This window comes from Microbacterium sp. Marseille-Q6648 (assembly GCF_943181415.1).
Taxonomy (GTDB): Bacteria; Actinomycetota; Actinomycetes; order Actinomycetales; family Microbacteriaceae; genus Microbacterium.
In genome coordinates this window covers 684,677-798,190 of the sequence record NZ_CALPBZ010000001.1, presented here as the reverse complement: position 1 = coordinate 798,190, position 113,514 = coordinate 684,677, and the positions used below count along the sequence as shown (strand labels likewise).

General features: G+C 70.1%; 109 protein-coding genes and 3 tRNA genes (2 of these 112 only partly in view). 75 read left to right on the top strand and 37 right to left on the bottom strand.

Going from position 1 to position 113,514, the window contains the following annotated elements:
• Together NFR93_RS03840 and NFR93_RS03835 are read right to left on the bottom strand one after the other, a co-directional pair.
• Positions 1-339, bottom strand: partial view of an ABC1 kinase family protein gene (locus NFR93_RS03840; RefSeq protein WP_251450144.1) — the start only. Its footprint begins 1,359 nt before the window's first position; the window shows 339 of its 1,698 coding nt (coding positions 1-339); the start codon lies at positions 337-339; its stop codon lies off the left edge, out of view.
• A gap of 46 nt (positions 340-385) precedes the next feature.
• Positions 386-553: a hypothetical protein gene (locus NFR93_RS03835; RefSeq protein WP_251450143.1), complete on the bottom strand. Its 168-nt coding sequence runs from the start codon at positions 551-553 to the stop codon at positions 386-388.
• 209 nt (positions 554-762) lie between these two features.
• Here NFR93_RS03835 and NFR93_RS03830 point away from each other — a divergent pair, with 209 nt between their 5' ends.
• Positions 763-1,215: an SRPBCC family protein gene (locus tag NFR93_RS03830; RefSeq protein WP_251450142.1), complete on the top strand. Its 453-nt coding sequence runs from the start codon at positions 763-765 to the stop codon at positions 1,213-1,215.
• Here NFR93_RS03830 and NFR93_RS03825 read toward each other — a convergent pair whose 3' ends face one another.
• From NFR93_RS03825 to NFR93_RS03815, 3 genes are all read right to left on the bottom strand, one after another.
• Entirely contained in the window at positions 1,216-2,295 is a 1,080-nt protein-coding gene (locus NFR93_RS03825) for a YihY/virulence factor BrkB family protein (protein ID WP_251450140.1), read from the bottom strand.
• Positions 2,296-2,434: 139 nt separating this feature from the next.
• Complete coding sequence (locus tag NFR93_RS03820) at positions 2,435-3,016, bottom strand: hypothetical protein (protein WP_251450138.1); 582 nt, start codon at positions 3,014-3,016, stop codon at positions 2,435-2,437.
• 19 nt (positions 3,017-3,035) lie between these two features.
• Positions 3,036-3,866: an inositol monophosphatase family protein gene (locus tag NFR93_RS03815; RefSeq protein ID WP_251450137.1), complete on the bottom strand. Its 831-nt coding sequence runs from the start codon at positions 3,864-3,866 to the stop codon at positions 3,036-3,038.
• Positions 3,867-3,960: 94 nt separating this feature from the next.
• On the opposite strand from NFR93_RS03815, the gene NFR93_RS03810 reads away from it, so the two are divergent.
• A tRNA-Lys gene (locus tag NFR93_RS03810) sits at positions 3,961-4,036 on the top strand.
• Here NFR93_RS03810 and NFR93_RS03805 read toward each other — a convergent pair.
• Positions 4,037-4,276 (bottom strand): hypothetical protein, encoded by a 240-nt coding sequence (locus NFR93_RS03805; protein ID WP_251450135.1) that lies wholly within the window; start codon positions 4,274-4,276, stop codon positions 4,037-4,039.
• Positions 4,277-4,381: 105 nt separating this feature from the next.
• Between NFR93_RS03805 and NFR93_RS03800 the strand changes: the two genes are divergently transcribed.
• Together NFR93_RS03800 and NFR93_RS03795 are read left to right on the top strand one after the other, a co-directional pair.
• Entirely contained in the window at positions 4,382-5,140 is a 759-nt protein-coding gene (locus NFR93_RS03800; RefSeq protein ID WP_251450133.1) for a 3-hydroxybutyrate dehydrogenase, read from the top strand.
• Complete coding sequence (locus tag NFR93_RS03795) at positions 5,137-6,057, top strand: alpha/beta fold hydrolase (protein WP_251450131.1); 921 nt, start codon at positions 5,137-5,139, stop codon at positions 6,055-6,057. The genes NFR93_RS03800 and NFR93_RS03795 overlap by 4 nt, the downstream gene beginning before the upstream one ends.
• A gap of 16 nt (positions 6,058-6,073) precedes the next feature.
• Here NFR93_RS03795 and NFR93_RS03790 read toward each other — a convergent pair whose 3' ends face one another.
• Complete coding sequence (locus NFR93_RS03790) at positions 6,074-6,862, bottom strand: IclR family transcriptional regulator (protein WP_251450129.1); 789 nt, start codon at positions 6,860-6,862, stop codon at positions 6,074-6,076.
• A gap of 148 nt (positions 6,863-7,010) precedes the next feature.
• Here NFR93_RS03790 and NFR93_RS03785 point away from each other — a divergent pair, with 148 nt between their 5' ends.
• The 4 genes from NFR93_RS03785 to NFR93_RS03770 are packed head-to-tail and all read left to right on the top strand — an operon-like array spanning position 7,011 to position 10,788.
• Positions 7,011-7,793, top strand: coding sequence for a CoA transferase subunit A (locus tag NFR93_RS03785; protein ID WP_251450128.1), 783 nt, complete (start codon positions 7,011-7,013; stop codon positions 7,791-7,793).
• 1 nt (position 7,794) lies between these two features.
• Positions 7,795-8,448, top strand: coding sequence for a 3-oxoacid CoA-transferase subunit B (locus tag NFR93_RS03780; protein WP_251450127.1), 654 nt, complete (start codon positions 7,795-7,797; stop codon positions 8,446-8,448).
• Positions 8,445-9,629, top strand: coding sequence for an acetyl-CoA C-acetyltransferase (locus NFR93_RS03775; protein WP_251450126.1), 1,185 nt, complete (start codon positions 8,445-8,447; stop codon positions 9,627-9,629). The genes NFR93_RS03780 and NFR93_RS03775 overlap by 4 nt, the downstream gene beginning before the upstream one ends.
• 46 nt (positions 9,630-9,675) lie before the next feature.
• Complete coding sequence (locus NFR93_RS03770) at positions 9,676-10,788, top strand: PQQ-dependent sugar dehydrogenase (protein WP_251450125.1); 1,113 nt, start codon at positions 9,676-9,678, stop codon at positions 10,786-10,788.
• Between the two features lie 20 nt (positions 10,789-10,808).
• Here the strand turns inward: NFR93_RS03770 and NFR93_RS03765 are convergent, their stop codons facing one another.
• A complete protein-coding gene (locus NFR93_RS03765; RefSeq protein WP_251450124.1) occupies positions 10,809-11,066 on the bottom strand; it encodes a hypothetical protein in 258 nt (85 codons plus the stop codon).
• 92 nt (positions 11,067-11,158) lie between these two features.
• On the opposite strand from NFR93_RS03765, the gene otsA reads away from it, so the two are divergent.
• From otsA to NFR93_RS03730, 7 genes are all read left to right on the top strand, one after another.
• Positions 11,159-12,589: an alpha,alpha-trehalose-phosphate synthase (UDP-forming) gene (otsA, locus tag NFR93_RS03760; RefSeq protein ID WP_251450123.1), complete on the top strand. Its 1,431-nt coding sequence runs from the start codon at positions 11,159-11,161 to the stop codon at positions 12,587-12,589.
• A complete protein-coding gene (gene otsB / locus NFR93_RS03755; RefSeq protein WP_251450121.1) occupies positions 12,586-13,368 on the top strand; it encodes a trehalose-phosphatase in 783 nt (260 codons plus the stop codon). Before otsA ends, otsB begins: the two co-directional genes overlap by 4 nt.
• Positions 13,369-13,377: 9 nt before the next feature.
• Positions 13,378-15,084, top strand: a complete 1,707-nt coding sequence (ilvD, locus tag NFR93_RS03750; protein WP_251450120.1) for a dihydroxy-acid dehydratase — start codon at positions 13,378-13,380, stop codon at positions 15,082-15,084.
• A 45-nt stretch (positions 15,085-15,129) separates the two neighbouring features.
• Positions 15,130-16,938: an acetolactate synthase large subunit gene (locus tag NFR93_RS03745; RefSeq protein WP_251450119.1), complete on the top strand. Its 1,809-nt coding sequence runs from the start codon at positions 15,130-15,132 to the stop codon at positions 16,936-16,938.
• 4 nt (positions 16,939-16,942) lie between these two features.
• Positions 16,943-17,452, top strand: a complete 510-nt coding sequence (gene ilvN, locus NFR93_RS03740) for an acetolactate synthase small subunit (RefSeq protein WP_251450118.1) — start codon at positions 16,943-16,945, stop codon at positions 17,450-17,452.
• A gap of 15 nt (positions 17,453-17,467) precedes the next feature.
• Positions 17,468-18,547, top strand: coding sequence for a ketol-acid reductoisomerase (ilvC, locus tag NFR93_RS03735; protein ID WP_285814554.1), 1,080 nt, complete (start codon positions 17,468-17,470; stop codon positions 18,545-18,547).
• Positions 18,548-18,732: 185 nt separating this feature from the next.
• Positions 18,733-19,080, top strand: a complete 348-nt coding sequence (locus NFR93_RS03730; RefSeq protein WP_251450116.1) for a hypothetical protein — start codon at positions 18,733-18,735, stop codon at positions 19,078-19,080.
• A gap of 38 nt (positions 19,081-19,118) precedes the next feature.
• Here the strand turns inward: NFR93_RS03730 and NFR93_RS03725 are convergent, their stop codons facing one another.
• Both NFR93_RS03725 and NFR93_RS03720 read right to left on the bottom strand, forming a co-directional pair.
• On the bottom strand, positions 19,119-20,591 hold the full coding sequence (locus NFR93_RS03725) for a WD40 repeat domain-containing protein (protein ID WP_251450115.1): 1,473 nt from the start codon (positions 20,589-20,591) through the stop codon (positions 19,119-19,121).
• Complete coding sequence (locus tag NFR93_RS03720) at positions 20,513-23,065, bottom strand: AfsR/SARP family transcriptional regulator (protein ID WP_251450114.1); 2,553 nt, start codon at positions 23,063-23,065, stop codon at positions 20,513-20,515. Before NFR93_RS03720 ends, NFR93_RS03725 begins: the two co-directional genes overlap by 79 nt.
• A 153-nt stretch (positions 23,066-23,218) precedes the next feature.
• On the opposite strand from NFR93_RS03720, the gene NFR93_RS03715 reads away from it, so the two are divergent.
• The 4 genes from NFR93_RS03715 to serA all read left to right on the top strand — a co-directional run bounded on the left by NFR93_RS03715 (position 23,219) and on the right by serA (position 26,261).
• On the top strand, positions 23,219-23,593 hold the full coding sequence (locus NFR93_RS03715) for a hypothetical protein (protein ID WP_251450112.1): 375 nt from the start codon (positions 23,219-23,221) through the stop codon (positions 23,591-23,593).
• Between the two features lie 36 nt (positions 23,594-23,629).
• The gene (locus tag NFR93_RS03710) at positions 23,630-24,160 is read left to right on the top strand and encodes a DNA polymerase III subunit gamma/tau (protein ID WP_251450109.1); all 531 of its coding nucleotides are present in this window, start codon (positions 23,630-23,632) and stop codon (positions 24,158-24,160) included.
• A complete protein-coding gene (locus NFR93_RS03705; protein WP_251450108.1) occupies positions 24,157-24,528 on the top strand; it encodes a bacitracin resistance protein in 372 nt (123 codons plus the stop codon). The genes NFR93_RS03710 and NFR93_RS03705 overlap by 4 nt, the downstream gene beginning before the upstream one ends.
• A gap of 128 nt (positions 24,529-24,656) precedes the next feature.
• Positions 24,657-26,261 carry a phosphoglycerate dehydrogenase gene (serA, locus tag NFR93_RS03700; RefSeq protein WP_251450106.1) on the top strand — a complete coding sequence of 535 codons (1,605 nt, stop codon included), beginning with the start codon at positions 24,657-24,659 and terminating at the stop codon, positions 26,259-26,261.
• Between the two features lie 21 nt (positions 26,262-26,282).
• Here the strand turns inward: serA and NFR93_RS03695 are convergent, their stop codons facing one another.
• Positions 26,283-26,828: a TetR/AcrR family transcriptional regulator gene (locus NFR93_RS03695; protein ID WP_251450104.1), complete on the bottom strand. Its 546-nt coding sequence runs from the start codon at positions 26,826-26,828 to the stop codon at positions 26,283-26,285.
• A 78-nt stretch (positions 26,829-26,906) separates the two neighbouring features.
• On the opposite strand from NFR93_RS03695, the gene NFR93_RS03690 reads away from it, so the two are divergent.
• The 8 genes from NFR93_RS03690 (at position 26,907) to NFR93_RS03655 (ending at position 35,318) form a co-directional block, all read left to right on the top strand.
• A complete protein-coding gene (locus tag NFR93_RS03690) occupies positions 26,907-28,460 on the top strand; it encodes an MFS transporter (protein WP_251450102.1) in 1,554 nt (517 codons plus the stop codon).
• A gap of 38 nt (positions 28,461-28,498) precedes the next feature.
• A complete protein-coding gene (locus NFR93_RS03685; RefSeq protein ID WP_251450100.1) occupies positions 28,499-29,551 on the top strand; it encodes a 3-isopropylmalate dehydrogenase in 1,053 nt (350 codons plus the stop codon).
• A gap of 47 nt (positions 29,552-29,598) precedes the next feature.
• Positions 29,599-30,705 (top strand): branched-chain amino acid aminotransferase, encoded by a 1,107-nt coding sequence (locus NFR93_RS03680; protein ID WP_251450098.1) that lies wholly within the window; start codon positions 29,599-29,601, stop codon positions 30,703-30,705.
• Between the two features lie 41 nt (positions 30,706-30,746).
• Positions 30,747-31,514, top strand: a complete 768-nt coding sequence (locus NFR93_RS03675) for a fumarylacetoacetate hydrolase family protein (RefSeq protein WP_251450096.1) — start codon at positions 30,747-30,749, stop codon at positions 31,512-31,514.
• Between the two features lie 70 nt (positions 31,515-31,584).
• Positions 31,585-32,823, top strand: coding sequence for an MFS transporter (locus NFR93_RS03670; protein ID WP_502846271.1), 1,239 nt, complete (start codon positions 31,585-31,587; stop codon positions 32,821-32,823).
• Complete coding sequence (locus NFR93_RS03665) at positions 32,816-33,610, top strand: class I SAM-dependent methyltransferase (RefSeq protein WP_251450092.1); 795 nt, start codon at positions 32,816-32,818, stop codon at positions 33,608-33,610. Before NFR93_RS03670 ends, NFR93_RS03665 begins: the two co-directional genes overlap by 8 nt.
• A gap of 43 nt (positions 33,611-33,653) precedes the next feature.
• The gene (gene gltX / locus NFR93_RS03660) at positions 33,654-35,165 is read left to right on the top strand and encodes a glutamate--tRNA ligase (protein ID WP_251450090.1); all 1,512 of its coding nucleotides are present in this window, start codon (positions 33,654-33,656) and stop codon (positions 35,163-35,165) included.
• 81 nt (positions 35,166-35,246) lie between these two features.
• Positions 35,247-35,318: transfer RNA gene (locus NFR93_RS03655), tRNA-Gln, on the top strand.
• 20 nt (positions 35,319-35,338) lie between these two features.
• On the opposite strand, the gene NFR93_RS03650 is transcribed toward NFR93_RS03655, so the two are convergent.
• Positions 35,339-36,265: an aminoglycoside phosphotransferase family protein gene (locus tag NFR93_RS03650; RefSeq protein WP_251450088.1), complete on the bottom strand. Its 927-nt coding sequence runs from the start codon at positions 36,263-36,265 to the stop codon at positions 35,339-35,341.
• Between the two features lie 112 nt (positions 36,266-36,377).
• Between NFR93_RS03650 and NFR93_RS03645 the strand changes: the two genes are divergently transcribed.
• The 4 genes from NFR93_RS03645 to NFR93_RS03630 are packed head-to-tail and all read left to right on the top strand — an operon-like array spanning position 36,378 to position 40,500.
• Positions 36,378-37,157 (top strand): DeoR/GlpR family DNA-binding transcription regulator, encoded by a 780-nt coding sequence (locus NFR93_RS03645; RefSeq protein WP_251450086.1) that lies wholly within the window; start codon positions 36,378-36,380, stop codon positions 37,155-37,157.
• Positions 37,154-38,101: a 1-phosphofructokinase family hexose kinase gene (locus NFR93_RS03640; protein WP_251450084.1), complete on the top strand. Its 948-nt coding sequence runs from the start codon at positions 37,154-37,156 to the stop codon at positions 38,099-38,101. The genes NFR93_RS03645 and NFR93_RS03640 overlap by 4 nt, the downstream gene beginning before the upstream one ends.
• A 27-nt stretch (positions 38,102-38,128) precedes the next feature.
• Positions 38,129-40,204 carry a PTS fructose transporter subunit IIABC gene (locus NFR93_RS03635; protein WP_251450082.1) on the top strand — a complete coding sequence of 692 codons (2,076 nt, stop codon included), beginning with the start codon at positions 38,129-38,131 and terminating at the stop codon, positions 40,202-40,204.
• A 26-nt stretch (positions 40,205-40,230) separates the two neighbouring features.
• Complete coding sequence (locus NFR93_RS03630) at positions 40,231-40,500, top strand: HPr family phosphocarrier protein (protein ID WP_251450080.1); 270 nt, start codon at positions 40,231-40,233, stop codon at positions 40,498-40,500.
• Positions 40,501-40,601: 101 nt separating this feature from the next.
• Here the strand turns inward: NFR93_RS03630 and NFR93_RS03625 are convergent, their stop codons facing one another.
• Complete coding sequence (locus NFR93_RS03625; protein WP_251450078.1) at positions 40,602-41,240, bottom strand: MBL fold metallo-hydrolase; 639 nt, start codon at positions 41,238-41,240, stop codon at positions 40,602-40,604.
• Positions 41,241-41,347: 107 nt separating this feature from the next.
• Here NFR93_RS03625 and NFR93_RS03620 point away from each other — a divergent pair.
• A tRNA-Glu gene (locus NFR93_RS03620) sits at positions 41,348-41,423 on the top strand.
• Between the two features lie 256 nt (positions 41,424-41,679).
• Here NFR93_RS03620 and NFR93_RS03615 read toward each other — a convergent pair.
• The 3 genes from NFR93_RS03615 to cmtR form a co-directional block, all read right to left on the bottom strand.
• Positions 41,680-42,807, bottom strand: coding sequence for a site-specific integrase (locus tag NFR93_RS03615; RefSeq protein WP_028495383.1), 1,128 nt, complete (start codon positions 42,805-42,807; stop codon positions 41,680-41,682).
• A 97-nt stretch (positions 42,808-42,904) separates the two neighbouring features.
• The gene (locus NFR93_RS03610; protein WP_373695451.1) at positions 42,905-43,609 is read right to left on the bottom strand and encodes a cation diffusion facilitator family transporter; all 705 of its coding nucleotides are present in this window, start codon (positions 43,607-43,609) and stop codon (positions 42,905-42,907) included.
• Positions 43,558-43,911 carry a Cd(II)/Pb(II)-sensing metalloregulatory transcriptional regulator CmtR gene (cmtR, locus tag NFR93_RS03605; protein WP_183498603.1) on the bottom strand — a complete coding sequence of 118 codons (354 nt, stop codon included), beginning with the start codon at positions 43,909-43,911 and terminating at the stop codon, positions 43,558-43,560. Before cmtR ends, NFR93_RS03610 begins: the two co-directional genes overlap by 52 nt.
• 228 nt (positions 43,912-44,139) lie before the next feature.
• On the opposite strand from cmtR, the gene NFR93_RS03600 reads away from it, so the two are divergent.
• From NFR93_RS03600 to NFR93_RS03550, 11 genes are all read left to right on the top strand, one after another.
• Complete coding sequence (locus tag NFR93_RS03600) at positions 44,140-44,544, top strand: four-helix bundle copper-binding protein (RefSeq protein ID WP_251450077.1); 405 nt, start codon at positions 44,140-44,142, stop codon at positions 44,542-44,544.
• A 33-nt stretch (positions 44,545-44,577) separates the two neighbouring features.
• Entirely contained in the window at positions 44,578-45,195 is a 618-nt protein-coding gene (locus NFR93_RS03595) for a DUF305 domain-containing protein (RefSeq protein ID WP_206686734.1), read from the top strand.
• A 127-nt stretch (positions 45,196-45,322) separates the two neighbouring features.
• Positions 45,323-45,604, top strand: a complete 282-nt coding sequence (locus tag NFR93_RS03590; protein ID WP_028495388.1) for a metal-sensitive transcriptional regulator — start codon at positions 45,323-45,325, stop codon at positions 45,602-45,604.
• 31 nt (positions 45,605-45,635) lie between these two features.
• On the top strand, positions 45,636-45,962 hold the full coding sequence (locus NFR93_RS03585) for a heavy-metal-associated domain-containing protein (protein WP_183498605.1): 327 nt from the start codon (positions 45,636-45,638) through the stop codon (positions 45,960-45,962).
• Entirely contained in the window at positions 45,959-48,232 is a 2,274-nt protein-coding gene (locus NFR93_RS03580; RefSeq protein ID WP_183498606.1) for a heavy metal translocating P-type ATPase, read from the top strand. Before NFR93_RS03585 ends, NFR93_RS03580 begins: the two co-directional genes overlap by 4 nt.
• Positions 48,233-48,303: 71 nt before the next feature.
• On the top strand, positions 48,304-48,720 hold the full coding sequence (locus NFR93_RS03575) for a DUF6153 family protein (protein WP_206686735.1): 417 nt from the start codon (positions 48,304-48,306) through the stop codon (positions 48,718-48,720).
• Between the two features lie 89 nt (positions 48,721-48,809).
• Positions 48,810-49,394 carry a DUF305 domain-containing protein gene (locus NFR93_RS03570; protein WP_183498607.1) on the top strand — a complete coding sequence of 195 codons (585 nt, stop codon included), beginning with the start codon at positions 48,810-48,812 and terminating at the stop codon, positions 49,392-49,394.
• 56 nt (positions 49,395-49,450) lie between these two features.
• The gene (locus NFR93_RS03565; RefSeq protein WP_183498608.1) at positions 49,451-50,332 is read left to right on the top strand and encodes a WD40/YVTN/BNR-like repeat-containing protein; all 882 of its coding nucleotides are present in this window, start codon (positions 49,451-49,453) and stop codon (positions 50,330-50,332) included.
• Between the two features lie 34 nt (positions 50,333-50,366).
• Positions 50,367-52,877: a heavy metal translocating P-type ATPase gene (locus NFR93_RS03560; RefSeq protein ID WP_251450075.1), complete on the top strand. Its 2,511-nt coding sequence runs from the start codon at positions 50,367-50,369 to the stop codon at positions 52,875-52,877.
• Positions 52,878-52,913: 36 nt separating this feature from the next.
• Positions 52,914-53,099: a YHS domain-containing protein gene (locus tag NFR93_RS03555; RefSeq protein ID WP_251450073.1), complete on the top strand. Its 186-nt coding sequence runs from the start codon at positions 52,914-52,916 to the stop codon at positions 53,097-53,099.
• A 316-nt stretch (positions 53,100-53,415) separates the two neighbouring features.
• The gene (locus tag NFR93_RS03550) at positions 53,416-53,661 is read left to right on the top strand and encodes an SHOCT domain-containing protein (protein ID WP_251450071.1); all 246 of its coding nucleotides are present in this window, start codon (positions 53,416-53,418) and stop codon (positions 53,659-53,661) included.
• Between the two features lie 165 nt (positions 53,662-53,826).
• On the opposite strand, the gene NFR93_RS03545 is transcribed toward NFR93_RS03550, so the two are convergent.
• Entirely contained in the window at positions 53,827-54,396 is a 570-nt protein-coding gene (locus NFR93_RS03545) for a hypothetical protein (protein ID WP_251451580.1), read from the bottom strand.
• On the opposite strand from NFR93_RS03545, the gene NFR93_RS03540 reads away from it, so the two are divergent.
• Entirely contained in the window at positions 54,298-56,778 is a 2,481-nt protein-coding gene (locus tag NFR93_RS03540; protein ID WP_251451467.1) for an AAA family ATPase, read from the top strand. The genes NFR93_RS03545 and NFR93_RS03540 overlap by 99 nt on opposite strands.
• Here NFR93_RS03540 and NFR93_RS03535 read toward each other — a convergent pair.
• Both NFR93_RS03535 and NFR93_RS03530 read right to left on the bottom strand, forming a co-directional pair.
• The gene (locus NFR93_RS03535; RefSeq protein WP_251450069.1) at positions 56,775-58,019 is read right to left on the bottom strand and encodes an IS256 family transposase; all 1,245 of its coding nucleotides are present in this window, start codon (positions 58,017-58,019) and stop codon (positions 56,775-56,777) included. The two genes, NFR93_RS03540 and NFR93_RS03535, sit on opposite strands and share 4 nt — an antisense overlap.
• Positions 58,020-58,298: 279 nt before the next feature.
• The gene (locus NFR93_RS03530) at positions 58,299-58,478 is read right to left on the bottom strand and encodes a helix-turn-helix domain-containing protein (protein ID WP_241748168.1); all 180 of its coding nucleotides are present in this window, start codon (positions 58,476-58,478) and stop codon (positions 58,299-58,301) included.
• A gap of 120 nt (positions 58,479-58,598) precedes the next feature.
• On the opposite strand from NFR93_RS03530, the gene NFR93_RS03525 reads away from it, so the two are divergent.
• Positions 58,599-59,231 (top strand): hypothetical protein, encoded by a 633-nt coding sequence (locus tag NFR93_RS03525; protein WP_206686736.1) that lies wholly within the window; start codon positions 58,599-58,601, stop codon positions 59,229-59,231.
• 276 nt (positions 59,232-59,507) lie between these two features.
• Here the strand turns inward: NFR93_RS03525 and NFR93_RS03520 are convergent, their stop codons facing one another.
• The 3 genes from NFR93_RS03520 to NFR93_RS03510 all read right to left on the bottom strand — a co-directional run bounded on the left by NFR93_RS03520 (position 59,508) and on the right by NFR93_RS03510 (position 61,946).
• Positions 59,508-60,182: a cupredoxin domain-containing protein gene (locus NFR93_RS03520; protein WP_251450067.1), complete on the bottom strand. Its 675-nt coding sequence runs from the start codon at positions 60,180-60,182 to the stop codon at positions 59,508-59,510.
• Between the two features lie 103 nt (positions 60,183-60,285).
• Entirely contained in the window at positions 60,286-61,395 is a 1,110-nt protein-coding gene (locus tag NFR93_RS03515) for a DUF4349 domain-containing protein (protein WP_251450066.1), read from the bottom strand.
• Complete coding sequence (locus tag NFR93_RS03510) at positions 61,392-61,946, bottom strand: RNA polymerase sigma factor (RefSeq protein WP_251450064.1); 555 nt, start codon at positions 61,944-61,946, stop codon at positions 61,392-61,394. Before NFR93_RS03510 ends, NFR93_RS03515 begins: the two co-directional genes overlap by 4 nt.
• A gap of 154 nt (positions 61,947-62,100) precedes the next feature.
• On the opposite strand from NFR93_RS03510, the gene NFR93_RS03505 reads away from it, so the two are divergent.
• The 7 genes from NFR93_RS03505 to NFR93_RS03475 all read left to right on the top strand — a co-directional run bounded on the left by NFR93_RS03505 (position 62,101) and on the right by NFR93_RS03475 (position 69,817).
• Positions 62,101-63,234, top strand: coding sequence for a TerC family protein (locus NFR93_RS03505; RefSeq protein ID WP_251450062.1), 1,134 nt, complete (start codon positions 62,101-62,103; stop codon positions 63,232-63,234).
• 173 nt (positions 63,235-63,407) lie between these two features.
• Entirely contained in the window at positions 63,408-64,868 is a 1,461-nt protein-coding gene (gene leuC / locus NFR93_RS03500) for a 3-isopropylmalate dehydratase large subunit (protein WP_251450060.1), read from the top strand.
• Between the two features lies 1 nt (position 64,869).
• Entirely contained in the window at positions 64,870-65,466 is a 597-nt protein-coding gene (leuD, locus tag NFR93_RS03495; protein WP_251450058.1) for a 3-isopropylmalate dehydratase small subunit, read from the top strand.
• Positions 65,467-65,540: 74 nt separating this feature from the next.
• A complete protein-coding gene (gene murA / locus NFR93_RS03490; RefSeq protein ID WP_251450056.1) occupies positions 65,541-66,911 on the top strand; it encodes a UDP-N-acetylglucosamine 1-carboxyvinyltransferase in 1,371 nt (456 codons plus the stop codon).
• Between the two features lie 21 nt (positions 66,912-66,932).
• Positions 66,933-67,685, top strand: a complete 753-nt coding sequence (locus tag NFR93_RS03485) for a lysophospholipid acyltransferase family protein (RefSeq protein ID WP_251451466.1) — start codon at positions 66,933-66,935, stop codon at positions 67,683-67,685.
• Positions 67,686-67,728: 43 nt separating this feature from the next.
• Positions 67,729-68,826 carry an NAD(P)H-dependent glycerol-3-phosphate dehydrogenase gene (locus NFR93_RS03480; RefSeq protein WP_251450054.1) on the top strand — a complete coding sequence of 366 codons (1,098 nt, stop codon included), beginning with the start codon at positions 67,729-67,731 and terminating at the stop codon, positions 68,824-68,826.
• Positions 68,726-69,817, top strand: coding sequence for a D-alanine--D-alanine ligase family protein (locus NFR93_RS03475; RefSeq protein ID WP_251450052.1), 1,092 nt, complete (start codon positions 68,726-68,728; stop codon positions 69,815-69,817). Before NFR93_RS03480 ends, NFR93_RS03475 begins: the two co-directional genes overlap by 101 nt.
• Here the strand turns inward: NFR93_RS03475 and NFR93_RS03470 are convergent.
• On the bottom strand, positions 69,814-70,293 hold the full coding sequence (locus tag NFR93_RS03470; protein ID WP_251450050.1) for a DUF3515 family protein: 480 nt from the start codon (positions 70,291-70,293) through the stop codon (positions 69,814-69,816). The genes NFR93_RS03475 and NFR93_RS03470 overlap by 4 nt on opposite strands.
• 53 nt (positions 70,294-70,346) lie before the next feature.
• Here NFR93_RS03470 and thiL point away from each other — a divergent pair, with 53 nt between their 5' ends.
• Positions 70,347-71,333: a thiamine-phosphate kinase gene (thiL, locus tag NFR93_RS03465; protein ID WP_251450048.1), complete on the top strand. Its 987-nt coding sequence runs from the start codon at positions 70,347-70,349 to the stop codon at positions 71,331-71,333.
• 3 nt (positions 71,334-71,336) lie between these two features.
• Here the strand turns inward: thiL and rsmD are convergent, their stop codons facing one another.
• On the bottom strand, positions 71,337-71,897 hold the full coding sequence (gene rsmD / locus NFR93_RS03460) for a 16S rRNA (guanine(966)-N(2))-methyltransferase RsmD (RefSeq protein ID WP_251450046.1): 561 nt from the start codon (positions 71,895-71,897) through the stop codon (positions 71,337-71,339).
• Between the two features lie 4 nt (positions 71,898-71,901).
• Positions 71,902-72,501, bottom strand: coding sequence for a 1-acyl-sn-glycerol-3-phosphate acyltransferase (locus NFR93_RS03455; protein WP_251450044.1), 600 nt, complete (start codon positions 72,499-72,501; stop codon positions 71,902-71,904).
• A 74-nt stretch (positions 72,502-72,575) separates the two neighbouring features.
• On the opposite strand from NFR93_RS03455, the gene NFR93_RS03450 reads away from it, so the two are divergent.
• The 6 genes from NFR93_RS03450 (at position 72,576) to mutM (ending at position 77,752) form a co-directional block, all read left to right on the top strand.
• On the top strand, positions 72,576-74,732 hold the full coding sequence (locus tag NFR93_RS03450) for an ATP-dependent DNA helicase RecG (protein ID WP_251450043.1): 2,157 nt from the start codon (positions 72,576-72,578) through the stop codon (positions 74,730-74,732).
• A 40-nt stretch (positions 74,733-74,772) separates the two neighbouring features.
• On the top strand, positions 74,773-75,270 hold the full coding sequence (gene coaD, locus NFR93_RS03445; protein WP_251450042.1) for a pantetheine-phosphate adenylyltransferase: 498 nt from the start codon (positions 74,773-74,775) through the stop codon (positions 75,268-75,270).
• Between the two features lie 105 nt (positions 75,271-75,375).
• The gene (locus NFR93_RS03440; protein WP_251450040.1) at positions 75,376-75,876 is read left to right on the top strand and encodes a YceD family protein; all 501 of its coding nucleotides are present in this window, start codon (positions 75,376-75,378) and stop codon (positions 75,874-75,876) included.
• 2 nt (positions 75,877-75,878) lie between these two features.
• On the top strand, positions 75,879-76,088 hold the full coding sequence (gene rpmF, locus NFR93_RS03435; RefSeq protein ID WP_013586329.1) for a 50S ribosomal protein L32: 210 nt from the start codon (positions 75,879-75,881) through the stop codon (positions 76,086-76,088).
• A 19-nt stretch (positions 76,089-76,107) separates the two neighbouring features.
• A complete protein-coding gene (gene rnc, locus NFR93_RS03430; RefSeq protein WP_396653935.1) occupies positions 76,108-76,827 on the top strand; it encodes a ribonuclease III in 720 nt (239 codons plus the stop codon).
• The gene (mutM, locus tag NFR93_RS03425; protein ID WP_251450038.1) at positions 76,820-77,752 is read left to right on the top strand and encodes a bifunctional DNA-formamidopyrimidine glycosylase/DNA-(apurinic or apyrimidinic site) lyase; all 933 of its coding nucleotides are present in this window, start codon (positions 76,820-76,822) and stop codon (positions 77,750-77,752) included. Before rnc ends, mutM begins: the two co-directional genes overlap by 8 nt.
• Here the strand turns inward: mutM and NFR93_RS03420 are convergent.
• From NFR93_RS03420 to NFR93_RS03410, 3 genes are all read right to left on the bottom strand, one after another.
• Complete coding sequence (locus tag NFR93_RS03420; RefSeq protein WP_251450036.1) at positions 77,749-78,831, bottom strand: GNAT family N-acetyltransferase; 1,083 nt, start codon at positions 78,829-78,831, stop codon at positions 77,749-77,751. The genes mutM and NFR93_RS03420 overlap by 4 nt on opposite strands.
• Complete coding sequence (locus NFR93_RS03415) at positions 78,828-79,907, bottom strand: GNAT family N-acetyltransferase (protein ID WP_251450035.1); 1,080 nt, start codon at positions 79,905-79,907, stop codon at positions 78,828-78,830. Before NFR93_RS03415 ends, NFR93_RS03420 begins: the two co-directional genes overlap by 4 nt.
• Before the next feature lie 83 nt (positions 79,908-79,990).
• Positions 79,991-80,245, bottom strand: coding sequence for a hypothetical protein (locus NFR93_RS03410; protein WP_251450034.1), 255 nt, complete (start codon positions 80,243-80,245; stop codon positions 79,991-79,993).
• 481 nt (positions 80,246-80,726) lie between these two features.
• On the opposite strand from NFR93_RS03410, the gene smc reads away from it, so the two are divergent.
• The 3 genes from smc to NFR93_RS03395 all read left to right on the top strand — a co-directional run bounded on the left by smc (position 80,727) and on the right by NFR93_RS03395 (position 85,731).
• Positions 80,727-84,272: a chromosome segregation protein SMC gene (gene smc, locus NFR93_RS03405; protein ID WP_251450033.1), complete on the top strand. Its 3,546-nt coding sequence runs from the start codon at positions 80,727-80,729 to the stop codon at positions 84,270-84,272.
• A 16-nt stretch (positions 84,273-84,288) separates the two neighbouring features.
• Positions 84,289-85,161, top strand: a complete 873-nt coding sequence (gene ftsY / locus NFR93_RS03400) for a signal recognition particle-docking protein FtsY (protein WP_251450032.1) — start codon at positions 84,289-84,291, stop codon at positions 85,159-85,161.
• A 69-nt stretch (positions 85,162-85,230) separates the two neighbouring features.
• A complete protein-coding gene (locus NFR93_RS03395; RefSeq protein ID WP_251450031.1) occupies positions 85,231-85,731 on the top strand; it encodes a DUF2004 domain-containing protein in 501 nt (166 codons plus the stop codon).
• 23 nt (positions 85,732-85,754) lie between these two features.
• Here the strand turns inward: NFR93_RS03395 and lipA are convergent, their stop codons facing one another.
• Positions 85,755-86,774 (bottom strand): lipoyl synthase, encoded by a 1,020-nt coding sequence (lipA, locus tag NFR93_RS03390; RefSeq protein ID WP_251450030.1) that lies wholly within the window; start codon positions 86,772-86,774, stop codon positions 85,755-85,757.
• Positions 86,771-87,409, bottom strand: coding sequence for a lipoyl(octanoyl) transferase LipB (gene lipB / locus NFR93_RS03385; protein ID WP_251450028.1), 639 nt, complete (start codon positions 87,407-87,409; stop codon positions 86,771-86,773). The genes lipA and lipB overlap by 4 nt, the downstream gene beginning before the upstream one ends.
• Before the next feature lie 104 nt (positions 87,410-87,513).
• Here lipB and NFR93_RS03380 point away from each other — a divergent pair, with 104 nt between their 5' ends.
• Together NFR93_RS03380 and ffh are read left to right on the top strand one after the other, a co-directional pair.
• Positions 87,514-88,500 carry a TetR family transcriptional regulator gene (locus NFR93_RS03380; protein ID WP_251450026.1) on the top strand — a complete coding sequence of 329 codons (987 nt, stop codon included), beginning with the start codon at positions 87,514-87,516 and terminating at the stop codon, positions 88,498-88,500.
• Positions 88,501-88,546: 46 nt separating this feature from the next.
• Positions 88,547-90,109 (top strand): signal recognition particle protein, encoded by a 1,563-nt coding sequence (ffh, locus tag NFR93_RS03375; protein ID WP_251450024.1) that lies wholly within the window; start codon positions 88,547-88,549, stop codon positions 90,107-90,109.
• Positions 90,110-90,121: 12 nt separating this feature from the next.
• Here the strand turns inward: ffh and NFR93_RS03370 are convergent, their stop codons facing one another.
• Positions 90,122-91,285, bottom strand: coding sequence for a glutamate--cysteine ligase (locus tag NFR93_RS03370; protein WP_251450022.1), 1,164 nt, complete (start codon positions 91,283-91,285; stop codon positions 90,122-90,124).
• A 205-nt stretch (positions 91,286-91,490) separates the two neighbouring features.
• On the opposite strand from NFR93_RS03370, the gene rpsP reads away from it, so the two are divergent.
• From rpsP to NFR93_RS03350, 4 genes are all read left to right on the top strand, one after another.
• Positions 91,491-91,901, top strand: a complete 411-nt coding sequence (rpsP, locus tag NFR93_RS03365) for a 30S ribosomal protein S16 (protein WP_251450020.1) — start codon at positions 91,491-91,493, stop codon at positions 91,899-91,901.
• Positions 91,901-92,131, top strand: coding sequence for an RNA-binding protein (locus NFR93_RS03360; protein ID WP_251450018.1), 231 nt, complete (start codon positions 91,901-91,903; stop codon positions 92,129-92,131). Before rpsP ends, NFR93_RS03360 begins: the two co-directional genes overlap by 1 nt.
• Positions 92,124-92,765: a ribosome maturation factor RimM gene (gene rimM, locus NFR93_RS03355; RefSeq protein WP_251450016.1), complete on the top strand. Its 642-nt coding sequence runs from the start codon at positions 92,124-92,126 to the stop codon at positions 92,763-92,765. Before NFR93_RS03360 ends, rimM begins: the two co-directional genes overlap by 8 nt.
• A 104-nt stretch (positions 92,766-92,869) precedes the next feature.
• Entirely contained in the window at positions 92,870-96,979 is a 4,110-nt protein-coding gene (locus NFR93_RS03350; RefSeq protein WP_251450014.1) for a bifunctional nitrate reductase/sulfite reductase flavoprotein subunit alpha, read from the top strand.
• 71 nt (positions 96,980-97,050) lie between these two features.
• Here NFR93_RS03350 and NFR93_RS03345 read toward each other — a convergent pair whose 3' ends face one another.
• A complete protein-coding gene (locus tag NFR93_RS03345) occupies positions 97,051-98,469 on the bottom strand; it encodes an MFS transporter (protein ID WP_251450012.1) in 1,419 nt (472 codons plus the stop codon).
• 166 nt (positions 98,470-98,635) lie between these two features.
• Between NFR93_RS03345 and trmD the strand changes: the two genes are divergently transcribed.
• Positions 98,636-99,313 (top strand): tRNA (guanosine(37)-N1)-methyltransferase TrmD, encoded by a 678-nt coding sequence (gene trmD / locus NFR93_RS03340; RefSeq protein WP_251450010.1) that lies wholly within the window; start codon positions 98,636-98,638, stop codon positions 99,311-99,313.
• 22 nt (positions 99,314-99,335) lie between these two features.
• Here trmD and NFR93_RS03335 read toward each other — a convergent pair whose 3' ends face one another.
• From NFR93_RS03335 to nirB, 4 genes are read right to left on the bottom strand one after another with little or no spacing between them, the layout of a single operon-like run.
• Positions 99,336-100,484, bottom strand: coding sequence for a uroporphyrinogen-III synthase (locus tag NFR93_RS03335; RefSeq protein ID WP_251450008.1), 1,149 nt, complete (start codon positions 100,482-100,484; stop codon positions 99,336-99,338).
• On the bottom strand, positions 100,481-101,707 hold the full coding sequence (gene cobA / locus NFR93_RS03330) for a uroporphyrinogen-III C-methyltransferase (protein WP_251451463.1): 1,227 nt from the start codon (positions 101,705-101,707) through the stop codon (positions 100,481-100,483). The genes NFR93_RS03335 and cobA overlap by 4 nt, the downstream gene beginning before the upstream one ends.
• 5 nt (positions 101,708-101,712) lie before the next feature.
• Entirely contained in the window at positions 101,713-102,099 is a 387-nt protein-coding gene (gene nirD, locus NFR93_RS03325) for a nitrite reductase small subunit NirD (RefSeq protein ID WP_251450006.1), read from the bottom strand.
• Positions 102,096-104,678 carry a nitrite reductase large subunit NirB gene (gene nirB, locus NFR93_RS03320; protein WP_251450004.1) on the bottom strand — a complete coding sequence of 861 codons (2,583 nt, stop codon included), beginning with the start codon at positions 104,676-104,678 and terminating at the stop codon, positions 102,096-102,098. The genes nirD and nirB overlap by 4 nt, the downstream gene beginning before the upstream one ends.
• 288 nt (positions 104,679-104,966) lie before the next feature.
• Here nirB and glgX point away from each other — a divergent pair, with 288 nt between their 5' ends.
• Genes glgX through treZ form a run of 3 tightly spaced genes read left to right on the top strand, consistent with a single transcriptional unit; the run spans position 104,967 to position 111,265 of the window.
• Positions 104,967-107,171 carry a glycogen debranching protein GlgX gene (glgX, locus tag NFR93_RS03315; RefSeq protein ID WP_251450002.1) on the top strand — a complete coding sequence of 735 codons (2,205 nt, stop codon included), beginning with the start codon at positions 104,967-104,969 and terminating at the stop codon, positions 107,169-107,171.
• 8 nt (positions 107,172-107,179) lie between these two features.
• The gene (gene treY, locus NFR93_RS03310) at positions 107,180-109,519 is read left to right on the top strand and encodes a malto-oligosyltrehalose synthase (RefSeq protein ID WP_251450000.1); all 2,340 of its coding nucleotides are present in this window, start codon (positions 107,180-107,182) and stop codon (positions 109,517-109,519) included.
• A 9-nt stretch (positions 109,520-109,528) separates the two neighbouring features.
• The gene (gene treZ / locus NFR93_RS03305) at positions 109,529-111,265 is read left to right on the top strand and encodes a malto-oligosyltrehalose trehalohydrolase (protein ID WP_251449999.1); all 1,737 of its coding nucleotides are present in this window, start codon (positions 109,529-109,531) and stop codon (positions 111,263-111,265) included.
• Positions 111,266-111,276: 11 nt separating this feature from the next.
• Here treZ and map read toward each other — a convergent pair whose 3' ends face one another.
• Positions 111,277-112,059, bottom strand: a complete 783-nt coding sequence (map, locus tag NFR93_RS03300; RefSeq protein WP_251449997.1) for a type I methionyl aminopeptidase — start codon at positions 112,057-112,059, stop codon at positions 111,277-111,279.
• Between the two features lie 117 nt (positions 112,060-112,176).
• Here map and NFR93_RS03295 point away from each other — a divergent pair, with 117 nt between their 5' ends.
• The 3 genes from NFR93_RS03295 to lepB all read left to right on the top strand — a co-directional run.
• Complete coding sequence (locus NFR93_RS03295) at positions 112,177-112,671, top strand: MFS transporter permease (protein ID WP_251449995.1); 495 nt, start codon at positions 112,177-112,179, stop codon at positions 112,669-112,671.
• Positions 112,672-112,842: 171 nt separating this feature from the next.
• Positions 112,843-113,190: a 50S ribosomal protein L19 gene (gene rplS / locus NFR93_RS03290; RefSeq protein ID WP_251449993.1), complete on the top strand. Its 348-nt coding sequence runs from the start codon at positions 112,843-112,845 to the stop codon at positions 113,188-113,190.
• 124 nt (positions 113,191-113,314) lie between these two features.
• Positions 113,315-113,514, top strand: partial view of a signal peptidase I gene (gene lepB, locus NFR93_RS03285; protein ID WP_251449991.1) — the 5' end (the start) only. It continues 577 nt past the right edge of the window; the window shows 200 of its 777 coding nt (coding positions 1-200); its start codon is at positions 113,315-113,317; its stop codon lies off the right edge, out of view.

The window sequence follows — 113,514 nt, the reverse complement described above, 5'->3', positions numbered from 1 at the left end:
CGGTGCGACGCTCTTCTGCAGATGTGAGAGCTCGGCGACCCACTCGGGCGGCAGGAGGTCGTCTCTCGTGGAGAGGAGCTGACCCGCCTTGATGAATCCGCCGCCTGCGGTCTCGAGTGCCGAGCGCAGGCCCTTCGCCTGTCGGCGGCGCATCGCGCTCGTCGCCGGGTCGCGGCTGAAGTCCAGTCGGCCGAACGGCAACAGGCCGTGCCGGCGCGCGATGCCGAAGATCTCACGGAATCGAGCACGACGCTGCCGGCTGTTCAGCGGACGATCCCCGGCCCCCGCCGCCGCGAACTCTGCGAAGCGCGGCGGGCGGGTCAGTCGCGGAAGGCTCACCCTCTGATTCTGACGGCGTATTCACCGTCGAGGGCGATGCGGGCGGTTACGCCCGGTCGGACTTCTCGTCGGGGATCTCGTCGCTCCTGGGTCCGACGACATCGCCGGTGATGGTGTGCTCCCGCTCGACGTCCTTGATGACGTCGGTCTTCAGGTCGCTCGCGGGGTTGCCTTCTTCGTCAGGGTTGAGCGACGGGACGGGTGAGCTGTTCATGAGTGCTCCTCTGAGATCGGGGACGGGGTACGAGGCTACGGTGCCCGCGGCCGTGGTCGAACCGGGTTGCGTGCGCCGGCGTCGCGGTGTACCGCCGGTGCCTCGCCTGTCCCGGAACATACGAGCGCCGTCCACGCAAGGTCCTCGGCGAGGGCCGGCGGGTTGGCCTATCGTCGCGCCATCGATCCGGTGACGACAGGAGGACGCGGATGTCACGCAACGCGCGCGTGCTGCGCTGCACCCCCGAGAGGGTGTTCGAGGTCTTGGCCGACGGCTGGCTGTACCCGAGCTGGGTCGTCGGGGCATCCCGGATGCGCCGGGTGGACGCCGCCTGGCCCGCGGAGCGGTCCGAACTGCACCACTCGTTCGGCGTGTGGCCGATGCTCATCGACGACAGGACCATCGCCGAGGAGCTCGACCCACCCCGGCGGATGGTGATGCGTGCGCGGGGATGGCCGATGGGCGAGGCCCGGGTGACGCTCGCCGTCACCGCTCGGGGAGGTGATTGCGTCGTCCGCCTGGAGGAGGTCCCCGTGCGCGGCCCGGGGCGGTGGGTGCCTCGTCCGCTGATGGATCTCATGCTGCATTGGCGCAACGAAGAGACCCTCCGTCGTCTGGCCTATCTCGCCGAGGGAGGTGCCGCTCGTCCCCGGGGCGGCTGATCACTTGTTGTCGGGCGCCGAGGGGGTTTCGTGCTGCTGGCGGATGCGCCTTCCCTCGATGATGTCGGCGCGCTCCTTCTCCGCGGCCTTGTCGCTGCGACGCGTGTCACGGGGAGGGAGCTGGATGTCCCGCTCCGCGGCGATGCCCGCCTGAAGCTGTCGGCCGCGCTCGAGCTCGGCGTCGAACTCCGCGCCGAAGAGGAGGGCGATGTTCGCGATCCACAGCCAGAGCAGGAAGACGATGACGCCGGCGAGCGACCCGTAGGTGCGGTCGTAGTTCGAGAAGTTGATGATGTAGACGGCGAAGAGTGCGGTGGCGATGGCCAGCACGAGGATCGCCAGCAGCGCGCCCAGCGTGATCCAGCGGAACTTCGGCTGGCGGGCGTTCGGCGTCGCGTAGTAGAGGATCGCGAGTGCGACGACGACGATCACCGCCAGCACCGGCCACTTGACGATGCTCCACACCGCAGTCACCGCCGAGCCGAGGCCGAGCGCTGCGCCGACCGCGTCTGCGACCGGTCCGGTCACCACGAGGATCACCATCGCCAGGGTGACCAGGACCACGGTGATGACGGTGACGCCCAGCTGCAGCGGCTTGAGCTTCCAGAACGGCCGGCCTTCGTCGATCTCGTAGATCCTGTTCATCGCGCGACTGAAGGCGCCGACATAGCCCGACGCAGACCAGATCGCGAGCACGATTCCGGTGATGAGTGCAAAACCGGCGGCGGGGGAGCCCGCGACCTGCTCGATGGGCCCGCGGAGAGCCTCTGCCGTGTCTCCCGGCGCCACCGACTGCACGATGCCCAGGAGCGTGTCCGCCGCGTCGTCGCCCTGTCCGAGAACACCGAGGAGCGAGAACACGGCGATGAGGCCGGGGAAGAACGACAGCACGCCGTAGTAGGTCAGGGCCGCGGCGATGTCGGTGCACTGATCATCCGAGAACTCACGCACGGTCTTGCGGACCACGTACTTCCAGGAGCGACCTTCGATCTGGCCGGGGGAGTCCGGCTTGTCGGGGTGCTCCGCGGCGGGGGCATGGTCGGCATCGCCCTTCGGGCGGTTGCGCGTGTCTCGGCTCATCGTGACCTCCGGTGGCGGGTGCGCGGTGCACCCGCGTCAGCGAGATCTCAGTGAACCCGGCCTATGCCGACCACGCGTGGGGGTTGCGCGGAGCGCGCACGATGTGGCAAGGCGTGCGAGGGCAGGTTCAGGTGCAGGGTCAGGTGCGAGGCCACTCGATGAGGACGAGACCCTGCTTCGTGTCGGCGTGGGTGACCGTGCCGTCCGTGAACAGGTAGGTCAGTCCGTAGCCCTCGTCATCGGTGGCGATCGTGGTGTCGGGGTTCTCGGTGACGTAGACGCCGTCCTCGGCCTCTTCGCGGATCCAGCCCTGTGCCTCGAGCTGCTCTTGGGCCGCCGCCGCGTCCTCGTCGGAGATCTCGGACCATCCGAAGATCTGCAGGTGGTCTCCGGCGGGTCCGTCGAAGTCGGCCCACACGCACATGAGACCTTCGGTGAGCTGGACCTCGCCCACCCAGAACGGCTGGGCCTGGGCGGTCCACCCGATCTCCTCGAACTCCGCGACCATGTCGGCGGGGATGAGCGTCTCGCACGTGGGATCGGCGCCCGGCTCGACGTCGGGATCGCCCGAGGGCGTGGCAGCGGGGGTGTCCACGGGCACCGGCGTCGCCGTCTCTTCGCCGGCGGTGGCCGGGTCCTGCGGCGAAGCGCAGGCGGCGAAGAGCAGAGCCGCGGCGGTGAGCGCGAGGGCGGCACCGAGACGGCGGTGGGGATGAGTCATCGAGAGGCTCCGAGCGGGGTCAGTCGGTGGCATGGAGGAGGTCGTGGAATCGGTCGTGCAGCAGCCCGTTGGTGGCGAGGGAGGAGCGAGCCGACAGGGTGTCGTCGCCGTCGAACGACGTGAACCGGCCGCCGGCCTCGCGCACGATGGGGACGTGCGCGGCGATGTCGTACTCCTTCACGTCGAACTCGGCGACGAGCTCGAGCCGTCCCTCCGCGAGCAGCATGTAGGGCCACGCGTCGCCGTACCCGCGGTCGCGCCACACCGCGCGCGAAAGACGCAGCAGCGCGTCGGTGCGGCCGGCCTCATCCCATTGCGCGATGCTCTGGAAGCTGACGCTCGCCCGAGCGACGTCGTCCACGGCCGACACGGCGAGTCGTCGCGCAGCGGCATCCGACGTGTTCGTCCATGCGCCGAGCCCGGTGGCTGCCCACCAGCGTCGTCCGATGGCCGGCTGGCTGACGACCCCCACCCGGGGGATGCCGTCGATCGAGAGGGCGATGAGCGTCGCCCACATCGGGATGCCCTTGAGGTAGTTCGACGTTCCGTCGATCGGGTCGATGATCCATTGCCGTGCGGTATCGCCCGAGGCGCCGAACTCCTCGCCGAAGACCCCGTCGTCCGGTCGCTCGTCGGTGATCAGCGACCGGATCGCGCGCTCCGTGGCGAGATCGGCCTCGGTCACGAAGGTGTCGTCCGCCTTCGTCTGCACGTCGAGGTCGGCTGCGTCGAAGCGAGCCATGGATGCCGCGTCGGCGGCGTCGGCGAGCCGGAGAGCCAGGGCGAGATCTGCCTGGAGATCCCCGTCGAACGGCGCGTCGAAAGCCGTGGCGGGGGAGGGAGGGGTCACGGCATCAAGGATAACCGGCGCGGCATGGCCTCGATTTCCGGTGTCGCAATCGTGATGGTAATGTTGACCCTCGGTTCGCCCCGTTGCGAATCTCGCACCTCTAGCTCAATCGGCAGAGCAACTGACTCTTAATCAGTGGGTTCTGGGTTCAAGTCCCAGGGGGTGCACCATCACTCGAATTCGACCTCGCCGGCCGCGATGGCGTCGGCGTAGGTCCGCAGATCCGGCCCCGGCTCCCAGTCGATGAACTGGTCCTTGAGACGTGCGTTGAGTTCCTTGTAGGCGTCGTCCGAGCTGATGTCCGGCGACGTGCGGGCGATATCGACCACGGCTTCGCGCAGCACGCGGTCGGCGTCATCGAGGATCTTGGCGCGAGCCTGCTCGTTCCAGGCGATGTCTGTGCTCTTCATACCGGGGACGCTAACCGACGCCGCGCGGTAGCGCGGGGGGTTGCCGTCTGGGCGGTCATGTGGTGGGCGCTTGACGGGACGGCCGCCGGTTCATAGATTGCGGCGATGACAGACGTTCCTCCCGACCTCGCCGGACGCCGCGCGCTCGTCAGCGGCGGCGCCGGCGGGATCGGCCTCGCGTGTGCCCGGGAGCTCGCCCGACGCGGTGCGCACGTCATCATCGCCGACATGCAGGAGGATGCCGCGCGCTCCGCCGCCGACGAGGTGGGGGGCGAGGCATGGGTGACGGACCTGTCCGACACCCGAGCGCTGGATGACCTCGTGCTCGACATCGACATCCTCGTCAACAACGCCGGGATCCAGCGGGTCAGTCCGATCGAGGAGTTCGACCCCGACACGTTCCGGCTGCTGCTGCGGCTCATGCTCGAGTCCCCGTTTCTGCTCGTGCGCGCGGCACTGCCGAAGATGTACGAGCGCGGGTGGGGGAGGATCATCAACATCTCGAGCGCGCACGGACTGCGCGCCTCGCCGTTCAAGTCGGCGTACGTGTCGGCCAAGCACGGGCTCGAGGGGCTGTCGAAGGTGACGGCGCTCGAGGGGGGTGCGCACGGCGTGACGAGTAACTGCATCAACCCGGCGTACGTGCGCACGCCGCTCGTCGAGAAGCAGATCGCCGATCAGGCGCGCATCCACGGGATCCCCGAGGGGGAGGTGGTCGAGAAGATCATGCTCGCGGAGACGGCCGTGAAGCGCCTCGTCGAACCCGAGGAGGTCGCCTCTCTCGCCGGGTGGCTCGTCTCGGAGGCTGCGGGCATGGTCACGGGCGCCTCGTACACGATGGACGGCGGGTGGACGGCGCGATGACGACCGTCACCGCCGCCCACCGCTACCGCACGATCGACGTGGCCGTCCCGGGAGGAACGATGTGCGCCGGGGTGTGGGAGCCCGTCGACCCCGCACCGGGCGCGCCGACCGTGCTGCTCGTGCACGGGGTGACGGCGTCGCACCTGGCGTGGCCGTTCGTCGTCGACCGCCTCCCCGGCGTCAGAGTCGTCGCGCCGGATCTTCGCGGACGCGGGCGCAGCAACGAACTGGCGGGCCTCGCGGGCATGGCCGCTCACGCCGACGACCTCGCCGCCGTCCTCGATACCGCGGGCATCTCGCGCACGCTCGTGATCGGTCACTCCATGGGCGCGTTCGTATCGGTCGTCGTGGCGGACCGGCATCCCGAGCGCGTCGCGCGGCTGGTGCTCGTCGACGGCGGCCTGCCGCTGGACGTGCCGGTCGGGCTCGACGCCGACGCCCTCGTCGCGGGCATCCTCGGGCCCACCGCCGAACGACTCTCGATGCGTTTCGCCGACGTGGCCCAGTACTTCGCCTTCTGGCGCGCGCACCCCGCGTTCACCGAGGCCTGGTCGGATGAGCTGGAGCGCTACCTCGCGTACGACCTCGTCGACGCCGGCGACGGCGCCCTGCGTCCGGCGACGAGCTACCGCACGACCGCCGAAGACACCCTCGACATGAACACCGGAGGGGCGCTTCCCCACGCGCTGGCGGGTATGCGGCATCCGACCCGCCTGATCACGGTGCCACGAGGGCTCCGCGACGAGCCACCCGGTCTGTACGCGCCGCAGCATCTCTCTCGCATGCTGGCCGTCTATCCGGGTGTCCGGCACGAGCGCGTGGATGGGTTCAACCACTACACGATCGTGATGTCGCCTGCCGGGGCCGACGTGGTGGCACGGGTCGTGCTCGAGGAGCTCGCCGCGCCGGTGGTCTGACCCGTCGGCGCGGTGCTCAACGCCCGCCGGCGATGCGCGTCGTGAGCTGGTGCGCGTGGGCCAGCAGGGTGCGGCCGAGCTCGGTCACCCGCTCGGGACCGAAGCGGAACTCCACCCCGGTGAGACTCAGCGCCCACTGCGGGTGCCCCTCGCGGGTGAAGACGGCGGCGGCCATGCCCCAGCTGCCCTCGACGATGAGTCCGGGATTGACGGCGTAGCCGCGCGCGTGGGTCTCGCGCAGTCGCGCACGGAGCCGCTGCTCGCCGTGCGCGCGACCCCACCTCTCCTCCAGCTCGGGGTGCCGAGCGAAGTAGCTGTCCACATCGTGAGGCGGGAGGAAGGCGAGGATCGCCAGGCCCGCCGACGCCACTCCGAGCGGGAACCGCACCCCCTCCGAGAGCACGAAGGATCGGATGGGGAAGCTTCCCTCTTCGCGCAGCAGGCACACCGTCTCGTCGCCGCGGCGCACCGAGAGGAACGCGCTCTCCTCGGTGCGGACGGCGAGCGAGCGGACGATGTCGCGCGCGACGTCGGTCACGTCGTAGCGGGATGCCGCGACGGTGCCCATCAGGTAGAGCTCCGGCCCCGGCATCCACCGCCCGGTCGCGTCGTCCTGGTCGACCAGCCCCTCGGCCCGCAGCGCGGCGAGGAGGCGATGGGTGGTGGGGCGGGTGAGCTCCGCACGTGTGGCCAGATCGGCGACGCCGACGCCCTCGCCGCCCGCGGCGGTCACCAGCCGCAGCAACCGGGCCGCGCGCGCGACCGACTGGGTTCCGGGTACCGGTGAGGCGGGTCGACTGTCCACGATGTGGACACTAGTCCGGCGTTTCGCCACATGGCAAGCGATCGCGTGCGGTCCGGGTCACCCGCGGTGAGAATGGCGTGAGCGCCGGGACACACCGGAGCGCGGCCCGCCGAGCGGGTCCTCGGCGGGCGCCAGCGAAGGAGCACACGTGATCGACAAGACCTGGGCCTCGGCGGCTGAAGCCGTCGCAGACATCCCCGACGGCGCGAGCCTGGCCGTGGGCGGCTTCGGCCTCTCGGGCAACCCCATCGCGCTCATCGAAGCTCTGCTGGCTCAGGGCACGAGCGGCCTGAGCGTCGTCAGCAACAACTGCGGTGTCGACGACTGGGGCCTGGGCGTGCTGCTGCGCGCCCAGCGCATCCGCAAGATGACGTCGTCGTACGTGGGCGAGAACAAGGAGTTCGAACGGCAGTTCCTCTCGGGCGAGCTCGAACTGGAACTCACACCGCAGGGCACGCTCGCCGAAGCTGCGGGCGGGCGGGTCGGGATCGCCGCATTCTTCACGCAGACCGGCGTGGGCACCCAGGTCGCCGAGGGCGGCCTGCCGCGCAGGTACGCCCCGGACGGCTCGATCGCGGTCGCCTCGCCGCCGAAGGACGTGCGCACCTTCGACCTCGGCGAGGGGGAGCGCGAGTACGTGCTCGAAGAGGCCATCGTCACCGACTTCGCCCTGGTCCATGCCCTCCGCGGCGATCGGCACGGCAACCTGGTCTTCAACAAGGCCGCCCGCAACTTCAACCCCCTCGCGGCGATGGCCGGGCGGGTCTGCATCGCCCAGGTCGAGGAGCTGGTCGAACCCGGCGAACTCGACCCTGACAGCATCCACCTTCCGGGCATCTACGTGCACCGCATCGTCGAGGTGGGAACCGACATCGAGAAGCGCGTCGAACGGCGTACGGTCTCGACCCCGACCACCCCGGAAGGAGCCTGACATGGCCCTCACCCGCACGCAGATGGCGGCGCGCGCCGCCCGCGAGCTCGCCGACGGCGCCTACGTCAATCTCGGGATCGGTCTGCCGACCCTCGTGCCCAATCACGTCCCCGACGGGGTGACCGTGGTCCTGCAGTCGGAGAACGGCATCCTGGGGGTGGGCCCCTATCCCACCGAGGACGCCGTCGACCCCGACCTCATCAACGCCGGCAAAGAGACCGTCACGACCCTTCGCGGGGCATCGTTCTTCGACTCGGCGACCAGCTTCGGCATGATCCGCGGCGGCAAGATCGACGCGGCGATCCTCGGCGCCATGCAGGTCTCGGCAGGCGGCGACCTGGCCAACTGGATGATCCCCGGGAAGATGGTGAAGGGACCGGGCGGGGCGATGGACCTCGTCCACGGCGCCGCGAAGGTGATCGTCCTGATGGAGCACGTCGCCAAGGACGGCTCGCCCAAGATCGTGAACGCGTGCTCGCTGCCGCTCACCGGCCGCGGTGTCGTCGACCGCATCATCACCGATCTCGCGGTGATCGACGTCACCGCGTCGGGACTCGTGCTCGTCGAGGTCGCCGAGGGGGTCACGGTGGACGAGGTGATCGACGCGACCGAGCCGGAGCTGCGCGTCGCCGACGAGCTTAGGGTGGTGTCATGAACCACGACGATGTCGTCATCGTCGCCGCCGCGCGCACGCCGCAGGGGCGACTGAAGGGCCAGCTCGCCGCACTCACCGCCGTGCAGCTCGGAAGCGCCGCGATCGCCGGCGCGCTCGAGCGCGGGGGCATCCCGGCCGACGCCGTCGACGCCGTACTGGTGGGCCAGGTGCTCGCCGCCGGTGCAGGTCAGAACCCGGCGCGGCAGGCCGCCATCGGAGCGGGGATCGGCTGGAACGTCCACGCGTCCTCGGTGAACAAGGTGTGCCTCTCGGGGCTCACCGCGATCATCGACGGGGCACGGATGCTTCGCCTCGGCGACGCGACGGTGGTGGTGGCGGCGGGCATGGAGTCCATGACACGCGCCCCGCATCTGCTCATGGGCTCTCGTGACGGCTGGACCTACGGGTCGGTCGAGGTGCTCGACCACATGGCCTACGACGGACTCACGGACGCCTACGACGCCGAGAGCATGGGCGCATCGACCGAGCGCCACAACGGCCGCCTGCAGATCACCCGCGAGATGCAGGATGCCGTCGCCGCCCGTTCGCACCAGCGCGCCGCCGCGGCGCAGGAAGCAGGGCTCTTCGACGCCGAGATCGTCGCGGTGACGATTCCGCAGCGCAAGGGCGATCCGTCCATCGTCTCGAAGGACGAGGGCGTCCGCCCCGACACCACCGTCGAATCCCTGGCCGGTCTCCGGCCCGCGTTCGCGAAGGACGGCTCCATCACGGCCGGCAACTCGTCGCAGATCTCGGACGGCGCCTCGGCGGTGGTCCTCACCACGCGCTCCCACGCGGACGAGAAGGGCTGGCAGGTGCTGGCCGTGGTGGGCGCCGCCGGTCAGGTGGCGGGTCCTGACAACTCGCTCCACGCGCAACCCGCACGGGCGATCGAGAAGGCCTGCGCGCGGCAGGGGATCACTCCTGCCGCCCTGGACCTCGTCGAGATCAACGAGGCCTTCGGCGCCGTGGTGGCGCGATCCCAGATGGAGCTGGAGCTGTCGGACGACGTGGTCAATCCCCACGGCGGTGGCATCGCGATCGGGCATCCGATCGGCGCTTCGGGCAACCGGCTGGTGGTGCACGCGGTCCACGAGCTGGTGCGTCGCGGGGGCGGCACGGCGGCCGTGGCCCTGTGTGGCGGCGGGGGCCAGGGAGATGCGCTCATCCTGACGCGCTGACGGATCCCGAAGCATGCGGAACAGGAGGCGCCGACCGCGGCGGTCGATGATCGCAGCGGTCCTCCTGACGGCGTGCGCGGGTGCGGTCTCGACCGGCTGCACGCCGGGCGGCCCCGTCGACTCGACGCCTTCCGCGGTGGCGCCGCCGGCAGCCGAGGAGGGGAGCGCCTCCCCGACGCGCCCGCCGCCGCCGGCGACCCCGACGGATGTCGTAACCGGTCTTGCGGCCCCGTGGTCGATCGCCTTCGCCGGCGGATCCGCGCTCGTGTCGGAGCGGGACTCCGCGCGCATCCTCGAGATCACTGCCGACGGCGAGGTCCGCGAGCTGGGCGCCGTCGCCGGGGTCCGCCACGGGGGAGAGGGTGGGCTGCTGGGGATCGCGACGGCACCCGGCGACAGCGCGCTCTTCGTCTACTCGACTGCCGACGAGGGCAACCGCGTCCAGCGGTTCGCGCTCCTCGACGAGGCGGGCGAGCTCTCCCTCGGCGATCCGGACACCGTGATCGACGGCATCCCGCGATCATCCACCCACAACGGCGGCCGCATCGCCTTCGGCCCCGACGGCATGCTCTTCGTCACGACCGGTGACGCCGGCGACCCCACCGCAGCACAGGATCCCAGCTCGCTGGCCGGCAAGATCCTGCGGGTGACCGCCGACGGGGGTGTTCCGGAGGACAACCCGTTCGACGGTTCGCCGGTCTACAGCCTCGGCCATCGGAATGTGCAGGGGATCGCCTGGACGGACGAGGGCGAGATGTTCGCCAGCGAGTTCGGGCAGAACCGGCTCGACGAGCTGAACGTGATCGTCGCGGGCGGCAACTACGGATGGCCCGAGGTGGAGGGCTCCGGGGGAGGGGACCGCTTCGTCGACCCGGTGCAGGAGTGGCCGACCGACCGCGCCAGCCCGTCGGGGATCGCGATCATCGGCGACACCCTCTACCTCGCCAACCTGCGCGGCCGCGTCCTGCGCGCCGTCCCCACGGCACAGCCGGATGAGGCGACCGACTACTTCGAGGGCGAGTTCGGGCGGCTCCGGGCTGTCACCCGCGCGCCCGACGGCGCGCTGTGGATCCTCACCGGAAACACCGACGGCCGCGGCGACCCAGGGGACGGCGATGATCGCATCCTCGCCGTCGACCCCGCGGCCGTGCGCGGCTGAGGTCGCGTCGCCGGCGGGCCTCAGTGCTTGCGCTTGATGCGCTTCTTGGCCAGCTCGGCCTCGCGGCCGTGAGCGGCCGAGTCGCCGGGCATCGCCTCACCGCGGGCGGCGCGGCGGGCGTCGATGATCGCGCCGATCGCGAGGGCGAGGGTGATGCCCCAGCTCAGCCACGCCAGAGCCGTGCGCCAGGTGAACTCGCCGGTTTTCAGGCCCCGGACGAGTGTGGCCCCGCTCGTGATCGCGCTGAACAGACCGGTGCGGAAGAGGTAGGTGCGCATGCCGACAACGCTACCCGCACGCGGTTGTCAACCGCCGAGGCCTTGACAGCGCCGCTGTTAGCCTGACAAAGACCACGGAACCGGGAGGCCTCGTGACCCAGGCAGATTTCGTCGTCGTCGCCAATCGACTGCCCGTCGACCACGTGACGCACGCATCAGGAGAGGACGGCTGGCGACGATCGCCGGGCGGACTCGTGACCGCGCTCGAGCCGGTGATGCGCGACACCGAGGGCGCGTGGGTCGGCTGGGCGGGGCGCGCCGACCTCGACGTCGAGCCCTTCGAGTTCGAGGGCACGCACCTCGTCCCCATCCGGCTCAGCGCGGAGGAGGTCGAGAACTACTACGAGGGCTTCTCCAACGACACCATCTGGCCCCTGTACCACGACGTGATCGCCGCCCCCCGCTACCGCCGCGTGTGGTGGGAGAGCTATGTGCGGGTCAACCGGCGCTTCGCCGAAGCCGCAGCCGACGCCGCCGCCGACGGCGGAACGGTGTGGGTGCAGGACTACCAGCTGCAGCTGGTGCCGCAGATGCTGCGCGACCTGCGCCCCGACCTCACCATCGGGTACTTCCACCACATTCCCTTCCCTGCATACGGTCTGTACTCGCAGCTTCCGTGGCGTCGTCAGGTGCTCGACGGGCTGCTCGGTGCCGACGTCATCGGATTCCAGCGTGTCGCGGATGCCGGCAACTTCGCCCGCGCGGTGCGACGGGTCCACCACTACAACACCAAGGCCACCGGCATCACGGTGCCGCAGGCCGACGGCACGAGCCGGTCGGCCCTGGCGAAGGCCTTCCCCATCTCGATCGATGCCGAGAGCTATGTGGAGCTCGCGCGGCGCCCCGACATCCAGGCGCGCGCCGCCGAGATCCGCGAGAGCCTGGGCAACCCGAAGAAGATCCTGCTCGGGGTGGACCGCCTGGACTACACCAAGGGCATCCGTCACCGGATCAAGGCGTTCGGCGAACTGCTCGAGGACGGCCGCATCAACGTCGGCGACGTGACCCTCGTCCAGGTGGCCAGCCCCAGTCGTGAGCGCGTCGAGTCGTACGTGACGCTCCGGGACGAGATCGAGCTGTCGGTGGGCCGCATCAACGGCGAGTTCGACACGATGGACCACACCGCCATCCGCTACCTTCACCAGTCCTACCCACGTGAAGAGATGGTGGCGCTCTACCTCGCCGCGGACGTCATGCTCGTCACGGCCCTCCGCGACGGCATGAACCTCGTCGCCAAGGAGTACGTGGCGGCGCGCAGCGACAACCGCGGGGTGCTCGTGCTCAGCGAGTTCGCCGGCGCGGCCGACGAGCTCGCGAGTGCGGTGCGCATCAACCCCCACGACATCGGGGGCATGAAGGACGCCATCGTCCGGGCGATCGAGATGCCCACCGCCGAGCAGGGACGCCGCATGCGGGCGCTGCGCCGCAAGGTGCTCGAGAACGACGTGGCCAAGTGGTCGCAGTCCTTCCTCGACGCGCTCGAGGTCGCCCGGCGTTCCAAGCGTGCGCAGGTGTCGGCGTGAGCCCCGAGACGGCGGCCGCGCTCGGCGCGGTCGCGCGCGCGCCGCGTCTGCTCGTCGCCCTCGATTTCGACGGCACCCTGTCGCCCCTCGAGGACGAGCCGATGCAGGCGCGGATGCTGCCCGCCGCACGCGCCGCGGTCGAGGCGCTCACCAAGGCCCCCGGCACCGTGGTCGCGCTCGTGTCGGGCCGGAGCCTGCACGACCTGCGCGAGATCGCCGAGCACCACGACGACTCCGCCGTCTATCTCGCCGGATCCCACGGCGCCGAGGTGTGGGTGCCCGGCAGCGGTCCCGTCGAGGTGGCCGACGACGCCGAGCACCTGGCCCTGCGCGACCGCCTGCGCACACGCGCGGAGGAGGCGACGACCGGCATGGCGGGGGTGTGGATCGAGCCGAAGACGTTCGGCTTCGGCGTGCACACTCGCACCGCGGATGCCGCGACCGCGGCCGCCGCCAACGCGGCGGCCGATCGCATCGTCACCGCCGAGGCTCCCCACTGGCGCCGCCGCACCGGCCACAACATCGTGGAGTACGCCTTCCGGCACGAAGGCAAGGACACCGCCGTCGCCGAGCTGCGAGAGCTCACCGCGGCCGACGCCGTCCTCTTCGCCGGCGACGACGTGACGGACGAGGACGCGCTGCGCAGCCTCGGACCCGGAGATCTCGGAGTGCACGTCGGCGATCGCGAAACGGCTGCCGCGGTGCGCGTCGCCGACATCCCCGCCTTCGCCGATCTGTTGATGACGCTCGCGGATGAGCGGGGCCACCGACGGGAATAGACTTCGAGAATGCCCCAGCCGGATAACTCCATCGACATCAAACCGCGCAGTCGCGTCATCACCGACGGCATCGAGGCCACCACGTCGCGAGGCATGCTCCGCGGCGTAGGGATGGGCGACGACGACTGGGACAAGCCGCAGATCGGCATCGCGTCCAGCTGGAACGAGATCACGCCCTGCAACCTGAGCCTCGACCGACTGGCGCAGGGTGCGAAGGAAGGCGTCCACTCCGGCGGCGGGTATCCGCTGCAATTCGGCACGATCTCGGTCTCGGACGGGATCTCGATGGGGCACGAGGGGATGCACTTCTCCCTCGTGTCGCGGGAGGTCATCGCCGACTCGGTCGAGACGGTCGTCATGGCAGAACGGCTCGACGGCACGGTCCTCCTCGCGGGCTGCGACAAGTCCATCCCCGGGATGCTGATGGCATCGGCCCGCCTCGACCTGTCGAGCGTCTTCCTCTACGCCGGATCCATCGCCCCCGGCTGGGTGAAGCTCAGCGACGGCACGTCGAAGGAGATCACGATCGTCGACTCGTTCGAGGGCGTCGGCGCGTGCCTCGCCGGTCGCATGAGCGAGGAGGATCTCAAGCGCATCGAGTGCGCGTTCGCCCCGGGTGAGGGCGCCTGCGGCGGCATGTACACCGCGAACACCATGGCCTCGGTCGCCGAGGCGCTGGGCCTGAGTCTTCCCGGGTCGGCTGCGCCGCCGTCGGCGGACCGCCGACGCGACTACTTCGCCCACCGATCCGGCGAGGCGGTCATCAACCTGCTCCGCCAGGGCATCACCACGCGCGACATCCTCACGCCCGAGGCGTTCGAGAACGCCATCGCCCTGGCGATGGCGCTCGGCGGCTCCACCAACGTGGTGCTCCACCTGCTGGCGATCGCGCGCGAGGCCGAGATCGAGCTGAACCTGCACGACTTCAACCGCATCGGCGACAAGGTTCCCCACGTGGCGGACATGAAGCCGTTCGGCAAGTACGTGATGAACGACGTCGACAAGCACGGCGGCATCCCGGTGATCATGAAGGCCATGCTCGACGAAGGTCTGCTGCACGGCGACGCGCTCACCGTCACCGGCAAGACCCTCGCCGAGAATCTTCGCGACCTGAACCCCGACCCGGTCGACGGCGACGTCATCCACCGCTTCGACGACCCGATCCACGCCACCGGCGGCATCACGATCCTCCACGGGTCGATCGCCCCCGAGGGCGCCGTGGTGAAGACCGCCGGATTCGACGCCGCGGTGTTCGAAGGACCCGCGCGCGTGTTCGAGCGCGAGCGCGCCGCGATGGACGCGCTCGAGGCCGGTCGGATCCAGGCCGGCGACGTCGTCGTCATCCGGTACGAGGGCCCCAAGGGTGGTCCCGGGATGAGGGAGATGCTCGCCATCACCGCCGCCATCAAGGGCGCGGGCCTCGGAAAAGATGTACTACTGTTGACGGACGGTCGATTCTCAGGCGGCACAACCGGACTGTGCATCGGCCACATAGCACCCGAAGCGGTGGACGCAGGTCCCATCGCCTTCGTGCGCGATGGTGATCTGATACGGGTCGATATCGCGGCTCGCTCTCTCGACCTACTCGTCGACGAGGCAGAGCTGAGTTCCCGCCGCGACGGCTGGGAGCCCCTTCCCCCGCGCTATACCCGTGGCGTCCTTGCCAAGTACTCCCGTCTCGTGCGCTCTGCAGCCCAGGGCGCCGTCACGGGCTGAACCGGCTGCCGACACAGCCCCTCCGAGTCACAGAGGATCGATCCCATGCCCGCCGAATCCGCCACGGCCGTTCCCCGGCCGCCCGCTCCCCGCACCGCTGCCGCGCCCGTGCTCACGGGCGCCCAGGCGGTCGTCCGCTCCCTCGAACTGCTCGGGGTGACCGACGTCTTCGGTCTTCCCGGCGGCGCGATCCTGCCGGTCTACGACCCGCTCATGGACACGTCCGAGATCCGTCACATCCTCGTCCGCCACGAGCAGGGCGCCGGGCACGCCGCCGAGGGCTACGCCGCGGCATCCGGCAAGACGGGCGTCGCGATCGCGACCTCGGGACCGGGCGCGACGAACCTGGTGACGGCGATCGCCGACGCGTACATGGACTCCGTGCCCATCGTCTGCATCACCGGACAGGTGTTCTCGAACCTCATGGGGACCGACGCCTTCCAGGAGGCCGACATCGTCGGCATCACGATGCCGATCACGAAGCACTCGTTCCTGGTGAAGACGCCCGAAGACATCCCGGGCGCCATCAAGGCGGCGTTCGAGGTGGCCTCGACCGGCCGGCCGGGCCCCGTGCTCGTGGACATCACCAAGGACGCACAGCAGGCCGAGGCCCCGTTCATCTGGCCGCCGAAGGTCGACCTGCCCGGCTATCGTCCGGTGACCAAGGCGCACGGCAAGCAGATCCTCGCCGCGGCGCAGCTGCTCGCCGAGGCCAAGAAGCCGGTGCTGTACGTGGGCGGCGGAGTGATCCGCGCACACGCGTCGGCCGAGCTGCTGACCCTCGCCGAGACGACCGGTGCGCCGGTGGTGACGACGCTCATGGCGCGCGGCGCGTTCCCCGACTCCCACACGCAGCACCTGGGCATGCCGGGCATGCACGGCACCGTCCCGGCCGTCCTCGCGCTGCAGGAGTCCGACCTCATCGTCGCGCTCGGGGCCCGCTTCGACGACCGCGTCACCGGCAAGGCGGCGCTGTTCGCCCCGAACGCGCAGGTCGTGCACGTCGACATCGACCCGGCCGAGATCTCCAAGATCCGCACCGCCGACGTGCCGATCGTGGGCGATGTCCGCGACGTGCTCGTGGACCTCGATGTGGCGTACCGCGGCGCGCTCGACGGCGCCAAGGCCGACATCGAGGAGTGGTGGTCGTACCTCGACGGGCTGCGGGACGAGTTCCCCCTCGGCTACGCGCCCACCAGCGACGGCCTGCTCTCACCGCAGTACGTCATCAGCCGCATCGGCGAGCTGACCGGCCCCGAGGGCGTCTACGCCTCGGGAGTGGGGCAGCACCAGATGTGGGCGGCGCAGTTCATCAAGTACGAGCGGCCCAACGCGTGGCTGAACTCCGGCGGGGCCGGCACGATGGGCTACTCGGTGCCCGCCGCGATGGGCGCCAAGGTCGCCGAGCCCGACCGCCACGTGTGGGCGATCGACGGCGACGGATGCTTCCAGATGACCAATCAGGAGCTCGCCACGTGCGCCATCAACAAGATCCCGATCAAGGTCGCGATCATCAACAACTCCTCCCTGGGGATGGTCCGCCAGTGGCAGACGCTGTTCTATGACGGGCGGTACTCGCACACCGACCTCAACACCGGGCACGACACCATCCGCATCCCCGACTTCGTCAAGCTCGCCGAGGCCTACGGGTGCCTCGCGATCCGCGTCGAGAAGGAGGAGGACGTGGATGCCGCCATCCGGACGGCGCTCGAGACGAACGACCGCCCCGTGGTGATCGACTTCGTCGTGTCGGCCGATGCGATGGTGTGGCCCATGGTGCCGCAGGGCGTCAGCAACAGCTACGTGCAGTACGCGCGGGATCACGCGCCGGCGTTCGACGAGCAGGAGGACTGAGACCGTGTCGAGTCATGTGCTGAGCCTCCTCGTCGAGGACAAGCCGGGTCTGCTCACCCGCGTGGCGGGCCTGTTCGCCCGGCGCGGCTTCAACATCGAATCCCTCGCCGTGGGCGTGACCGAGGTGCCGGGTCTGTCCCGCATCACGGTCGTCGTCGACGTCGACCAGCTGCCGCTCGAGCAGGTGACGAAGCAGCTGAACAAGCTCGTGAACGTCATCAAGATCGTGGAGCTGGACGCCTCGGCGTCCGTGCAGCGCGAGCACATGCTCGTGAAGGTGCGCGCCGACAATGCCAGTCGTTCGAACGTGCTCGAGGTGGTGAACCTGTTCCGCGCCTCGGTCGTCGACTACGCCCCCGACGCCCTCGTCGTCGAGGTGACCGGCGACAAGGGCAAGGTCGAGGCCTTCCTGCGCGCCATCGAGCCCTTCGGCATCAAGGAGCTCGCGCAGTCGGGGCTGCTGGCGATCGGCCGCGGCGGCAAGAGCATCACCGAGCGCGTCCTGCGCGGCTGACCCATCCCGCGGGCGATCCGCCTCGTTTCGCCCGCCCACAGACCGAACCAATCAAGGAGAAACACGAAGATGGCTGAGATCTTCTACGACGACGACGCCGACCTTTCGCTCATTCAGGGCAAGAAGGTCGCGATCGTCGGCTACGGCTCGCAGGGCCACGCCCACGCCCAGAACCTGCGCGACTCGGGCGTGCAGGTCGTCATCGCGCTGAAGGACGGCTCGAACTCGACCGCGAAGGCCGAGGAGGAGGGCTTCGAGGTCAAGAGCGTCGCCGACGCCGCCGAGTGGGCCGACGTCATCATGATCCTCGCGCCGGACCAGCACCAGCGCGGAATCTACAACGACTCCATCAAGGACAAGCTGACCTCGGGCAAGACCCTCGCCTTCGCGCACGGCTTCAACATCCGCTTCGGCTACATCCAGGCGCCCGAGGGCGTGGACGTCATCCTCGTCGCGCCGAAGGCCCCCGGCCACACGGTGCGGCGCGAGTACGTCGCCGGTCGCGGCATCCCCGACATCATCGCCGTCGAGCAGGACGCGTCGGGTTCGGCGTGGGACCTGGCGAAGTCGTACGCCAAGGCCATCGGCGGCACCCGTGCCGGCGTCATCAAGACGACGTTCACGGAAGAGACCGAGACCGACCTGTTCGGCGAGCAGGCCGTCCTCTGCGGCGGCGTGTCGCAGCTGATCCAGTACGGCTTCGAGACCCTCACCGAGGCCGGCTACCAGCCGCAGATCGCCTACTTCGAGGTCCTCCACGAGCTCAAGCTCATCGTCGACCTCATGTGGGAGGGCGGCATCGCCAAGCAGCGCTGGTCGGTGTCGGACACCGCCGAGTACGGCGACTACGTCTCGGGTCCTCGCGTCATCGACGCGCACGTCAAGGAGAACATGCAGGCGGTGCTCGCCGACATCCAGTCCGGCGCCTTCGCCAAGCGCTTCATCGACGACCAGGACAACGGCGGCGCCGAGTTCCAGGAGCTGCGCGCCAAGGCGGCCCGGCACCCGATCGAGGAGGTCGGCCGTGACCTGCGCGCGCTGTTCGCGTGGAAGCAGCAGGACGCCGACTACACCGAGGGCAGCGCCGCGCGCTAGCCCGAAGGCCAGCCAGCACACCAGCTCGGCTTCACCGGCCCCCGTCCCCCGCACCCAGGGGACGGGGGCTTTCCCGTGCCCGCGCCTGCCGCCCGGCTTCGTTCCGCGCGTATCACCGCGGGCCGTTCGCGCTCTTTGTTCGTGTAGCCGGAATGGGGTCCGGCACTACCCGAAGGAGCAAGACGATGAGCACTACCGCACGCGGAAATCGGGGCCGCCTGGTCTCGATCGTCACCGCGACCATCCTGGCCGGGGCCGCATTCGGCCTCGCCGGATGCCAGACGCCTCGAGCCGAGGTCGTCAGCGATGTCGAGCAGGGAACCGTCCCGGCTGCCGTGCAGATCGAACGGGCCATCCGCGCCGCGGAGGCGCGGTACGAAGGCATGGCCGAGCGCTACGCCGACCGCTCGACCGACGCCGGACAGCCGGTGAGCCCGCACACGGCCGACCGGATGGACCGCTCGGGCGTCGAGGAGGACGCGCCGCCGGCACCGCCTCTGGTCGCCGACCGACTGGCGCCGAAGCCGCAGTGAGACCGAACACGACGCACGCGGACGACGGCGACCCGCCCTCAGGGGCAGGTCGCCGTCGTCCGCGTGTCGTCGAAGTGCGTCCGCCACTCCACCTCGGTCAGTTCGCGCCCGGCGATCTCGCACGCGGCGGCGGCGTGAACGGCCGGATCGAGATCCCACACGATGACGCCCTCGGCCGCGCCGGCGACGAGCAGACGCCCGTCGTGCGAGAGGTGGGCACCCTGGGCGAGTTCGTCGCTGGGCGCGTCGATCGTGTCCGCGAGCTTCACCCGCCCGCGCATGCCGTACAGCGCGGCGCGATTGTCCCACCCCACGATCAGCATCGTCCGTTCGTCGTCGCTGATCTCCACGGTGTTCCCGCTGCTGAAGGGCTTCGGCAGAGAGGCGATGGGGTCGAGGGTGTCGAGTCCATAGCGCGTCACCGCGGTGTCGGTCACGGCGATGAGGTCGCCGGAGTGGGTGATGACGTTGCCCTCGGTCCCGGCGAGCCCTCGAGCGACGAGCGCGCCGGTGCGCCCGTCGAACACGGCGGTGTGGGTGGTGCGCGGACCGGAGTCGAAGTACGTCAGCGCGACGCGTGACGCGTCGGGGGACTGGCTGACGCGATTGTGCACCATCTCGCCCTCGATGTCGGGCACCTCGATGAACGGCCCGGCACGGTGTCCCGTCGTCGGGTCGAAGGCGACGAAGAGATCGCTCTGGGGAGCGAACACGAACGCGTGCGGGCCGGGTCGGGCGGGAACCGGGAAGATGTCCTCACCCATCCGCTCGACGATCTCCTGGTCGAGCCGGATCGAAGACCCGTCGGTGGTCAGGAACGTGGACCCGCTCGGCTCCGACCAGTTCTCGACCACCGTGGGCGAGACCCACGACAGCCACTCCGCCTCTCGGCCGGTCGCGGCATCCTTCTCGATGTCCCACAGCGAGAACGGCCCACCGGTCAGCGGCTTCGTGATGACGGTGACCCCGTCGCCGCTGATGCCGCCCACCAGCTGCCTGCCGCGTGCCACCAGCGTTCGCGCCGCGCCAGAACCGTCCAGCGCCCACACGAACGTCGCGCCCGCAGAGGGGGCATGCAGGAGCAGACCGTCGCCGCCGGCCCGGGGGATCACGTCGCAGGCCTCGTCGACGAGGGTGGCGAACTCGCGCCCCGTGGGCTCGCCCGTCTGCAGGTCCCATTCGGCGACGGTGCCCAGCCGCGAGCAGTAGGCGGTGTCGCGATCGGGGAGCACCGCGACCTTCCAGCACGGGCGGCCGGGGACGGATGCCGCGCGCCACAGCGTCCGCCCGGTTTCGACGTCGATGCGCGCCGCCCCGTCCTGACCGGACGCGAGGACCGTGCCGTCGCCGATCGCGGCGATCGAGGCCGAGGAGAGGTCGCCGTCGGTGGTGATCCGCGCCCGCTCGCGCAGATCGGACTCCTCGTACGCGATCAGCGCGCCGGGACCCGCACACTCGCCAGCTGGCGGCCGGACACCAGGTCGATGAACGTGAAGTGGTTGTGGCAGCACAGGCCGGGCTCGTCCTCGGACGCCCACGACGGCGTCTGCACCGCCGCGGATCGGCCGTCCGGGCTGACGGCGAGGAAGCGGGCATGGGGTGAGGGGCCGGGGACGGCGACATCGAACGTGCGGCGGACGGCGTCGTCGCGAAGGTCGATCGACCGCATCGTGACACCGGCTTCGCCCTCGGTCACCACGAGCGCGCCGTCCGAGGCGGGCTCGGCCGCCACCACCGCCGGATGCGGGTGCTCGATCCGCCTGATCAGGCCGTCGGCGGCCATCATGATCCCCAGCAGGGCCGAGCGAACCCGATCGTCGTCGGGCCACCGGCGGTAGGCCTCGACGGCGAGCAGCGCGGCGAGATCGCGGTCGGACGAGCGCAGCGCCAGCGAGGACGCCGTCAGGGCCTCGATGCGGGCCGACTCGCCCGCGGCCCGAGCCTCCTCGCCGCGGATCACTGCAACGCCGCCCGCGATGAGCACCGCGACCAGCAGCGTGGCGACGCCGCCCAGCGCGAGGCGCAGCGTGCGGTTGCGGGCCCGCTCACGGTGCGCGCGGTGGCGGAGATCGTCGAGCTCGGCCCGCTGCCGCGCGTCCGAGGCGTCGAGGAACGCGAGTTCACGCGGGGTCAGATCCCGAGGCGACGCCTGTCTCAGCTCGAGCGCGGCAGTGAGGTGCGCCCCGCGGAGCAGGTCGTCGTCGTCTCCGTCCTCCGCCTCCCAGGCCGCGGCCGCGCTCTCGACACCGCGGAGGACGCGCATCCGGTCGCGATCCTCGTCGAGCCAGTGGTCCAGGCGAGGCCATGCGCGGGCGACCGCTTCGTGGGTGACCATGACCGCGGTGCCGTCGACGGTCAGCAGCCGCGCGCGTGCGAGCCTTTCGATCACCCGACGACGATCGGTGTCCGCCAGAAACGGCGCCGCGGTCACGCGACGGCGGGTCGACGAACCGTCCTCGCCGCGGTCGATCAGGCGGGTCATGACCGATCTGCAGACCGTCTGCTCGTCCTCGGGGAGAGATCGGTACACCTCCTCCGCGGACTGCGCGATCGCTCCGGCGATGCCCCCCGAGTCTTCGTATCCGGCAACCGTGAGGGTGTCGCCCTCTCTGCGGATCCAGGTCTCGCGCATCGCGTGGGAGAAATGGGGGAGTGTCGAGGCGCGATCGCCCAGATCGCGAAGGGCGAGTTCGGTCAGGCCGGGCTCGAGCCGCAGTCCCGCTCGGCGTGCCGGCTGCTCGACGGCCTCGCGGGCGCCCGCCGGGGTCAGCGGCCCCAGCAGATGGATGTGCTCGCCGATCGCATCGCCGATGCCGGGCAGGGTGCGAAGCGCGTCGAGCGCGTCGGAGCGCGCCGTGATCAGCAGCATCCCGCCGTCGCCGACGAACGCCCTCGCCGCTTCACCGAACCGGGCGCGTTCGCCGTCGTCCATTCCGAGCAGCTCCTCGGCCTGATCGACGATGAGCGCGCCCGCCTTCGCCGCCGCCGCGCGCAGCGTCGCCGCCACGTCGCGACCCGGCGACACCACCTCGCACGCGATCCCGCTCTCGGACAGCCTCGGGATCACGCCGGCGAAGGCGAGGGAGCTCTTGCCCGTCCCGGATGGTCCCGCCAGAGCGAGGATCCTTCCTCGCCTCAGCCGCTCGACGACCGCGTCCGCGTCGCGCTCCCGGCCGAAGAAGAGCTCCGCCTCGTCGGTGCCGTAGGCCCGCAGCCCCGGATACGGACATTCCGAGCTTGCCGGCCGCTCCACGTGCGGTGCCTCGAGCGACGGATCCTGGCGGAGCATCGCCGTCTCGAGGGACTGCAGCCGGGCGCCCGGCTCGATCCCGAGCTCGTCGGCGAGACGCTCGCGCGCAGCGCGGACCGTCGCGAGCGCTTCAGCCTGGCGATCGGCGCGATAGGTTGCCAGCGCCAGGATCGCCCATCGGTCCTCGCGGAGGGGCGCCTCCCTCACGAGCCGCTCGGCTTCGGGGATGAGCGTGCGATGCTCTCCGAGCCGGAGCCGGGCCTCGAGGAGCTCCTCTTCGGCGCTCGCGCGGATCTCGGTCAAACGGCGGGCCTCGCCGATGCCGGCATCCCACTCGGCGATCTCGGGAAGCGGCGTCCCGCGCCACAGCCCCAGCGCGCGCGTGTACGCGTCGACCGCGCGTCCGTCATCGCCGCGCAGGCCGTGTGTGCGCGCCGCCTCGACGAGCCGTTCGAACTGCACCGCGTCTATCACCGCGGGGTCCAGCCCGAGCCGGTACTCCGTGCCGACCGTCTCGATCGACTCGGGGCCCAGCACCCGACGGATGCGCGCCACACTGTTGCGGACCTGCTGCTGCCAGGTCGCCGGCGGGTCTTCGCCCCAGCACGCCTCGGCGAGCTGCGCAGGTGCGAGCGACGCGCCCCGCCGTGCGACGAGCGCGGCGAGCAGGGTCCGCTCGCGAGGTCCGAGAGTGCCCTGCCCGATGTCCAGCGCCCCCAGAACGCGGATGGTCATGAGGTGAAGTGTGGGCACGCGCCGGTCAGGCGTCAATACCCCTCGCCGCGCGCGGATATCCGCCGGATATCGCGGGAGCCGGTGGCGGGTATCGGCCCGGTGGAACGTGAAGTCACCAGGCCCCGGCCCCGGGGCCGCCGAGAAGGAGTCATCATGTCCACCACCACCCTTTCGATCCGCCTCGCCGCGATCCTGTCGGGCGCGATCCTCGCGCTGACGCTCGCCGGTTGCCAAACCGCACAGAGCGCCGCGGGCGACGAACCCGCGACGCGGTCCGGGGACGGTCGCATCTCGATCCCCGTCCCGGCCCCGCCCGGCGTGGACACGCGCCGGCCGGCCGACCGGCTCGAGGCCATGGACCTGCGCCAGGGCTACATCACCCGCGACGACATCTCGCGTCCGGCCGATCGCCTCGCCGGCGAACGGGGCACAGGCGTGTCGGCCGCGATTCCCGGATGCCGGCAGCACATCGTCCTCCAAGGTCCCCAGGGGCGGGATCGGGTCCTGTGCCTGACCGCGGGGCGCTGATCACCTCGCCCCGCCGGTCGGCGCTACGCTGGCGGGGTGAGTCGTGATCGCGAAGAGGACGCCTTCCGCTGGGAGGGCGACGGCGACCCGACCCTCGATGCGCCGACGTCCGAGCCCGCGGCCCGCGCCGACTCGCCGCGAGTCGCGGATCTTCCGGCGGGGTTCACCGCCGTCGGTCGCGGCAGCGAGGACGCGGCGGGCACCGCCGCCATCGACCGCGAACCAGCGGTCGAGGGCGACGTCGCCGCCCGTGACGAGACCCCGGCGGCGCCTCTCGGCAACGCCATGCTCATCGCCCTCGGAGTGCTCGGGGGCGTGTACGCGCTGTGGGTGATCGGCTGGATCATCGGCGGCCTCCGGCTCCAGGGCGCCGCGCAGTACCTGGTGGCCGATGTCATGTTCCAGGGCAGCTTCTGGCTGGCGGTGCTGGCTGCGCCGATCTGGTTCGCCACGACGTTCCTCCTCACGCGAGGCTCCCGCGCGTGGGTACGTCTGGTGTGGCTGATCGCGGGCGTGGTGCTCCTGGTCCCGTGGCCCTTTGTGATGATGGGGACGGTGGGACAGTGACCGAGCCGACCGTCGACCCCGCACCCCGCGGTACCCGGCACCGCACGCCGACGTGGCTCATCGCCGCGATCACCGGCATCCTGGGCCTGTTCTACGCGTACGCGGTCTGGAACGCGATCGGCAATCTCACCGAGACGCTCAGCGTCGCCGGCGACCTGGGGCTCACCCTCAACGCGCTCGGCTGGTTCCTCTGGATCTTCGCCGCGGTCTTCCCGATCATCGTGTGGTCCGCGGCCTTCGCCCTCGGCTACCGTCGCCCGCCGCATCACCTGCTCCTGGTGATGGTCGCGGGGCTCGCGCTCGTGGCGGTGTTCTGGCTCGACGTGGTGTCGTACGCGACGCTCAACACCACGGCGCTCCTCGGCTGACTCCGCGCGTCACACGGTCCGGCGCCCCGTGCGCGCCGCGATAGGCTGACGGAGGCCTCGCCCCATGACGCGCGGCGGGTCGTCCCCTCTGCAGCGCGCGGTCGCGCACCGTCCCGAAGGAATCACCCGTGACGAAGCCTGTCGTTCTCATCGCCGAAGAGCTCTCCCCAGCCACGATCGACGCCCTCGGCCCCGACTTCGACGTCCGTCACGTCGACGGAACGGATCGGCCCGCGCTGCTGTCGTCCCTGGCCGAGGCTCACGCGGTGCTCATCCGCTCGGCGACCAAGATCGACGCCGAGGCGATCGCCGCGGCGCCGGTGCTCAAGGTCGTCGCCCGCGCCGGTGTGGGCCTGGACAACGTCGACATCAAGACCGCCACCACCGCCGGCGTCATGGTCGTGAACGCGCCGACGTCGAACATCATCTCGGCGGCGGAACTCACCGTCGGCCACATCCTGAGCCTGGCCCGCCGCATCCCCGCAGCCCATGCGTCGCTGGCCGACGGCCAGTGGAAGCGCAGCGCCTACACCGGCACCGAGCTGTTCGAGAAGACGGTCGGCATCATCGGTCTGGGTCGCATCGGCGCGCTCATCGCGGCGCGCCTCCAGGCTTTCGACATGCGCGTGGTCGCCTATGACCCGTATGTCACCAGTGCACGGGCCCAGCAGCTGGGCGTGCAGCTGCTCGGACTGGACGAGCTGCTCGAACAGAGCGACTTCGTCACCATCCACATGCCGAAGACGCCCGAGACCACGGGGATGATCGGGGCGGAGCAGTTCCGCATCATGAAGCCGAGCGCTTTCGTGGTGAACGTGGCACGCGGCGGCCTCATCGATGAAGAGGCGCTGCGCGACGCGCTCGTCGCCGGAGAGATCGCCGGGGCGGGCCTCGACGTGTTCACCAGCGAGCCCCCGGCCGAGGGCGGCACCGCTCAGGCGCTGCTGGACCTCCCCAACGTCGTCGTCACCCCGCACCTGGGCGCCTCGACGGAAGAGGCGCAGGAGAAGGCGGGCGTGTCGGTCGCCAACTCCGTGCGCCTGGCACTGGGCGGCGACCTCGTGCCCGACGCGGTCAACGTCGCCGGCGGCGTCATCGACCCCTACGTGCGTCCCGGCATCCCGCTGGTCGAGAAGCTGGGCCAGATCTTCGCCGCGCTGGCGCATTCGCCCCTGACGAGCCTCGACGTCGAGGTGCACGGCGAGCTCAACACCTACGACGTCTCGGTGCTGAAGCTCGCGGCCCTCAAGGGCGTGTTCACCAACATCGTGAGCGAGACGGTCTCGTACGTGAACGCTCCGCTGCTGGCCGAGCAGCGCGGCGTCGACGTCCGCCTCATCGTGGACGACGTCAGCGACGAGTACCGCAACGTGATCACCCTCCGCGGCGCGCTGTCGGACGGATCGCAGCTGTCGGTGTCGGGTACGCTCACCGGCACCAAGCAGGTGGAGAAGCTCGTCGGCATCAACGAGTACGCCATCGAGCTGCCGATCGAGAAGCACCACGTCGTGATGCTCTACACCGATCGTCCGGGAATCGTCGCCGTCTACGGGCAGAAGTTCGGCGAGGCCGGGATCAACATCGCGGGCATGCAGATCGCGCGCCAGAACGCCGGGGGACAGGCGCTGTCCGTGCTCACGGTCGACTCGCCCGTGCCGGACGAGCTGCTCGAACAGGTCAGCTCCGCGATCCACGCCGACCTATTCCGCCAGATCGAGATCACCGAAGGCTGACCTCCGGGTCGACTGCGCGGTTCAGCCGCGTGCGGCCCGCTCCACGAGCGCGATGAGGGTGTCCATCGCCGCGCCCGTGGGCACCACCGCCGGAACGCCGCTTCCGGCGAGCGTGCTGTTGTAGTAGAGCCCGTCGCTGACGAGCATCACGAGGTCGTGTGCGGCATCCCCGTCGACGTGCGGGCGGATGGCGGTGCTCCAGCGCTCCCTGACGTCCCGCAAGGCGGTGACGGCGTGAGCCTGCCCCGCCTGCGCCAGCCGTGACACGGCCACGAGCGCGCGATCGAGCGGATCGTTCGCCATCGCCGACGAGCGCAGGAAGTACGACACCGGGCCCTCGGGAGCCGACGTGATGGCGGCGATGTCGTCATCGACGAGTGCGCTCAGCCGCTCGATCAGGGCGAGTTCGAGGGCGTCCTTCGTGCCGAAGTGATACAGGAGTCCGCCCTTGCTCACCGCAGCGGCGCGCGCGGTGGCATCCATCGTCGCCGCGCGTTCACCGTCGTCGATGAGGATCGCCTCGAACGCGTCGAGCACCCTGTCGCGGGCGAGGGGAGGGCGGCTCATGTCGTCGATCGTAGCGAGCGGGAGGCTTCGGACTTTGATACTATACCGGCTGGACGGTACAGAAACTGAGGATCGGTCATGACCATCGACACGCCCACGCAAGCGCGCATCACCCCGACGCCCCCGCGCGTCGGATGGCGCGGCTGGGCAGCGCTGGCCGTCCTGATGCTGCCGGTTCTGCTGGTCTCGGTCGACAACACGGTCCTGAGCTTCGCGCTGCCCGCCATCGCCCTGGACCTCGCCCCCACGAGCGCGCAGCAGCTGTGGATCATCGACGCATACCCCCTGGTGCTCGCCGGGCTGCTCGTGACCATGGGCTCTCTCGGCGATCGCTTCGGCCGGCGGCGGATGCTGCTCACCGGAGCCGTGGGATTCGCCGCGGTCTCGGTGCTGGCCGCCTTCGCGCCCACCGCCGGGTGGCTCATCGTCGCGCGCGCGGCGATGGGCGTCTTCGGCGCCATGCTCATGCCCTCGACGCTCTCGCTCCTGCGCAGCATCTTCCCGGACCGGGATCAGCGGCGCCTGGCGATCGCCGTCTGGGCGGCGGGATTCTCGGCCGGCGCGGCCCTCGGCCCGGTCGTCGGCGGCGTCCTGCTGGAGCACTTCGCGTGGGGGAGTGTCTTCCTGCTCTCGGTTCCCGTGCTGGTACCGCTGCTGGTCTTCGCGCCGTTCCTGGTCCCCGAGAGCCGCGACCCCGCCCCCGGACGCATCGACCTCGCCAGCATCGCGCTCTCGATGGCCGCGATGGTTCCGATCGTCTTCGCCATCAAGGAGGCGGCCGTCCACGGATTCGGACCGACGGTCGTGCTGCTCGCGGTGGCGGGTCTCGGGTTCGGCGTCCTCTTCGTGCGCCGGCAGAACCGCTTGGCCGTGCCGATGCTCGATATGAGCCTCTTCGCCCGCGGCGCCTTCACCGGCGCGCTGCTGGTGAACCTGCTGAGCGTCATCGCACTCGTCGGCTTCCTGTTCTTCGTCGCTCAGCACCTGCAGCTGGTGGCGGGCCTGTCTCCGCTGCAGGCAGGCCTCGCCCTGGTGCCGGGACTCGCGGCGATGATCGCGGCGGGGCTGGCGGTCGTCCCCCTGGGGCGTCGCGTGGCCCCGCGTGCCCTCGTGCCCGCCGGACTGGCGGTGTCGGCCCTGGCCTACCTGGTGGTCGCCTCGACCGCGCACGGAGCACCCATGTGGGTGCTGGTCGTCGCGTTCGTCGCCCTGGGGCTGGGCATCGGGGCCGCCGAAACCGTCTCGAACGAACTCGTCCTCTCGAGCGCGCCGCCCGAGAAGGCGGGCGCGGCCAGCGCGGTCTCCGAAACCGCGTACGAGCTCGGCGCCGTTCTCGGCACGGCGGTGCTCGGCGGCATCCTCACCGCCCTCTATCGGGCGAACCTGGTGCTGCCGGCGGACGTCCCCGCCACCGCGGCCGCCGCCGCCCGCGAGACCCTGGCCGGCGCGATGCATGCGGCGGACGGCCTCGACGCGGCCACGGGTGCGGCCCTCGCCACGGCGGCGGCCGAGGCGTTCGACTCCGGAGTCGGGGTCACCGCGCTCATCGGCGCGGGGCTCGTCGTGATCGCGGGCGTCGTCGCGGCCACTACCCTGGGAGGGTTCCGAACCGCGTCCGCGCGCGAGCACTGACCGCCGCGGCCGGACCAGCTTCCAGCACGAGGAGAGCGATGTCGCGCGTCGTCAAACTCGCCGTCATCCCCGGTGACGGCATCGGTCCCGAGGTCGTCGCCGAGGCGGAGAAGATCCTCCGGGCGGCCACCGCAGACTCCGAAGTCCGCTTCGACACCACGCACTTCTCGCTCGGGGCCGGACGCTATCTCGAGACCGGGGACACGCTCACCGACGCCGATCTCGCAGCGATCGCCGCCCACGACGCCATCCTCCTCGGCGCGGTCGGCGGAACACCCGGGGACGAACGGCTGAAGGACGCCAACATCGAGCGCGGCCTGCTGTTGAAGCTGCGATTCTCGCTCGACCACTACGTCAACCTGCGCCCGTCGAAGCTGTACGCCGGCGCGCCCGGACCCCTCGCAGACCCTGCCGAGATCGACTTCGTCGTCGTCCGCGAGGGTACGGAAGGGCCCTACGTCGGCAACGGCGGATCGATCCGCACCGGCACGCCGCACGAGGTCGCGAACGAGACCTCGGTCAACACCGCGTACGGGATCGAACGGGTCGTCCGCTACGCGTTCACGCTCGCCGAGAGGCGGGGCCGCCGGCTGACCCTGGTGCACAAGACCAACGTGCTCGTGCACGCCGGGGGCATGTGGAAGCGGATCGTCGACGCCGTCGCGGGGGAGCACCCCGATGTGGCCGTAGACTACCTGCACGTCGACGCGGCAACCATCTTCCTGGTCACGAACCCGGGCCGTTTCGACGTGATCGTCACCGACAACCTCTTCGGCGACATCCTGACCGACTTGGCCGGCGCCGTCACCGGAGGCATCGGCCTCGCCGCATCGGGCAACATCAACCCCGACGGCGCGTTCCCCTCGATGTTCGAGCCCGTTCACGGTTCGGCGCCCGACATCGCAGGTCAGCAGAAGGCCGATCCCACGGCAGCGATCCTCTCGGTCGCCCTCATGCTCGATCACCTCGGGCTGGGAGACGAGTCCGCACGCATCACCCGCGCGGTCGAGCAGGACATCGCGGCACGCGAGGGATCGAGCCGCACCACCGCGCAGATCGGCGACGCCATCCGCGATCGGCTCCAGGCGTAATCTGGTCCCGCACCGCGCCGTCGCCCCCATAGCCAGGACGTGAACACATGACGATGATCGACTCCGACCCCGACACCGGCCTCGCCCCGCTCGCCTTCCAGGTGACCCGCAATCTGAACGCGGCTTCGCCGGCACGTCGTGACGAGGTGCTGGCCAATCCCGGCTTCGGGACGAACTTCACCGACCACATGGTCGACATCTGCTGGTCGGTCGGCGGCGGGTGGCATCGTCCGCGCGTGCAGCCCTACGGCCCGCTCTCGCTCGACCCTGCAGCTGCGGTGCTGCACTACGGCCAGGAGATCTTCGAGGGCATCAAGGCCTATCGTCACGCCGACGGATCGATCCACACCTTCCGACCCGATCAGAACGGCCGCCGCCTGCAGCGCTCCGCGCGCCGTCTGGCGCTGCCGGAGCTGCCGGTGTCGTACTTCATCCAGTCGCTGCGCGAGCTCATCGCCGTCGACGGCGACTGGGTGCCCACGGGCGAGGACCAGAGCCTCTACCTCCGCCCCTTCATGTTCGCGAAGGAAGCGTTCCTCGGCGTCCGTCCCGCCAACAAGGTGGGCTACTACGTCATCGCCTCCCCGGCCGGCGCGTACTTCAAGGGCGGCGTCAAGCCCGTGTCGATCTGGCTCAGCGAGGACTACTCGCGCGCGGGCAAGGGCGGCACCGGAGCGGCCAAGACCGGTGGGAACTACGCCGCCAGCCTGCTTCCCCAGTCGGAGGCGTACGAGAACGAATGCGACCAGGTCGTCTTCCTCGATCAGGACCGCAACGTCGAAGAGCTCGGCGGCATGAACGTGATCTTCGTGTACAAGGACGGCAGGATCGTCACACCGCAGTCCGATTCGATCCTCGAGGGCATCACGCGCGACTCGATCCTCCAGCTCGCCAAGGACCGTGGTCACACCGTCGAAGGGCGTGCGGTCTCGCTCGAGGAGTGGCGCAGCGGGGTCGCCTCCGGCGACATCGTCGAGGTCTTCGCCTGCGGCACGGCGGCGGTGGTCACCCCCATCGGCCTGCTCAAGGGCACGGACTTCCTCGACGAGCAGCCGACGGGCGAACTCGCCCTCTCGCTCCGGGAGGAGCTCACCGACATCCAGTACGGGCGCCGCGAGGACAAGCACGGCTGGCTTCTGCGCCTGGACGCGTGAGGCGGCGCTCCCACTCCGGCGCGTGTCGTTAGGGTGAACGGGTGAGAATCGCGCGTTTCAGCCACAACGGAGCCATCACCTACGGGATCGTCGACGACACCGACCTCGTCGTCCTGGCCGGTGACCCCATGTTCGCCGGGTTCGACACCACGGGGGAGCGGGTGCCGATCGCCGACGTCGCGCTGCTGGCGCCGGTGATCCCCCGATCGAAGGTGGTGTGCGTCGGCCGCAACTACCGCGACCATGCCGCGGAGCTCGGCAACGACGTGCCCGCCGCGCCCATGCTGTTCTTCAAGCCCAACACGTCCGTCATCGGGCCCGGCGACGCGATCGTGCTGCCACCGCAGTCGGAGCGCGTCGACTTCGAGGGTGAGCTCGCGGCCGTCATCGGCAGGATCGCCAAGAACGTGCCCGCCGAGCGCGCCCTCGACTACGTCTTCGGGTACACGATCGGCAACGACGTGACGGCGCGCGATCTGCAGCGCAGCGACGGGCAGTGGGCGCGGGCCAAGGGCTTCGACACCTTCTGCCCCCTCGGACCCGCGATCGAGACCGATTTCGACCCCACCGGCGATGCGGTCGTCACCACGCGGGTCAACGGCGACGTTCGTCAGCAGGGGCCGATCAGCGACATGATCTTCTCTCTGGCCGACGTCATCGCGTACGCCTCGGCGGCCTTCACCCTCCTTCCCGGGGACGTCATCCTCACGGGCACGCCCGCGGGCGTCGGGCCCTTCACCGCCGGCGACACCGTCGAAGTCGAGATCTCGGGCCTCGGGATCCTGCGCAATCCCGCGCGGAACGCGTAGGCCGGCGGTGGTCACGTCGCAGCCTCCGGATCCCACGGCGATCCCCGCCGAGGACGCGGATGCTGCGAGCCTGAGTCCCGGCGAGATCGCCCGCGTGCAACGCCGGACGGTCCGGGTGCTCTCGGCGGGCCAGGTCCTCGGTGGGCTGGCGTTCGGGGCGACGGTCTCGCTCGGGGCCGTGCTGGCCGCGGAGATCTCGGGGGACGAGGCGTTCTCGGGGCTCGCCGCGGCGGCGGTCACGCTCGGCACCGCCGTCTTCGCGGTTCCCCTGGCGTCGTTCGCTCGACGACGTGGGCGGCGCGTATCGCTGGCCACCGGCATGGCGCTCGCCCTCGTCGGGGTGATCCTCGTCGTCGGCGCCGCGGCTGCGGCATCCTTCCCGCTTCTGCTCCTCGCCTTCGGTCTCGTCGGTGCGGGCCAGGCGGTCAACCTGCAGACGCGATTCGCCGCGGCCGATCTCGCGAGCGACACCACGCGCGGCCGCGACCTGTCGATCGTGGTGTGGGCGACGACCATCGGCGCCGTGCTGGGCCCCAACCTCACCGGCCCCGGTGAGGCGCTCGGCCAGTTCGTCGGCATGCCACCGCTCACCGGCCCCTACCTCATCACCGCGGGCGCTCAGCTGGCGGGGATCCTCGTGTACCTCGTTGCGCTGCGCCCCGACCCGCTGCTGCTGGCTCAGCGCGTCGTCGCCTTCGCGGCGCGTTCGTCGGCGGCCCGTGCGATCGTCAAACCCGACGCGCCGACCGCAGCTCGCTTCGCGGTGTTCGCGATCGCCGCCGCGCACGGGGTGATGGTCTCGGTGATGGCCATGACGCCGGTGCACCTGCTGCACCAGGGCGCGACGCTCACCGTCATCGGGCTCACGATCAGCCTGCACATCGCCGGCATGTACGCCCTGTCACCCGTCTTCGGCGTCCTCGCCGACCGGATCGGACGCATCCCGGTCATCCTGCTGGGCCAGGTGCTGCTGGCCGCATCGCTGGTCACCGCGTCGCTCGGGCAGGACGCCACTGCGGCGGTGACCGTCGGACTCATCCTCCTCGGCCTCGGGTGGAGCGCCACCACCGTGGCGGGCTCGGCCCTGCTGACCGAGGCGTCGTCCGAACAGCAGCGCACACGTCGTCAGGGCTTCAGCGATCTGGTGATGAGCCTGGTCGGGGCCGCGGGAGCGATCCTGGCCGGGTTCGTGCTCGCCTGGATCGGGTACGGCGGGCTGGCGCTGGTGGTCGGGGTCGCGGTGGTCGCCACCGTCGTCCTCGCCCCGTTCGGCCGCATCCCCACGAAGACGGTGCCGGCCGATGGCTGAGTGGTCGGGTACGGGGCGCGCCTACGCCGAGTCTTTCGCTCGGCTGTGCGCAGGGGCGGTTCCGCCGCTGCTGGATGCCGTCGAGTCCGTGCGGGGAGCGCCGGCCGGGGGCCGCCTGCTCGACGTGGGCACGGGGCCGGGCACCGTCGCGGGTGCAGCCTCGGCGCGGGGGTACGCGGTGGTCGGGGTCGATCCGGAGGGGTCGATGCTCGCGGTCGCCCGGCGACGGCATCCCGACGTGCATTTCTCGGCCGCCGCTCTGCCGGACCTGCCGTTCGAGGACGGCTGGTTCGACGTGGTGACGGCGAGCTTCGTCCTCGGGCACGTCGCCGACCTGCAGGCGGCGGTCGCCGCGCTCGCCCGCGTGTGCACCGGGGACGGTGTGGTGGCGCTGACGTCGTGGCCCTCGGGCCGCAGCCCGCTCCGCCCCCTCTGGGAGGAAGTCCTCGCGCGCGGTGGCGCGGTCGGCTACCCGCCTGACAGCGGTCCTCGCGGGGGCGGTGCCGAGCGCTCGGCCGAGGGACTGGCCGACCTGCTGGCCGACGCCGGTCTCGGGCGCATACGCACCGGCACGCTCACCTGGACCTTCGAGATCGATCCCGACGACCTGTGGCGCGGCGTCGCCGGGGGAGTGGCGACCATCGGGGGCATCCACCGGTCGCTCGACGACGAAGGCCGCCGGGCACTCCGAGCCGTCTACGACGAGGTCGCCGGGACGAGGGCGGACAGCGACGGGATGCTGCGGGTGCCGCACTCCGCGATCCTCGCGGTGGGCACCCGGCGGTGACCGCGCCGGGATCGACCCGGCGGCGGATCTAGACTGGTCGGCGATGTCCTCCACACCCGATCCCCGCACCACCACCGCCACCGGCTCCGACGTGCGCGTGCGGTTCTGCCCGTCGCCCACCGGCCTGCCGCACGTCGGCCTCATCCGCACCGTGCTGTTCAACTGGGCCTACGCGCGCCACCACGGCGGCACCCTCGTGTTCCGCATCGAAGACACCGACGCGGCCCGCGACAGCGAGGAGAGCTACCAGCAGCTGCTCGAGGCGCTGCGGTGGCTCGAGATCGACTGGGACGAGGGCGTCGAGACCGGAGGCCCCCATGCGCCGTACCGGCAGTCGCAGCGTCACCACATCTACCGCGAGGTCCTCGACAAGCTCGTCGCCGCCGGCGCCGTCTACGAGAGCTACTCCACCGCCGAGGAGATCGACGCCCGCAACGAGGCCAACGGCCGCGCGAAGCAGCTCGGCTACGACAACTACGACCGGGATCTCACCGACGAGCAGAAGGCCGCGTTCCGGGCCGAGGGCCGTCAGCCGGCCTGGCGCCTGCGGGTGCCCGACGAGGACCTCACCTACGTCGACCTCATCCGCGGCGAGGTCACCTTCCCCGCCGGCTCCTTCCCCGACTTCGTGCTCGTGCGAGCCGGGGGAGTGCCGCTCTACCCGTTCGTGAACCCCGTCGACGACGCGCTGATGGGCATCACCCACGTCATCCGCGGCGAAGACCTCATGCCGTCGACCGCGCGCCAGCTCGCGCTGTACCGCGCCCTCGTCGACGCGGGCGTGACGACGTTCATCCCGCGCTTCGCCCACATGCCCCTCGTCCTCGGTGAGGTCGGCAACAAGAAGCTCTCCAAGCGCGACCCCAAGGCCGACCTCTTCCTGCAGCGGGAGAAGGGCTTCATCCACGAGGGACTCCTCAACTACCTCGCACTGCTGGGGTGGGCGATCGGTCCCGACCGTGACGTGTTCGGTCTCGACGAGCTCATCGCCGAGTTCGACATCGCCGATGTGAACCCCAACCCGGCGCGGTTCGACCAGAAGAAGGCCGAGTCGATCAACGGCGACCACATCCGGATGCTGGCCCCCGACGACTTCGCCGCCCGCATCGTCCCCTACCTGCAGACCGCCGGAGTGATCGGCCCGGAGCCGACGGCCGAGCAGGCGGCGCTCGTCGCGGCATCCGCCCCCCTCGTGCAGGAGCGCGTGCAGCTGCTCGGCGAGGTTCCGGGCATGCTGGGCTTTCTCTTCACGGATGAGATCGTCTACGCGGACGACGCGTTGTCGTCGCTTCCCGACAACGCGTCCGAGGTGCTGGTGGCCTCGGTGAGCGCGCTCGAGCTCGTTCCCGAGCCCGAGTTCACCGCATCGGCGGTGCAGGAGGCGCTGGCAGGCGCGCTCATCGAGGGCCTCGGACTGAAGCCTCGCGTGGCTTATGGACCTCTGCGCGTCGCGCTGAGCGGACGCCGCGTGTCGCCGCCGCTGTTCGAATCGATGGAGCTGCTCGGCAAGACCGAGTCGCTCCGGCGCCTCGGCGCACTGGTGGCCGCGCGCTGACGCGCCCGGCCACCGGTCGGTTTGGTCGAGGGGCCGAGGTCGACTAGACTCGATCCTCGGCACGACTTCGGTCGAAAGCCTTGGGGTATGGTGTAATTGGCAACACGGCTGATTCTGGTTCAGTTGTTCTTGGTTCGAGTCCAGGTACCCCAGCAAGACGATAAAACCCCCGCTCAGACGGGGGTTTCGTCATATGCGCCGACCTCGGCGACGATCTCGCGGCCGAGGTTCGCGTGCGCTGCGTCGCCGTCGCCGTGCTCGAGGAGCAGTGCGCCCACCGCGGCGGCCCACCCCTTCGCGCGTGTCCACGTCGCCCCATCGGCCCGGTACGCATCCATGAACGCCGCGCGTCCGCGCGCGTCGAAGACGACCCACGCGGCGGCGAGGTCGTAGGCGGGATCGCCGGCGGTGACGTCGCCGAAGTCGATGACGGCACGGAGGCGCTCGTCGCGCACGATGAGGTTGCCCGGATGGAGGTCGCCGTGGATCCAGACCGGTCGAAGGGTCCACGGCGGAGCGTCCACACCGCGCGACCACACGGTCACGAGCCGGGACGCGTCGCCGGGGGAGAGAAGGCCGCGATCCTGCAGGCCGCGGATCCGCGCGCGGGTGACGTCGCCGCGCTGGGCGAGCGGCACTCCGCGGTAGGGGTTGGCCGGCCACGGGTCGTCGGCGACGACGTGCAGGGCCGACAGTACAGCCGCCAGCTGCGCGGCCCACGGCGTCCGCGCGCTCCGGTCCGACGCCAGCCCCGTCGTCCCCGGGACCCACGGAACGACGGACCACGGCCAGGGGAACGCGGCGGTCGGCCCGCCCGCGGCGACGGGCGCCGGAACCCGGATGCCCGTCGGTGCGATGCGCGCACGGATGGCCGGAAGGGCCGATTGCTCGTGCCCGATGAGCGCAGCGGCGGACGCCCGCCGCGGAAGCCGCGCGCACAGGTCGTCCCCGATGCGCCACATCTCGCAGTCCCACCCGGAAGCCGCGCGCACGATCGACCGCTCAGCCAGAGCGCGGACTCCGGAACGGGCGTGGGCGGCGAGCAGTGAACGCACGAGAGCCTCGGTGATCGCGATGTCGGCGGGCGGTCGTTGCGGCACTCCCGCACCCTATCCGCGCGCAACGCCCGCCGCGTGTCAGCGGCGACGAATGTCTTGTTCTATGTGGGAATGTGTTGTACTGTGTGGGAAATCCCAGCGAAGGGCACGGACCATGTACGCAGCGGAGCGTCAGCAGCTCATCGAGCGCCGACTCCGTGCCGACGGGCGCGTGAGCGTCGTCGACCTCGCCCAGCGCTTCGACGTCACGACGGAGACCGTCCGCCGCGACCTCGACCTGCTCGAGACCGCCGGCCTGCTGCGACGGGTCCACGGCGGAGCGGTCCCGATCGACAGCGGCTCCACCGCTGAGGCGACCCTCGTCGAGCGCCGGAGCGTCCACAGCGCCGCGAAGGCCGCCATCGGTGCCCGCGCGGCGCGCGCGATCGGCGAGGGCTTCCAGGGCTCGGTCTACTTCGACGCCGGAACCACCACGGCCGCGGTCGCCCAGAGTCTCGCGCCGCGGCTGCGCGCCGGCGGCATCGAGATCGTCACCCACGCGCTGAGCCTGGCCGCAGAGCTGGCCGGGCAGTCCGGTGCGGACCTCACCGTCATCGGCGGCCGCGTCCGAGGCGTCACCGCTGCCGCCGTGGGCTCGGACACCGTCCGGACCATCGAGAACCTGCGGCCCGATGTGGCCTTCGTCGGCACGAACGGCGTCTCCGCCGGCTTCGGCCTGAGCACGCCCGACCCCGACGAGGCCGCCGTCAAGCGCGCGATCGTGAGTGCCGCGCGGCGTGTCGTCGTCGTCGCCGACCGTGACAAGCTCGGGCGCGAGCTGCTCGTCGGCTTCGGCGCACTGGCCGACGTGGACGTGCTCGTCAGCGACGCTCGGCCCGACGCCGAGCTCGCGCTCGCGCTGGCGGACGCCGATGTGGAGGTCTGGAACGCATGATCGTCACCCTCACCGCCCATCCGTCGCTCGATCGCACGGTGACGCTCGCCGCGCCGCTGCAGCCGGGCGAAGTGCAGACGGCGACGGCGTCGCGCGAGGATGCCGGAGGAAAGGGGATCAACGTCGCCCGGGTGATCGCGGCCGCCGGCGGAGCCACGCGCGCCGTCCTGCCCTTGGCGGTCGACGACCCCTTCGACGCGGCGCTGCGCGGGGCCGGTGTGGATGCCGTGCGCGTACCCGTGCGCGGTCACGTCCGAGCGAACATCACCATCACCGACCCCGCCGGGGTGACCACCAAGCTCAACCTGCCGGGCGCGATCCTCGACGCCGCCGAGCTGGACGCCCTCATCGCCGCGACCGTCGACGTCGCGCGAGGCGCCGACTGGCTCGTGCTGGCCGGATCCCTCCCACCCGGTGCGGGCGACGCGTTCTACGTCCAGGTCATCGCGGCGGTGCGCTCCGCCCTCGGTCCCGACGCCCCGCGCATCGCCGTGGACACATCCGGGCCGGCTCTGCGCGACGTCGTCGCTCATGGTGCCCCGGACCTCATCAAACCGAACGAGGACGAGCTCAGCGAGCTGACCGGCATCGCCCTCGATCCGGCGACGCCGCTCGTCGAGGATGTCGTGCGCATCGCGCGGCATCTCGTCCCCTCACGCACCGGCGCGGCCCTGATCACCCTCGGCGCGCACGGCGCGGTGTACCTGAGGGCCGACGCGGCCTGGGCGGCGACGCCGCCCCGGATCCAGGTCCGCAGCACCGTGGGCGCCGGCGACAGCTCGCTCGCCGGATTCCTGATCTCGGATGCCGCGGGCGGCACGCCCGAGGAATCCCTCGCCACCGGCATCCGCTACGGCGCTGCCGCTGCTTCGCTCCCGGGCACGCAGGCGCCCACGCCGAGCGATCTCCCTGACGGAACCGTCCCCGTCACCCGTCTGTTCTGAACCCCGCACCACCACCACGGAGGAACCATGTCCGACACCATCACCCCGGAGCTCGTCAGCCTCGACGAGACGCTCGGAGACGACAAAGCCGCCGTCATCCGTGCTCTCGCCGAGCGCGTGGCGGCCACCGGCCGCGCCACCGACGGCGCGGCACTGTTCACCGACGCCTGGGCCCGCGAGCAGAAGGACGAGACCGGCCTGCCCGGCGGCATCGCGATCCCGCACGCCAAGAGCGCCGCCGTCACGCAGCCCTCGCTCGCCTTCGCCCGCCTCGCCCCCGGGGTCGACTTCGGCGCGCCGGACGGCCCGGCCGATCTGGTGTTCCTGATCGCGGCGCCGGAAGGCGCCGCCGAAGCTCACTTGGCCGTGCTGTCCAAGCTCGCGCGCAGCCTGATGCAGGACGACTTCACCGCGGGTCTGCGAGCGGCCACCACCGCGGAGGAGGTCGTCGGCATCGTCCGCCGTGCCATCGGCGAGGAGGACTCCGCAGCCGCCCCGGCCGCGGCCCCCGCCGCGACAGCTGCCGCACCGACAGCTGCCGCACCGACCGCCGCGGCATCCGGGCTCGAGGTCGACGGCCGGCCCGCGCGCATCGTGGCGGTCACCGCGTGCGCCACCGGCATCGCCCACACGTTCATGGCCGCGGACGCGCTGACGGCCGCCGGCAAGAAGAACGGCGTCGACCTCGTCGTCGAGCCGCAGGGCTCCAGCGGCTATCAGGCGCTGCCCCGCGACGTGATCGACAACGCCGACGCCGTGATCTTCGCCACCGACGTCGACGTCCGCGAGCCCCAGCGCTTCGCGGGCAAGCCGGTCGTCCGCGCCGGAGTCAAGCGCGGCATCGAGCAGCCCGACCAGCTAATCGCCGACGCGGTCGCCGCCGCGAAGGACCCGAACGCGACGCGCGTGGGCGGCACGGCCACGGCCTCCGATTCCGCGCCCGCGGAGACCCTGTCGTGGGGTGCACGTATCCAGCGCATCCTGCTGACCGGCGTGAGCTACATGATCCCGTTCGTCGCCGGCGGCGGACTCCTCATCGCGCTCGGCTTCCTGCTCGGCGGCTACGACGTCACCGACAACGCGGGCACGATCATCACCCAGAACGCGCTGTGGAACCTCCCCGAGGGCGGCGAGAACCTGCTGCTCGGCAACGTCGGGCTCTACCTCGGTTCGGTCTTCTTCATGATCGGCGCCACATCGATGGGATTCCTGGTGTCGGCTCTGGCGGGCTACATCGCGTTCGCGATCGCCGACCGTCCCGGCATCGCGCCCGGCTTCGTCGCCGGTGCGGTGGCCGTCCTCATGAACGCCGGGTTCATCGGCGGCATCGTCGGAGGTCTGCTCGCCGGCTTCGTCGCGTGGTGGCTGGGCAGCCTCAGCGCCCCGCGCTGGCTGCGCGGTCTCATGCCGGTCGTGATCATCCCCCTCGTGGCGTCCATCGTGGCGTCGGGCCTGATGATCCTCTTCCTCGGCCGCCCGATCGCCGCTCTCATGGAGGGCCTCACCGTCTGGCTCAACGGCCTCGCCGGCACCTCGGGCATCGTTCTCGTCGGTGTGATCCTCGGTCTCATGATGTGCTTCGACCTCGGCGGCCCGGTCAACAAGGTGGCCTACGCCTTCGCGACCGCGGGCCTGGCCGCGGCCACGGCCGAAAACGCCACGCCGTACCTGATCATGGGCGCGGTCATGGCCGCGGGCATGGTCCCGCCGCTGGCCATGGCCCTCGCGTCGACCGTCCTCGCCCGCAACGTGTTCACCCCGGTGGAGCGCGAGAACGGCAAGGCCGCGTGGCTGCTCGGTGCGGCCTTCATCAGCGAGGGTGCGATCCCGTTCGCCGCGGCCGACCCGCTGCGCGTGATCCCCGCCTCGATGATCGGCGGTGCGGTGACCGGTGCGCTCACGATGGTCTTCGGCGTCCAGTCGCTGGCACCCCATGGCGGGATCTTCGTGTTCTTCGCCATCAACCCCATCTGGGGCTTCCTCATCGCCCTCGCGGCCGGTACCGTCGTGACGGCCCTGGTCGTCGTGGCCCTCAAGCGGTTCGTGGGCCGCAAGGAGCTCGAGCAGGCCGAGGCCCCCCTGAAGACCGCCGTCCCGGCGTGACCGACGAAATCGATCGAGGAGACGACATGGCAGAACGCACCGCCACCATCGCCAGCAGCTCAGGCCTGCACGCCCGCCCCGCGAAGCTCTTCGTGCAGGCGGTGCAGGAGAAGCCGGTCCCGGTGACGATCGCCGTCGACGGCGGGCCCGACCTCAACGCCGGCAGCATCCTGTCGCTCATGGGCCTCGGCGCCTCGCAGGGCACGGTCGTGACGCTGAAGGCCGAAGGCGAGGGTGCCGATCAGGCCCTCGACGAACTCGTCGCGCTGCTCGAGACCGACCTCGACGCCGAGTGAGAGGCCACTCCGGCACACGCCTCTGACGAGGCGACGGACCAGAAAGCGGATGCCGCGGCTCGAAGCCGGCGCGGCATCCGCTTTCTCCGTCTCGGAGCGACTCAGATGTCGGCGGCCTCGCCGACCTCGAGCTCGAGGAACTCCCCGCCGTCCTGCTCCACGGCCCACGCCAGCCGTGCTCTGCCCATCTGGCGACCGGCGACGGACAGCGTCATGTCGTGGGTGCCGAAGGCCTGCCGCGGGGCGACCTTCAGCACGAAGTCCATGGCGTCGCCGATCTTGAGCCAGGGCGCCCCGACCGGTGCCGCGAGGAGCTTCACCTCGGCCCCTCCGGGCACGGTGTACGAGTCGCCCGGGTAGTAGAAGGCGTCGTTGACGAGGACGCCGACGTTGTCGACCACGGGGATCGACTCGTGGATGAGCGCGTGCCTGCCCCCGAAGAACGTCAGACGGAACGGCCCGACCTCCCGGGTGTCGCCGGGGGCGACCCCCACGATGTCGAAGTCGGATGCCGCGGCCACGACACCCGCCGGCCCGTAGACCACGGCGTCGGGGAAGGTCCGCAGGATGCGGGTGAGGTGCTCGGGGGTCCAGTGGTCGGGGTGCTCATGGGTGATGACCACTCCCACCACCTGCTCGAGCTCGCCGAGGGGAGCGGTGAACGAGCCGGGATCGATCACCAGCGTCTTCCCGGCATCGTGGACGGTGAGCGTGGCGTGTTCGTATTTCGTGACTCGCATGGGTCGAGTCAACCGCCGCCACCGACCCTCGGCAAGGGCCGGAACCGGGACCCGTGTCGATTTGGCGGGCATCCGAACACATGCCATAATCGAACGGTTGCGAAAGCGGCCCCATCGTATAGCGGCCTAGTACGCCGCCCTCTCACGGCGGTAACGCGGGTTCGAATCCCGCTGGGGTCACCAACGAAAACCCCCGGTTATCCGGGGGTTTTCGTCATTCTCGGAGGACGTCCATGTGGGCGATGTTCGGATCTGCCCACATTTTGCCCACGGATCCCAGAGTCGTTGCCTGCAGATGGTCGGCTGGAAACGCGGATTTCGGGGCGTCTTTGCCAGGCTTTTGACCATCACTCCGTCTCGCCTTGAGGTCCCGAGGCGCAGCGATCGCACTCTGTCAGGCCGTGCTCGCCGGGGCGATGAGGCTCAAAGCGGGGTTTGTCTACTCGGTCTCAGCCACAGCGTAGAAGTCGCCGACAGTCGTCTGGAGAGCAGCCGCGTTGAGCGAGACCGCGACGGCATCGAGATCCTCCTCGAACAGGTCGGCGTACACGTCGAGGGTAACGCTGGCCTTGGCATGGCCGAGCATTCGCTGCACCGCTTTGACGTTCGCTCCGGCTGAGATCGCCAGAGACGCCGCCGTGTGGCGCAACTCGTGCGGAGTCAGGCCTGTCAACCCGATACTGGCAGCCGCGTCGTTGAACCAGCCGAGGCGAAAGACCGCGTTGCGCAACCACGTACCCGTGCGCTGACCGTAGAAGACCGGTGAGTGGGGGGACCGGCCGGCGATCTGGCGGGCGAGGTGCGGGCGGAGGAAAGCAGGAATGGGAATCGACCGGTGCTCGTAGTCCTTCGGCGCCTCCTCCCTCTGGTGGCCCTTCACCATGACGACCGTGGCCTCTACGTTGAGTCGGCTGCGTTCCAGGTCGACGTCCTTCACACGCAATCCCGACGCTTCGCCCCAACGGAGTCCGCAGTATGCCAGTACAAGCACGAGGATGTCGTAGCCCAGCTCGGCGCCGTTCGGTTGTCGGCCCACAGCTTGCGCGAGTGCTCCGACCTCGGCATGGCTGAGGTACCGCTTACGCTTCTGCACCGTCCTCGCCAGCCGCAGGGTCGCGGCGGGGTTATGAGACAGACGGCCATCCTCAACGGCGAGTTGAAGTGCGCCCGATAGCACGAGGACGATCTTGCGGACCGTGGCAGGTTCGCCAGGCAGCGTGGACGCCCATTGCTGCACCCCCAGTCGGGTCACGTCGCTGAGTGGCAGATGTCCAAGCTTCGGATTGACGTGCTTAGCGATGATCCCCTCGATGCGATCTCGGGTGGTCGCCCGCACGTCGGTGCGCGACGAGAGCCAGATTGCCATCCACTGCTCGACCGTGACGCGCGCCCTACCCGGATCGATGTAGCCGCCGCGAGCCTTGTCTAATTCGACTGACGCCAGAAAGAGTTCGGCCTCGCGCTTTGTTCGGAAGCCGCGCTTGTCCGTCTGGGTCTGGTCGGGCTTGCGGTATCGCACGCGGTACCGGCGGCCCTGCGCCGAATCGTATGGGGATATGCTGCCCATGCTCGAGAGTGTAGACAGGCCACCCGACATCGCCTCCGTCCGGAGTCAGGCCATCGTGGTGAGCGCGAGTCGCTGCGCGCGGGCGAGAATCGCGGGATTACGCGGATCCTCGGCCATCCTCTTTCATCTCACTGAGGACCTCGAAGGGAGACTCGATGTCTCCGCGCCACGCTTCGATGCCTTCACGGACGGCGAGGGCTGCGACGACGAGCGCGGCGACAGAGTCGGCCCACCACCATCCGAGAAGGCTGTTCAGAATCAGACCGATGAATACGGCGCCGGAGAGGTAGACACAGAGCAGTAGCTGCTTCGCGTCGGCGAGCACGCTCTTGGATCCGAGTTCTCGACCTGTGCGCGTTTCGTACCAGGCGAGCGCTGGCATCACCAGCAGGCTCAACGCGGTGATCCCGAGGCCGAGCGGACTGTGCTCGGGGGCGTCTCTCGAGACGAGGCTCAGGATCGCGTCGATGGTGACGTAGCCCGCGAGGGCGAAGAACGCGAGCCCGATCGCGCGAACCGTGGCCTTCTCCCACCGCTCCGGATCCTTCCGGGTGAACTGCCACGCCACCGCGACGGCCGAGAGCACTTCGACGACAGAGTCCAAACCGAACCCGATGAGAGCGGCAGAAGAGGCGAGCACACCCGCCCAGATCGCGATGACCGCCTCGAGCACGTTGTAGGTGATCGTGAAAGCGACGATGAACCGCACACGGCGATGCAGCCGCTCCCGTCGCTCAGGCGTGAGCGTCGTCACGGTGCGACCTCGCAGCAGCCGGGAACCGTGCAGGATGCGTCCACGCACGGCGCGCTCTCATCGACCGCCAGGGTGACATCCACGAGAGCGGTGAGCGCGACGGCCAGATGGCCATCAGCAATCTCGTAGCGAGTTTGACGCCCCTCGGGCTCGGCGATCACGATGCCGCAGTCGCGAAGGCAGGTGAGGTGGTTGGAGACATTAGACCGGGATAGTTCCAGTTCGCGAGCGAGTACAGCCGGATAGCTCGGGCCGCCGAGCAGGGTCATCAGAATCCGCGATCGTGTCGGGTCGGCCATTGCCCGTCCCAGTCGATTCATGACATCCAGGCGATTCGCGATAGTCAGCACTCGATGACTATACAGTGCTTACTGTACCGACGGCGGATCTTCGCCAGGGGCCCAAACGAGCACACGCATGGCGCCCATCTCAGCCGCGAGGTTGCGCCGGTGACACAACCCCGCGGCCGTCGCTTATTGCGGGTTACCGTACCCCGGTGGAGTATGCAAGGCCCTTACTGTGCGCGTTGCGAGCGGCTTACGTTACCGGCGTTCAAACCCCTTCGAAAGGAGACGGCCATGACGGTCACCGAGGTCATGCTGCGCACCTACCCGAAGAGTCTCGGGAATGTTGATGAGAGGGCGCTGGCGCGTTGTATCGACGCGTGTGTGGAGTGCGCGCAGGCCTGCACTGCGTGCGCGGACGCTTGCTTGAGCGAGGAGATGGTCGCGGAGCTGACGAAGTGCATTCGCACCAATCTGGACTGCGCCGACCTGTGCGCGGTCACGGCGCGTGTGCTGTCACGGCACACCGGGTACGACGCGAACATCACCCGAGCGGCCGTGGAAGCGTGCCGATCGGCATGTAGAGCATGCGCAGACGAGTGCGAGCGTCACGCAGACATGCACGAGCACTGCCGTGTGTGCGCGGAGTCATGCCGACGCTGCGAGCAGGCCTGTGAGGAACTGCTGCGCAGCCTGTAGAGAGTCAGATCGAGCAAAGAAAGGACGCCTCTGATGTCGAAAACCGATAACGATCAGCACACCTCAGATCACCAACACTCGGAAGACGACAAGCCCCGCACGTCGGCTGCGATGTACCTGCGATTCGCGGCGATGATCCTCACTGCCATGGTCGTCATGTACTGGGTCATGTTCGTCGGCTCATGGGAGTGGAGCCACATCCGGTTCAGTCAGAGCCGGGTGTTCATGACCGTCACCATGGGCGGCGCCATGGTGCTCGTGATGATCGCCTGGATGCTGAACATGTACAAGAACACCAAGGCGAACATCGCCATCGTCGGCGTCGGAATCCTCCTGATCGCCGGAGGCGTGTTTCTGGATCGCAGCCAGATCACCGTCGGCGACACCGCGTTCATGAATGGGATGATCCCGCACCACTCCCTCGCCATCACGCGGTCCGAGCGCGCACAGATACAAGACGTGCGCGTCTGCGAGCTGGCCGTCGAGATCATCGAGGCGCAGAAACGGGAGATCCTCCTGATGGACTGGCTTATCGACGACATTCAAACCAACGGGCCGGCAACCACTCCGGAAGAGGCGGCCTCGCGAGCCGCGCCAACCTTCTCGGGAGAAGCAGACCGAAGCTGCGCGAACGAGACCACCACCGAGTAGTTCTGGACTGTCCGCCGCCGGACGCGCGGAGCCTTCCCGCTGGCAGGCGAGCGTGAGACTTTCCTCGCCCCCCGCGCGCTGAGCGCGACAACGCCATATATACCCTAGGGGGGTATAGTATGGAGTCATGAACGGTTATGCGGGAAACAAAGATGATCTGCTGAAGCGGCTGAGCCGGGCTGAGGGGCAGGTGCGCGGCATCGCGCGAATGGTCGACAACGACAAGTACTGCATCGACATCCTCACCCAGGTGTCGGCGGCGACGAGCGCGCTGGAGACGGTCGCGTTGTCGCTGCTGGCGGATCATCTGTCCCACTGCGTCGCTGAGGCTGCAGCTGAAGGCGGCCCGGTAGCCGAAGAGAAGATCCGAGAAGCGAACGAGGCGATCGCTCGCCTTGTCCGCTCCTGACCCCTACCCCTGAACCGAAAGGACACACATCATGACCACGAACGAGCGCACCGACCTGGGCCTGACCGACTCCGCCGCCGGATGCAGCTGCTGCGCCACGGCATCCGTCCCCGACACGCAGCCCGCCGCATCCACGATCACCGAAGAGGTGCTGGTTGAGGGGATGACCTGCTCGCACTGCGTGATGAGCGTCACCGAGGAGATCTCCGCGATCGACGGTGTCGACAACGTCTCGGTCGACCTGAACGCCGGCGGCACCTCACGGGTCACGATCCACAGCGCCGCGCCGATCGATGCCGCACGCGTGCGAGCCGCGGTGGAGGAGGCGGGGTACGCCCTCGCCGGCACACCCGCATGAGCACCGTCGATGTGGACCTCGAGATCTCGGGGATGACCTGCGCATCCTGCGCGACCCGGATCGAGCGCAAGCTCAACAAGATCCCGGGTGTGGAGGCGACGGTCAATTACGCGACCGAGAAGGCGCGCGTGCACGCCGACGGGGTGGAGACGGCGCAGCTGATCGCGGCGGTCGAATCCGCCGGCTACTCCGCGACGCTTCCCGCCCCCGTCATCGATGAGTTCACAACGGCCGCAACACCCCCCGACGACGTCGAGCTGGTGTCCCTGCGACGCCGGCTGCTGATCAGCACGGCCCTGGCCGTGCCGGTCGCGCTCATGTCGATGATCCCGGTGCTGCAGTTCACCTACTGGCAGTGGCTCGCGCTGACCCTGACCGCGCCGGTCGCGGTGTGGGGCGCCTGGCCGTTCCACCGCGCAGCGTTCGTGAACGCCCGCCACGGCGCCGCCACGATGGACACCCTGATCAGCGTTGGCGTGATCGCCGCTTTCGGCTGGTCGTTGTACGCGCTGTTCTTCGGGATGGCGGGGATGCCGGGCATGCACATGACCTTCACCCTCTTCGGCAGCCCGGAAGCGGGAAGCGGGGAGATCTACCTGGAAGTCGCCGCCCTCGTCACGGTGTTCATCCTGGCCGGCCGGTACGCCGAAGCCCGGGCGAAGAAGTCCTCCTCCGAGGCGTTGCGCGCCCTGCTCGAACTCGGCGCCAAGGACGCCACGCGCCTCGTCGGCGGGGTGGAGCAGCGTGTTCCGGTCGCACAGCTTGCCGTCGGGGACCGGGTGCTGGTGCGCCCCGGCGAGAAGATCCCCTCGGACGGGCTCGTCGTCGACGGCGCCTCGGCGATCGACGCCAGCATGCTGACCGGCGAATCCGTGCCGGTCGAGGTCACCGTCGGATCCCGCGTCGTGGGCGCCACCGTGAACGTTGGCGGACGCCTGATCGTCGAGATCACGAGGGTCGGGGCGGACACGGAGCTGGCGCGGATGCAGCGGCTGATGGATGACGCTCAGACCGGCAAGGCGCGCGTGCAGCGTCTCGCCGACCGGGTCTCGGCCGTGTTCGTTCCGATCGTGATCCTCCTGGCCATCGTCGCTTTCGTCGGGTGGATGCTGGTCGGTGGGTCCGTCGAGGTCGCGTTCACTGCTGCGGTGGCGACGCTGATCATCGCCTGCCCGTGCGCGCTGGGCTTGGCCACTCCGACCGCGCTGCTGGTCGGCACCGGACGCGGGTCACAGCTGGGCATCCTCATTCGTGGGCCGCAGGTGCTTGAGCAGACCCGTCAGGTCGACACGATCGTGCTGGACAAGACCGGAACCATCACCCAGGGCGCGATGACCGTCACCACCGTCTCGGCGGCGCCCGGCGTTACCGATGACGAGTTGCTGCGGATCGCCGCCGGCGCGGAGTGGGGATCCGAACACCCCGTGGCGCGGGCCATCGCGAGCGCTCATGGTGGCGCGGCACCGGTGGCGGAGTCGTTCGCGTCGCACGCCGGGTTCGGCGTCCAGGCCGTTCTGGAAGGCTCGCTCGTCGTGGCTGGACGCCCGGAGTGGGTGCAGGACCAGTGGTCCGTTCATCTGCCGATCCGTTTCCGCGGTGAGGCTGAGGTGTTGGAGGCTGCTGGGGGCACGGTGATCGCGGTCGCCCGCGACGGGGACTTCCTCGGCATCGTCGCGGTCTCCGACACCGTCAAGCCCACCAGCGCGGACGCGATCGCCCGATTCCGCGCCCTGGGCCTGCGTCCCGTGCTGCTCACGGGCGACAACGCCGGCGCCGCCGAGCACATCGCGGGTCTGGTCGGCATCGATGAGGTTCGGGCTGGGGTCACCCCCGCAGGAAAGCTCGACGCCATCCGGCAGCTGCAATCCTCGGGGCGTGTGGTGGCCATGGTCGGCGACGGTGTGAACGATGCCGCCGCCCTCGCCGCGGCCGACCTCGGCATCGCGATGGGCGGCGGGACGGACGCCGCCATCGCCGCCAGCGACGTAACCATCGCCTCCGGCGATCTCCTGGTTGTCGCGGATGCGATCCGACTGTCGCGCCGGACGCTGGGCACCATCAAGGGCAACCTGTTCTGGGCGTTCGCGTACAACATCGCCGCGATCCCGATCGCGATGCTCGGCCTGCTCAACCCCCTGGTTGCCGCCGCAGCGATGGCCCTGTCGTCGGTGTTTGTGGTGACCAACAGCCTCCGCCTGCGACGGTTCCGCCCAGCGCCGGCGCCGACGGTACCGACCGCACCCGTGGCGCGGGAACCGCAGCACGTTTGAGACCTGGCGGCTGGCGGTTCCATGCCGGCCGCCAGGGACGATTACCCTGAAGGGGAGGAGGTGAGTTCTCGATGATCACTCTCGCGCAGCATCTGCGTCGCGGCCCTTCCGGGCTGGGTCACTCTGTGCTGTTGCTCATCGCCCTCACCGCCGCGCTCATCATCGGGCTGCTCGCCATGCACGCGCTGGCCGCCCCGACAGGCCACGCCGAGCCTGCCGCCGCCGTGTCCGTGCAGGAAGCCGGCGCCGCCCACGGCCACGATGCGCCACCGGCTGACGACGGTTGCCCCGACTGCGGTGGGCATGAAGCCATGCTCGCGATGGCGTGCGTCCTTGCCCTCCTGGTCGTATCGCTGCTTTTCCTCCTGCCCCGCGCTGGCGTCAGCTGGGGTGTCGTGTTCGGCCGCGCCGGACCCCTCATGGTCGCCGGCCGGGCAGCGCTGTCCCGACCACCCTCTCTTCTCGTTCTCTGCATCAGTCGTACGTGATGGCAGCTCGCTGACCCGTCAGGGCAGCCGAGCTTTCGCGCGCGATCACACCGATCGTGCGCGCCACACAGACGACTGAGGAGAACCACATGAAGAACCGTGCCGCGGCGACCGCCGCGATCACCCTGACCGCCCTGCTCGCCCTCGCCGGCTGCGCCGGCACCACCGGCAGCGGCGGGATGCCCAACATGCCCGGAATGGGCTCGTCGGCGTCTCCCGCTGCCGACGTGAACAACGCCGACATGCAGTTCACGATGATGATGATTCCCCATCACGAACAAGCCGTTGAGATGGCCGACATGATCCTCGGCAAGGACGGCATCGACGAGCGCGTCAGCACCCTGGCGGAGCAGATCAAGGCCGCCCAAGGCCCGGAGATCGAGCTGATGGAGTCCTGGCTCGATGACTGGGGCACCCCGATGGGGGACATGGGCGGCATGGACCACGGGATGATGTCCGACACCGACATGCAAGCCCTCGAGGACGCCAGTGGTGTGGAGGCGTCCCGCCTCTTCCTGGAGCAGATGATCGTCCACCATCAGGGCGCGATCGACATGGCGCAGACCGAGGTCGAGAACGGCCAGAACGCCGACGTGATCGCCCTCGCAGAGGCCATCATCGCCTCACAGACCACCGAGATCACCACGATGGAGGACATTCTCGCGACACTCTGACCGTCAGGGGCCGGCCGTACCCGACGGCCGGCCCCTGACCCAGGGAGACCGCCACCATGAAGACACATACACGCACTCTCGCCGCTTTTGGCCTCGCCACCACGGTTGTCCTGACCGCCGCCGCATGCGCGGCTGTACCCGAGAATGAGACCTCGCTCGATCTCATCCCGCACGTCCACGACGTCGCTTTCGACCCGGACGGGGCGGTGCTGGTCGGCGCACACACCGGTGTCTACCGGGTCGACCCGACGACGGACGACACCTCCCTGGTCGGGAAGACCACCTTCGATGCGATGGGACTGACCGTCCACGCGGACACCATCCTCGCGTCCGGCCACCCTGACCCGGCCAACCAGGACCACACCTTCACTGCCCCCAACGTGGGCCTGGTCCGCTACAGCGACGCCGGCTGGGAACAGGTGTCGCTGGCAGGCGTCACCGACTTCCACCTTCTCGCCGCCACCCCCGCCGCCCCCGACTTCCTCCTCGGGCTTCCGTCCGACCGGGCGGTCCTCGCGGCGAGCAGTGATGCCGGGCAGACCTGGGAGGACCTTGGCCCGCTGACGGCACGTGACATCAGCATCGACCCGATGAAAGCCGATGTGGTCACTGCCACCACTCCGGAGGGTCTGGTGGTCAGCCGCGACGGCGGCATCACCTTCACCGCGGTCGCCAACGCCCCGGCGCTTCTGGTGATCACGGCCGACCCGACAGCGGAGGAGGGCATCATCGGGGTCGATGCGGACGGCACGATCTGGACCGGAAGCACGACCGAGGGGGCCGTCTGGAAGACCGCCGGGCACGCCACCGGCGCCGCTTCGGCAATCGCGGCCAGCTTCGACGGAGCTGTCGCCATCGCTGACGAGGGCGGAGTGCGCATAACCACCGACGCCGGAAACACCTGGCGGACTGTCATCAGGACGGACGCTTCACAATGAACCCACGTCCGCCGATCACCGAGAAGAGAAGACCATGAGCAACGCGACGCGAACCGTGGTGTTGGAAGTCGAGGGGTTGTCCTGGGCGTCCTCCAAGGCCACGGTCGAGGCCACCCTGCTGCGGCAGGCGGGTGTCACTGATGTCGAGGCGAACCCGGTCTCCCAGACCGCGAACGTGACCTACAACCCGGAGCTGACCTCACAGGATCAGCTGCGGCAGTGGATCATCGAGTGCGGCTACCACTGCGCCGGGCAGTCCGTCCCCGAGCACATCTGCGATCCCGCCGACGACCCCACCCGGCCGGCGCACACCGACCACCGCCCGCCCCTGACCGAACCACACGTGCCGGCGCCCGGCGATGCACGGCCCCTGGGCCCGGCGAGCCCGGCTCACGATCACGCCGCGATGACCAGCCCCGCACCTGTAGGCGGCGAGACCCCCGCGAGCCAGGGCCCACACCAAGCTCCGGATCACGGCGGCCACGAGATGGCCGACCGCAGCATGCAGGATGTGATGGGGCACGGCGGAAGCCACGCGGGAATGTCCATGGCGTCGATGATCCGCGATATGCGCAACCGTTTCATCGTGGCCGCCGTGCTGTCCGTGCCGATCATCTTGTGGTCCCCGATCGGCCGGGAGGTGCTGGGGTTCACCGTTCCCGCACCGTTCGGGCTGCGCGATGACGTTTTCTCGCTGATCCTCTCGCTGCCGGTGATCTTCTACTCCGCCTGGATCTTCTTCGATGGTGCTTTCCGCGCGCTCCGAGCCCGGACCCTGGACATGATGGTGCTGGTCGCGGTCGGTGTCGGCACCGGCTGGCTGTACAGCGTGGCGGTCACCCTCACCGGCGGCGGTGAAGTGTTCTATGAGGCAGCCACCGTGCTTGCCGCCTTCGTTCTGCTCGGCCACTGGGTGGAGATGCGCGCCCGCGGCGGGGCGAACGACGCGATTCGCACCCTGCTCGAGCTCGCCCCTCCCCGCGCCGTCGTGCTCCGCGACGGCGAAGAGGTCGAGGTGCCCACCGCCGACGTCGTCCCCGGCGATCTCATGCTGGTGCGACCCGGCGCGAAGATCCCGACCGACGGCACCGTCGAAGAAGGCGACTCGGAGATCGACGAATCGATGGTGACCGGAGAGAGCCTGCCGGTCCTCAAGACGCCCGGCTCCGAGGTGATCGGGGCCACCGTCAACACCACCGGGACCCTCCGGGTGCGGGCCACCAAGGTCGGCGCCGACACCGCCCTCGCGCAGATCGTCGCCCTCGTTCAGGAAGCGCAGAACTCCAAGGCCCCCGGGCAACGCCTCGCCGACCGTGCCGCGTTCTGGCTGGTCCTGGTCGCCCTGATCGGCGGCACGGTCACCTTCCTGGCCTGGTGGCTCACCGGCGCGCCGGTGCCCACGGCGATCCTGTTCGCCATCACCGTCGTGGTGATCACCTGCCCCGACGCGCTCGGCCTGGCCACACCGACTGCGATCATGGTCGGCACCGGACTCGGCGCCAAACGCGGCGTGCTGTTCAAGAACGCCAGCGCCCTGGAATCCGCTGCCCATATCGATATGGTCGTCCTCGACAAGACCGGCACTCTGACCAAGGGCGAACCCGAAGTCACGGACTACCTGCCGATCGACATGAACGACATCGAACTGCTCTCCCTCGCGGCCGCAGCGGAACGCGAATCTGAGCATCCGCTCGCCAGGGCGGTCGTCGCCTACGCCGACGCCCGCAACATCCCCCGACGCACCGCCAGCGCATTCCGGAACGTGACCGGGCTCGGCGCGGTCGCCACCGTCGACGGCCACCGCGTGGTGATGGGCAACACCCGTTTGATGGCCGACGAGGGCATCGACATCAGCCCCATCGAGGCAGCCCTCCACGGACTGGCCTCCACCGGCCGCACCGCCATCGCATTCGCGGTGGACGGCGAGGCAGCGGGGGTGATCGCGCTGGCGGACGCGCCGCGAGAAACCGCCGCCGCAGCGGTCACGGCCCTGCACGAGGCTGGCATCGAGGTCGTCATGCTCACCGGCGACAACGAACCCACGGCAAAGCGGATCGCTTCCCTGTTGGGCATCGACACCGTGATCGCCGAAGTCCTCCCCGAGGACAAGTCCGCACGGATCGCCGAGCTGCAACGCGCGGGCAAGAAGGTTGCCATGGTCGGCGACGGCGTGAACGACGCCCCCGCCCTCGCTCAAGCAGACCTGGGCATCGCCATCGGCGCAGGAACCGATGTGGCCATCGAGACTGCTGATGTCGTTCTGATGCGCTCCGACCCGCTCGACGTCGCGATCGCGCTGCGGATCGGAAAAGGCACCGTTCGCAAGATGCGACAGAACCTCGGCTGGGCCATCGGCTACAACGCCGTTGCCCTCCCGATCGCCGCCGGCGTGTTCGTCTCCTCGCTGGGGATCATGCTCAGCCCGGAGATCGCCGCCATCTCCATGTCCGGCTCCAGCGTCATCGTCGCCGTCAACGCGCTCCTGCTCAAGAGGCTGCGCCTGCCCTCACCTCCCGCTCCCGCTCCCGCTCCCGCAGCATCCTGACGGTCCCCTGCCTGACCCCAACCCGAGGAGAATCCCATGACACACCACACCGACGACACGACCGACAACACAGTATTAGTCACTGACCCGATCTGCGGAATGCCGATCGACCCCGCCACAGCCGCCACAACCCGAGAGCACGGCGGCACCACGTTCTACTTCTGCTCAATCGGATGCGCCAAGGCTTTCGACGCCGATCCCCACCGATACGGACACCCGTGAGCTATCGCCGAGACCGAGGAACCGTCCACCGTCAGGCTGGCTGGGAGCTCGTGTCCGGATGGTGCCTGAATCGCTGTTTTCGTTAGCATCCATCGCGAAGAGGCCGCACACGCGCCTCGCATGTCTTTACGTCGATCACCCACGACACGCGGTTTCGGAGCCGTCGACTTGGCAATCATCAATGTCCCCGGGAAGGTTCATGAGAAGTATGCCGTGCTTTGCACCGCGGGTCGTTCGACCTATAGGGACGCTCAAGCTTCAGCGCAAGCTGGAGTCACGGATCGGCCAGGCAGGCGGATAGAAGGGCGGTCAGCTCATGATGTACGGAAACGGCTTCGGGTGGGGCTGGATGTGGTTCGGCGGCGTGATGTTGCTGCTCAGCTTGGCGGCAGTCATCATCTTGATCGTCCGCACCGCAGCTTCAGGTTCGTCTCCGCGTGGGGGACAGGTTCCGTCGGCGCCGAACACAGCGCGTCAGATCGCCGAGGAACGCCTTGCGCGCGGCGAGATCACCCCAGACGAATTTCGACAGGTCGTGCGGGCGCTCGAAGAACGCACCTGAGCACGGTCCCGTCCGACGGGTCAGCCGGGGTGCAGTTGGAGCGTTCGACGCAATAGGACCCTCGTTCTGTCTGCGGGTCGTGGCGAGCAAGCCCATAGTCGTTCAGCGCCATTCGAGACCGCGGGGAGACTCGAGCGTCGGCGACACGCGAATCGAAACTTCGCCTCAAGAGATCGCCCTGGTCGCCATGCGGCCTCGATCGAGCAGCGCAACACAACGCACAACCCGGCGGCTGCCACCGACAGCGTCGGAGCCGAAACGGTCCAAGTCCGGAACACCGATGAACAGCAATGCACGCAGGCACCCATCGCGGTGGGGCGCCTGATCGGTACCATTTAGGCGCATCCCGCCACAGGTTCCTTCAAGGCGTAAAAAGTCCTGGCCAAACGTAAAAACCAGCCCTACTCTGACTGCATGCGAGGTGGCCTTGAGCGGTGGAAGCGTGGGGTTGAGTCCCGAGGGGTACGACACGCGATTGCGTACGCGCTCGAGGGGACCTGTGACGCTCATCTCCAGCACGCGTCCGGTGGTGATGCGCTCGAAGCGTATGGTCTGGCATCGGACTCGACTGTTGCGCGTTTCGTCGTCGACCACGGCCGCATCTCCGCCGACGAACTCACTGCCGGCGGGCTTCGTGTGTGGATCACGGGCCACGACCCTGTCAGTGGTGAGGAGCGCGGCCGGCAACGGCTGAGCGCTGACGCCGACCTCTTGCTGGACGGCACGCTCAATCACCCGAAGTCGTACAGCATCGCTGCGTTGCTGCATCCGGAACTCGCGACCGAGTTTGAGGCGCTGCAGGACCGGCTGCGGGATCAAATCCTGCTGACCTGGCAGCGCGAGCTGAACGCGCGCCGTGGTCACGGTGGGCTGATCCGAGAGGACATCACCCGCATCGAGGTCGTCGAGCTGCAGCATCGTCGCTCACGGGCGCTGGACCCGCACGCTCACCGTCATATGTGGTTGAACATCAAGGTCCTCGGTGAGGACGGCAAGTGGTCGAACGTCGACTCACGCGTCGCGATGAAGCTGCACACGGTGATCAATGCCGAAGGCGATCTCGCTGCCCGCACTGACCCGCAGTGGATGGCCGCCCTCGCGCGCCACGGATTCACTCTCGATGACGACGGAGAGGTGGCGCAGCTCGCCGGAGCGGTACGGCCCTTCTCGCGTCGGTCAGCGCAAATCGAGCGGAACCGAGCGAGGCTGGTTGCGGTATGGACCGCCGAGCACGACGGTGCGCGCCCCAGCATCCGGGTTCTGACGCAGATTGACCGTCGAGCGTGGGCGATGTCGCGCCCGAACAAGCCGGCCCACCTGGACGAGCAGTCCTGGGAGGCAACGGTCCGCGACGAGCTGGAGGTTATCGAGCCAGCACTCACCCGCGATCGGTCTCCGATCGCGCACACCGCGACGCCGACGGACGCGCTGGACCTAGATCTGCTGTCGGATGCTGCGGTCGTAGACGCCGACGCGCGGTCGACCCGTTCTGGCGGCCGGTTCAGCTCGTTCGATCTTCGTGCCGGCGCCATTCGCGCCCTCTCGCGCAGCGGCGTGATCGCGCCGCGCGACACGTTGACCGCGACGATCGACGAGATCTCCGAACGAGCGCATCGCAAGTCCGTGCGCCTCGCTGGGGGCGCGGACATTCCCGGTCACGTGAAGGCGTACATGGCGACCGAGACGATGCGCCTGAAGATCCGTCTCTCAGGGCGCCTCGATGCTCTCGCCTCACCCGGCCGCTCACTCCTGCCGACCGAGCTAGGTCGTGCCGCAGCATCCATCGAGGACATCGACACCCTGGATGCCTCGCAGCTCGCAGCAGCGGGCGCGATCGCGGGGAGGGGTGGGCTGGTGGCGGTCACCGGGCCGGCTGGCGCGGGCAAGACCACGATGTTGCGCGTCGCATACGCGGGACTGGCAGGACAGCGGCGACGGATGCTGGTGGTCGCGCCGACCCGGAAGGCGGCATCGGTCGCATCGCGCGAAGTCGGTGCCGCGGCCTCGAGCCTGCACGCGCTGCTCGCCGACCACGGCTACCGCTGGCACACTGACTCCGCCGGAGCCCAAGTCTGGGCGCGTCTGTCCCGCGGCGAGGCGGACCCGACGACGGGGGTTGTCTACGACGGGCCAGCCAGATTCGTCCTCCGGAGGGGCGATCGGATCGTGGTGGACGAGGCCGGCATGGTCGACCTGCAGACTGCGGCCGCGCTTGTCGATCTCGCCCTCGAGCACGGTGTCGGCGTGGCGATGGTGGGAGACCCGAACCAGGCACTCCCGGTCGGGCATGCAGGAGCGATGGCATCCGCGGTGCGCTACGCGACAGCATCCGTCGAACTCGACACCGTGCACCGGTTCAGCGATCCCGAGTACGCCGCGCTCACGCTGCGCGTCCGCAACCCCCGCGACCGCGACGACGCACTCCAAGTCGCGGGGGAGTTGCTCGAACACGGGCACGTGCAGCGGGTGGCCAGCGCGGAGGAAGCACGCGACGCAATGGTCGCGGCCTACTTCGATTGGCACGCCCGCAGCAAGCGCGTTGCGCTGGTCGCCGGTACCAATGATGAGGCGGACGCGATCAACGACGCCATCCAGCAACGACGGGTCAATGACGGTGAGCTGGATCCCACGACGCTGGCGCTGGGGATGGGGGAGCAGCACATCCTGGTTGGCGACATCGTGCAGACCCGCCGCAATGATCCGCGCACCGGGGTTGAGAATCGTGCGCAATGGGTGGTGCGCAACATTTGGGATGCAAGCATTGACCTCGCCTCGGTCGGTGACAGTGGTGAGATTCGCCGGGTGAGCCGCGAATACGCGCTCGATCACCTGCAACTTGCGTACGCGTCGACGGTGCATGGCATTCAAGGCGAGACGACGGATGCCGCAGTGGTGGGGCCGGATGTCGACGCGGCCGGCCTCTACGTCGGCCTGACGCGCGGGCGGCACCAGAACGTGGCCGTCACGATCGCCCGGACCGACCAGGATGCGATCGGCAACATCGGCGCGACGATGATGCGCGGCACGACCGAGCTGACGATCCAGGACGCGATGCGCGCGGGGTCAAGCCCCGGGAAGTGGTGTAGCTCTGGTTCCTTCGAGCTGTTGATGCGTTAGGCGCTGAGCTCGAGGACGATGTCGGTGCCCACCTCGCTTCCGGTGTCGGGGATCAGGGTGAGCCGGGACTTGGCGAGGATGTCGAGGCCGAGGTACCGGCGGCCTTCGGCCCATTCGTCGGTCTGCTCGGCGAGCACGGCGCCGACGAGGCGGATGATCGCGTCCCGGTTCGGGAAGATGCCGACCGAGTCGGTGCGGCGGCGGATCTCCCGGTTGAGGCGCTCGTTCGGATTGTTGGACCAGATCTGCTGCCAGAGCCCTTCGGGGAACCCGGTGAACGCGAGGATGTCGGCCCGGGCGGCATCGAGGTGCTCGAACGCGTCGGGCAGCTTCTGGTCGACGTAGTCCAGCAGCCGGTCGAACTGCGCGTGCACGGCGGCGTCGGGCTGGTCGTAGACGGAGTGCAGCATCGCTTTCACCGCCGGCCACATCGTCTTCGGAGTCACGGACATCAGGTTCGCGGCGTAATGGGTTCTGCACCTTTGCCAGACCGCGCCGGGCAGGTTCGCCGCGATCGCTTCCACCAGGCCTGGGTGCGCGTCGGAGGTGACCAGGCGCACCCCGCCCAGGCCGCGGGCGACGAGGTCGGCGAAGAAGCTGTTCCATGCCGCCCCGGTCTCGCTGGTCGCGACCCGCAGGCCGAGGACCTCACGGCGGCCGTCGGCGTTGACGCCGGTCGCGATCAGCACCACTGCGTTGATGACGCGGCCGCCCTCACGGACCTTCATCGTCAGCGCGTCGGCGGCGACGAACGTGAACGGCCCTGCGTCGCCGAGCGGCCGGTGCCGGAACTGGTCGACGTGCTCGTCGAGCTCCGCCGCCATCCGGGACACCTGCGACTTCGACAGCGAGTGGATCCCGAGGGTCTTCACCAGCTTGTCCATCCGGCGGGTCGAGACCCCGGCGAGATAGCAGTCCGCGACCACGGTGATCAGCGCGGTCTCGGCGCGTTTGCGGCGCTCCAGCAGCCACTCCGGGAAGTACGTGCCCTGCCGCAGCTTCGGGATCTGAACGTCGATCGTGCCGACCCGGGTATCCAGATCCCGATGCCGGTAGCCGTTACGTTGCGCGGTCCGGTCGGCGGAGCGCTGGCCCCATTCCGCGCCGACCACGGCATCCGCGTCGGCGGACAGCAGCGCGTTGATCATGGTCTGCAGCAGGCTGCGCATCAGATCCGGCGACGCGTCCACGAGGGCTTCGCCAAGCAGGCCGGCAGGGTCGACAATATGAGGTGCGGTCATCGTGAAGATGCCTTTCGAGTGGGTTGTAGGAGATTCCTCGAAGGGACTACACGGTGACCGCGCCCACGTCTACGACGAGACCGGCCACCGCGAACTACACCACGTTAAGGGGCACTACCGCGCGCGGCAGACGCCGAGCTGCGGCGAGCGGCACGCGCGCGATCACTCGAGGCGTCGACACCATGGGTTACGCCGAACTCTTCTGCCTCGCGCGGCGGGCTGTCGCTCTGAGGGCCCTCTCCTGGTCCGTGATCCAGAAACGTCAGGAGCAACTCGTGATCAGGCGTCGACGCCGAACACGCGCAGGAGTGCGGCGCGCGGGATCATTCGCCGCAGCCCCAGTTGGACCGACGGAATAGTCCCGTTCTCCATGCCCAACTTGATCGTGCGGTAGTCGACGCCTACGAGCTTCGCGGCATCCTTCATCGTCAGAGCCAGACAATCCGATGAGCGATTCATGGCCTTCCTCACGTTTGAGCCAACAGCGTCAGTCTCCCTTCGACGCAAAGTACCACAGATGTGAGCCAAGATCGACAGTCATCTTCGCGAATTCTCCGGCGGAGTGGAATAGTGGGTTCCATGGCGGAGCTGCAGACGTACGACATCGGTGACGAGCGGATCGATCTCGGGAGCGGAGTGAGCGTGCCGCGATCGTGGCACGCACGCGTATCGGGCGAAAAGGATGTCCCTGGCACGATCACGGTACGCGTGGAGTGGGATGCAGCACTCGGTCGCTCCGCTGTCGCATTCGCCGCCCTCGAGCGCGAGGGGGGAGGCGTCGACATCACGAGCCAGGTGCTGCGTGAAGTCCGCACGCACTGGATCATGACGAATTCAGCACTCGATGTGGTCACAGTGGATGTCGGCGAGAGCCAGCCCATCGGTGCCCGAGTGTTCCTCGCTCGCCAACTCGCTCGGGAAGGACGCGAGCAAAGAGACTCCATCCTCGACGCGATCGCGATCTACCGCGTCGCGACCGCTCTCAGCTACCCTCCGCTCAAGCTCGTCTCCGACACTCTGAAGATCAGTCAGAGCACTGCGACGCGCTTCATGAGTCGCGCGCGCGATATCGGCCTTGCGCCGGAGGTCCGAATCCAGGAGCCCCGGCGAGCACCAACCGTCGACCGGTACTTCCCCGGTGCCGGACCGTACGACCCCAGCCGGCCACACAGTGGACCCTCCAGTCCCGGCGGACCATCAATCGGCCTATGACGCAAGAGTCGTCCCTTGGGCCGTCGTGTGACATCCCAGATGTTATCGAGATGGGGCGGTAACTTGGCGTTTGCCCACATTTTGCCCACATTTGAAACCGACATGTGTCGATACACAGGTGCAAGAATCCGCATAAAAACAACAGTTCTCGTCCGCGCAAACATGCGGATGTGGCCCGAAAACGCTCTCTCACGGCGGTAACGCGGGTTCGAATCCCGCTGGGGTCACCAACCAGAAGAGCCGGTCCACAGGACCGGCTCTTCTGTCTTCCTCGGGTCAGTTCGCGATGCCGCCGCACAGGACCGGCACGGTCGCCTCGAGCGGGATCCCGGCGCCGAGCGAGGACGACCGGCTGGCGAACGGGTCGTCGGCGTTGAAGGCGTACATGCCGTTGCCGTCGAAGTCGATGCCGTGGACGATCACCTGCACCGTGTCGGCGTTGGCGTACCCTTCGGGGCTCGAGAGCGTGCGCTGGTAGTACAGGTACCCGTCGGCGTCCGCCGTCGCGTACCGGTCGAGGGCGAGCGCGGACGCCGGGGTGACGTCGCCCGTGCTGGTGAGCGAGGTGAGGATGCCGCCGTAGAAGGGCACGCCGTCCAGAACGGTCACAACGCCGTCCTCTCCGGCCTGGGCGGGCCCGGGGCAGCCCTGATCGAGGCTGGGGCCGTCGACGCCGTGGAGGTGCATGGCGTGGGGCAGGTTGGGGGATAGGCCCCACGCCTCGACCGTCACCTGCAGCTTGCCGTTCGGAAGCGCCTTCACCCGCGTCGTTCCGGAGGCATCGCCCCCGGGCACCGCGGCGGGCTGGATCGAGGCGAGTCCGTAGGTGTAGCTGCCGACCTTCGGCGACGGGTTGTCGTCATGCGCTGCGGACGCGCCCCCGGCGGCCCCGAGGACCATCGCTGCCACCAGCGCCGTGCCGGCGGCCATTCCCCATGTCTTCTTCAACATCGCGTACTCCTTCGTACAGAGCGACCTCGGCCGACGGCGGTCGTCGTCTGGGTGACCGGGTGCCACGCTCTCTTCGGAGCCGTGCGACTTTCGGATGGGGCATTCACTCCGCGGCGGCGTCGTCCCCCGTGCGCCGACGACCGCGCACCGCCCGCAGGACCGCCCACACGATGAGCGCCCCCGCACCGACCACGGCGATCCAGGGAATCAGGAAGCCGAGCGCGACGACGATCCCGTTGAGGGTCGCGATAAGACCGTTCCATCCTGCGGCCAGTCCGTCGCCGAAGCCGGCGGGATCGGCCTCGACGATCTCGACGTCCGGGGTGAGCGAGACCGTCAGCGAGGACATCGCCACCTGCCGCTCGACCCACTCCAGCTCCTGCTGGTACGACTCGAGCATGGCCTGGCGCTCCGACAGCGCAGCTTCGGCCGCGATCAGGTCCGAGAGGTCGCCCGCCTCGGACATCAGGTCCATGAGGCGGTCCACCGAGGCCTGCGCCGCGTCGATCCGTGCGCGCAGGTCGATGGCCTGATCGGTGACGTCCTGCCGCGAGATCGTGGACGTCGTGACCTCCCCGAGGCGATCGAGTTCGTCGATCAGTCCGGTGAGGGCTTCCGCGGGCACGCGAACGGTGATCCAGGCTCCTCCCGGCGGGTACGGGTAGGGGTACGACACGCCCTGGTCGTCGGTCATCCCGGGCTCGGCGCCCTCGGGAACCTCCGAGGCGGCCGCATCCACGTTCAAGGACTCGACGTAGCCGTCACGGCTCTCGGCGGCTTCGCCGATCGCGCGGGCGGCATCCCCGACGTCCGCCACGACCAGCGTGGCGGAGGCCGTCGTGATCATCTCCCGTTCGCCGGCGGCGTCGTCGCCGGAGTCCTCCGTGGCCGCTCCGCCGCCGTCGGCGGCATCCACGGCGCCGCCGGAGTCGCCGTCACCGGCGAATCCCGGCGCGATCTCGGGAGCGACCGCGTCGCCTCCCGACGACCCGCCCACGCCGACGACTCCCGACAGGTTCGGGGCGATGACCGCCGCGATGAGGATCACGGCGGCGGCGGCGCCGCCCGCGACCCACCAGCGTCCGCGCCGGCGGCGCCGGACGGACTCGCCCTGCCGCTCGCGTGCGATGTCCGCGAACAGTGCCTCCTCGATCGCGGCCACGCGCTCTTCGGACAGTGCGGGAAGTGCGGTCTGCGGCTCTCGCGTGTTCATGTGCTCTCCTTCACGCTCGTCCGCAGACGTGTGCGGATCCGGGAGAGACGATTGCGCACGACGCCGTGCGCGACGCCGAGGCGGTCGGCGGCGGCCTGGTAGCCGTAGCCCTCCGCCGCGCAGAGGCGGAAGATCTCGCGATCAAGCGGACTCAGCGCGGCCACCTCGTGCAGGATGCGGGCGACGAGGTCGTCGTCGATGACCTGCTGCTCCACATCGACGGTCGCGGGGAGCGACTCGTCGGCCGCGGCGGAGGTATGCTCCCGGTCGCGCTTCTGGCGCCGGGCCCTGTTGGCCGCCTGGAACCGGCAGATCGTCGCCAGCCACGGCAGGAGCGATTCGCCGGCCAGCTCCAGATCGGGCAGCTTCCGCCACGCCACCAGGAAGGTCTCCTGCGTGACGTCCTCGGCGTCCGCCGGCGTGCCGACGAGCCGGTGGGCGATCCAGTAGACCGGCCGCACGTAGGCGCGGTAGAGCTGACGGAAGGCGTGCTCGCTCCCTCCGGCGGCCAGGGCAACCAGCTCGCCGTCATCCCTCGTGTCGTCGGTCATCCCGTCCCCGGCTCGTCACCGCGCACACGGCGGTGTCGTGTGCTCATTGTCTCTCACCTCAAGAGTGTGCGCCCAGCGGCATCCGTCTCACGTCGGTCCGCGGCGGTGCACGCGGTATCCTCGGATCTCTCCCCTCCCCGTTCGAAAGGCTCCCATGGGCTTCGAGATCCCCCTGTGGTTCCAGATCGGCGCGCTCGTCGTGCTGAGCGTCATCCTCATCGCCGATCTGCTGCTGATCCTGAAGCGGCCGCACATCCCCTCGATGAAGGAGGCGACCCTCTGGGTGGTCTTCTACGTCACCTTGGCGCTGGCGTTCTCGGTGGTGATGCTGTGGGTGACGCGCAGTCCCGACGCGATGGGGGAGTTCATCGCGGGATGGCTCACCGAGTACAGCCTCTCGGTCGACAACCTCTTCGTGTTCGTGCTCCTGATGAGCCAGTTCGCCGTGCCGCGTCGCTACCAGCAGGAAGTGCTCATGGTGGGCATCATCATCGCCCTCGTCCTGCGCGGCATCTTCATCCTGCTCGGCGCGACGCTGATCGAGAACTTCAGCTGGATCTTCTACCTCTTCGGCCTGTTCCTCATCTACACCGCGTGGCGCCAGGCCTTCCCCGGCAAACACGAGGACGATGCGCACGCTGAAACGGGCATCGTGCGCTTCCTCCGCCGGTTCATCGACATCAGCGACGAGTACGACGGCTCCAAGCTGCGGACGGTCGTCGCGGGCAAGCGGATGTGGACGCCGATGATCCTCGTCTTCATCGCCATCGGCTTCACCGATCTCGTCTTCGCGATCGACTCCATCCCGGCCATCTTCGGGATCACCCAGAGCCCGTTCATCGTCTTCACGGCGAACCTGTTCGCCCTCATGGGCCTGCGTCAGCTCTACTTCCTGCTCGGCGGCCTGCTCGATCGCCTGAAGTACCTGCACTACGGCATCGCGTTCATCCTCGCCTTCATCGGTGTGAAGCTCTTCTTCCACGCCCTGCACGTCAACGAGCTGCCGTTCATCAACGGCGGGGAGCACGTGGAGTGGGCGCCGGAGATCTCCACGTGGGTCTCGCTCGGGGTCATCATCGCCGCCATGGTCGTCGCCACCGGCGCGAGCCTGCTGTCCTCCCGTCGCGAGGCCACGGCCGTCTCCTCGGGCGGTGCCGCCGCTCCGCGGCCGCAGGATCTGCCCGACGGCTCGGGCCACACCCGCGCCGAGGAGGCCGCGGCCGCGGTCGCCGACGAGAAGGGCACCCCCGCCACCGTCGAACAGCCGCCCGCGCCCGATCAGCGCTGAGCGGACCGCGCGGTCGACGGTGGTAACCTAGCCCGCGTGCGGAACGCTCTCCTCCTTAGCGGCCGCGACGAGTCCTAGTTCCCAGGCCTCACTCGTCGCGGAGTTCGTCGCGGGCCCACCACTTCTGGGCACCCTCCCGTCGAGAGGGTCTCCATCCGAGGAGAACGACTGACATGAGCATCACACCCGACGCGCGAGCGATCCCCGATCACCCTCGCACCCTGGCCGAGAAGGTCTGGGACGACCACCTCGTCGTCAAGGGCGAGGGCGGGCAGCCCGACCTGATCTACATCGATCTGCACCTCGTGCACGAGGTCACCAGCCCCCAGGCCTTCGACGGCCTCCGCGCCGAGGGCCGCCCGGTCCGCCGCCTCGACCTCACCATCGCCACCGAGGACCACAACACCCCGACCCTCGACATCGACAAGCCGATCGCCGATCTGACCAGTCGTACGCAGATCGACACGCTGCGGCGCAACGCCGCGGAGTTCGGTGTGCGGCTGCACTCCCTCGGCGACAAGGAGCAGGGGATCGTCCACGTCGTGGGTCCGCAGCTCGGACTCACGATGCCGGGCATCACCGTCGTCTGCGGCGACTCCCACACCTCGACGCACGGTGCTTTCGGCGCGATGGCGTTCGGAATCGGCACCAGCGAGGTCGAGCATGTGCTGGCCACGCAGACGCTGCCGCTCAAGCCCTTCAAGACGATGGCCATCACCGTCGAGGGCGCGCTCCGTCCCGGCGTCACCGCGAAGGACATCATCCTCGCCGTGATCGCCAAGATCGGCACGAACGGCGGCCAGGGCTACGTCCTGGAGTTCCGCGGCAGCGCCATCCGCGGGCTGTCGATGGAGGGTCGCATGACGATCTGCAACATGTCGATCGAGGCCGGCGCGCGAGCGGGCATGGTGGCTCCGGACGAGACCACCTTCGCCTACCTGAAGGGCCGGCCGCACGCGCCCGAGGGGCAGGACTGGGAGGACGCGGTCGCGTACTGGCGGACCCTCCCGTCCGACGAGGGCGCCGTGTACGACGCCGAGGTGTACCTCGACGCCGACGAGCTCGAGCCCTTCGTGACGTGGGGCACCAACCCCGGGCAGGGCGTGTCGCTCAGCGACTCCGTTCCCGACCCGGCTGCGATCACCGACCCGAATGAGCGGGCAGCGGCCGAACGCGCGCTCGAGTACATGGATCTGCGGGCGGGAACGCCCATGAAGGACATTCCGGTCGACGCGGTCTTCATGGGCTCGTGCACCAACTCCCGCATCGAGGATCTCCGCGCCTTCGCGTCGGTGATCAAGGGACGCAAGAAGGCCGACGGCGTGCGGGTGATGGTCGTTCCCGGATCGGCGCGGGTCCGTCTGGAAGCCGAGGCCGAGGGGCTCGACAAGGTCTTCACGGACTTCGGTGCCGAGTGGCGCTTCGCCGGCTGCTCGATGTGTTTGGGCATGAACCCCGACCAGCTCGCGCCGGGGGAGCGCTGCGCATCGACGTCGAACCGCAACTTCGAGGGGCGGCAGGGCAAAGGCGGACGCACCCACCTGGTGTCTCCGCTGGTGGCGGCCGCCACCGCGGTCCGCGGCACGCTGTCGAGTCCCGCGGATCTGCCGGCGCCGACCGGAGTGGAGGTCTGACATGGAGAAGTTCACCACGCACACCGGTGTCGTCGCACCGCTGAAGCGCTCGGCGGTCGACACCGACCAGATCATCCCCGCCGTCTACCTGAAGCGCGTGACCAAGACGGGCTTCGAAGACGCCCTCTTCGCCAACTGGCGCCAGGACCCCGAGTTCGTCCTGAACCAGCCCGCGTTCGCCGGCGCCAGCATCCTCGTGGCCGGCGCGGACTTCGGCACCGGCTCCAGCCGCGAGCACGCGGTGTGGGCGCTGCGCGACTTCGGCTTCTCCGTCGTGCTCAGCCCGAAGTTCGCCGACATCTTCCGCGGCAACGCCGGTAAGCAGGGACTTGTCACCGGCGTCATCTCCGAGGAGGATCTGGAGCGCATCTGGTCCGCGATCGACGCTGATCCCGGCATCCGGATGACGGTCGACCTGGAAGCCCGAACCGCCCGTGCGGGCGACGTCCAGGTCGGCTTCGAGATCGACGATTACACTAGGTGGCGGCTTCTCGAAGGGCTCGACGACATCGGGCTCACGCTGCGCAACGAAGACGAGATCGCGCAGTTCGAGGCTCGCCGCGAGGCATGGCGGCCCAGGACGCTCCCCGTCCGCTAAGCCAGGTGCCAGACCGCACCACGGTCACCCCGCACCCCCAAGCCACCCTCGATGACACAAGTGAGGTCCACCGGATGAAGTCGCTTCTCAGCGTTGACGACGCCGCCACGGCGGAGGAGAGGGAAGTGTCCGGCGAGACGCTTCGGATCCGAGGAGGGCGACCCCTCACCGGCCGCGTCGAGGTCAAGGGTGCGAAGAATCTCGCGACCAAGGCCATGGTCGCCGCGCTCCTCGGCGAAACCTCCAGCACGCTGCGGGACGTTCCCGACATCAGCGATGTGCAGGTCGTGCGCTCCCTTCTCGAGGTTCACGGCGTCGTCGTCACCGACGGCGACGAGCCCGGCAGCATGGTGTTCGACCCGAGCGGCGCCGTCTCGGCGCACTTCGAGGAGATCGACGCGCACGCCGGTGCATCGCGCATCCCGATCCTCTTCTGCGGGCCGCTGCTGCATCTCCTCGGCGAAGCACTCATCCCCGACCTCGGCGGATGCCGCATCGGCGACCGCCCGATCAACTTCCACATGGACGCGCTCCGCGCGTTCGGTGCGATCGTGGACAAGAGCTACGAGGGCATCCGCATCACGGCTCCGGACGGCCTCACCGGCGCGAAGATCGAGCTGCCGTACCCGAGCGTGGGCGCCACCGAGCAGGTGCTGCTGACCGCCGTGAAGGCGCGCGGGGTGACCGAGCTGCGCAACGCCGCCATCGAGCCCGAGATCATGGACCTGATCGCGGTGCTGCAGAAGATGGGCGCGATCATCTCCTACGAGCCGAACCGCGTCATCCTCATCGAGGGGGTCGACACCCTCCGTGGCTACGACCACCGCTGCATCTTCGACCGGAACGAGGCGGCCTCGTGGGCCTGCGCCGCCCTCGCCACCGACGGCGACATCTTCGTCGGCGGCGCCCGCCAGCAGGAGATGCTCACGTTCCTCAACGTCTTCCGCAAGGCGGGCGGCTGGTTCGACGTTCGCGAGGACGGCATCCAGTTCCGCAGGGACGGCGCGCTCAAGCCCGTGGTCGTCGAGACGGACGTGCACCCCGGCTTCATGACCGACTGGCAGCAGCCGCTCATCGTCGCCCTCACCCAGGCCGAGGGGCGCTCGATCGTCCACGAGACGGTGTACGAGAACCGCCTGGGCTTCACCGAGGCGCTCGTGCAGATGGGTGCCGACATCGTCGTGCACCCCGACGGCATCGCCAGCACCGACCGCAGGGTCCCCCGACGGGCACTGGAGCAGGCGGCCGTGATCAACGGACCCACCCCGCTCCACGGCGCGGACGTCGAGGTGCCCGACCTCCGCGGCGGGTACAGCTACGTCATCGCCGCGCTGGCGGCCGAGGGGGAGTCGATCGTGCGCAACGTCGGCATCATCCGGCGCGGGTACGAGAAGTTCTTCACCAAGCTCGCCGCGCTCGGCGCCGACTTCGACGTCATCGGCTGACGCGTGGGCACCGCGTCCCGCATGCCGCGGGCGTCCCGTGAGAAGAGCCGTCCGAGCTTCTTCTGGCCGGTCGCCGCCGTCGTCGCCCCGCTCATCTCGCTGCTGTTCAAGCTCGAGATCGAAGGGGCGGACAAGCTCCCTCGCGAAGGCGCCTACGTCCTCGCCCCGAACCACTACTCCGAAGCCGACCCCCTCGTGGTGGCGCTGGCCGTATGGAAGGCGGGCCGCGCGCCCCGGTTCATGGCGAAGGAGAGCCTGTTCCGCGTACCGGTCCTCGGGTGGATCCTCCGCGGCACCGGGATGGTGCCGGTGGCACGGTCGTCGTCGGCGTCCTCGGCACGGCAGACTCTCGAGCTCTCACGCGCCCTCGTGGCCGACGGCCGCGGTGTGATCGTCTATCCGGAGGGGTCCCTCACGCGCGAGCCCGACCTGTGGCCCATGCGGGGGAAGACCGGCGCCGTTCGCCTGGCGCTGGCCGGAGGCATCCCGGTGATCCCGATGGCTCACTGGGGTGCGCAGCAGATCCTTCCCCGGTACGGCAAGCTGCGGCTGTGGCCGCTGCGGCGCCCGGTCAAGGTGGTCTTCGGGGATCCCGTGGACCTCGGCCGATTCACAAGCGAGCCGACCCAGAGCGCGCAGCTGGTGGCCGCGACGGATGTCGTCATGGCCGACATCGCCGGGCTGCTGTCGCATCTGCGCGGTACGCCCGCGCCCCCCGCACGGTGGAATCCGTCCGACCACGGACAGAGGGAGACCGGTCGCCTTGAGTCGTAGATCCGAAGCGCAGCGGTCGGAGGCGGCCCGTCCTCGCGTCGCCGTGATCGGAGCGGGCAGCTGGGGGACGACCTTCGGCAAGATCCTCGCCGACGGCGGGGCGAACGTCACGATGTGGGCGCGCCGGCCCGAGCTCGCGCACGAGATCAACGAGGCCAAGCGCAACAGCGGATATCTGCCCGGCATCAATCTGCCGCGCGAGATGTCGGCGAGCCATCACCTCGCGGAGGCGCTCGCGGGTGCCGAGCAGGTCTACCTGTCGGTGCCCAGCCAGGCGCTGCGCGAGAACCTCAAGGCCGTCCGCGCCCTGGTCGCCGACTCCGACGCGCCCATCGTCTCGCTCATGAAAGGCGTCGAGCGCCGCACGGGGCTGCGCATGAGCCAGGTGATAGAGCAGGAGCTGCACTGCGACCCATCACGCATCGCCGTCGCCTCGGGCCCCAATCTCGCCCTAGAGATCGCCCGGGAGCAGCCGACCGCGGCGGTGATCTCCTCGACGAGCCAGGAGACCGCTGACGCCGTCGCACGACGGGCGCGCAACCGCTACTTCCGCTCGTTCGTCAACACCGACGTCATCGGCACCGAGTTCGGCGGCGTGCTGAAGAACCTCATCGCCGTGGCCATCGGCATCGTGGACGGGGTGGGGTACGGCGAGAACACGAAGGCCTCCATCATCACGCGCGGGCTGGTCGAGATGACCGACTTCGCGGTGGCGCAGGGCGCTCACCCCGAGACGCTGCAGGGCCTGGCCGGACTCGGCGATCTGATCGCCACGTGCCAGTCGCCGCTCAGCCGCAACAACACCGCGGGGCGTCTGCTGGGTCAGGGCTACGACTTCCATGACGTCGTGAAGCAGATGCAGCAGACGGCGGAAGGACTCGCGTCGGTCGCGCCCGTCCTGCAGCTGGCCCGCGAGGTCGGTGTGGAGATGCCGATCGTGGAGCAGGTGAAGATGGTGCTGGACGGCACGATGGACCCTCGGGACATCGCACCGCACCTCACGACAGACGACGACACCCCCCAGGGGGAGAGGACGCAGAATGGACAGGCCGGCGGTGGCGGTGCTCTTTGGCGGTCGCTCCAGCGAGCACTCGATCAGTTCCGCAACGGCGGGAGGGGTCCTTCGGGCGATCGACCGTGAGCGCTTCCGGGTGATCCCGATCGGCATCACCCGCGACGGCGCGTACGTCCTCGAAGACGACGATCCCGACAAGTTCGCGCTCGACCCCGAACGTCTTCCCGAGGTCGTCGACAACGGCACTCGCGTGCGCTGGCCGGATTCCGCACGCTCCCGCGAGCTGACCGTCGTGGACGGGACCGGAGAGCGGTCCCTCGGTGAGGTCGACGTGGTGCTCCCCATCCTCCACGGGCGTTTCGGCGAAGACGGCACGATCCAGGGCCTCCTCGAACTCCTCGACATCCCGTACGCCGGTGCCGGGGTCCTGATGTCGGCGATCGGGATGGACAAGCACACCACCAAGAGCATCCTCAAGGCCGCCGGCGTGCCGGTCGTCCCCTGGGTGACCCTGACGCGGGCGGCCCGGGATCGGGACCGTGCGCTCTGGGAGGGCCGCGTGCGCTCCCTCGGCCTCCCGGTGTTCGTCAAGCCCGCGCGCGCCGGCTCCAGCGTCGGCGTCTCGAAGGTCACGGAGTGGTCCGAGCTCGAAGCGGCGCTCGACACGGCCTTCGACGAGGACGGGACCGTCCTCATCGAGGAGTCGATCACGGGTCGAGAGCTCGAGTGCGGCGTGCTGCAAGGGCGTGGCGGGCGGCATCCGCGCGTCAGCGTCGCCGGCGAGATCGTCATCTCGGGCCGGGACTTCTACGACTTCGAGGCCAAGTACCTCGGCGCGCCCGGCATCGATCTCGTGTGCCCCGCGAACCTGCACGACGGCGAGCTGGCCGAGATGCAGCGGATCGCCGCGCGAGCCTTCGAGGCCGTCGGCGGCGAAGGGCTCGCGCGCGTGGACTTCTTCTTCACCGGTACGCAGTTCTACGTCAACGAGGTCAACACCATGCCGGGCTTCACGCCCATCTCGATGTTCCCGACCTGCTGGATCGCATCCGGCATGACCTACCCCGAGCTCATCTCGGACCTCATCGACACCGCACTCGAGCGCGCGGCCGCCTAGGCGTCGGGCTCGAGCCCCTCGGGATCGGTGCAGGCACCGGTCTGCGGCAGGGTGCCCACCGCGATGCTGACGGCGTCGAGCACCTCGTTGGGCGAGACGACCTCGTTGTCGAGGTACACCTCGACGGCGGGGGTCCGGCCGTAGGTCGTCAGCCGGAAGCGGGGGGACTCGGACTCGTCGACGAGCCAGTCCACGCCGCCGATGGTGATGCACCGGTCGGTCGTCGGGCCGGGCGGGGCGATGCCGCACGTCAGCAGGACTGCGGCGGGGTCCCCCCATGCGCCGGTCGCCTGAGCGTCGGTCCAGCGGCGGGGCTGCCCGTCGACGTCGGCGGGGAGGCGGACGGTCACGTCCGCGCACGCGGGGTCGTCGGCGGCATCAGCCGGCTCCATCGCGACGCTGGAGCTGCACGAGGCCAAACCGGCCGTGAGCGCTGCGACGACGACCAGGACGGGCAGGCGAGCAGGGCGGGGCACCGTTCCAGGCTAACCCTCCCGTCGGCACCGTCCGGCCGCACTACCGTGGAGGGATGACCGCGACCGACCCGACCGTCCGCGACCTGTCCGAGGGGGACGTGCTGCGCACGGTCCTGGGGCGGCTCGGACCCTCGTCCGCGCTCGTCGGCCCGGGGGACGATGCGGCCGTCATCGCGGCACCGGACGGCCGCGTGGTGGCCACCACCGACACCCTGGTGCACGGGCCGGACTTCCGCCTGTCGTGGTCGCGTGCGTTCGACCTCGGATGGAAGTCGGCCGCGGTCAACCTCGCCGACGTTGCCGCGATGGGCGCCCGGCCCACCGCCCTCCTGGTCGCTCTCGCCCTTCCCGAGGACACCCGCCTGTCGTGGGTTGCGGAGTTCGCGGACGGGTTGCGCCAGGCCTGCGCCCGACTCTCACCGGGATGCGCCGTCGAGGGTGGAGACCTCACGGTGTCCGACACCCTGACGATCGCGGTGACGGCCCTCGGTTCGCTCGACGGTCGTGAGCCGGTCCTCCGCTCGGGTGCACGACCCGGTGACGTCGTCGCCATCGCGGGTGAGACGGGATCGGCCGCTGCCGGACTCGCCGCGCTCTTCGCGCGATTCACGGATGCCGGGGGTCACCCGGTCCGCTTCGATCCCGCCCGCGCCGGGGCGGACGCCGCTGCGATCGACGCCCAGCTGCGACCGCACCCTCCGATCGCCCGTGGCGCGGAGGCGGCGCAGCGCGGGGCGACGGCGATGATGGACGTGTCGGACGGCCTCGCACTGGATGCCACGCGTCTGGCGGACGCGTCCGGAGTCAGCCTCGCGCTGGCCTCGGAGCACCTGGGTCCGGATCCCGCACGCGCGCTGGCCGGTGGTGAGGACCACGCGCTGCTGGCGACGTTCCCCGCCGACGTCGGGCTTCCCGACGGTTTCCGCCGGATCGGCGTGGTCACCGTGCGCAGTGCCGCGCCGCTCCTGATCGACGGGTCGGCCCTCGACGGGCGGACCGGCTGGGACCCGTACCGGGATTGGGATGCCGAGCGGGGATGACCCCTACGCCGGAGCGAGCCACCACAGCGTCGTGTCGCCATAGCGCTTGTGGCGGACGTGGACGAGGCCTGCCGGGAGCGCGGGTTCGGGGGAGCGCGCGGCGCGCTCGACCACGACGGTCGCGCCGGCATCCACGCGCGGCCTCAGCAGCTCGAGCGTCGCGGTGAGCTCCGCCTCGCCGAGGTCGTAGGGCGGGTCGAGGAAGACCAGGTCGAACGCGGTGCCGGCGAGCCGCAGGAAGGCGTCCGCGGTGGCGCGGTGCACGCGCACGGCCCCGGAGGATCCCGATGCGTCGGCCACCTTGCGCGCGTTGCGCTGGAGGACGGATGCCGCGCGCGGCGCCTTCTCGACGAGGTCGGCCGTCGCCGCACCACGGCTGAGCGCCTCCAGCCCCAGCGCACCCGATCCGGCGTACAGGTCGAGCACGCGTGCGTCCGCGAGCGCATCGGCGGATTCGAGCGCTCCGAACAGGGACTCGCGCACGCGGTCGCTCGTGGGGCGCGTCCCGGTGCCCGGAACCTCCAGGGCGAGCGAACCGGCCGCTCCCGAGATGATGCGCGTCACATGCTCACGATACCGGCGCGCCGGTACCGTGCCCGGTCTCGTCGCGCAGCCGGGGCTCAGTGCGCAGGTGGGGACGCAGCCCCGCCTTGTCGGCGTAGAACGCGCGGACGCGGTCCATGTCCGCAGCGACGTCCCCGGTGAGCTCCAGGGTGATCCCGAGACCGGTGGTCATCGTGGTGCGATCGACGTACCCCAGCGTCACCGGCATGCCGGTGTCGCGCGCGATGCGATAGAACCCGGACTTCCAGAACGAGTCCTCGCCCGTGCCGCGGGTCCCCTCCGGAGTGACGACGAGCCCGAACACCTCGCCGGCGCGGATGCGGCCGACGACGTCGGCGACGACCCGCTGCGGATTTCGGCGATCCACCGGGATGCCGCCGAGCGCGCGCATGATCGGCCCGCGCCAGCTGCGGAACAGACTCTCCTTGCCCAGCCAGCGGACGTCGATCCTCAGTCGCCAGGCGATGGCGAGCATGAGGACGAAGTCCCAGTTCGAGGTGTGAGGGGCGCCGATGAGCACGGTGGGCCTGGTCGGGGCAGGGGTCGTGGCGAGCCGCCAGCGGCTGAGAGCCCAGAAGACGCGGGCGACGAGAGAGCGGATCACGCACCTACGCTATGTCGGATCCGGCCCGTCGCGCGCGTGCGGCGCTGTCGGAGCGGATGCCTAGACTCTTCGTCATGGCGTCCTTCACCCTCGACTCCCGCCTGGACGGCGCGGTCGGCGGCAAGACGGCATCCGCTCTCGAGCGGGCCTTCGGGATGCGGACGGTGGGCGATCTGCTCACCCACTATCCCCGGCGCTATGCGCGTCGCGGGGAGCTCACCCCCATCGCCTCCCTGCCGGTGGGCGAGTCCGTCACGATCGTCGCCGACGTGCGCCGGGTCAACGAGCGCCGCATGCAGAACCGGAAGGGCTCGCTCCTCGAGGTCGTCATCGGCGACGGCAACGGCGAGCTGTCGCTGACCTTCTTCAACCAGTCGTGGCGGATGAAAGAGCTGCGCCCCGGCCGGCGCGGGATCTTCGCCGGCAAGGTGGGGGAGTACCGCGGCGCGATCCAGCTCGCGCACCCCGACTACGAGCTCTTCGACGACGAGCTCGAGGCCCAGGTCAACGCGCATTCGTACGCCACGGTCCCCATCCCCATCTACCCCGCGACCTCGACGGTCGCGAGTTGGCAGGTCGCGAAGATCGTCGGCCTCGTCCTCGACGGCCTCGGCGAGGTGCCTGATCCGCTCCCGGACGCGGTGCGCTCCGCCGACGGGCTGCTGGACGCGAGGACGGCGGTCGAACGTGTCCATCGCCCCGAGACCATCGACCAGATCGAGCCGGCGCGCGAGACCCTGAGGATGCACGAGGCTTTCCTGCTCCAGACCGCTCTCCTGCAGCAGCGGGCCTTCGTCCGCGCCCTGTCCGCGACCCGACGCGTCCCCGGGGCCCTGCTCGAGGGCTTCGACGAGGCGCTTCCCTTCCCTCGTACCCCGGATCAGGTGTCGGTGGGCGATCAGATCGAGCGCGACCTGGAAGGCGATTGGCCGATGAACCGGCTGGTGCAGGGAGAGGTCGGCTCCGGCAAGACGCTCGTGGCGCTGCGGGCCATGCTGCAGGTCGCCGAGAGCGGCGGCCAGTCCGCGCTCATCGCCCCCACCGAGGTGCTGGCCGCCCAGCACGTGCGCTCCATCGCACGCATGCTCGGGCCGCGCCTGGCGCCCGAGATGATGCCCACACTGCTCACCGGACAGCTCCCCGCGGCCGAAAGGCGCAAGGCAGCGCTGCGCGCGGCATCCGGACAGGCGCGCATCGTGGTCGGCACGCACGCGCTGCTGAGCGAGAGCACCACCTTCGCCGATCTGGGGCTGGTGGTCGTCGACGAGCAGCACCGGTTCGGCGTCGACCAGCGCGAGCAGCTGCGCGCGAAGGGCTCGTCGCCGCACGTGCTGGTGCTGACGGCCACGCCGATCCCGCGCACCGTGGCGATGACGGTGTTCGGCGACCTGGATGTGTCGACGATCCGCACGATGCCGGCGGGGCGTGCGGGTATCGAGACCTTCGTGGCCCCGCTGGCCGAGAAGCCGGCATGGTTCGCCCGCGTGTGGGACCGCATCGCCGAAGAGGTCCGGGTCGGTCGGCAGGCGTTCGTGGTGTGCCCGTCCATCGACGCCGAGGCGCAGAGCAGAGACGACACCGCGGACCCCCTGATCGAGGATGCCGCGACGAACCGCACCCGGTGGGGCGTCGTTCAGGTCGGAGAGCTGCTGGAGCGCCATCCCGCGTTCGCCGACATCCGCGTGGAGATCCTCCACGGCAAGATGCCGAGCGACCACAAGGACGCCGTCATGCAGGCGTTCGGCCGGGGCGACATCGACGTGCTCGTGGCGACGACCGTGATCGAGGTGGGGGTCGACGTGCCGAACGCCTCGACGATGGTCATCCTCGAAGCCGATCGTTTCGGCGTGTCGCAGCTGCACCAGCTGCGCGGACGCGTAGGGCGCGGCGGGGTGCCCGGGCTGTGCCTTCTGGTCACCGAGTCCACGGCGGGGTCGCCGGCGCGCGATCGCGTGGACGCCGTCGCCGCCACCCTCGACGGGTTCGCGCTCGCCGAGGTGGATCTCACCCTCCGCGGCGAGGGCGATGTGCTCGGCGACGCGCAGTCCGGCGCACGGTCGTCGCTGCGCCTGCTGCGGGTCGTCACGGACGCCGACGTGATCGCGCGCGCGCGCGAGGCCGCCGCGGCGGTGCTCGCCGAGGACCCCGCCCTCACCCGCCACCCCGAGCTCGCCGCGGCGCTGAGCCGCCGCGTCGGCATGCAGGAGCGCGCGGCCCTCGCGAAGAGCTGACAACGCCGGCTCCCGGTGCCGCTTCGCTAGGCTGGCGATCGTGAACAGCCGGATCGCCGTCGTCCCCGGGTCCTTCGACCCGCCGACCCTCGGCCACCTCGACGTCATCCGCCGTGCCGCCGCGCTCTACGACCAGCTGCACGTGCTGGTCGTGCACAACCCCGACAAGGAGGCCATGCTGCCGATCGCGCAGCGCCTGGCCCTGCTGGAGCAGTCGATCACCGACGAGGGCATCGACGGGGACGTCGTCGTGGCGTCGTGGAGCATGGGACTGCTGGTCGACTACGCCGTCGACGTGGACGCGGGGGTTCTCGTCAAGGGCATCCGTTCGCAGGTCGACGTGGCCTACGAGACGCCGATGGCCATCGTCAACCGCCACCTCGCGCACGTCGAGACCGTCTTCCTCCTCCCCGATCCTGCGCACGCGATGGTCTCCAGTTCGCTGGTGAGGCAGGTGGCCGCGCTCGGCGGCGACGTGTCTCCCTTCGTGCCACCGGCCGTCGCCCGCTTCCTCAGCACCGGCGCGGACGAGGGCTGAGCCCCGACGCCGCGTCCGCCGGTACGATGGTGGATCGTGGTCAGAAAGCATGTGACGGGTCCGTTCGTCCTTCCGGTGAGAGACATCGCGCACCGCTCCGGCGAGATGCGCGAGCACGAGCTCGAGGTGCCCGCCCCCGGGAAGTGGGGCGAGGGGCTCGTCGCCGTCGAGGCGGGCGAGCCCGTCGACCTGGAGGTGCGTCTGGAGTCCGTCCACGAGGGCATCCTGGTCTCCGCGACGATCGACAGCACGTACCGCGGCGTCTGCGGACGCTGCCTCACCGACATCGCCGCGCCCGTCGAAGTCGAGATTCAGGAGCTTTTCGCGTATCCTGGCTCGGAAGCAACTGACTTCGAGGTTCAAGACGACCACGTGGATCTTGAAACCGCGGTCAGGGATGCGATCGTCCTATCGCTTCCGTTTCAGCCGGTGTGCCAGCCGGATTGCCCCGGCCTCGACCCGGCCACGGGTGAGCGGATGGCCACAAGCACCGGTTCGCATGACAGCGAGCCCATCGATCCGCGGTGGGCCGCGCTCCAGGACTACACCCCAGACCACGACGACGAAGCGCCACGCCTCGGCGTCGAGAACACAGAAGAGAGCTAGCCATGGCAGGTAACCCCCCGAAGCGGAAGGTCTCGCGTTCGAACACCCGCTCGCGCCGCGCGCAGTGGAAGGCCGAAGCCCCCGCGCTGGTCAAGACCATCGAGAACGGCAAGGTCGTCTACAGCCGCCCGCACCAGGCGAAGGTCGTCACCGACTCGCAGGGCACGGAGCTGTTCCTCGAGTACAAGGGCCGCAAGGTCGCCGACGTCTGATCCCGTCAGGCAGCGGATCGTGACCGAGGTCACACCCGTGCAGGATGGCGGCGTCACGCCGGTCACCGTGCACACCCTCACGCAGAAGCTCGGAGTCGACATCGACCCCGAGCTTCTGTCGCTGGCGCTCACGCATCGCTCCTGGGCCTACGAGCACGGTGGCGCACCGCACAACGAGCGTCTGGAATTCCTTGGGGACTCCGTGCTGGGTCAGGCGGTGACGGTACAGCTGTACCGCGAGTATCCCGATCTCGACGAGGGGATCCTGGCCAAGCGTCGCGCGGGTGTCGTCTCGACCGTCGCGCTCGCCGAGATCGCCCGCGGCATCGGACTGGGCGAGCACCTGCTGCTCGGCCGCGGCGAGGAGCTCACGCGTGGTCGCGAGAAGGACTCCATCCTCGCCGACACGATGGAGGCCGTCTTCGGCGCCGCCTACCTGTCGGCCGGGGCGGATGCCGCGGCTGCACTCGTCCTCAGACTCGTGCGCCCACTGCTCGAGGATCCCGAGCGCGTGGGCGCCGCCGTCGACCCGAAGACGACCCTGCAGGAACTCGCGGCCCGCAGCGGCTTCCCGCCGCCGGTTTACGCCGTGACGGCGACGGGACCCGATCACGACCGGGTCTTCACGGCCACGGTCGTGGTCGGCGACATCGAGACAGCCGGGACGGGGACGAGCAAGAAGCAGGCCGAGATGGCGGCGGCGCTCCACGCGTGGCGCGACCTCAGCGGCCGTGCCTGAGCTCCCCGAGGTCGAGGTCGTCCGGTTGGGACTCGCACCCGCCGTCACCGGCGCGACCGTGACCGGCGTGAGCGTGCTCGACGACCGCGCACTCACACGGCACCGCGGCGACGCCGTCGACTTCGAGTCGCTGCTCACCGGGCGGACCATCCGCGCCGCCGTGCGGCGCGGGAAGTTCCTGTGGCTGCCGCTCGAACCGGCCGACGGCGGCCCGGCCGCCCGTGACGCGGTGGTCGGTCACCTCGGAATGAGCGGACAGCTGCTGCTGCGCGCCACCGGCGCCGCCCCCGAGCGCCACGAGCGGGTGCGCCTCGACCTCGCGCATCCCGACCACGGTGACCTGTCGGTCGTCTTCGCCGACCAGCGGACGTTCGGCTCGCTCGCCGTCGACGACCTCACCTCCACCTCCGACGGCGCGGCCGGAGGTCATGGCTCGCCCGAAGCGACCGTGCCCGCCCAGGTCGCGCACATCGCGCGCGACCCGCTCGATCCGGCGTTCTCGGATAGCGGACTCCGCGCGACGCTGGCCACGCGCACGACTGCGATCAAACGGGCCCTGCTGGACCAGACACTCCTGAGCGGTGTCGGCAACATCTACGCGGACGAGTCGCTGTGGGCTGCCCGGCTCCACCCCGACACGCCGGCCCGGGAGCTTCCGACGCGCGCGGTGAACCGCCTGCTCGCCGAGATCCGGCACGTGCTCGAGAAAGCCCTGGCCGAAGGCGGCACGAGCTTCGACGCGCAGTACGTCAACGTCAACGGTCAGGCCGGGTACTTCGCACACTCGCTGAACGCCTACGGGCGCACGGGTGAGCCGTGTCCTCGGTGCGGTCGCCCGATCGTCCGCGTGTCGTTCACGAACCGATCGAGCCACTTCTGCCCGCGCTGCCAGCGCCGACCCGCGAGCAGGCGCACCGGCGACTAATCCGACAACACCTTCTTCCAGCCGCCGGTGAAGGACACCGCGACGAAGCCGAGTGCTTCGTTGATCGCCAGCATCGGCCGGTTCTCCTCGGCGTTCATCGTCGACACGCGCGGCGATCGCGGCGCGACCTCTCGCCAGGCGAGGAGGTTCGCCGCCTTGATCCACAGACCCAGGCGGTGGCCGCGATCCTCACGGCGCACCAGGGTGGCCGCCTGTTCGGTCACGCCCGTTCGCGTGGAGTCCACGAACAGCTCGGTGAACGCCACCAGCTCACCGGAGGCGATGTGCTGGGCCGCCATGATGCTTCCGAACCGGCCGCGGTCGAGGATCTCCCTCTCGTGCCGACGCAGCCGGGCGGCGTCCCAGTGCTCCTCATCCCACACGAGACCGGCGCTCGGAGCGTCCGTGGACATGCGTGACATCAGAGCCGCGTAGCCGGCCACGTACTCCTCGGGCGTCGGCACCGTCCAGCACACCAGCCGGTACCCGCCCGCCTCCGCCCGGGCCTCACCTTCCAGCTCTTCCACGCGAGCCCAATCCCCGTGCAGGTCGAACGCGCTCGCCCGGTCCACCTGCTCCAGGGAGTACCCGCGGGTGAGGTACGCTCGGGCGTACTCGTCGCGGGGCAGCGCTCCGTGCCCGGACGCGGCCGTGACCGTATCGCCGTCCGCCGGGCGGTGATCCGTCTCGCCCTGCATGATGCGACGTCCGTGAGCGCGGGCGTGCCCCTCGACGAAGGCGAATCCGGCGTCGACGAGTTCGGGCGAGAAGTCCGCCTCGCGGATCTCGAGTGCGAACTCCGCGACCTCCGACCCCGCCTCCTGCGGCAAGGTGGTCACGAAGCGGGCGATCGGGACCCCTTCCCGCCTCGCGATCCAGCCCGCGTGGGCCACGTCCTCCTGGTTCTGCCAGATGGGCAGGAGTTCTTCCGCGGCGTATGCGAAGTCGTCGTGACCATTGCGCTCGCGCGCGACGAGGTTGCGAACCTCGGCCATGTCGGCGAAAGCCGCCGCGTCGGGAGCGTCCATGGCCGCGGGGACGACGACCCGCTCGATGACCACACCGTCAGGCACGGTCATGTCAGCACCTTCTTCCATGCGCCCTCGTACGCGATCGGGGCGAACCCGATGGCCTCGTTGATGTCGAGCATCGGCCGGTTCTCCTCGGCGTTGTAGGTGATCACGCGAGGCGACAGCGGGGCCACGTCCCGCCACGACAGCAGACCCGCGCACTTCACGAGGGTGCCCAGCTTGTGGCCGCGGTGGTGCTTGAGGACAAGCGTGTCCTCCTGGTGGCTCGCCTCGGTCCGGTCCTTGCCGACGACGAGTTCGTTGAACGCGCAGAGCTCGCCTGTCGCGATGTGCTGCGCCGCGGTCACCTGCAGGGTGCGGCCCGAGTCGGTGTAGACGGCGTCGTGCTCGGCGATGCGCGCGGCATCCCACGTCTCCTCGTCGAACTCCAGACCGGCCGCGGGGGCGTCGGTCACCATGCGCGACTTCATCCAGGCGTACCCGTCGACGTACTCAGGCGGTGTGGGGGCGAACCACTGCACGACGCGGTAGTCGCCCGAGGCGGCCTCGGCCTCGGCGAGGAGGCGCTCGACGGTCCGGAACGGCGCGGTCAGATCGAACGCGCTGTTGCGCTCGACCTGCTCGAGCGCGTATCCGTGACTCAGGAAGAAGCGGGCGGCGTGGTCGCGGGGGATCTCGCCGAACCCGGTCGGCGGGGCCAGCCGGGGCCCGGGCGCCTCGGGGTGCTCCGCCCAGGACTGCAGGACGCTGCGGCCGTTCTCGCGCGCGACCTGCTCCACCAGGTCGTGGGCGGCGGAGCCGATGCCGCGGCCCCACGCGTCGCGCAGGAGCTCGATGAGCCAGAACGCGACCTTGGAGTCGTTCTCGAGGGGAAGGTCGACCCCGATCCGCCCGATGATCGCGCCGTCGTCGACGATGACCCAGGCGAGCCTGCGCTCGTACTCGGTCACCCGGTAGTGGGGCAGGAGCTCGTCCGGGGCGATGCGGTGATCGTCGTGGCCGGAGATCTCACGGTAGATCCGGTTGCGGACGTGCACCATCTCAACGAAATCGGCGGCGTCCGGGGCGTCGATGGTCGCCGGCACGAGGAGCGGCCGGAAATCGACGGAGGTGAGCGTGTTCATGATCGATGGGTCCTCGGGTTGATCGAGCAAGCGGGGGAGAGGGGGTCGCCGTCCATGCAGCCGGAAGGCGACCCCCGTGGCCGTCACGGCCGGGGTGCGAGGAAGGCCTCGCGCAGATACGCGCGTTCGCGCGCTTCGTTGGCGGCCAGTGTCCGCCGGATCTCGGCGTGTCGTCCGCGGTCGTCCGCGAGCCGCGGCGAGCGGGTGCTCCACAGGAGCAGACGCAGACCGATGCGCAGAGCGAGGCGGTCGATCAGCGAGACGCGGATGTCGCGGCCGGGGAGCCGCAGCGTATCGGGGATGCCCGAGGGGCGCTGCGGCGCGAGCAGTGTGTTCATGATGGATCTCTTCCGATGTGAGGTGGTGAGGTGCCCGAGCCGGACAGGCTCGGGCGGAGGTGCCGTGCCGCAGCACGACGCGAACAGGGCGGGGAGAGTCGCCGAGAGCCTCGGGTGCCGAGGCGGCGGCGCGGGATGTCACGCCCGAAGACGGGCGGAGCTCTCCCCAGCGGGGGTCAGGAGGCGGTGTGGCCGCGACCGTCGGGGAAGACGTCGAAGGAGTCGGTCCCCAGTGCGAACACACGGGCAACGGGAGCGAACGCTCCGGTGGGGTTCATCAGCACCATCGGGGACCTCCTTTCTCGACTTCAGACGCGGTGAGGACATTAGCGCGAGGGTGCGACGTACGTCAAGGACTTTCTCAGATTGCCTGATCTCCCGGGCGTGTCGGCGCGTCGGTCGCTGCGCGGCCCGGCATCCGGGCGCTGCCCTCGCGCTCGGGTAGCGTAGGTCGGTAATCGACCGGCTGGAGGGCGCGCCCATGCACCTGAAGAGCGTCACGCTCAAAGGGTTCAAGTCGTTCGCCCAGCCGACGACCTTCGCCCTCGAACCCGGGGTGACCTGCATCGTCGGGCCGAACGGGTCGGGCAAGTCGAACGTCGTCGACGCGCTCGCCTGGGTCATGGGGGAGCAGGGGGCGAAGACCCTCCGCGGCGGCAAGATGGAGGACGTCATCTTCGCGGGGACGGCGACCCGTGGTCCCCTCGGGCGGGCCGAGGTCCAGCTCACCATCGACAACGCCGACGGCGCCCTGCCGATCGAGTACGCCGAGGTGACCATCAGCCGGACCCTCTTCCGCAACGGCGCCAGCGAGTACGCCATCAACGGGCAGACCTGCCGCCTGCTCGACGTCCAGGAGCTGCTGAGCGACTCGGGGCTCGGTCGCGAGATGCACGTCATCGTGGGACAGGGGCGGCTGGACAGCGTCCTCCAGGCCACACCCGAGGACCGGCGCGGCTTCATCGAAGAGGCCGCGGGCATCCTCAAGCACCGGCGCCGCAAAGAGAAGACGCTGCGCAAGCTCGAGGCGATGGAGGCCAACCTCACCCGGCTGAGCGACCTCGCGGGGGAACTGCGCCGGCAGCTGAAGCCGCTGGGCCGCCAGGCCGAGATCGCTCGCGAGGCGGCCACGATCGCCGCGGTCGTCCGCGACGCGAAGGCACGGCTGCTCGCGGACGACCTCGTCACCCTGCGGGCTGAGCTGGCCGACCATGCCCGCAACGAGCAGGAGCGCCACGCGGAGCGCATGGTGCTGCAGGACCAGCTCTCCAACGCGCGGGGCGCGATCGAGCGACTCGAGGCGGAGCAGAGGTCCGAGGCGGTCGACGACGCCCGGCGGGTCGCGTTCGGGCTCGAGCGCGCGCAGGAGCGCCTTCGGGCCCTGTACAACCTCGCCGGCCAGCGCCTGGCGCTCCTGACCGACAACGATGACGACGACCGCGTCGAGCGCACGACCGTGTCGCAGGGGATGATCGACGACGCGCGCGCCGAGGTCGATGAGCTGTCGACGGCTCTCGGCGGTGCGCAGGATGCCGCGGCCGACGCCGCTCGGGACGTGATGCGCGCCCGTGCCGAACTCGACGCGCTCGATTCCGACATCGCCGCCCAGAGCGCCCTCGTCTCCGAGCACGACATGCGCCTCACCGCTCTGCGAGGAACGGCCGAGGCCGCGGCATCCGCTCTCGCCGCCGTCGAGGCTGCGGTCGCACGCCAGCAGAAGGCGCTGGACGCGGCCCTCGCACGCAGGGCCGAGGCCGAAGCCGATGTGGACGGCGTGAATCCCGACCTCGTGCCGGAGGGCTCTTCCGCCGAGCACGCGGCCGACTACGAGCGCGCCCAGCGGGACGCGACGAAGGCGGAGGGGACGGTCGCGTCGTTGCGGGAACGACTGCACGCGGCCGAGCGCGAGGTCGAAGCGCTCACCGCCCAGACCGCAGCCCTGTCCCGCGCCCTGGAGGTCAAGAGCGCGGCGGCCGTCGTGCTGGCCGAGGGCCGGGCCGGTGTGCGCGGGCTCGTCTCGGACGCCGTGCAGGTGGATGCCGGATTCGAAGCGGCGATCGCCGCTGTTCTCGGCACGCTGGCCGAGGGAGTGCTGGTCGACGGCGCTGAGGACGCGTTCGGGCTGGCGGAGGAGCTTCGCACCGCAGAGCTCGGCGTGGTCGATGTCGTGATCGCCGATGCGCCGGACCCCGCCGCCACCGCCGGCGTCGCACCGGAGCCGGCCGCGGTATCGGGCCTGACCGCTGCTCGGGATGTCGTGGCCGGTCCCACGGGGATCTCCGCGATCCTCGCGGGCGTCTACATCGCCGAGGATCTGACCGAGGCGCGGCGCGCGATCGACGTCGAAGCCGCTGCCGGCCGGCATCCGACGGTGGTCACCCGCGCGGGAGAGGTCTGCACCGCACGGACCGTCCGCGCCGGGACGGGGTCGTCGAGATCCAGACTGGAGCTGGCCGCAGAGCGGGATGCCGCCGCCGAGCGGCGCGACGAGCTCGCCGTCGTCGTCGATTCCCTCCGGGAGGGGCTGACAGACGCCTCGTCCGAGCTGACGTCCGCTCGCGAGCGCACGAAGACGGCGTTGCACACCCTGCGCTCGTTCGATGCCGCCCTCGCCGCGCACGCCGAGCAGGTGAACCGCGCGACGGTGCGCCACGAGGCGGCGATCGCCGAGTGCGAGCGGCTCGAAGCCGGGCTGGCGCAGGCGCGGGCCGCCGTCGACGAAGCGGCAGCGTCGGCACGCGTCGCGCAGGATCGGCTGACGTCCGCACTCGAAGCGCCGCGGCCGATTCTCGACGCGTCGGCGAGGGAGGGGCTTCTGGAAGCGCTCGAGGCCGCTCGCGACGCAGAGATGCGCACGCGACTGGACGTCGAGACGATGCGGGAGCGCATCCGCGCCGAGGAAGCGCGCGTCGTGCAGATGCAGCGCCAGCGCGAGCGCGAGCGCGAGGCTGCCGCGGAGGCCGAGCGTCGCGCGGTGATCCGCCGGGCGCAGCGCGACGTGGCCGAGGGCGTGCTGGCTCAGCTGCCGGCCGTGCTGGATTCGGTCGACCGCTCGGTGTCGCAGGCCCGGGTCGAGCTGACCGCGCGCGAGAGCGCGCGCACCGCCATCACCGCGGAGCTCTCGCGTCTGCGCGCGCAGGAGACGTCCGCCCGCGAGCGCCTGGCCGCGCTCACCGAGAGCGTCCACGGGCTGGAGCTGAAGATCCACGAGAAGCGGCTCCACGTCACGGGTCTCCTCGAGAGAGTGCAGTCCGAGCTGGGCCTCGACGAAACTATTCTGATTTCGGAATATGGCCCCGATCAGCCTGTTCCGGCGGAAGATGCGCCAGAGGAAGGCGCGGTGGATGAAGCATCCCTACCCTTCGATCGCGCCGCCGCGCGTCGACGACTGCAGGACGCGGAGCGCAAGCTGGTGCAGCTCGGCCGAGTCAACCCGCTGGCGCTGGAGGAGTTCGCCGCGCTCGAGCAGCGTCACGCGTTCCTCACCGAGCAGCTCGCCGACCTCACCCAGACGCGTAAGGATCTGCTGACGATCATCGACGAACTCGACGAGCGGATGCAGACGATCTTCCTCGCGGCGTTCGAAGACACCCGCGTCGCCTTCGGCGAGGTCTTCCCCATTCTGTTCCCCGGGGGGACCGGGAGCATTTCGCTCACCGACCCCGACAATCCGCTCACCACGGGTATCGAGGTCGCCGTCCGCCCCGTCGGGAAGAAGATCGAACGGCTCTCGCTGCTGTCGGGCGGCGAGAGATCGCTCGCGGCGGTCGCGCTGCTGACCGCCATCTTCAAGGCGCGGCCGAGCCCGTTCTACATCCTCGACGAGGTCGAGGCCGCTCTCGACGACGCCAATCTCGGTCGCCTGCTCGGCGTCTTCGAGCAGCTGAGGGAGAGCAGCCAGCTCATCGTCATCACGCATCAGAAGCGGACGATGGAGATCGCCGACGCGCTGTACGGCGTGTCGATGCGGCAGGACGGCGTGTCCGCGGTGGTGGGGCAGCGCGTGCGCGAGCACGCGGGCGCCTGAGCCATAGGCTGGAGGCATGGCTGAAAGCTCCTGGTCGCTCGGCCGCGCCCTGCGCGGGATGTTCGTCAAGCCGACCATCGACGAGACCACGTGGGACGACCTCGAGACGGCGCTGCTGACCGCCGACTTCGGCCCGGACATCACCGAACGCATCATCGACGAGCTGCGAGAGAAGGTCGAGCGGTTCCGCACGACCGATCCCCGCGACCTCCAGCGCATGCTGCGAGAGACGCTCGAGGAGCACTTCGCCAAGTTCGACACGACGCTGCGCCTCTCGGAGCGACCCGCGGTCGTCCTCGTCGTCGGCGTCAACGGCGTCGGCAAGACCACCACCATCGGGAAGTTCGCGAAGTTCCTGCAGCGTTACGGCCGCTCGGTCGTGGTGGGGGCGGCCGACACGTTCCGCGCCGCGGCCGTGGACCAGCTGGCGACGTGGGCCGAGCGGGGCGGCGCCGCGATCGTACGGCCCCAGCAGGAAGGCCAGGACCCGGCGTCCGTCGCCTTCCAGACCATCGACTACGCCAAGCGGACCGGAACCGAGATCGTGCTCGTCGACACGGCCGGACGCCTTCACACCAAGGGCGGGCTCATGGACGAGCTCACCAAGATCCGCCGCGTCATCGAGAAGCAGGCTCCCATCAGCGAGGTCCTGCTGGTGCTGGACGCCACCACCGGCCAGAACGGCGTGATGCAGGCGCAGGCGTTCCTCGAGCACGCCGGCGTGACCGGTCTCGTGCTCACCAAGCTGGACGGGTCAGCGAAGGGCGGATTCGTCCTGGCGGTGCAGGAGAAGACCGGGATCCCGGTGAAGCTCCTCGGCCAGGGCGAGGGGATCGGCGACCTCACCGGCTTCACGCCGCACGTCTTCGCGGCGGCTCTGGTCGACTGATCGAACCGGGATCGGCGCCACGCCCGCGCGGGGCTATCGCGGCGCCGCCGGGGCTGGTTTCATGGGGGAATGGCGATCGAGCACGACTATTTCGGACTTCTGGAATCAGGGCCCGACGGATCGATCTTCTGGTCCGAGAACGTAGAGCTGGGCGATCAGTCCGTCACGGTCGATCTGACGGCGCCCGATCAGGACGACGTCTCGGCGGCGGCGCTGGATGTCGCCGCAGGACTCATCTCGGCGATCGAGGCGATCGACCTCAGCGCCCGCAACGCCATGGTCGACGAGCTCAGCGATCGCACGAGCGAGGTGACCGAGTACATCCTGCAGCAGCAGGAGGCGATGGGTGAAGAGATCGAGGACGTGCTGGTCGACATCTCGGGCGACGTGCACATCGATGTCATCCGGTCGCTTCAGCTGATGAGCATGACGATCCTCGCGGACGAGCACGGCGGCGAGGATCCCTTCGCCGTGCTCGAGTACGCGCTCGACCCGGATGCCGCCGACGACGTGCTGCTGGTGAACCTGGGCTCGGACGGTGCCGTGCTCTCGGTCACGAGCGCCGACTGACGGGCCCCTGGACGCTCCGGCGATCACACCGCCTGAGCGAATCCGCTGTCGACCCCCTCGGCGATATGGGCCAGGTGCGGCGGGATCTCGCGGCCCTTCGACATCATGGACTGCGCCCACAGCCGCCCGGCGCGGTACGACGACCGCACCAGCGGTCCGGCGAGCACCCCGAGGAAGCCGATGCGCTCGGCCTCGTCCTTGAACTCGACGAACTCCTGCGGCTTCACCCAGCGATCCACCGGGAGGTGGCGGGGGGTGGGACGCAGGTACTGCGTGATCGTGATGATGTCGGTTCCGGCGTCGTGGAGGTCCTGCAGTGCCTGGACGACCTCCTCCGGTGTCTCGCCCATCCCGAGGATGAGGTTCGACTTTGTGATGAGTCCCGCCGCGCGGGCGCGGGTCAGGACGCCCAGCGAGCGGTCGTACCGGAATGCCGGGCGGATGCGCTTGAAGATCCGCGGCACGGTCTCGACGTTGTGCGCGAACACCTCGGGCCGGCTGTCGAACACCTCGTCCAGCAGAGTGGGCTCGCCGTTGAAGTCGGTCGCGAGGATCTCCACGCCCGTGCGGGGGTTGCGCTCGTGGATCTGACGCACCGTCTCGGCGTGGAGCCACGCGCCGCCATCGGGCAGGTCGTCGCGCGCGACGCCGGTGACCGTGGCGTAGCGCAGCTGCATCCGCTCGACGCTCTCGGCCACGCGGCGCGGCTCGTCGATGTCGTAGTCGGCGGGCTTGCCGGTGTCGATCTGACAGAAGTCGCACCGTCGCGTGCACTGCGAGCCGCCGATGAGGAAGGTCGCCTCGCGATCCTCCCAGCACTCGTAGATGTTGGGGCAGCCCGCCTCCTGGCAGACGGTGTGCAGGTCCTCGGTCTTCACCAGCGAGTGCAGCGCCTGGTACTCGGGGCCCATCTTCGCGCGCGTCTTGATCCACTCGGGCTTGCGCTCGATGGGCGTCTGGGCGTTGCGGACCTCCAGTCGCAGCATCCGCCGCCCCTCGGGTGCGGCCGCAGGACCGGACACGGGTGTGCCGCACGCGCTCATGCCGCCACCCCCGCGTACTCGGCGGCGAAGACCGCAGAGACGGTGGGGAGGAGGTCGCGCGGCGTCACCGTGAGGCCGACCACCTCGCTGACGGTCGTCACACCCGCGTCGGTGATGCCGCACGGGACGATGCCGCCGAAGCCGGCGAGGCTGTTGTCGCAGTTGACCGCGAACCCGTGCATCGTGACTCCCCGTTCCACGCGGACGCCGATCGCAGCCACCTTGTCCTCGGACAGCGGGCGCTTGACCCACACGCCGCTGCGCCCGTCGACCTGGTAGCCGTCCACCCCGTGCGCGCCGAGCGCGTCGATGAGGAGCCGCTCGAGGCGGCGCACGTGCGCGACGACGTCGACGGGCTCGGGGAGCCGGACGATCGGGTAGCCGACGAGCTGGCCGGGTCCGTGCCACGTGATCTTGCCGCCGCGATCGACGTCGATCACGGGCGTGCCGTCGGTCGGGCGCTCGTGCGCGGCGGTGCGCCTGCCCGCGGTGTACACCGCCTCATGCTCCAGCAGCAGCAGCGTGTCGGGCCGGGACCCGGCGACGACCTCGGCATGGATCCGTCGTTGCAGATCCCACCCCTCCTGGTACGGCACGACGTCGGGGGAGAGCCCGACGGTCTCGATCTGCATCATGACGGCCCTTCGCTTGTGGCGACTTTCTGGATCGCGTCCAAGATTACGTCACCGGGCGTGATCCGGCTCCCCATGCCTCCGACGCGTGTCGCTAGGGTGAAGGAGTGGACACCGGGGCCAAGCGCGGACGCCCACGCGCCTCGTCGCGCGAGATGCTCGCCGAGGCAGCGTGCGAGCTCTTCCTCGAGCGGGGCTACGACGCGACCTCCATCACCGACATCACCCGACGGGCGGGCGTGAGTCGCTCCAGCTTCTTCAATTACTTCGGCGCCAAGTCCGACATCCTGTGGGCGGGTCTGGACGACCGACTGGGCGTGCTCGAGGCGCGCCTCGCCGACGACGTGGAGCCGGATGCCGCCACCGACGTCCGGGCCGCCGTCATCGCCCTCGGCGCAGACTTCGCCCCCGACACCCTGGCGCTCGCGATCGTCAACGCCACCGCTATGGGTCTGGCGGACGAGCTGGCAGGAGAGGCGGCGCTGCGACGGGCGCGCATCGCGCGCGCGGTGGCCGAGCGCCTCGCGCGGGCGGGTGCCGACCGCCTCCACGCCGACGTGGCGGGCGCGGCCTGGGGCGGCGCGGTCCTGGCCTCCCTCGAAGCGTGGGCGCACGACGGCGCCGGTGTCACCTCGCTCGAGCGGTTCCTGGCGCGCGCCGCGGACGCGGCATCCGGCGTCCCGGCACTGCCTCGCGCCGGCGCGGTGCGGCAGCTGCGGGTGGTCGTGCGCGCCGACCGGTTCGACGAGGCTCTGTCGTTCTACCGCGACGTGGTCGGGATGCCGCAGGCCGAGGCCTATGAGGCGGAAGGCGGCGCGCGCGTGGCCATTCTCGACGCCGGTCGCGCCACGCTCGAGATCGCCAACAGCGCGCAGGTGGACTTCATCGACCGCGTGGAAACGGACGGCGGAGCGAGCGACCGGATCCGGCTGGCGCTGGAGGTCGGCGACACCGAGGCGGCCGTCCGCCGTCTCGTCGCCGGCGGCGCCGCCGTCGAAGCGCAGCCGCGCGAGACGCCGTGGCGGTCGATGAACGCGCGTCTGCGCGGCCCGGCCGATCTGCAGCTGACTCTTTTCCAGGAGCTCGAACCCTAGCCCGCGGCGGGGGATGCGGCATCCGCTCGTCTAGAATCGGGGGATCATGGCGACTTTCGGCACACTCTCCGACCGGCTCACCGAGACCTTCCGCAACCTCCGCAAGAAGGGGCAGCTCACCCCCGCGGACGTCGACGGCACCGTCCGCGAGATCCGGCGCGCCCTGCTGGACGCCGACGTCGCGCTGCCGGTCGTGAAGGACTTCGCGGCGAAGGTGCGCGAGCGCGCGCTCGGCGATGAGGTGAACCGCGCGCTCAATCCCGCGCAGCAGGTCGTCCAGATCGTGAACGAGGAGCTCGTGGCGATCCTCGGCGGCGAGCAGCGCCGCCTGCGCTTCGCCAAGACCGCCCCCACCGTCATCATGCTGGCGGGGCTGCAGGGATCGGGAAAGACGACATTCGCCGGCAAGCTCGCCCGCATGCTCGAGAAGGACGGTCACACGCCGCTCCTGATCGCGGCCGACCTGCAGCGACCGAACGCCGTGAACCAGCTCCAGGTCGTCGCCGAGCGCGCCGGAGCCGCCGTGTACGCACCCGAGCCGGGCAACGGGATCGGCGACCCGGTGCGCGTCGCCCGCGAGGGAGTCGAGCTCGCCCGCCGCCAGCAGCACGACGTGGTCATCATCGACACGGCCGGACGCCTCGGCGTCGACGCCGACCTCATGAAGCAGGCCGCCGACATCCGCACGGCGACCGACCCCGACGAGGTCCTCTTCGTCATCGACGCCATGATCGGCCAGGACGCCGTCAACACCGCCAAGGCCTTCCAGGAAGGCGTCGACTTCACCGGAGTCGTGCTGACCAAGCTCGACGGCGACGCGCGCGGCGGTGCGGCCCTGTCGGTCGCGTCCGTGACCGGCCGGCCCATCATCTTCGCCTCGACCGGCGAGGGGCTCGACGACGTCGAGCCGTTCCACCCGGATCGCATGGCCAGCCGCATCCTCGACCTCGGCGACATCCTCACCCTCATCGAGCAGGCCCAGCAGGCCTTCGACGAGGAAGAGGCGATGAAGGTCGCCGAGAAGCTCGCGACCGAGCAGTTCACGCTCGAGGACTTCCTCGAGCAGATGCAGCAGATGCGCAAGATGGGCTCGATGAAGAAGATGCTCGGGATGCTCCCGGGCATGGGGCAGATGAAGCAGCAGCTCGACGACTTCGACGAGCGCGACATCGACCGCACCGAGGCCATCATCCGCTCGATGACCCCTGCGGAGCGACGCAACACCAAGCTCCTCAACGGCTCGCGCCGGCTGCGGATCGCACGGGGCTCGGGTATGACGGTCACCGACGTGAACCAGCTCGTGCAGCGTTTCGACCAGGCCGCGAAGATGATGAAGACCGTGGCCCGCGGCGGAGTGCCGTCGATCCCCGGCATGGGGCCGGTCCCCGGCGCCGGTCGGCCCGGCGCGTCGGCCAAGCGCGGCAACAAGCAGAAGAAGAGCGGCGGATCGCGGTCGGGGAACCCCGCCAAGCGCGCCGCCGAGAACGCGGGCATCGCCGCCGACCGCGCGGCTCAGCCGACCGGGTCGGGGTTCGGCCTGGGCGGTGGCACGGGGACGCCGAGCGAGGCGGACCTGGCCGAGCTGCAGAAGATGCTCGGACGCGGCTGACCGCTCGTCGCGTCAGCGGTCGGGCGCGGCCAGGTGGTCGCGCAGGGTCGGCCCGGCGCGGAACTCGCGGATGAGGTGCTGGACCACCGCGCGCAGGTCGCCGTCGGCTGCTGCCGCCGCGCGCAACTGGCGCTCGTAGCTCGCGCCGCCGGAGAGGATCGGCTCGAGACCGGCCAGCTCGCGGGCGCATTTGAGCTCGACGGCGATGTCCTCGACCTCGGCGATGGTCTGTCGCAGATGATCGCGCACAGCCGCCTGCCGGCCGTCGGCACCCACGATGACGCGGGCGTCGAGACCGTAGCGGGCCGCTCGCCACTTGTTCTCGCGGACGAACCACGGCTGCAGGACGACCGGCTCCCGCCCCTCGTCGAGGTCGCGCGAGAAGCGCTCCACCAGCACCTGCACGAGGGCGGCCACGGCGGCCAGCTCCGGAAGGGTCGACATCCCGTCGCACGCGCGCACCTCGATCGTGCCCCATCGCGGCGCCGGCCTGATGTCCCAGCGCACCTCCGAGACGTCCCGCATCACGCCGGTGCGCACCATGTCGTCGAGATACCCCTCGAACTGCGCCCAATCGGCCAGCGGCCACGGCAGCCCCGCGGTCGGCAGCTGCTGGAAGACCAGCGCGCGGTTCGAGGCGTAGCCGGTGCGCTCGCCCGCCCAGAACGGGCTGGATGCCGACAGCGCCTGCAGATGGGGCAGATACGTCGACAGAGCGTTGATGATGGGGAAGACCTTGTCGACGTCGTCGACGCCCACGTGCACGTGGATGCCCCAGATCATCATGTTCCGGCCCCACCACTGCGTCCGCTCGATGAGCTTGTGGTAGCGGGTCTTGTCGCTGACCTGCTGGTCGAACCACTGGGCGAACGGGTGGCTGCCCGCGCAGAGCAGTGCGATGCCGAGAGGATCGGTGACCGTCCGCACCGCGGCGATGGCGTCGGCGATGTCGTCCACGGCGGCGGCGACCGTGCGGCCCACACCGCTGGTGACCTCGACCGTGTTCGTCAGCAGCTCGCCGGTCACCGTGTAGCGCTCCAGCGCTGAGGCCTCCTCGAGGCCCGACAGCACCTCGGGAGCGCGCGGCACCAGGTCGCCGCCGACCTCGTCGGCGAGCATGAGCTCCCATTCGAGACCGACCGACGACCGCGCAGATGTCGCGAAGGGCACCGTCACAGGCACAGTCTGGCACGCGAGCGCCCCCGCACGGGCGCGTCGCGTCCGGTTCGCGGCATCCCTTCCGATCTGGCAGAATAAAGGGTCGGATGCGGTGCTCGACCCTCTATCCAGCCCCGTCGTCCATCTCAGAGCTTTCCTCCGGGTGTGCACCCCACGCTCCCGGACGTCCAGTTCGTCCGCTTCCCACACATTCAGGAGAATCGTGGCTGTCAAGATCCGTCTCAAGCGCCTGGGCAAGATCCGTGCGCCCTACTACCGCATCGTCGTCGCCGACTCGCGCACCAAGCGCGATGGTCGCGTGATCGAGGAGATCGGCAAGTACCACCCCACCGAGCAGCCTTCGTTCATCGAGGTCGACTCCGAGCGCGCGCAGTACTGGCTGGGTGTCGGCGCGCAGCCGACCGAGCAGGTCCGCGCCCTGCTGAAGCTCACGGGCGACTGGGGTCGCTTCAAGGGCGACAAGGACGCCGTCTCGACGGTCAAGTCCCCCGAGGCCAAGCCGGCGTTCGAGATCGACGCGGCCAAGAAGTCCGTCGTCAAGCCCAAGGCCGAGAAGAAGGCCGACGAGCCCGTCGCCGAGGCGCCCGCCGCCGACGAGACCGACGCAGAGTAGTGCTCGCCGCCGCGCTCGAACACATCGTCAAGGGGATCGTCGATCACCCCGAGGATGTGCGTATCCAGTCGTCCGCCTCACCGCGCGGAGACGTGCTCGAGGTGCACGTCCACCCGGAGGACCGGGGACGGGTCATCGGGCGCGGCGGTCGCACGGCCAAAGCCCTCCGCACGCTCATCAGCGCGCTCGCCGACGGCCGGCGCGTGCGCGTCGACGTCGCTGATGACTGACGTGCCGGACAACGCCCCCGGCACCTCGCCGTCGGGTCGTGCGCCGGGTGGACCGGCCGCCGGCAAGACGCAGCTGCGCGTCGGGCGCCTCGTCAAAGCCCACGGCCTCAAAGGCGCGCTGAAGCTCGAGCTGTACACCGACGACCCCGAGGGCCGTTTCGCCCCCGGCGCCACCTTCACCCTGCAGGTGCCGGAATCCTCGCCGTGGCACGGCAAGCCGCTCACCGTCCGCGAGTTCAGGTGGATGAACAGCCACCCGGTGGCGTTCTTCGAGGGCGTCGAGGATCGCTCTCAGGCGGAGGAGCTGGTGCGTGCCATCCTGTGGATCGACCAGGACACCGCGGAGGCGCCCGACGAGGACGACGCGTGGTACGACCACCAGCTCGTCGGTCTCGACGTCATCCGCGACGGTGCGGTGATCGGCCGCGTCGCACGTGTCGAGCACATGCCCGCACAGGACCTGCTGATCGTCCGGATGGATGCCGAACGCGAGGTTCTCGTGCCGTTCGTGAAAGCGATCGTGCCCGAGGTCGACATCGCCGCGGGCCGCGTCACCGTGACCCCGCCGGCGGGTCTGTTCGAGGACATCCCCGAAGAGACGGATGCCGCCGGCTCCGCTCCGGCGCAGGACTGACGCCCCGCACTCACAACCGGCCGAGCCCGCCGATGCGAGAGATGTGACCTGCGGGAAACATCACGGGAAACCTCCCGGAACCTCGGACGCCGATCATCGTATGCATGGGCGCCACCTCTTCGACGCGTGCGCTGCCGGTGCTCCGGCAGACGCAGCAGGTGCGCACCGTGTGCTCCTACTGCGGCGTCGGGTGCGGGGTGAGCGTCACCGCCACCGGGAGTCCGGGTGGCGAGCCGCGCGCCGTCGGCGCCGTCGTGGGGGACAAAGCCCATCCCACCAATGCGGGCCGGCTGTGCACCAAGGGTGCCACGCACCTCGATCTCATGCAGGCGCCCGGACGCATGTCATCGGCCGCGGTCCGGCCTGCTCGGGGCGAGGCCCCGGTCGACACGCCGATGGATGCCGCGATCGCCGACGCCGGACGACGGCTGCGCGCCATCGTCGATGAGCATGGACCGGACGCGGTCGCGGTCTACGTCTCGGGCCAGATGACGATGGAGGCGCAATACCTCTCGAACAAGCTCGTGAAGGGCTATCTGCGGGGCCTGCACATCGAGTCCAACTCCCGTCTCTGCATGGCCTCGGCCGGCACCGGCTACAAGCAGTCGCTCGGCGCCGACGGCCCCCCGGGCTCGTACGAGGACTTCGACCGGGCCGACCTCTTCTTCGTCATCGGCTCCAACACCGCCGACTGCCATCCGATCCTGTTCCTGCGGATGGCGGATCGGCTGAAGCAGGGCGCGAAGCTCATCGTGGTCGACCCGCGTCGCACGGCCACGGCCGACCGCGCGGATCTGTTCCTCCAGATCGCCCCCGGCACCGACCTGGCCCTCCTGAACGGCCTGCTGCACCTCCTCGTCGCGGGCGGGCACATCGACGAGGACTTCATCGCCGCCCACACCGAGGGATGGGAGCAGATGCCCACGTTCCTCGCCGACTATCCGCCCGAGCGTGTCGCCGAGATCACGGGGCTGGACGAGAGCGACATCCGCACCGCCGCGGGGTGGATCGCCGAGGCGGGCGAATGGATGACCCTGTGGACCATGGGGCTCAACCAATCGACCCACGGCACATGGAACACCAATGCGATCTGCAATCTGCACCTCGCCACCGGTGCCATCTGCCGCCCGGGCAGCGGTCCGTTCTCGCTCACCGGGCAGCCCAACGCCATGGGCGGTCGCGAGATGGGCTACATGGGTCCGGGCCTGCCCGGCCAGCGTGCGGTCTTCAGCCCCGCCGATCGGGCGTTCGCGGAGGAGATCTGGGAGCTGGCGCCCGGCACGATCCGCCCCGAATCCGGCACCGGCACGATCGAGATGTACCGAGGGCTGGCGGACGGCCGCATCAAGGCGGCATGGATCATCTGCACGAACCCCGTCGCCTCGGTGGCCAATCGGCGCACGGTCATCGAGGGCCTGGAAGCGGCCGAACTCGTCATCGTGCAGGACGTCTTCGCCGACACGGCCACCAACGCCTACGCCGACATCCTGCTGCCGGCCACGCTCTGGGTCGAGGCGGACGGGGTGACGGTCAACAGCGACCGCACGCTCACCCTCGTGCAGCAGGTCGCCGACCCTCCCGGCGAGGCCCGCCCGGACTGGCGGACCATCTGCGACATCGCCGTCGCGATGGGATTCGACCGGGGTTTCGACTTCGCCACGAGCGAGGAGGTCTTCGAGGAGATCCGGCGCTTCTGGAACCCCCAGACCGGCTGGGATCTGCGCGGGGTCGACTACGCACGCCTGCGCGAGGGTCCGGTGCAGTGGCCGTCGCCGCCGGAGGACGCGGCGGACCGGCATCCGATCCGCTACCTCAACGACGGGGTGAGCCAGCATCTGCACACCGACGAGCAGGGCCTCGCACCGCGGCTGGCGTTCGCGACGCCCTCGCGGCGGGCGCAGTTCTTCGCCCGCCCGCATCTGCCGCCCGCGGAGCTGCCGGACGACGACTATCCGTTCGTTCTCAACACCGGTCGTCTGCAGCACCAGTGGCACACCATGACCAAGACGGGCCGGGTCGCCAGACTCAACCGGCTCAACCCCTCACCGTTCGTCGAAGTGCATCCCGACGACGCCGCGTCGCTCGCGATCGCGGACGGCGACCTCGTCGAGGTGGCATCGCGGCGGGGCCGCGTCGTGCTCCCCGCCGTCCTCACCGATCGCGTCCGGCCGGGCGGGCTGTTCGCTCCGTTCCACTGGAACGACGAGCACGGCGAGTACCTGACGGTGAACGCCGTCACCAACGACGCCGTCGACGAGGCATCGCTGCAGCCTGAGTTCAAGGTCTCCGCCGTGTCGGTGCGCCGGGTGGGTCCTGCGCCGTCCGCCTCGGAGCGGGGGAGCGCGAGCGCGGTCGCCGAGGTTCGTTCGGCCGTCGGCGAGGCCTGCCTGTCCCTCTCGGCGCCGCCCGCGCTGTCCATCGACGAGAGCGCATTCCTCGGCGGGTTCCTGGCGGCGCTGGAGACGCGCCACCTCGAGGCGGGCGCCGTGCCGGTGCTCCCGGCGACGGCCCCGGTGACCGATGCGGTGCGGCGCTGGTTCGACGGACTTCTCGCGGGGACGTACTCCGCCCCCGCGACGTCGGCTCCCGCTCTCGATCCGGACGCCGACGAGGTCGTCGTGCTGTGGGGATCGCAGACCGGGAACGCCGAGGAGTTCGCCCAGCGCTGCGTGGCCGCTCTGGTGCAGCGCGGGCTCGCCGCCCGCGCGCTCGACATGTCCGAGGCGCAGCCGGCGGATCTCGGGGGCGCGCGTCGCCTGCTCGTCATCACCTCCACGTTCGGCGACGGCGGGCCCCCGGACAACGCCTCGGACCTCTGGCGCGCACTTCAGGCCCCGGACGCGCCCGACCTCTCGGGCACCTCGTACGCGGTCCTGGCGATGGGCGACTCCAGCTACGACGACTTCTGCGGACACGGCCGCAGCATGGACGAGCGTCTGGCGGCACTCGGCGCCTCCCCTCTCGCGGCCCGCGTCGACTGCGAGCCCGACTTCGAGGCCCGCGCGATCGCCTGGCTCGAGCAGATGCTGACCGCGCTCGGGGCGGACTCGGGTGCAGGCGATGCCGGGGCCGCGTCGCTCGCCTCGCCGACGAAACGGCTGTTCACGCGCGCGAATCCCGTGCACGCGCCACTGACCACGAACCTCCTGCTCAGCGGCGCAGGGTCGCAGAAGGAGGTCCGCCAGTTCGGCTTCGACCTGTCGGACTGGGGTGTGGCCTACGAAGCGGGCGATGCGCTGGGCGTCGTCTGCGTGAACGACACCGCGGTCGTCGCGGAGTGGCTCGCCGCCACGGGCCTCAGCGCCCGCACGGTGGTCGAAGTCGACGGCGAAGAGCGGATGCTGGGCGACAGCCTCCGCACGCGGTTGGACATCACGCGCATCACCCCCGACTTCCTGAAATTCGTCGCCGACCGCACGGCGGACTCGGCGCTCGGCGCACTCCTGCGGCGCGAGAACAGATCACGGCTGGAGCAGTACCTCTGGAGCATGCAGGCCATCGACGTGCTGCAGGCGTTCCCGGCCGAGGCCGACCCCCAGGAGTGGGTGGACGTGCTCGGGCGGCTGCAGCCCCGGCAGTACTCGATCTCGTCGAGCCCGAAGGCATCGCCCGACGAGGTCCAGCTCACCGTCTCGGTCGTCCGGTTCCTCACCGAGCAGGGACGACGGCGCGGCGGGGTCTGCTCGACCTTCCTCGCCGATGATCCGGAGGGACGCACCCCGCTGTACCTGCAGCGCTCGCCGAACTTCCGGCCGCCGACCGACCCTGCCACGCCGATGATCATGATCGGACCGGGGACGGGGGTGGCACCGTTCCGGGGCTTCCTGCAGGACCGCCGGGCCGACGGCCACCCCGGCCGCAACTGGCTGTTCTTCGGAGAGCAGCACGAGGCGACCGACTTCTACTACCGCGACGAACTCGTCGGCATGCACGCGGACGGGTTCCTCACCCGCCTCGACCTCGCCTTCTCCCGCGACCAGCGCCAGAAGGTGTACGTGCAGGACCGGATGATCGAGCACGGCGCCGAGCTCTGGCGTTGGCTTCAAGACGGCGCTCACGTCTACGTGTGCGGCGACGCCACGCGCATGGCGCCGGATGTGGACGCCGCGCTGCAGCTGATCGTCCAGCGCCACGGCGGGGTGTCGGCCGAAGCGGCTGCTGAGCTCGTCCGGGGTCTGGCCGTCGACAAGCGCTACGTGCGCGACATCTACTGACGTCCCGCCGGCACCGCACGACGGAGCGGGTCGCACCTTCCGGTGCGACCCGCTCGTCACGTCTCCTCGGGTCAGATGCGCTGGTGGCCGAGGGCGGCGCGGGGCACCACGTAGACGACGAGGGTGAGGACCCCGAGCAGCACATACGCTCCGACGAATCCGGCGAACGCGGGGACATAGCTGCCCGACGTGAGCTGGGACGCGTTCAGCACCTGGGGGATCACGAACCCGCCGTAGGCGCCGATGGCGCTGATGAGCCCGAGCGCCGCCGCGGACTTGCGCTGCACGGCCGCGGCCTCCGGCGTCCCGGGGTCGATGCCCCGGGCGATCGCCCGGCCGGCGAAGATGCTCGGGATCATGCGGTAGGTCGACCCGTTGCCCGCGCCCGTCGCGGCGAACAGCACGAGGAAGCATCCGAGGAACAGCCAGAAGTTCTGCAGCGAAAGCATCCAGATCAGCGCGAGCGCGCCGAGGGCCATGACGCCGAAGGTGACGACCGTGACCCGCGCGCCCCCGAAGCGATCCGCGAGCCGGCCGCCGAAGGGGCGGACCACCGAGCCGATCAGGGCGCCGAGGAACGCGAGCGAGATCGCCGCCTGCCCGACCTGGAAGGTGCTGAACGTCGGGAACTGATCGGCGATGAGCTTCGGGAAGACGCTCGCGAAGCCGATGAACGAGCCGAAGGTGCCGATGTACAGCAGGGCCATCAGCCACAGGTGAGGTTCCCGCAGCGCCGCCGCAGACCCCGCGAAGTCCGCCTTGGCCGACGACAGGTTGTCCATGTAGCGCCAGGCGCCCCAGATGGCGAGCAGGATGAGCGGGATCCACATCCAGCCGGCCAGAGCGATGTTGAGGGTGGCGCCCGCGCCGAGGGTGACCGCGATCGGCACCGCGAACTGCGCCACCGACGTGCCCAGGTTGCCGCCGGCGGCGTTGAGACCGAGGGCCCAGCCCTTCTCCTTCTGCGGGAAGAAGTAGGTGATGTTGGCCATCGAGCTGGCGAAGTTGCCGCCGCCCACGCCGCCGAGGGCGGCCACGAGCAGCAGGATCCCGAAGGGGGTCTCGGGGTTCGAGACGACGATGCCGAGGAGGACCGCCGGAATCAGCAGCAGCGCCGCCGACACGATCGTCCAGTTGCGGCCGCCGAAGATCGCCACCATGAAGGTGTACGGGAACCGCAGGGTGGCTCCGACGAGGCTCGGAAGCGAGATGAGCCAGAACAGCTCGGAGCTGGTGAGAGTGAAGCCGGCGGCCGGCAGCATCACGACGACGATGCTCCACAGCTGCCACACGATGAAGCCGAGGAACTCGGCGAAGATGGACCAGCGCAGATTGCGATGGGCGATGGCGCGGCCTCCGGCCTTCCAGAACGCCGAGTCCTCGGGGTTCCAGCCGTCGATCCAGCGTCCGGGTCGGTGGGTCAGGGTGACCGTCGATGCGGTCGTGGGAGTTGCAGCACCCGCGGGGGACGGGGTGACGGTGGTGGTCATGGCTCCTCCTGAGTGAGAGTGTGCCCTCACGCTATGAACGGCGTGTTTCACCGCCGGCCCCCGGCCGGTTACTTCTCGGTCAACGTCGGGTCACGCGCCCCTCGCGTGACGGGTTAGGGTTCCGTCACATCCGGGAAACATGGCGTGGATGCCTACACTCGATCCCATGCGCATCGACATCGTCACGATCTTCCCGGCGTTCTTCGATGTGCTGGACGTCTCGCTCATCGGCAAGGCTCGCGATCGCGGCATCCTGGACATGAGGGTGCACGACCTGCGGGACTTCACGCACGACCGCCACCGCACCGTCGACGACACCCCCTACGGCGGGGGAGCGGGCATGGTCATGAAGCCCGAGCCCTGGGGCGAGGCGCTGGACTCGGTCATCACCGACGAGGCCGTCCTCGTGGTGCCGTCCCCGGCGGGGGAGCGGTTCACTCAGGGCGTCGCGCGGGAACTCGCCGCCGAGCATCACCTCGTCTTCGCCTGCGGCCGGTACGAGGGCATCGACCAGCGGGTCGTCGACGACTACGCCGACCGCGGACGCGTGCGGCTGATGAGTCTCGGCGACTACGTGCTGAACGGTGGTGAGGTCGCCGCGATGGCGATGGTCGAGGCGATCTCGCGGCTGGTGCCCGGTGTGGTCGGCAACCCCGAGAGCCTCGTGGAGGAATCCCACGAGGACGGGCTCCTCGAATACCCCAGCTACACCAAGCCCGCGCAGTGGCGCGGGCGCGAGGTGCCGCCGGTGCTGCTGAGCGGGAACCACGCCGCCATCGCCCGGTGGCGGCGGGAGCAGAGCATCGAGCGCACGCGCTCTGTGCGGCCCGACCTGCTCCCTTAGCCTCCCGCGGATGCCGCGGCGCTCAGTCGTCGGGGTCGAGGACGTTCAGCCGGTAGCCGCGCTTGACCACGGTCTTGATCAGCTCCGGTGCGCCGATCGCCTCCCTCACCCGCGCTACGGCCATCTCGACCGCGTGCGTGTTGGCGCCCGAGCGGGGCAGCGCGTTCTGCAGGCGCGCGCGGGGCACCACGCTCCCCGCGGCGTCGAAGAGCGCCCCGAGCACGTCGACGCCGGTTCGTGACAGCGGGATGTGCACGCCGTCGAGGACAGCTCCGCCGCTCCGCATCTCGAGTCGTCCGACGCCGGTCGTCACCGACGCGGCGTGGCCGCCGCCGAAGTGCGTGACGACCGCACGGACGAGGGACCCCAGGCGCCCGCGCTCGGCGATGAGCGGCGTGATACCGGCCTGCTCGAGGGGTCCTGCCGTGATCGGGCCGACGGCGGCCAGGAGGAGACGACCGCCGCGGGCGCGCTCGGCGATGTCGGCCACGACCCCTTCGCGCGCGGCTGCGGCGAGCCATTCGGCCGTTCCGGGGGCGGAGGTGAAGAGCACGGCGTCCACCTCGCCATGCGCGGTGGCCTGCACCGAGCGGATGACCGCGTCGGTGTCGGGGGGCGGTCCCCACCGGTAGACGGTGAGGCTCACCACGTCCGCTCCGTGGGCGGCGAACAGCTCGTCGAGGCCGTCGGCGCCCGAGCCGTGGTGCTGCACGGCGACGCGCCGGCCCGCCAGACCCTCCGCGACCAGGAATTCGCCCAGCTCCGCGGACGTCTCGGATTCGGCGACCCAGTCGGCGGTGAATCCGGCCTGCTGGATCGCACCGCGTGCCTTGGGCCCGCGCGCCACGATCTGCGCGCCCGAGATGGCGGTGTGCAGCTCGTCGAGCACGCCGGCCTCGTCGGCCGCCTCCATCCACCCGCGGAACCCCACGCCGGTGGTGGCCACCACCACGTCGGGTGGATGCGCGATGAGCTCTCGCGTGGCGGTCAGCAGCGCCTCGTCGTCGATGTGGGGCACGATCGTGAGGGCGGGCGCGTGCCGCACCTGCGCCCCGTGGCGCTCCAAAGCTGCGGCGAGCTCGCCCGACCTGCGGTCGACGGCGATCACGACCGTGCAGCCGTCGAGAGCGGCCGAGAGGGGAGCGCGCGGGGGTGGAGCTGGAGAGGTCAACGGAGCGCGTCACCCGCCAGCTGCCGGTCGGGCAGGAGGAGTCCCGCGCGGGCGACGTCGCCCACGACGATGACCGCCGGGTTCGTCACCGCCGCGCGGCGAGCGTCCTCGACCACCGCACCCAGGGTGGAGCGCGTGGTGCGCTGCGCCGGGGTGTGTCCGCGCTCGATGACAGCGACCGGCTGCTCGGGCGCCGCACCCGCCGCGAGGGCCTCGGCGACCAGACGAGGCAGCGCGGCGACCCCCATGAGGATCACCGTCGTCACGGCCGGATCGGCGAGCGCGGCGCGTGAGGAGGCCGAGGCGATCTCGCCCTGGCCGTTGATGACGTGCAGGGTGGCCGCCGTGCCGCGGTGGGTGACGGGGATCCCGGCGGACTGCGGCACCGAGACGACGCTGGTCAGCCCCGGGACGACCTCGACGGGGATGCCCGCGGCGAGGCACGCGGCGACTTCCTCGCCGCCCCGGCCGAAGACGAAGGGGTCGCCGCCCTTCAGCCGCACGACGCGCTTCCCGGCTTGCGCGCGCTCGACGATGATGCGATTGATCTCCTCCTGGGGCACGGTGTGGGCGCCGGGGCGCTTGCCGACGTCGACGATCTCGACGTCGGGATCCAGTTCGCGCAGGACGTCCACGGGACCCAGGCGGTCGGCGACGACCACGTCCGCCTCGGCGAGGAGCCGTCGACCGCGGACCGTGAGAAGGTCGACGGGTCCGGGACCGCCGCCGACGAGGTCCACCCGCCCGAGCGCGGTCCGGCGCCGTCGGCGGATGGGGAGGCGTCCCTCGTCCAGCAGCGCGGCGACCGCGTCGCGCACCCGCGCAGCTCGGGACGGATCGACAGCGGCGTCCGACACGACACCCACGACGACGTCGCCGGAGCGTGCCTCCGCGCTCAGCCGTGCCGAGCCGTGCGCGCCGTCCGACGCGTTGACGCACAGCATCCGACGCCGTTCGCACAGCGCCGCGACCCGCGCGTCGGTGCGGGCGTCGCCGGTGGCGGTGTGCACCAGCCACGCGCCGGCCAGGTCGCCCGCGCGGAAGCGTCGAGGGATCCACACCAGGTCGTGCTCCGCGATCAGCGCCCGGACCTCCGTGCCCGCCTCGGGGGCGACGATCCGGATCCGCGCGCCGTCCCCGACGAATCGGCGCAGGCGCCGGGCGGTGACCGCGCCGGCGCCGACCATGACCACGGTTCGGCCGGCGAGCGAGACCCCCAGCATCGTCGTCACGTCGCAGCCTCCTGCCGGACGAGCACCTGGCCGTCCGAGACCGCCACCGGCCAGACCCGCAGCGTGCGCGGCTCCTTGCCCTGGGTGTCCAGGCACGCGCCGGTGCGCAGATCGAACACCTGCTTGTACATCGGCGACGCCACCGTGGGCGCATCCTGGCGCGTGCCGACGATGCCGCGCGAGATGACGTGCGCGCCGCTGTACGGGTCGAGGTTCGACACCGCGTGCACACGACCGCCGGGAAGGAGGAAGAGGGCGATCTGGGTGTCCCCGAGGAGGGCCGCCCGCCCGCGCTCGGTCTCGAGGTCGGCGAGCGCGCAGATGCGCACCCAGTCCGTGCGCGGCGTCTGCTGCGCCGTGCGCTGCGTGTCGGTGATGGTCATCGGCGCACCTCCAGGGTGGTTCCGGCGATGAGCACGCGGCCCTCGGCGCGCTCGCTCTCGGTCGCGGGTCGGGGCTGACCGCGCTCGGCGGTGTACGCCAGGGAGGGGTCGGGCGTCTGCGGGGCGTTGACGAACGAGGCGAAGCGGCGGAGCTTGTCGGGGTCTTCCAGAGTGGCCTTCCACTCGTCCTCGTACGCGTCGATGTGGGCGGCCATGGCCTCGTCGAGATCGGCGCAGATGCCGAGGCTGTCGTCGAAGATCACGTCTCGCAGTCCTTCGACGCCGCCGTCGAGCTCTTCGAACCACGGTGCGGTCCGCTGAAGCCGGTCGGCGGTGAAGATGTAGTACATCAGGAAGCGGTCGATGGCCGTGAGCAGCTCGTCGTCGCTGAGTCCTTCCGCAAGGAGCACCGCGTGTCGGGGCGTGAATCCGCCGTTGCCGCCGACGTACATGTTCCACCCGGCTTCGGTGGCGATGACGCCGACGTCCTTCCCGCGCGCCTCCGCGCATTCGCGTGCGCAGCCCGAGACGCCGAGCTTGATCTTGTGCGGCGAGCGCAGGCCCCGGTAGCGCAGCTCGAGCTGCACGGCCATGCCCACGGAGTCCTGGACGCCGTAGCGGCACCAGGTCGAGCCGACGCACGACTTCACCGTCCGCAGCGACTTGCCGTACGCGTGCCCCGACTCGAAGCCGGCGTCGACGAGGCGCTTCCAGATCTCGGGGAGCTGTTCGAGGCGTGCGCCGAACAGGTCGATCCGCTGTCCGCCGGTGATCTTCGTGTAGAGGCCGTAGTCCTGCGCGACCTGCCCGATGACCACGAGGCCCTCCGGACTGATCTCCCCACCGGGGATGCGGGGGACCACCGAGTAGCTGCCGTCCTTCTGCAGGTTCGCCATCACGTGGTCGTTGGTGTCCTGCAGCGTGGCGTTCTCGCCGTCGAGCACGTGCGTGCGGACGAGGGTCGAGAGGATGCTGGCGAGCGCAGGTTTGCAGATGTCGCATCCGCGGCCGGTCCCGAACCGGTCGATGACCGCGCTGAAGGTGGTGAGCTGCGAGACGCGCACGGCGTCGAAGAGCTGACGGCGCGACATGTCGAAGTGCTCGCACATGGCGGTGCTGAGGGACGCCCCGAGCTTGGTCAGTTCGCTGCCGACGATCTTCTTCACCGTGGTGAGGCACGATCCGCACGCCGCGCCGGCCTTCGTGCAGGCCTTCACCGCCGCGACGTCGGTGCACCCGTCGTCGTGGACGGCGCCGCGGATGGCCCCGGCCGTGACACTGTTGCACGAGCACACCAGCGCCGCGTCGGGCAGGTCACCGCTGGGCGGAGCGACCGCGCCCTCGGGCATCAGGTAGGCGGCGGGATCCCCGCCGAGCGCACCGCCCACGAGCGGCCGCAGCGATCCGTAGGCCGACGCATCGCCGACGAGGATCCCGCCGAGAAGCGTCCTGGCGTCGTCCGAGAGGACGAGCTTCTTGTACACCCCGGCGACCGGGTCGGCGTACACAACGTCGAGGGCGCCCGGCGTCTCGGCGAACGCATCCCCGAAGCTCGCGACGTCGACGCCGCTGAGCTTGAGCTTCGTGGAGAGGTCGTACCCCGGGAACGTCGCCTGCCCGCCCAGGAGGCGGCTGGCGGCGACTTCGGCCATCGCGTAGCCGGGGGCGACGAGCCCGACGCACGCCCCGTCGAAATTCGCGACCTCGCCGATCGCGAGGATGCGCGGATCGGTCGTCTCGCAGTGCCCATCGATGAGCACGCCGCCGCGCGGGTGGACGTCCAGACGCGCCGCCCGGGCGAGCTCGTCCCGCGGACGCACGCCGACGGTGAACACCACCACGTCGGTGGCTCCGTACGAGCCGTCGCGGAACTCCAGCCCGGCGACGCTCCCGCTGCGGTCGGGGTCCAGGCGCGTGGTCACGGTGTCGGTGCGCACCGAGATCCCGCGCGCCTCGATGAGCCTGCGCAGGGCGTTGCCCCCGGCGAGGTCGAGCTGCGCGCTCATGAGCCGATCGGAGGACTGCACCACGGTGCACGTCACATCCAGGCCCTGCAGCGCGCCCGCCGCCTCGAGCCCCAGCAGACCGCCGCCGATGACGGTTCCGGTGAGGGGACGGCCGAGCTCGGCCGAGCGCCGCGTCACGAAGGTGCGCAGCGACTCGACATCGTCCAGGGTCCGGTAGACGAAGCATCCGGGCAGGTCGAAACCGTCCACGGCCAGGCGCGCCGCGTACGACCCCGTCGCCAGGACCAGCCGGTCGTAGGCGACGCTGAGTCCCGAGGCCGTCGTCACCCGCCGTGCCTCGCGGTCGATCCGCACCACCGCATCGCCGCGGACGAAGCGCACCCGCGGGTCGTCGTCCACGACCGCCGGGTCCAGTGTCAGGTCGTCGGGCGTCGAGCCTGCGAAGAACGCCGTCAGCCCCACCCGGTCGTAGGGGTGGCGCTGCTCCTCGCCGATGAGGGTCACGCGCCACGTGTCGTCGGCGCGCGAGAGCAGCGACTCGACGAAGCGGTGCGCGACCATCCCCGCCCCGACCACCACGATGTGGGGTCCGGTGGCGGGGGTGGAGCTCATGGGGTCACCGTACGCGGCCGGTGTTGCGCGGGCGTCAGCGCCATGTTTCGAGTTTTCGACGGAGCGGTCGCCGGTCGGGCGGGATGCTGCCTCGGTCATGACGCCTCCTGAGGGTGTCGGGATGTCGTGTGGCGGCCACGCTACGAGCGGGGTGTTTCACCGCCCCTGCGCGCGTCGTTACCCCCAGCGAACGTTTCCCTCACTGCGCCCCTATAGCAGATGTGAGAACGCGCCACGACCGTGCAGGAGCGGGCGCTATCGTGAGACTCCCGCCAACTTGGAGGCTGCATGCAGACCTGGCCCGGTTCCGCCTATCCCCTGGGAGCGACGTTCGACGGCAACGGCACGAACTTCGCTCTCTTCAGCGAAGGAGCCGAACGCGTAGAGCTGTGCCTCTTCGGCGACCGCGGGAAGGAGACCCGCGTCGAGCTGCGCGACGTCGATGCGTTCGTGTGGCACGTCTATCTGCCCAACGTCGGCCCCGGGCAGCGGTACGGCTACCGCGTGCACGGCCCTTACGACCCCGAGAACGGGCAGCGCTTCAACCCGAACAAGCTGCTGCTCGATCCCTACGCCAAGGCCGTCGAGGGTCAGGTGCGCTGGGGGCAGTCGGTCTTCAGCTACGACTTCGGCGACCCGGACTCCCGCAACGACGAGGACTCCGCGGCCGCGATGATGAAGGGCGTCGTCATCAACCCCTTCTTCGACTGGGCGGGCGACCGGCTCCCGAAGACGCCGTACGCCGAGACCTTCATCTACGAAGCACACGTCAAGGGCATGACGCAGCTGCACCCGCTCATCCCCGAGGAGCTGCGCGGCAGCTACAGCGGCATCGCCCACCCCGCGGTCATCGATCACCTGAAGAAGCTCGGCGTCACCGCCATCGAGCTCATGCCGGTGCACCAGTTCGTCAACGACTCGACGCTGCAGGACAAGGGGCTCTCGAACTACTGGGGCTACAACACCATCGCGTTCTTCGCCCCCCAGAACACCTACGCCTCGACGGGGCAGCGCGCCCAGCAGGTGCAGGAGTTCAAGGGGATGGTCAAGGCCCTCCACGCCGCCGGCATCGAGGTCATCCTCGACGTCGTCTACAACCACACGGCAGAGGGCAACCACCTGGGCCCCATGCTGTCGATGCGCGGTATCGACAACGCCGCCTACTACCGGCTCGAAGACGACGACAAGCGCTACTACACGGACTACACCGGCACGGGGAACAGCCTGAACGTCGGAAACCCCCATGCGCTTCAGCTCATCATGGACTCGCTGCGCTACTGGGTGCTCGACATGCACGTCGACGGATTCCGCTTCGACCTGGCCTCCACCCTCGCGCGCGAGTTCTACGACGTCGACCGCCTGGCGACCTTCTTCGAGCTCGTGCAGCAGGATCCGGTGGTCTCGCAGGTCAAGCTCATCGCCGAACCGTGGGACGTGGGCCCGGGCGGCTACCAGGTCGGCAACTTCCCGCCGCAGTGGACCGAGTGGAACGGCAAGTACCGCGACACGGTGCGCGACTTCTGGCGCGGCGAGCCCCAGGCGCTGGGGGAGTTCGCCTCGCGGCTGACCGGCTCGGCCGACCTCTACGAGCACTCCGGGCGCCGCCCGGTCGCCTCGATCAACTTCGTCACGGCGCACGACGGCTTCACCCTGCGCGACCTCGTCTCCTACAACGAGAAGCACAACGACGCCAACGGCGAGGACAACAACGACGGGGAGTCCCACAACCGGTCGAACAACCACGGCGTCGAAGGCCCGACCGACGACGCCGCGGTGCTGACCATGCGGGCGCGCCAGCAGCGGAACTTCATCGCGACGCTGCTGCTGTCGCAGGGCGTGCCGATGCTGCTGCACGGCGACGAGCTCGGACGCACCCAGCAGGGCAACAACAACGGCTACGCGCAGGACAACGAGCTCACGTGGGTGAACTGGGAGACCGTGGACCAGCCGCTGCTGGAGTTCACCGCGGCGGTCGCCCGGCTCCGCCGCGACCATCCCACCTTCCGGCGCAGCCGATTCTTCAACGGCCGCCCGGTCCGCCGCGAAGAGGGCGCGCCGATCCCCGACATCGTGTGGCTGCGCCCGGACGGCTCCGTCATGCAGCCCGAGGACTGGGACTCCGGCTTCGGCCGCGCCGTCGGGGTCTTCCTCAACGGAGACGGCATCCGCGAGCGGGATCGCCGTGGTGAGCCGCTCTCGGACAAGCACTTCATCGTGCTGTTCAACGCGGGCGACGAGGCGGTGGACTTCACGCTCCCCACCGACGAGTACAGCCCCAAGTGGGACGTGCTCGTCGACACCGCGGGCGTCCAGGCCGATGCGACCGCGATCGAACCCGGCGCCGCGGTGCTGCTCGAGGCCAAGGCGCTGATGGTGCTGTGCCAGCACGATCTGCCCGAACCTGAGGTCGACCACTCGGTGGCGGCGTCGCTCGTCGCGCTCGCCGACGCCGAGGCCCCCGCCCACACGTCGAAGCCCGAGCTCGAGCGATAGGGGATCCCATGTCCCGGCGACCCGTATCCACCTATCGGCTGCAGATCCGCGAATCGTTCGACCTGGATGCCGCCCGCGGCGTCGTGGAGTATCTGCGCGACCTGGGGGTCGACTGGGCGTACCTGTCGCCGCTGCTGGCGGCCACCGCGGGCTCCGATCACGGCTACGACGTGGTGGACCCGACCCGTGTGGACGCCGCGCGCGGCGGGCCGGAAGCTCTGCGCCGGTTCGCCCGCGACGCCCGCGAGGCCGGTCTCGGCATCCTGGTCGACGTCGTCCCCAACCACATGGGGGTGGCGGACCCGCGCCAGAACCCGTGGTGGTGGGATGTGCTGACGCACGGTCGGGCCTCGCGCTACGCCGACGCATTCGACATCGACTGGGAGTTCGGCCGAGGGCGGGTGCGGGTGCCGATCCTCGGATCGTCGCTGGACGAGGCCCTGAAAGATGTGAAGGTGGATGCCGCAGCGGGCGTCGTCCGGTACTTCGATCACGAGCTGCCGTTGGCGCCGGGATCGCTGGACGGTCTCGCCGCCGACGCCGGCGACGGCGTGGACGTTCGTGCCGTCCTCGCACGCCAGCGCTGGGAGCTCCTCTTCTGGCGCGACGAGGCGACGCTGCTGAACTACCGGCGCTTCTTCGCCGTGACGACACTCGCCGGCGTCCGGGTGGAGGTGCCGTGGGTGTTCGACGAGACCCATGCCGAGATCCTCCGCTGGCTCCGCGAGGGACTCGCCGACGGGCTGCGCGTCGACCACCCGGACGGACTGGCGGATCCGGGCGCCTACCTCGAACGGCTGTCCGACGCCACCGGCGGTGCGTACGTGCTCGTGGAGAAGATCCTCGAGCACAGCGCGACCGCGCACCCCGAGATGCTGCCCGCCTGGTGGCGGACCGACGGGACCACCGGCTACGACGCCATGGCCGAGATCGATCGCGTCCTGATCGATCCGGCCGGTGAGGCGGGCCTGGACAGGCTCGACGGCGAGCTGCGGGGAGGGCCCGCGCCGACATGGCCCGACCTCATCCACGGGACGAAGCGGATGATCGCCGACACGATCCAGGTCGCGGAGATCCGCCGGCTCGTCCGCTGCCTCCCGCACCCTGTGGACCGCGCGGAGGACGCACTCGCGGAGCTGCTGGCCTGCTACCCCGTCTACCGCTCGTACCTTCCCGCAGGGCGGGAGTGGTTCGACCGCGCGGTGCGGGAGGCGACGCAGCGCCGGCCGGAGCTCTCCGCCGCGATCAGCGAACTCGCGCCGCTGCTGCTCGATGCCGGCAGTGAGCTGGCGCGACGGTTCCAGCAGACCACGGGCCCGGTCATGGCCAAGGGCGTGGAGGACACCGCGTTCTACCGTGCGACGCGCCTCGGAACGCTGACCGAGGTCGGCGGCGACCCGTCGGTGTTCGCCCTCGACGTCGACGGGTTCCACACGGCCTTCGCCCGGCGCCAGGCCGCGTGGCCCCACGCCCTCACCTCGCTGTCGACGCACGACACCAAGCGCGGAGAAGACGTGCGCGCCCGTCTCTCGGTGCTCGCCGAAGTGCCGGGGGAGTGGTCCGAGACGCTCGGGCGGCTGCGGCGTATCGCGTCCACCGGCCACGGGCCCTTCGACGCCCTGCTGTGGCAGGCCATCGTCGGGTCGTGGCCCGCGACCCCGGAGCGCCTGCACGCGTACGCGGAGAAAGCGGCACGCGAGGCCGCCGAGTCCACGGGATGGTGGGACCCCGATGAGGCCTTCGAAGAGCGGATGCACGCCCTGGTGGATGCCGCGTTCGGTCCGGCCCGCGCCGAGGTCGAGTCCTTCGTCGAGCGCGTGGCGCCGTCGGGGTGGTCCAACTCCCTCGCTGCCAAGCTCCTGCAGCTGGCGGGTCCAGGGGTGCCGGACGTCTACCAGGGTTCGGAGCTGTGGGAGACGTCGCTCGTCGACCCCGACAACCGGCGACCCGTGGACTTCGGCGCGCGTCGCGGGCTCCTCTCGCGGGTGGACGGCGGATGGACGCCCCCCGTCGACGAATCCGGCGCCGTGAAGCTCCTGCTGACCTCCCGGGCGCTTCGTCTGCGACGCGACCGGCCCCAGCTGTTCACCCGCTACACGCCCATGACCGTCGCCGGACAGGCGGCGGAGCATGCGGTTGCCTTCGATCGCGGTGGGGCGGTGGCTGTGGTGACGCGGCTGCCGGAAGGCCTCGTCCGTCGTGGGGGCTGGGGCGACGCGGCGCTGATGCTGCCCCCCGGCACGATGACCGACGTGCTGACCGGACGACGATTCGACGGAGGAGCGGTGCCGATGAGCGCGCTGCTCGAGACCTACCCGGTCGCGCTGCTGGCGGCCGACCACGACTGAGGAGGATCCATGATCGAGGTCTGGGCACCCCGTCCCGAGCGCGTGCGGCTGCGCCGCCCCGGCGCGACCGATGTCGAGCTCGAGAAGATGGATGCCGGATGGTGGCGTGCCCCCGTCCAGCTCGCGGACGGCGACGAGTACGGATTCGTGCTCGGCGACGGAGAGGATCTGCGTCCGGATCCCCGCTCGCGCCGCCAGCCGCACGGCGTCCACGGCGCGTCGGCGTGGTTCGATCCGAGCACGTTCGCGTGGACCGACTCCGCCTGGACCGGCCGGCAACTCGCGGGTGGTCTCATCTACGAGCTGCACGTCGGCACGTTCACCCCCGAGGGTACGCTGGACGCTGCGATCGGCAGGCTCGAGCACCTGGTGTCGCTGGGGGTCACGCACATCGAGCTGCTCCCCGTCAACGGCTTCAACGGGGTGTGGAACTGGGGCTACGACGGCGTCCTCTGGTACACCGTCCACGAGGCCTACGGCGGGCCCGCCGCCTATCAGCGCTTCGTCGACGCCGCCCACGGTGCAGGACTCGCCGTCATCCAGGACGTCGTCCACAACCACCTCGGCCCGAGCGGGAACTACCTGCCCGAGTACGGTCCTTACCTGCGGAGCGCGCAGCGCAACACGTGGGGAGACTCGGTGAATCTCGACGAAGCGGCCGTACGGTCGTTCATCGTCGAGAACGCCCTGATGTGGATGCGGGACTATCGCGTCGACGGTCTGCGGCTGGACGCCGTGCACGCGCTCGTCGACAACGCCGACGTCCACATCCTGCAGGAACTGGCGGTGGCGACCGACGCCCTCGCGGCCCACGTGGGCCGCCCGCTGACGCTCATCGCCGAGTCCGACATGAACGACCCGACGCTGATCCTTCCCCGCGAGGCCGGCGGCTACGGCCTCACCGCGCAGTGGAGCGACGACTGGCACCACGCCGTGCACGTCGCGGTCACCGGTGAGACCGCCGGCTACTACGCCGACTTCGCCGACCCCGAGGCGCTGGTGAAGGTCTGGACGCGGGGGTTCTATCACGATGGGACCTTCTCGTCCTTCCGCGAGCGGGCGCACGGCAAGCCGATTCCCGCGGACGTGCCGTCCTGGCGGCTGGTCACCTTCGCGCAGGACCACGACCAGATCGGCAATCGCGCCACCGGCGACCGGCTTTCGCAGACGCTGAGCCTCGAACGTCTCGCGGTGACCGCGGTACTCACGCTGACCGCGCCGGGGACCCCGATGCTCTTCATGGGGGAGGAATGGGGCGCGCGGACGCCCTGGCAGTTCTTCACGTCCCATCCCGAGCCCGAGCTCGGCGAAGCCACCGCTCGCGGGCGCGTCGCGGAGTTCGCGCGGATGGGATGGGACGAGTCGGTCGTCCCCGACCCCCAGGATCCGCGCACCTACGAGCGGTCCAAGCTGGACTGGAGCGAACCCGAGGCCGGCGACCACGCGCGCCTGCTCGAGCTCTATCGACGACTGGCGCACCTGCGCCGCGAGCGACCCGAACTCACCGACCCCGACGCGGCGCAGCTCTCGGGTCGCGTCGTCGGCGGCACGACGGTGGACGGGCGCGTCTATCGCCTGTCACGCGGACGCCTCGAGATCCTGGTGAACCTGTCGGACGAACCGGTGACCTTCGACGCGGTGAGCGACGTGCTCGTGGCCACCGACCCCGCCGCCGTCATCGTGTCGGGGGCGCTCACGCTCCCGGCCGTCGCCGTCGCGGTCGTGGAGAGCGGCGACCTGCGCTGACCTCTTCGGTCTCAGTCGACCCCGAGGAACGAGCGGTCGGTGAGGACGAGCGGGCCGTCCGCCGTGATCGCCACGGTGTGCTCGGAGTGGGCGCCGCGGGAGCCGTCGACGCTGCGCAGGGTCCAGCCGTCGGGATCGGTGATGAGCTCGTCCGTGGTCTGCAGGAACCAGGGCTCGAGAGCCACGACCAGGCCTTCACGCAGCGGATAGCCGCGTCCGGCCTTGCCGTCGTTGGGCACGTGAGGGTCGCCGTGCATCACGCGACCGACGCCGTGACCGCCGAAGTCGGTGTTGATCGCATAGCCGTCGCCGTGGGCCACGTCGGCGATGGCGTGCGAGATGTCGCCGATGCGGTTGCCGACGACAGCGGCGGCGATGGCGGCATCCAGTGCGCGTCGGGTCGTGTCGATGAGCGCGAGGTCCTCATCGCGCGGCGTGCCCACGACGAACGAGATGGCGGAGTCGGCCACCCAGCCGTCGATCGAGACGGCGAAGTCGAGCGACACCAGATCGCCGTCCTTCAGCGCGTAGTCGTGCGGAAGACCGTGGAGGACGGCGTCGTTCACCGACGTGCAGAGCACCTTTCCGAACGGGCTCGCCCCGAAGGAGGGGTGATAGTCGATGTAGCACGAGGTCGCCCCGGCGCGGCGGATCAGGTCATGCGCGCGGCGGTCGATCGCCAACAGGTTCGTGCCGACCGTGGTCTCGTCGCGCAGCGTTGCGAGCGTCTCCGCGACGAAACGTCCCGCGGGCCTCATCGCCTCGATCTCTGCCGGGGTGCGCAACTCGATCATGCGTGTCGTCCTCTCGTCGGAGTCCATTCTGTCGGATGCGAAGGCGTCGACCTGGGAGGATGCCCCGGGTCGCCGCGCGGCCGGGCGGGTGCTGCTCCCGCGGCGTAGCATCGACCCATGCTGGTGCGTCGCGTGTTCTTCGGATGGATGCTTCCCGCCGCCGTCGTGCTGCCCCTGTGGCTTCTGGTCGGCTGGGCCGTCACCGGCGCGGGCGCATGGGCCTTCCTCTGGGTCCTGTTCCTCGCCATCCCGGGCGTGATCGTCTGGCAGCTGCTCATCACCCTGCTCGTTCGAGCTCGCGGAACGGTGCGCGCCCACCGGGCGGTGTCGTGGCAGGACGTGCTGGGACTCGCGCTGTGGCACGGCCTCATCATCGCGCTCGGCTTCTTCAGCCAGGACTGGTGGGGAGCCACGTTCGTCGTCGCGATCCTCGCCGGCCTGGGGCTCTTCTGGTCCACGCTGTGGCAGCTGTGGCGCGAGGCGCGTCCCACAGGACTTCTCCGCACGGCGGACATCCGCGGATACATGACCGTGTCCGGCCCGCGCGCGCAAGCGACGCCCCCGCAGGAGATCATCGTCGTGAGCGAGAGGCAGGAGCCCGGCGGCCGCTGAACGGCGGTTTGGCCGGCCGTGCCATCCGTGGCAGAATGGGCGTTTGTGCCCTGACCAGGTTCTGCCTCAGGGGAGCCCGCCCACCGGATGTCTCCGGCGGGCACCGGGCACACGACATCCTTCACCCACCATCCCGCGGTCGACCTGTGGCGGCCGCAGAGAGATACGATCATGCAGATCCTCGACTCCGTCGACGCCGCATCCCTGCGTTCCGACATCCCCGCCTTCGGCCCCGGCGACACCGTCAAGGTGCACGTCAACATCACCGAGGGCAACCGCTCCCGCATCCAGGTGTTCCAGGGCGTCGTCATCGGCCGCTCCGGCGACGGCGTGCGCGAGACCTTCACCGTCCGCAAGATCAGCTTCCAGGTCGGCGTCGAGCGCACCTTCCCGGTCCACAGCCCGGTGATCGACCACATCGAGGTCGTCACCCGTGGCGACGTGCGTCGCGCGAAGCTCTACTACCTGCGGAACCTCCGCGGCAAGAAGGCCAAGATCAAGGAGAAGCGCGGCAACTGACGCTCTTCCGACGAAGCCCCGGTCCGGTCGGACCGGGGCTTCGTCGTTGCCGCGGCGCGCCGGGAATGTGCGAACCTTGGATGGTGGCCCTCCGACCGGCGGCGAGCCCGCTGGAGGATCCTGCATGACGAGCGAGAAGACCGCCCCGGCGCCGCCGAACGTCGGGCGCGCGTCAGCGGGAGCCCGACGTCGTCGCAGCTGGGTCAGATTCCTGCGCGACGTCGTCGTCATCATCGTCATCGCGGTGCTCGTCTCCTTCCTGGTCAAGACCTTCCTGGTGCGGTCGTTCTACATCCCGTCCGGGTCGATGGAGGACACGCTCGA

Excerpts from the sequence above, each read along its gene's own strand:
- NFR93_RS03835 (WP_251450143.1), bottom strand. The coding sequence starts at position 553 with ATGAACAGCTCACCCGTCCCGTCGCTCAACCCTGACGAAGAAGGCAAC.
- NFR93_RS03830 (WP_251450142.1), top strand. The coding sequence starts at position 763 with ATGTCACGCAACGCGCGCGTGCTGCGCTGCACCCCCGAGAGGGTGTTC.
- NFR93_RS03825 (WP_251450140.1), bottom strand. The coding sequence starts at position 2,295 with ATGAGCCGAGACACGCGCAACCGCCCGAAGGGCGATGCCGACCATGCC.
- NFR93_RS03820 (WP_251450138.1), bottom strand. The coding sequence starts at position 3,016 with ATGACTCATCCCCACCGCCGTCTCGGTGCCGCCCTCGCGCTCACCGCC.
- NFR93_RS03805 (WP_251450135.1), bottom strand. The coding sequence starts at position 4,276 with ATGAAGAGCACAGACATCGCCTGGAACGAGCAGGCTCGCGCCAAGATC.
- NFR93_RS03800 (WP_251450133.1), top strand. The coding sequence starts at position 4,382 with ATGACAGACGTTCCTCCCGACCTCGCCGGACGCCGCGCGCTCGTCAGC.
- NFR93_RS03795 (WP_251450131.1), top strand. The coding sequence starts at position 5,137 with ATGACGACCGTCACCGCCGCCCACCGCTACCGCACGATCGACGTGGCC.
- NFR93_RS03780 (WP_251450127.1), top strand. The coding sequence starts at position 7,795 with ATGGCCCTCACCCGCACGCAGATGGCGGCGCGCGCCGCCCGCGAGCTC.
- NFR93_RS03775 (WP_251450126.1), top strand. The coding sequence starts at position 8,445 with ATGAACCACGACGATGTCGTCATCGTCGCCGCCGCGCGCACGCCGCAG.
- NFR93_RS03770 (WP_251450125.1), top strand. The coding sequence starts at position 9,676 with ATGATCGCAGCGGTCCTCCTGACGGCGTGCGCGGGTGCGGTCTCGACC.
- NFR93_RS03765 (WP_251450124.1), bottom strand. The coding sequence starts at position 11,066 with ATGCGCACCTACCTCTTCCGCACCGGTCTGTTCAGCGCGATCACGAGC.
- ilvD (WP_251450120.1), top strand. The coding sequence starts at position 13,378 with ATGCCCCAGCCGGATAACTCCATCGACATCAAACCGCGCAGTCGCGTC.
- NFR93_RS03745 (WP_251450119.1), top strand. The coding sequence starts at position 15,130 with ATGCCCGCCGAATCCGCCACGGCCGTTCCCCGGCCGCCCGCTCCCCGC.
- NFR93_RS03730 (WP_251450116.1), top strand. The coding sequence starts at position 18,733 with ATGAGCACTACCGCACGCGGAAATCGGGGCCGCCTGGTCTCGATCGTC.
- NFR93_RS03720 (WP_251450114.1), bottom strand. The coding sequence starts at position 23,065 with ATGACCATCCGCGTTCTGGGGGCGCTGGACATCGGGCAGGGCACTCTC.
- NFR93_RS03715 (WP_251450112.1), top strand. The coding sequence starts at position 23,219 with ATGTCCACCACCACCCTTTCGATCCGCCTCGCCGCGATCCTGTCGGGC.
- NFR93_RS03695 (WP_251450104.1), bottom strand. The coding sequence starts at position 26,828 with ATGAGCCGCCCTCCCCTCGCCCGCGACAGGGTGCTCGACGCGTTCGAG.
- NFR93_RS03690 (WP_251450102.1), top strand. The coding sequence starts at position 26,907 with ATGACCATCGACACGCCCACGCAAGCGCGCATCACCCCGACGCCCCCG.
- NFR93_RS03685 (WP_251450100.1), top strand. The coding sequence starts at position 28,499 with ATGTCGCGCGTCGTCAAACTCGCCGTCATCCCCGGTGACGGCATCGGT.
- NFR93_RS03680 (WP_251450098.1), top strand. The coding sequence starts at position 29,599 with ATGACGATGATCGACTCCGACCCCGACACCGGCCTCGCCCCGCTCGCC.
- NFR93_RS03665 (WP_251450092.1), top strand. The coding sequence starts at position 32,816 with ATGGCTGAGTGGTCGGGTACGGGGCGCGCCTACGCCGAGTCTTTCGCT.
- gltX (WP_251450090.1), top strand. The coding sequence starts at position 33,654 with ATGTCCTCCACACCCGATCCCCGCACCACCACCGCCACCGGCTCCGAC.
- NFR93_RS03645 (WP_251450086.1), top strand. The coding sequence starts at position 36,378 with ATGTACGCAGCGGAGCGTCAGCAGCTCATCGAGCGCCGACTCCGTGCC.
- NFR93_RS03640 (WP_251450084.1), top strand. The coding sequence starts at position 37,154 with ATGATCGTCACCCTCACCGCCCATCCGTCGCTCGATCGCACGGTGACG.
- NFR93_RS03635 (WP_251450082.1), top strand. The coding sequence starts at position 38,129 with ATGTCCGACACCATCACCCCGGAGCTCGTCAGCCTCGACGAGACGCTC.
- NFR93_RS03630 (WP_251450080.1), top strand. The coding sequence starts at position 40,231 with ATGGCAGAACGCACCGCCACCATCGCCAGCAGCTCAGGCCTGCACGCC.
- NFR93_RS03625 (WP_251450078.1), bottom strand. The coding sequence starts at position 41,240 with ATGCGAGTCACGAAATACGAACACGCCACGCTCACCGTCCACGATGCC.
- NFR93_RS03615 (WP_028495383.1), bottom strand. The coding sequence starts at position 42,807 with ATGGGCAGCATATCCCCATACGATTCGGCGCAGGGCCGCCGGTACCGC.
- NFR93_RS03600 (WP_251450077.1), top strand. The coding sequence starts at position 44,140 with ATGACGGTCACCGAGGTCATGCTGCGCACCTACCCGAAGAGTCTCGGG.
- NFR93_RS03595 (WP_206686734.1), top strand. The coding sequence starts at position 44,578 with ATGTCGAAAACCGATAACGATCAGCACACCTCAGATCACCAACACTCG.
- NFR93_RS03590 (WP_028495388.1), top strand. The coding sequence starts at position 45,323 with ATGAACGGTTATGCGGGAAACAAAGATGATCTGCTGAAGCGGCTGAGC.
- NFR93_RS03585 (WP_183498605.1), top strand. The coding sequence starts at position 45,636 with ATGACCACGAACGAGCGCACCGACCTGGGCCTGACCGACTCCGCCGCC.
- NFR93_RS03580 (WP_183498606.1), top strand. The coding sequence starts at position 45,959 with ATGAGCACCGTCGATGTGGACCTCGAGATCTCGGGGATGACCTGCGCA.
- NFR93_RS03575 (WP_206686735.1), top strand. The coding sequence starts at position 48,304 with ATGATCACTCTCGCGCAGCATCTGCGTCGCGGCCCTTCCGGGCTGGGT.
- NFR93_RS03570 (WP_183498607.1), top strand. The coding sequence starts at position 48,810 with ATGAAGAACCGTGCCGCGGCGACCGCCGCGATCACCCTGACCGCCCTG.
- NFR93_RS03565 (WP_183498608.1), top strand. The coding sequence starts at position 49,451 with ATGAAGACACATACACGCACTCTCGCCGCTTTTGGCCTCGCCACCACG.
- NFR93_RS03560 (WP_251450075.1), top strand. The coding sequence starts at position 50,367 with ATGAGCAACGCGACGCGAACCGTGGTGTTGGAAGTCGAGGGGTTGTCC.
- NFR93_RS03555 (WP_251450073.1), top strand. The coding sequence starts at position 52,914 with ATGACACACCACACCGACGACACGACCGACAACACAGTATTAGTCACT.
- NFR93_RS03550 (WP_251450071.1), top strand. The coding sequence starts at position 53,416 with ATGATGTACGGAAACGGCTTCGGGTGGGGCTGGATGTGGTTCGGCGGC.
- NFR93_RS03535 (WP_251450069.1), bottom strand. The coding sequence starts at position 58,019 with ATGACCGCACCTCATATTGTCGACCCTGCCGGCCTGCTTGGCGAAGCC.
- NFR93_RS03530 (WP_241748168.1), bottom strand. The coding sequence starts at position 58,478 with ATGAATCGCTCATCGGATTGTCTGGCTCTGACGATGAAGGATGCCGCG.
- NFR93_RS03525 (WP_206686736.1), top strand. The coding sequence starts at position 58,599 with ATGGCGGAGCTGCAGACGTACGACATCGGTGACGAGCGGATCGATCTC.
- NFR93_RS03520 (WP_251450067.1), bottom strand. The coding sequence starts at position 60,182 with ATGTTGAAGAAGACATGGGGAATGGCCGCCGGCACGGCGCTGGTGGCA.
- NFR93_RS03515 (WP_251450066.1), bottom strand. The coding sequence starts at position 61,395 with ATGAACACGCGAGAGCCGCAGACCGCACTTCCCGCACTGTCCGAAGAG.
- NFR93_RS03510 (WP_251450064.1), bottom strand. The coding sequence starts at position 61,946 with ATGACCGACGACACGAGGGATGACGGCGAGCTGGTTGCCCTGGCCGCC.
- NFR93_RS03505 (WP_251450062.1), top strand. The coding sequence starts at position 62,101 with ATGGGCTTCGAGATCCCCCTGTGGTTCCAGATCGGCGCGCTCGTCGTG.
- leuC (WP_251450060.1), top strand. The coding sequence starts at position 63,408 with ATGAGCATCACACCCGACGCGCGAGCGATCCCCGATCACCCTCGCACC.
- leuD (WP_251450058.1), top strand. The coding sequence starts at position 64,870 with ATGGAGAAGTTCACCACGCACACCGGTGTCGTCGCACCGCTGAAGCGC.
- murA (WP_251450056.1), top strand. The coding sequence starts at position 65,541 with ATGAAGTCGCTTCTCAGCGTTGACGACGCCGCCACGGCGGAGGAGAGG.
- NFR93_RS03485 (WP_251451466.1), top strand. The coding sequence starts at position 66,933 with ATGCCGCGGGCGTCCCGTGAGAAGAGCCGTCCGAGCTTCTTCTGGCCG.
- NFR93_RS03475 (WP_251450052.1), top strand. The coding sequence starts at position 68,726 with ATGGACAGGCCGGCGGTGGCGGTGCTCTTTGGCGGTCGCTCCAGCGAG.
- thiL (WP_251450048.1), top strand. The coding sequence starts at position 70,347 with ATGACCGCGACCGACCCGACCGTCCGCGACCTGTCCGAGGGGGACGTG.
- NFR93_RS03450 (WP_251450043.1), top strand. The coding sequence starts at position 72,576 with ATGGCGTCCTTCACCCTCGACTCCCGCCTGGACGGCGCGGTCGGCGGC.
- NFR93_RS03440 (WP_251450040.1), top strand. The coding sequence starts at position 75,376 with ATGCGCGAGCACGAGCTCGAGGTGCCCGCCCCCGGGAAGTGGGGCGAG.
- rpmF (WP_013586329.1), top strand. The coding sequence starts at position 75,879 with ATGGCAGGTAACCCCCCGAAGCGGAAGGTCTCGCGTTCGAACACCCGC.
- NFR93_RS03420 (WP_251450036.1), bottom strand. The coding sequence starts at position 78,831 with ATGACCGTGCCTGACGGTGTGGTCATCGAGCGGGTCGTCGTCCCCGCG.
- NFR93_RS03415 (WP_251450035.1), bottom strand. The coding sequence starts at position 79,907 with ATGAACACGCTCACCTCCGTCGATTTCCGGCCGCTCCTCGTGCCGGCG.
- NFR93_RS03410 (WP_251450034.1), bottom strand. The coding sequence starts at position 80,245 with ATGAACACACTGCTCGCGCCGCAGCGCCCCTCGGGCATCCCCGATACG.
- smc (WP_251450033.1), top strand. The coding sequence starts at position 80,727 with ATGCACCTGAAGAGCGTCACGCTCAAAGGGTTCAAGTCGTTCGCCCAG.
- ftsY (WP_251450032.1), top strand. The coding sequence starts at position 84,289 with ATGGCTGAAAGCTCCTGGTCGCTCGGCCGCGCCCTGCGCGGGATGTTC.
- NFR93_RS03395 (WP_251450031.1), top strand. The coding sequence starts at position 85,231 with ATGGCGATCGAGCACGACTATTTCGGACTTCTGGAATCAGGGCCCGAC.
- lipA (WP_251450030.1), bottom strand. The coding sequence starts at position 86,774 with ATGAGCGCGTGCGGCACACCCGTGTCCGGTCCTGCGGCCGCACCCGAG.
- lipB (WP_251450028.1), bottom strand. The coding sequence starts at position 87,409 with ATGATGCAGATCGAGACCGTCGGGCTCTCCCCCGACGTCGTGCCGTAC.
- ffh (WP_251450024.1), top strand. The coding sequence starts at position 88,547 with ATGGCGACTTTCGGCACACTCTCCGACCGGCTCACCGAGACCTTCCGC.
- rimM (WP_251450016.1), top strand. The coding sequence starts at position 92,124 with ATGACTGACGTGCCGGACAACGCCCCCGGCACCTCGCCGTCGGGTCGT.
- NFR93_RS03350 (WP_251450014.1), top strand. The coding sequence starts at position 92,870 with ATGGGCGCCACCTCTTCGACGCGTGCGCTGCCGGTGCTCCGGCAGACG.
- NFR93_RS03345 (WP_251450012.1), bottom strand. The coding sequence starts at position 98,469 with ATGACCACCACCGTCACCCCGTCCCCCGCGGGTGCTGCAACTCCCACG.
- trmD (WP_251450010.1), top strand. The coding sequence starts at position 98,636 with ATGCGCATCGACATCGTCACGATCTTCCCGGCGTTCTTCGATGTGCTG.
- cobA (WP_251451463.1), bottom strand. The coding sequence starts at position 101,707 with ATGCTGGGGGTCTCGCTCGCCGGCCGAACCGTGGTCATGGTCGGCGCC.
- nirD (WP_251450006.1), bottom strand. The coding sequence starts at position 102,099 with ATGACCATCACCGACACGCAGCGCACGGCGCAGCAGACGCCGCGCACG.
- nirB (WP_251450004.1), bottom strand. The coding sequence starts at position 104,678 with ATGAGCTCCACCCCCGCCACCGGACCCCACATCGTGGTGGTCGGGGCG.
- glgX (WP_251450002.1), top strand. The coding sequence starts at position 104,967 with ATGCAGACCTGGCCCGGTTCCGCCTATCCCCTGGGAGCGACGTTCGAC.
- treY (WP_251450000.1), top strand. The coding sequence starts at position 107,180 with ATGTCCCGGCGACCCGTATCCACCTATCGGCTGCAGATCCGCGAATCG.
- treZ (WP_251449999.1), top strand. The coding sequence starts at position 109,529 with ATGATCGAGGTCTGGGCACCCCGTCCCGAGCGCGTGCGGCTGCGCCGC.
- map (WP_251449997.1), bottom strand. The coding sequence starts at position 112,059 with ATGATCGAGTTGCGCACCCCGGCAGAGATCGAGGCGATGAGGCCCGCG.
- NFR93_RS03295 (WP_251449995.1), top strand. The coding sequence starts at position 112,177 with ATGCTGGTGCGTCGCGTGTTCTTCGGATGGATGCTTCCCGCCGCCGTC.
- rplS (WP_251449993.1), top strand. The coding sequence starts at position 112,843 with ATGCAGATCCTCGACTCCGTCGACGCCGCATCCCTGCGTTCCGACATC.